Below are 110,177 nucleotides of genomic sequence, written 5' to 3' on the forward strand. Positions count from 1 at the left end.
GAGGTGCCGTCGATCGAGATCGAGCCCTTGTCGACCACGAGGGGCGCGAGATCCGCGGGCAGCGAGATCCGCAGCACGCTCCACTGGTCGCCGGGGCGCACCTCGGCGATCCGGCCGATCCCGTCCACGTGCCCCTGCACGATGTGACCGCCCAGGCGCGCGCCGACCGGCATCGCCTTCTCGATGTTGACCCGGGTTCCGACGGATGCCGCGGCCAGTGCCGACACGTCGAGGGTCTGCTTCATGACGTCGGCGTCGAAGGTGTCCGGGGTCGAGTCGACCACGGTCAGGCACACGCCGGAGACGGCGATGGACTCTCCGTGCACGGCGTCGGCGGCGGCACCCGGCGCGCGCACCGTGAGCCGCCAGCCGTCTCCGGAGGGCGCGATCACGGTGATCTCGCCGATCTCGGTGATGATTCCGGTGAACATCAGATTCCTTCTTCCTGGGCGATGTCCGTGTCGAGCGGGTGCGCGATGACGAGCAGGTCCGCGCCCAGCGGCACCCACTCGGACACCCGGAGCCTGCGGGCCTGCGTGATCGAGTCCACGCCGATGTCGGTCAGAGCGAGCCGGCCGCCGCCCAGCAGCACAGGGGCCACATAGGCGAGGATCTCGTCGGCGAGACCCGCGGCGACGAAGCCGCTCGCGAGCGTCGGCCCACCCTCGACGAAGACCCGCTGCAGTCCTCGGGCGTGCAGATCGGCGAGAACGGAGTGCAGGTCGCGGGTCTCGAAGCGCAGCAGGTCATGCGGGTGGCGGTGCACCGCGGCATCCGCGGGAACGGGCCGTGAACCGATCACGACGGGAACCGGCTGGTGGGGGAGCAGCGCGCCGTCCGCCCGGGCCGTGAGGGCGGGGTCGTCCGCCAGCAGCGTGCCGGTGCCCACCACGATCGCGTCGGCCTGTGCGCGCCGACGGTGCACGTCCGCCCGGGCGTCCGGGCCGGTGATCCACTGACTGGTGCCGTCATCGGCCGCCGCTCGCCCGTCCAGGCTCTGCGCCCATTTGACCGTGACGTGCGGGCGGCCGAGACGCTGGGCGATCAGCCAGTCGCCGATGAGCGCGCGCGCCGCGGCGGCCTGCTCGCCGGCTTCGACGCTGACGCCGGCGGCGCGCAGCCGCTCGGCGCCGCCGCCGGAGACCGCGCCGGGGTCCTCCAGCGCGTAGACGACACGGCTCACGCCGGCCTCGATGAGAGCGAGCGCGCACGGACCCGTGCGGCCGGTGTGGTTGCAGGGCTCGAGGGTGACGACCGCCGTCGCCCCGCGGGCGGAGCCGGCCGGAAGCTTCGAGAGCGCGTCGACCTCGGCGTGCGCAGTGCCCGCGCCCCGGTGCCAGCCCTCGGCGAGGACCTCGCCCTCGGATGAGAGCACGACGGCCCCGACCTGCGGGTTCTGCCCGCGCGGGCCACGGAGGGCGAGCTCGAGGGCGCGAGTCATCGCCCGGCTCTCGGCCTCGGTCACTGCCATCCGTCGTCCTTCGTGAAGGCTCCAGGGGTGGCGGAATGCGCGCGTGCGCGCATCGTGCTGCCTCCCATCCGGACTAGCGAGGTCTCCCTCGCATCACCGTCGGTTCCGGAGTTCCACCGGATCGGCGTCCTCTGAAGGACGTTCGCGGACTGTCACCGCCGGTTCGGATTCTCACCGACCCCGGAGCACGTTGATGCTCTGAGTGTACTCAACGCATCTGAAGGGATTTCATTCCGTGTCGGGCGGCCGTCACTTCAGCAACCGTGAGAGGCGGCGGTCGGCGAGCACCTTGCCGCCGGTCTGGCAGGTCGGGCAGTACTCCAGCGATCGATCGGCGAAGAAGACGCTGCGGACGGTGTCCCCGCACACGGGGCACGCCTCATCGCGCCGTGCGTGCACCCGGAATCCGGCGCGTTTGGCGTCCTTGAGATCGGCGGGAGGCTTGCCGGAGGCGTCGGCCACGGCATCCCGCAGCGTGTCCTGCATCGCCGCGAACAGCCGGTCGATCTCGGCGTCCTCGAGCGTGCCGGCGATCGCATAGGGAGACATCCGCGCGGCGTGCAGGATCTCGTCCGAGTACGCGTTGCCGATGCCCGCGATCACCCCCTGATCGCGCAGGAGCCCCTTGATCTGCGTCCGCCTGCCTGCGAGCAGGCCGGCGAGGACGTCTCGCGTGAAGGCCTCCTCGAGCGGATCCGGTCCGAGCCTCGCGATCCCGGGGACCTGCTGGGGATCGCGGACGACGTACACGGCGAGCGACTTCTTCGTCCCCGCCTCGGTGAGATCGAATCCGCTGCCGTCGTCGAGGGCGACGCGCAGGGCGATCGGCGACTTCCCGGGTTTGATGAGCGTCGTCGGCAGCTCGTCGTACCAGCGCAGCCAGCCCGCCTTCGCGAGGTGGAAGACGAGATGCAGATCGTCGCCGCAGGTGAGATCGACGAACTTCCCGTGCCTCGCCGTGCCGGTGATCGTCGCGCCGTGCAGGGCGGTGTTCGGCGGATCGAACGTCTTCAGCGCCGCGATCGCGCCGACGCTGGTGCGCACGATCGCATGGCCGACGGCGCGCTCGCCGAGGAAGTCGACGAGACCCTGGACCTCCGGCATCTCGGGCATGAGGCCATCCTGTCACCGGCATCCGACATCGTCACCCCTCCGGGGCGTCTTCGCGCTGCACGGGGCGGCGTGCAGGGCGGGATCGCCGCGCCGACACCGGCGGACGGATCAGTCCAGCACGGGCCAGGCCACCGGCGTCCGGTCGTCCGTCGCCAGCAATCCGGCGAACCAGCCGTCGTCGCGACCGCGGGGACTGGTCAGTGCGAGCCGCTGGAATCCCTCGTAGTGGAATCCGAGCGACCGTGCCGTCCGTGCCGACGGCACGTTGCCGGCCACAGCGCGCCAGCCCAGGCGCACCATCCCGCGATCGGCGAACGCCCAGTCGACGACCGCTCTGGCAGCTTCGGAGAGGTATCCGTGCCCGCGGGAACCGGCGACCATCCAGAACCCGATCTCGGCGTCCGTTCCCGCCGGGTGGGCGTTCACGTTGTGCAGGCCGATCATCCCGACCAGCACATCGTCGGCGCGGATGCTCCAGACGAACTCGCCCTCCTCGGCCCAGCCCTTCGCGACGATGCCGATGAAGTCCTCGGCGTGCTCGCGGGTGTAGGGGCTGGGAACGGTGGTCCATCGGGGGATCTCCGGATCCTGGCACGCCTGGGTGATCGCATCGATGTCGGATGCCGTCGGAGCACGCAGCTCGAGGCGGTCGGTGGTGAGGATCGCGGGTTCCATCCCGGCATCCTATGCGGACAGCGGATCGCGGATCCTGTACCGGACCCGGCCCCAGACCCCGTCGTGTCGTCACGAGACCCCGTCTTGTTGGCGCCAGACCCCGTCTTGTTTTCGAAACCCCGCTCTACTCACGTGATCAACGAGAGGTCTCGACAATGAGGAGAGGTCTCCGGGGACGGGTCTCCGGGGACCGGGGACCTGACGACAGTCCAGTGTCAGAGGGGCGGCGTAGGCTTGTCCGGTGACTGTTCCGGGGATTCTGCGCGCCTTGGAAGAGGCGTCTCTGTACCGCGATGCCCTCACCTGGGCGCAGACCGACGCCGATCTGGGTCTTGTCGACGGACTCGACGCCCCGGCGCTGGCCGGGCTGCTGGACCGGCGTGCGCGTGCCGGGCATCCGGCGGCGCTGCTCGTCATCTCACCGACCGGCCGCCGAGCGGAGTCGCTGGCACAGGCGCTGACCTCGTATCTCCCGGATGCCGAGATCCTCGACTTCCCCGCCTGGGAGACGCTGCCGCACGAGCGGCTGAGCCCGAGCCCGGACACCGTCGGCCGACGCCTGGACACATTGCGGCGCATCACCACCTGGAGCGGCGAGAGGCCGCTCGTCGTCGTGGCCTCGGTGCGCGCCGCACTGCAGCCGATCGCCGGCAACCTCGGCGACGCGGCGCCGCTCGAACTCGTCACGGGCGCGCGCGGCATCGAACTCGAGCAGGCCGTGGCGCAGCTCGTCGAGCGGGCGTACACGCGCGTGGACATGGTGTCGCGACGCGGGGAGTTCGCGGTCCGCGGCGGCATCCTGGACGTCTTCCCCGCCGTCAGCGAGCATCCGTACCGCGTGGAGTTCTTCGGGGACGAGGTCGACCAGATCCGCGCCTTCTCGGTCGCCGACCAGCGCTCGCTGCCCGGCGACGTCGAGCGCGTCGACCTGCCCGCCAGCCGCGAGCTGCTGCTGACCGCCGATGTGCGCGAGCGCGCCAGGGCGCTTGTCGGCGCGTTCCCCGCGATCGCCGGGATGCTGGAGAAGATGGCCGAGGGCATCCCGGTCGAGGGCATGGAGTCGCTGCTCCCCGCCGTCGCCGGCCCCCTCCAGTCGCTCGCCGAGTACCTCCCGAAGGGATCCGCGATCGCGCTGGTCGACCCCGAGCGCTCCACGGCGCGCGCGCAGAACCTCGGGGAGACCAACCGCGAGTTCCTCGACGCCGCATGGAGCGCGGCGACCTCCGGCGCGTCGGCCCCGATCGACCTCGGGGCGGGGGACTTCCTCACCGTCGCGCAGCTGCGCGAGATCGTCTCCGAGCGGGACGGCGTCTTCTGGCGGCTCAGCCCGTTCGCGACGGACGACACGGATGCCGAGAACATCGACGCGTCGATCATCCCGTCCTTCCACGGCAACGTCGACGGAGCGATCGCGTTCGTCGAGGCGCGCGTGACCGACGGCTGGCGCGTCGTCGTCATCGCCTCGGGACAGGGGCTGGTGGAGCGCGCCCTCGACGTGCTCGGCGACCGCGGCGTCGCCGCGCGCATCCTCGAGGATGTCGTCGACGAGCCCGCTCCGGGCGTCGTGACGCTCGTGACCGGGTCGGTGGAGAGCGGATTCCAGGTGCCGGAGGCGCGGCTCGCCGTCCTCACGGACAACGAGTTCTACGGCCGCACGATCGGCGGCGACCAGCGCGTGGTCAAGAAGCTCGCGTCGCGTCGCAAGAACGTCGTCGACCCGCTTCAGCTCAAGCAGGGCGACTACGTCGTGCACTCCACCCACGGCATCGCGCGCTTCGTCGAGATGACCCAGCGCGAGGTGTCCACGGGAGGGCGCAACGCGGCGAAGACGACCCGCGATTACCTCGTGCTCGAGTACGCGCCGTCCAAGCGCGGCTACCCGGGCGACAAGCTGTACGTCCCGACGGATCAGCTCGACCTGCTGTCGAAGTACGTCGGCGGAGAGGCGCCGGTGCTGTCGAAGATGGGCGGCAGCGACTGGTCGGCCGCGAAGGGCAGGGCGCGCAAGGCGGTGCGCGACATCGCCGTCGAGCTGGTGAAGCTGTACTCGGCGCGGATGTCGGCCAAGGGACACGCGTTCGGTCCGGACACGCCCTGGCAGCGCGAGCTCGAGGAGGCGTTCCCGTTCGCCGAGACGCAGGATCAGCTCCAGACGATCGACGAGATCAAGGCCGACATGGAGCGGCCGATCCCGATGGACCGGCTGCTGTCGGGCGACGTCGGCTTCGGCAAGACGGAGGTCGCGGTCCGCGCCGCGTTCAAGGCGATCCAGGACGGCAAGCAGGTCGCGATGCTCGTCCCCACGACCCTGCTCGTGAAGCAGCACCTCGAGACCTTCACAGAGCGCTTCGCCGGATTCCCGGTGAAGGTGCGCCCGCTCTCGCGCTTCCAGACCGACAAGGAGGCTCGACTCACGCTGCAGGGACTTCTGGACGGATCCGTCGACATGGTCATCGGGACGCATCGCATCCTGACCGACCAGGTGATGTTCAAGGACCTGGGCCTCATGATCATCGACGAGGAGCAGCGCTTCGGCGTCGAGCACAAGGACGCGCTGAAGAAGATGAAGACGAACGTCGACATCCTCGCCATGAGCGCCACCCCGATCCCGCGGACGCTCGAGATGGCGGTGACCGGTATCCGGGAGATGTCGACGCTCGCGACACCGCCGGAGGACCGGCATCCGATCCTCTCCTTCGTCGGCGCCCGCAGCGACAAGCAGATCGCCGCCGCGATCCGCCGTGAGATCCTCCGCGAGGGTCAGGTGTTCTTCGTCCACAACCGCGTGCAGTCGATCCAGCGCGTCGCGAGCGAGATCGCAGAGCTCGTGCCCGAGGCGCGCATCGCGGTCGCGCACGGCAAGATGGGCGAGCATCAGCTCGAACAGGTCGTCGACGACTTCTGGGAGCGCAAGTACGACGTGCTGGTGTCGACCACGATCATCGAGACGGGCCTGGACATCTCCAACGCCAACACGATCATCATCGATCGCGCCGACAAGTACGGGCTCAGCCAGCTGCATCAGCTGCGCGGTCGCGTCGGCCGCGGCCGCGAGCGCGCATACGCGTACTTCCTCTACGACGACGGCAAGGAGCTCAGCGAGACCGCCGCCGACCGGCTGCAGACCATCGCGATCAACAACGACCTCGGTTCGGGCATGCAGGTCGCCCTGAAGGACCTCGAGCTGCGCGGTGCGGGCAACCTGCTGGGGGCGGAGCAGGCCGGTCACATCGCCGGCGTCGGCTTCGACCTGTATCTGCGCATGATCGGCGAGGCAGTCGCGACGTTCCGCGGGGAGGAGACCGAGACCGGCGCCGAGCTGCGGATGGAGCTGCCGGTCGACGCCCGCATCCCCGAGACCTACATCGACAGCGAGCGGCTGCGGCTCGAGGCCTACCAGAAGCTGTCGGCGGCCTCGGCGGCGACCGCCAAGGACGACGCGATCGACCTGGTGCGCGAGGAGCTGGTGGACCGGTACGGCACGCCTCCCGAAGAGGTGGAGGGCCTCTTCGCGATCGCCCGCCTGCGTCGCCGCGCCGCCAAGGCCGGACTCACGGACGTCGTGGCGATGGGCTCGAACCTGCGGCTGGCGCCGGCGCGGCTGGAGGAGTCGATCAAGGTCCGGCTGCAGCGGCTGTATCCGAAGTCGAAGCTCGTCGGCGGGGGAGAGGCCCTGGTCGTGCCGATGCCGCTGGTCCCTGCGGCGGTCGGGGTCGGCATGGAACCGCCCGCGGACGACGCGCTGCTGGAGTGGGTCGCGCAGCTGTTCACCGCGATCTTCCCTGAACCGGTCGCCGCGGCATCCTGAAGGGCTGCGTCATCGCCGGATCCCCGCGCGCGGGCTCTCGGGCCGGAGTACGCTGACCGGCATGCTGTACGAGCACCTCGGATCCCGTCCCCGCATCGACGGCACGGCCGTCATCGCGCCCACCGCCGTCATCTCGGGGGACGTGACGATCGGTCCCGACTGCCAGGTGCTGCACGGCGCCGTGATCACCGCCGAGGGCGGGCCCATCACGCTCGGCGAGAACGTCATCGTGATGGAGAATGCGATCGTCCGTGCCAGCTCGGCCAACCCTGTCCACATCGGCGATCACGTGCTGATCGGTCCTGGCGCCTCGGTGTCCGGCGCCACGATCGGCGATGAGGTGTTCCTCGCCACTGGCACGCGCGTGTTCAACGGCGCCCACATCGGCGACCGCGCCGAGGTGCGCGTGAACGCGGTCGTGCATCTGCGCACGACCCTCCCGGAGGACGCCGTCGTTCCGATCGGCTGGGTCGCGGTCGGCGATCCGCTGCGCGTGCTGCCGCCGGACCGCCACGAGGAGATCGCCGAGGCGCAGCAGGAGCTCGACTTCCCCGGTTACGTCTTCGGCGTCGACCGCGACACGCCGGATGTCATGGTGCAGCTGACGGAGCGGTACGCGCGGTCGCTGGCGCGCCACGCGGACGACGCCCCCGCCTGATCCACGTGCGGAACCCGATCACACGCGTGGAACCGTCGACCACTCGATCAGCACGCACGCCAGGAGTCCCAGCAGCGCCACGGCGGCCATCACGAGCATCAGGACGGCCAGCACCCTCAGGCGTTGGACGCGGTCGGCGATGAGGAACCGCGCCGCGACGAGCGCGGCGTACAGCACGACCATCAGCACCGCCGTCGTCCACGCCACCACGGCCGAAGGGCCGGGGTCGACCAGGATCAGCACGAGCGGCACGGCGCACGCGAGCGCGAAGCCGCCGGCCACGACGATCCAGATCGTGCCGTCCGAGGACCGCAGTGCCGGCTGGCTGCGCACCAGCGTGGGATCCGTCGCCGAGCGTCGTCGCGCCCGGTGAGCCGGCTGGTGCGCCCTGTCGTCCATCCGCAGTTCCGAACCGCTAGACGCGGTCGACGAGCTGCGCCTCGCCCTGGAGACGTGCGCAGTGCGCGCAGCAGAAGATCTCGGCGTCCGCCTCGACCCCGTGCCCGATGATGCGGCACCCGCAGTGCGCACAGGTCGGCGCCATCGCCTGGATCGCGCATTCGAAGCTGTCGAACGTGCCGACCCGATCTCCGCGCGCGACCGTGAACACCTTGTCGTAGACGTTCCCGCAGGTGTCGCAGGTCGCCGTCAGGGTGCCCGTCTCCGACGTGCCGCTGATGGTCATGATCCGGCCTCGTCCTCCTCCTCGAGGCGCTCGAGCAGCATCTTCTTGCCCTGCTCGCCGGCTTTCAGGCTGTTGTGCTGGATCTTGCGGAACCAGTCCGCGAGCTCCGTGTCGCCGGCACGATCCGCGTCATCCGCGTAGGTCTGCATCGTCCAGGCGTTGCGCAGCGACGCCTCCAGCACCGCGACGAGGTTGTAGTTCTTGTCCTTCATCGCCGATTCGGGTGCGCTGGTCATGGTGCTCTCCTTCGTTCGGGGGCACCAGGATGCCGCGGCGCACGGCGGTCGTCGAAGGGGGTGGCGTCCTCCGGGACGGAGGCGTACCCTCACCTCATTGCGCGGCGAGTCCCGCGAGCAGTTCCAGCACGCACAGTGCTACCAAACGCACGGTCCGGCCGTCCTCGGCATCCGCCGTCGCGTCGACCTCGGCGATGTCCGCGCTCACGACCCTGGCATCCGACGCCACGGCCCTGGTCAGGGCGCGCAGCTCCCACGCGGCCAGGCCACCGGGGACGCTCGCCGGGCAGCCGGGAGCGACCGATCGATCGCACACGTCGACGTCGATGTCGAGGTGGATGCGCGCTGCGGCATCCGCTCCGGCGACGGAAAGCGCTTCGGCGACCACGTCGTCGATCGTCCGCCGGCGCAGCTCGTCCAGCGTGATCACCCGGATGCCCCAGTCCGCGGCGCGCCGTGCGTAGGCCGCCGAGTTCGCGAAGTCCGCGATGCCGATCTGCACGATGCGTCGCGGATCGATGCGCTCGCCGTCCGGAGCGTCCTGCACGAGCCGGCGCACGGGCGATCCGTTCGAGACCCCGTCGCGCAGATCGAAGTGCGCGTCGAAGGTGATCAGGCCGGTCGCACCGGCTCCGCGGGCGACGGGGTAGGTGACGGAGTTGTCGCCGCCGAGTGCGACGACGAACGCCGGCTCCAGCGCGCGCACGCGCGCCACGACACCCTCGACGTCGGTGTCCGCGTCCGCGACGTCGCCGGCGTCGGCGATCCTCAGGGCATCTGCCAGGTCGACGAGCGGAGGTCCCATGACCGTCGTGCTGAAGCGCCGCAGCGCCTCGCGGATCGCGGCAGGCGTGGCATGCGCGCCCGTGGGTGACAACGAGGTCCGCCAGGCCGGGATGCCGAGGAGCACGGCGTCCGAGGCGTCGTCGGGGGCAGGCCAGGAACCGGCTCGGGGCCAGAGCGGATCGTGCGAGAGCGCCATGTCAGACTCCGGGGATCAGGTTGTGGGCGATGGTGAAGATGAGAAGGCCGGCGAGGGCTCCGACGACCGTGCCGTTCAGGCGGATGTACTGCAGGTCGCGGCCGACCATGAGCTCGATCTTCTCGGTCGTCTCCGCCGGATCCCAGCGCTCGACCGTGTCGGTGATGATGGACGCGATGTCGTGGCGGTAGCGGTCCACGAGGAACACCGCGGCATCCGTGATCCAGGAGTCCACTCGGCGTTGCAGGGATTCCTCCGTGGTCAGCCGTTCGCCGATCTCCCGCACCGCCTGGGCCGCGCGCACGCGCAGCCCGCTCTGCGGGTCGGCGAGCGAGGTCAGCAGTCCCGCCTTGGCGGTGTGCCACGCCTCGGCCGCGAGCGCCGCGACGCGCGGGCTGTCGAACAGGGCCGTCTTGGCGTTCTCCAGCTTGGCTCTGGTGGCCTCGTCGTGCTGCAGCCCTTCGGCGAGACGCGCGAGGTAGCCGTCGATCGCGATCCGTGCGGGATGCCGGGGGTCGGCCTGTACGGCGCCCACGAACCGCACCGCCTCGTGGTACACCGTGTCGTCGACGAAGCGGTGCGCCAGCTTCGGCACCCAGGACGGCAGACGGCGCGAGACCAGTCCTGAGAACGACTCGGCGTTGGCGTCGAGCCACGTCGCGATGCTGTCCACAGCCAGATCGACCGCGCCATGGTGGGCGTCGGTCTCCACGATGCGCTGCAGCCAGACGCCGGCAGGCGTCCCCCAGTCCGGCTCGATGAGGTGCTCCCGGGCGAGGTCGCCGATGAGGTCGCGCACGTCGTCGTCGCTCAGGGCACCCAGCACGGCGGACGCGACGGTCGCGCCCTCCGCCGCGACGCGGTCGGCGTGCGCCGGCACCCGCAGCCATTCGCCCGCTCTGGCGGCGATGCGGGTGCGCGAGAGCTTCTCCCTCACGACGTCCGCGGCGAGGAAGTTCGTCTCCACGAACTCGCCGAGCGTGCGTCCGATCTCGTCCTTGCGGGTGGGGATGATCGCCGTGTGCGGGATCGGCAGGCCCAGTGGGCGGCGGAACAGGGCGGTGACGGCGAACCAGTCCGCGAGGGCTCCGACCATGCCGCCCTCGGCCGCCGCACGGACGTACGCGAGCCAGGTGTAGCGCTCCTGAAGCCAGAACGCGAGGACGAAGGCCACGGCCATGGCGATCAGGGCGCCGAGGGCGACCGCCTTCATCCGGCGCAGTGCGATCAGCCGGTCGCGATCGGCCGGGGAGAGCAGAGCGACGGGAGTGCGCGACATGTCGTCATCCTCCCACGCCGGTGCCCCGGTTCACGCGAGTACCCTCGAAGGGTGATCGAAGACATCAAGAAGCGCGCCCTGCATCGCACGAGCATCCTCGAGGGGCAGCTGCGCGGCGTCGCGCGGATGATCGAGAACGAGGAGTACTGCATGGACATCATCACCCAGTCCCGGGCGATCCAGAAGTCCCTCGAGTCGCTGAATCGTCTGCTGCTGGAGAACCACCTGCGCACGCACGTGACGCACATGTTCGAGCGCGGCGGTGACCAGCGCGACCAGGCGGTCACCGAGCTCCTGAAGGCGTTCGACTTCGACCGCCGGTAACGGTCAGTCCTCCAGAGGCCCCAGCCACGCGGTGGCGGCCGTGGCGTGCGCCGACTCCGGATCGGACGGGTGGAACGCCCCTGCGATCACATCCCGATAGAGCCGCGACAGTTCATGGGAGGAGAAGTACGCTCCGCCGCCGGCGGTGAGGATCGCGTCGTCGACGACGCGCTTGGCCATCGAGACGGCCCGGTGCTTGACGCCCGAGAGCAGCGTGAACCAGCGCCCGCCGTGGTCGGCGAGCGCGTCGACGTCGCGGGCGAGAGCGGTGATCTGCGGGGGCAGCGCGTCGTAGGCGAGGCCCATGTCGGCGATCCGCCAGCGGATGTCGGGGTCCTGGCTGTACGTCGTGCTGGTCTTCTTCGATCGGCGCCGCTGCACGGTCTCGACGGCGAGGTCGAGCGCGCGCCGGGCGATGCCGGTGTAGACGGCCGCGAGCAGGATCTCGAACACGCTGAAGATGCCGAACACGATCGGGTCGGGGTTCGGGCCGGGATCGATCCGGCGCACGACGTGCTCCGGGCGCGCGACGGCGCCGTTCAGCCGCGTGGTCCTGCTCTGCGTCGCACGCATGCCGAGCGTGTCCCAGTCGTCGCTCGTGACGACGGCATCCGTGCGGTCGACGAACGCGAACACGAGCTTCGGGGCGTCGGGGGACGTCGTGTCCAGCCCGTGCAGCCCGAGCTTCGTCCACACCGGAGCGAGCGAGGTGAAGATCTTCGTGCCGGTGAACGAGTAGCCGCCGTCCTGTCGGGGTGAGGCGTCCGTGTCGCTGCCGAACAGGACCAGATCGTTTCCGCCCTCGCTGATGCCGAAGGCGAACACCTCTCCGGCGACGGCGCCGTCCTGGACGAACTCGAGCCCGGTGACGCCGCGGTCGCTGAAGACCTTGGCGACACCGGTCCACACCAGGTGCATGTTGATTGCGAGCGCCGTGGCGGGCGCGGCCGACGCCAGTCGCTGCTGCAGGATCGCGGCCTGTTCGAGTCCGAGGCCCGCGCCTCCGCGTTCGGTCGGCACGAGGATGCGGAGATAGCCGGCTTCGCGCAGCTCGTCGAGATCCTGCTGCGGGAAGGTGTTCTCGCGGTCGTGGATCGGTGCGCGCTCCCGGATGCGCTCGAGCAGGTCGTCGGGGAGGTGGACGGCCGGATCGAAGTCCGATCGGCCGTCAGCGGGTCGCGCGGTGGTCATGAGAGCGCCTCCAGGATCTGCTTCATGGTCTCCTCCGGCCTGTCGCGGTGCGGTGAGTGACCGGCTCCCGAGACGACGGACATCGAGATGCGCGGATTGCCGGCCAGGACGGACTCGGCCGTGTCGCCGGTGAAGAGGCTGTAGACCTCCGGATCCGCGCCGATCACATGCGTCGGGACCTCCAGTCGGGCGGCGGCTTCGCGCACATCCCAGGTCCGGTTCTGGGCGCTGGTCTGGGCGACCGCCCAGGCGCTGGCCCTGGCCACGGCGTCGATCTTCAGCTCGAGGTCCTGCTCGTGCCAGTGCGGATGCTCTTCGCGGACGGCTTCGAGCCGGTTGTCGGCGAAGGCGCGTTCCTGGCTGCGTCGGACGATGCTCGCGTCCCTCCCGTCGACGAGGATGGCCGGGTCTATGAGCAGGAGCCTCTTCGTCCAGGAGGCGTCGGACGCGGCGGCCACGGTGCCGGCGGCGCCGCCCAGGGAGTGGCCGATGACGGCATCCCAGGATGCGCGATGTCGAGGCCGCGTGGCGGCGAGGTCCTCGGCGTACGCGGCCACGGTGTAGTCCAGCGTCCGGGGTGCGTCGCCGTGGCCCCGCAGATCGACCGCCACCGCTCGCCACCCGGCGTTCGCCAGCGCGTCGCCGATGCGCCACATGAGCGCCCCGGAGGAGCCGAGGCCGTGCACGAGCAGGGCGGTCTTCGCGGAATCCGGTGCGCCCCAGGTCAGCCGGGGCAGAATCACAGCAGCCACGGGATCAGCCTACTGATCCGTCCCGATGCCTCGGCCGTCGTTCGGCCGGGTCAGGACAGGGGCGGCATGTCCGCGGCGATGGTCAGCACGCGCGCAGCCGCCGCATGCCCGGCGGACAGGCGCTCGGCGAGGGGCAGGTCCTCGAGGGTCGCGGCGAGGAACCCGGACGCGAAGGCGTCACCGGCCCCGACCGGCTCGACGACCTCGACGACGGGAGCGGGCACGAACACCGGCTCGGCGTCGCCGGCGAACGCGGTCGCGCCGATGTCGCCGTCCTTGACGACCAGAAGGGGGCAGTTCGGAAGGAACGCCCGGATCGCCGTCGCCGTGGCGGTTCCCCAGATGCGTTCGGCCTCGTCGCGGCCGACGAACGCGATGTCCGCGGCATCCGCGAGGCGGGCGAGGGCGGACGCGGCATCCTCGAGAGACCACAGGGCGCGACGGTCGTTGACGTCGAAGGACACCAGGGCTCCCGCGGCGCGCGCGTCCGCGTACAGGCGGTCGACCATGTCGCGGCAGGACACGGACAGCGCGGGCGTGATCCCGGTCGTGTGCACGATGCGCACGCCGGACAGACGCTCGGTCGACAGCATCCCCGCCGCCATGCCGGACGCCGCCGAGCCGCGCCGGTAGTAGCGGACCGAGGATCCCTCGGCGGCCGGGTCCTTGAACATCACCCCGGTCGGGGCCTGCGGATCGCGCTCGACCCACAGACCGACGCCGCGCCGCTCGAGTTCGTCCACGATCCGGGTGCCGAGCGGGTCGTCACCGACCCGAGAGGCCCACACGGCGCGGTGCCCGGCCGCCGCGAGACCGGCGGCGACGTTGGATTCGGCCCCGGCGAGCCCGAGGGACGCTTCGGATGCCGCGGAGAGGGGGCCGTCGGTCGGGGTGACGAGGATCATCGTCTCGCCGATGCAGACGACCTCGGCTGGTGCAGTGCTCATGAAGGGGTGACCGCCACGGGTTCGGTGTCGGGAAAGGGACTCGGGTCGCGGTGCCGCAGGTCGGGGAAGGCCCGGACGAACACGACGGCGACGACCACACCGACGATAGCGAACAGCACGGCCGCGAGGTACGCGCCGCGGGCGCCGCCGGTGCTGTCGACGAGGAAGCCCGCGATCGCCGAACCGGCTGCCGCTCCGATCAGCTGACCGGTCCCTGCCCATCCGAAGGCCTCGGCGGTCTCGCTGAACTTGACGCTGGCCGTGGTGATCGCGAACAGCACGGCCAGTGCGGGTGCGATGCCGATGCCGGCGATCAGCAGAGTGCCGCCCAGCCAGAACACGTTGAGCGAGACCATCGTCAGGGCGAGGCCGATCGTGACGATGACGAGCCGGCGCGCCATGGCCCACGGGCCGATCGGGATGTGGCCCATGGACAGGCCGCCTGCGAGGCTGCCGACGGCGAAGACCGCCAGGACGACACCCGCCTCGATGCTGCCGTGCTCGAAGGTCGCCACGACGCCGACCTCGACGGCCGAGCAGGCGCCGATCAGGAGGAACCCGATCACGGTCGCCAGCAGTACCGGCGGCTTCAGCACGACCCGTCCGAAGGCGCGCCGGCTGCGCGGGATGCGGACCCGGCCGACCTCGGGGGAGAGGATGAACCAGCCGCAGCCGACGACGAGGAGGGCCGCCACGAGCAGCAGTCCCTCGGTCGTGCCGATCTGCGTGGACACGAGCGTGATGACCACCGGTGCGAGGATCCAGATGATCTCCTGCAGCGAGGCGTCCAGGGAGAACAGCGGCGTCAGCTGCGAGGAGTTGACGAGCTTGGGATAGATCGTGCGGACGGCCGACTGGATCGGCGGGGTGGCGAGACCGGCGACGAGGCCGAAGAACATGTATCCGGGAAGGATCAGCGGCAGCAGCGCGACGCAGAGGAACGCCGCCACGCAGACCGTCGTGGTGAGGGTGAGGACGCGGCGCATGCCCCAGGCGCCCATCCAGCGGCTCGTCACCGGCCCGGCGACGGCCTGCCCGACGGAGGTCGCGGCGAGGACGAGTCCTGCGGCGCCGTACGACCCGGTCTGCTGCTCGACGTGCAGCAGGATCGCCAGGGACGCCATGCCGTTGGGGAAGCGTGCGGTCAGCTGCGCCGCGATCATGCGCCCCACACCAGGGGTGCGAAGAAGGTCCCGATATCCCGCCACGAGACAACGGTACCCGCCCTGCCGCGGCGGTTCGGAGCGGTCGGATGCCGCGACACGCCGCGACACGCCGAAGCGGTCTCTCCACAGGAAATCCGATGTCCGGACCCCGGCGTAGCGTGCCGCCTGTGGATGGATCCGCTCCGGGGGTTCGCGAGCCGCGATTTGACGCGCTTCGCAGGCCTTCGAGAAAGTTCGCCGGCTGTGGATGAAACGGTGGAGAACCTGTGTTGTATCAGTGGAGAGCGGTGGAAAACTACACGGATGTAACTACTATCCCTTGTGGTCGGTCCGAATGTCCGTCCCTATATGTAGTATTGAACTCCCGGCGGGGGGTCTGCCGGCAAAACAGGATTCTGAGGGGAAGCGATATGTCGATCACGGTCTACACCAAGCCTTCGTGCGTGCAGTGCAACGCCACCTACCGGGCGCTGGACGCCAAGGGCATCGAGTACGAGATCCACGACCTCTCCGAGGACGCTGCGGCGCTCGAGCAGGTCAAGGCTCTCGGCTACATGCAGGCCCCGGTCGTCGTGACCGACGAGGGTCACTGGTCGGGCTTCCGTCCCGACAAGATCGACGAACTCGCCGCCCGTCTGGCGTGACCGAGAGGAGGTGACCGCATGAGCGCCGTCGCGACAGCAGCGCCGCTCCTGGTCTACTTCTCCAGCGTCTCCGGGAACACGGCGCGCTTCATCGAGAAGCTCGGTCTCCCGGCTCGCCGCATCCCCCTGCACCGCACCGACGAGGACCTCGTCGTGGACGAGCCGTTCGTGCTCGTCACCCCCACGTACGGGGGCGGTCAGGGGCGCGGGGAGGAGAAGGGCGCCGTACCCAAGCAGGTGATCCGGTTCCTCAACGACGAGCGCAACCGGCGACACATCCGCGGCGTGATCTCCGCGGGCAACACCAACTTCGGCGAGGCCTTCTGCCTCGCCGGCGACATCATCAGCCGCAAGTGCCACGTGCCTCACTTGTATCGGCTAGAGATCTTCGGCACACAGGACGATGTCGATCGCGTGACCGACGGATTGGAACGACGGTGGAAGCTTCAGTGACCGAGACGGTGGCCTTCAAGGAGAACCCCGCATTCGAGGGCCTCGACTACCACGCCCTCAACGCGATGCTCAACCTCTACGACGCGAACGGGAAGATCCAGTTCGACGCCGACAAGCGGGCGGCGCGGGAGTACTTCCTGCAGCACGTGAACCAGAACACGGTGTTCTTCCACTCGCTCAAGGAGCGTCTGGACTATCTCGTGGAGAAGGAGTACTACGAGGGCGCCGTCATCGAGAAGTACTCGTTCGACTTCATCCAGCGCCTCAACGATCTCGCCTACTCGAAGAAGTTCCGCTTCGAGACGTTCCTGGGCGCGTTCAAGTACTACACGAGCTACACACTGAAGACGTTCGACGGCAAGCGCTACCTCGAGCGCTTCGAGGACCGCGTCGTCATGACCGCGCTCGCCCTCGCCGACGGCGACGAGCAGGTCGCGATCGACCTCGTCGAGGAGATCATCTCCGGACGGTTCCAGCCGGCCACGCCGACCTTCCTCAATGCGGGCAAGGCCCAGCGCGGCGAGCTCGTCAGCTGCTTCCTGCTGCGCATCGAGGACAACATGGAGTCGATCGCCCGCGGCATCAACTCCGCCCTGCAGCTGTCCAAGCGCGGCGGCGGCGTCGCGCTGCTGCTGTCGAACATCCGTGAGTCGGGTGCGCCGATCAAGCAGATCGAGAACCAGTCCTCTGGCATCATCCCGGTGATGAAGCTCCTCGAAGACAGCTTCAGCTACGCCAACCAGCTCGGGGCCCGCCAGGGCGCCGGTGCCGTCTACCTCAACGCGCACCACCCCGACATCATGCGCTTCCTCGACACCAAGCGCGAGAACGCGGACGAGAAGATCCGCATCAAGACCCTGTCGCTCGGCGTGGTCGTGCCGGACATCACGTTCGAGCTCGCCAAGAACGACGAGGACATGTACCTCTTCTCGCCGTACGACGTCGAGAAGGTCTACGGGGTGCCGTTCGGCGACATCTCCGTGACCGAGAAGTACCGCGAGATGGTGGACGACCCGCGCATCAAGAAGACGAAGATCAACGCGCGCGAGTTCTTCCAGACGATCGCCGAGATCCAGTTCGAGTCGGGCTACCCGTACATCATGTTCGAGGACACGGTGAACAAGGCCAACCCGATCAAGGGCCGCATCAACATGTCCAACCTCTGCAGCGAGATCCTGCAGGTGAACACGCCGACCACGTACAACGAGGACCTCTCGTACGACCAGATCGGCAAAGACATCTCCTGCAACCTGGGTTCCATGAACATCGCGCTGGCGATGGACGGCGGCGACCTCGGCGCGACGGTCGAGACCGCCATCCGCGGTCTGACGGCGGTGAGCAACCAGAGCCACATCGCCTCGGTGCGCTCGATCGAGGACGGCAACGACCGTTCGCACGCGATCGGCCTGGGCCAGATGAACCTGCACGGGTACCTCGCCCGCGAGCACGTCTTCTACGGGTCCGAAGAGGGCATCGACTTCACGAACATCTACTTCTACACGGTGCTGTTCCACGCGCTGCGCGCCTCGAACAAGCTCGCGATCGAGCGCGGTGAGGCCTTCGACGGCTTCGAGGACTCCACCTACGCCTCGGGCGCCTTCTTCGACAAGTACATCGATCAGGCCTGGGAGCCGGCGACCGCCAAGGTCAAGGAGCTCTTCGCCGGTCACTTCGTCCCGACGCAGGCCGACTGGGTCGAGCTGAAGGAGTCCATCCAGAAGCACGGCATCTACAACCAGAACCTGCAGGCCGTGCCGCCGACCGGATCGATCTCGTACATCAACAACTCGACGTCCTCGATCCACCCGATCGCGTCGAAGATCGAGATCCGCAAGGAGGGCAAGCTCGGTCGCGTGTACTACCCGGCGGCGTTCATGACGAACGACAACCTGGAGTACTACCAGGACGCGTACGAGATCGGCTACGAGAAGGTCATCGACACCTATGCCGCGGCCACGCAGCACGTCGACCAGGGCCTGTCGCTGACGCTGTTCTTCAAGGACACCGCCACCACGCGCGACATCAACAAGGCGCAGATCTACGCATGGCGCAAGGGCATCAAGACGATCTACTACATCCGTCTGCGTCAGCTGGCGCTCGAGGGCACCGACATGACCGAGTGCGTCTCCTGCATGCTCTGAGCCCGATCCCGAACCCGAGAGACGACGAAGAATGACTCCGCACGAACCCCTCAAGCTGGTCGACCGCGTCCAGGCGATCAACTGGAACCGCATCCAGGACGACAAGGACCTCGAGGTCTGGAACCGCCTGGTGAACAACTTCTGGCTGCCCGAGAAGGTGCCGCTGTCGAACGACATCCAGTCGTGGAACACGCTCACCGCCGAGGAGCAGACGCTCACCATGCGCGTCTTCACGGGGCTGACGCTCCTGGACACCATCCAGGGCACCGTCGGCGCGGTCTCGCTCATCCCGGACGCGATCACGCCGCATGAGGAGGCCGTCTACACGAACATCGCGTTCATGGAGTCGGTGCACGCGAAGAGCTACTCGTCGATCTTCTCGACGCTGTGCTCGACCAAGGAGATCGACGAGGCGTTCCGCTGGTCCGTGGAGAACCCGAACCTTCAGAAGAAGGCTCAGATCGTCATGGACTACTACCGCGGGGACGAGCCGCTCAAGCGCAAGGTCGCCTCGACCCTGCTGGAGAGCTTCCTGTTCTACTCGGGCTTCTACCTGCCGATGCACTGGTCGTCGCGCGCGAAGCTGACCAACACGGCCGACCTCATCCGCCTCATCATCCGCGACGAGGCCGTGCACGGGTACTACATCGGCTACAAGTTCCAGCGGGGGCTCGAGACGCTGGACCAGGCGAAGAAGGACGAGCTGAAGGACTACACGTTCTCGCTGCTCTACGAGCTCTACGACAACGAGGTGCAGTACACGCAGGACCTCTACGACGGCGTCGGCCTGACCGAGGACGTCAAGAAGTTCCTGCACTACAACGCCAACAAGGCGCTCATGAACCTCGGCTACGAGGCGATGTTCCCCTCGACGGTCACGAACGTGAACCCGGCGATCCTGTCGGCGCTCTCGCCGAACGCGGACGAGAACCACGACTTCTTCAGCGGGTCGGGCTCGTCCTACGTGATCGGCAAGGCCGAGGCCACCGAGGACGACGACTGGGACTTCTGACCGTCTGTCAGCAGGACCTCTGGAAGGGGCCCGGGATGCAGGAGACTGCAGACCCGGGCCCCTTCCCGTGTCGCGTGTCGGAACCTGTGATCGGGAGCCGGCGGCATCGGCCAGACTGATCCGACAGTCCGGGAGGTGCGCGTGTCCGAGAGACGTCGGTGGTGGCAACGGCCGCGCTCCGCGCACGCGGCATGGCGGGCGGCGTGGATCAGCGCGATCCTGATCACGGCGCTCGGGGCGGCGCTGATCCCCCTCCCGCCCTGGGCGCTCGATTATCGGCTCGAGGGATGGACGGCCGTCGGCGTGCCGATCGGACTCGTCGCGAGTGCCGTCGCGGTCGGCATCGACCTGCTCACCTGCCGCGCGCGCGGCGCCGATCCGAGCCTCGCGCCCGCCCGGATCTTCGGCGCGTTCCCGCTCGGCCTCGGGATCGGACTCGTCGTCTCCAGCATCCCTCTGGCGACCGGCGCGTTCGATGAGGAACGGATTCCTGACCGCAACGGCGCGGCCTTCCTGATGGTCGGCGCCGTCCTGGTCGTCGTCGGAGCTCTGCTCTTCCCGTTCGCGGCGAGGGTTCAGCGCAACGCGGAGAGCGGCGACGGCGCATCACGGCCGCGCAGAAAGCGGCGGACGCTCTGGGGCGCGCTCGCCGTGCTCATCGCGCTCGCGGCGCCGCTCGCCGCGCTCCAACTCGCCTCCCCGCCGGCGCGCACACAGGCGGCTCCGGCCCTGGTCGTCGGCACGGTCGGCGACCGGACCGTCGCGCTGGTCACGTTCCGGCTCGACACGTTCCCTGCACCGGACCTCGCGCGCGTGCTCTCGGACGGTCGCAGCGTGCAGGCGGCGCTGTTCGATCTGGACAGCGGCGATCGCCTGTGGAGCACGCTCCTCGCCGGTGATCCCGATCAGCGCTACGACGCCGTGCCGACAGCGCTCGACGGGCGGCGGGCGACCGTCAGCACGACGGACGGCCTGGTCGCGCTGGATGCCGCCACCGGCGAGATCCTGTCGACCGACCGCTCCGCTCCGGCCCCGGACGTGAACATCCCCGGCAACTCCTTCGACCCGCAGGCCTGGTCCGTCACGAGCCGGACCGTGCGGCTTCCGGGCGGCGATGAGCTCGAGCCCGACTGGGCGACGGGCGCGGACGCCGTGGTGCTGCTGGAGGAGTCGACCGCCGAGCCCGCCGGTGCGGGTGAAGGGTTCGTCGTGACGCAGTCCGAGAGCGGCGACGACTTCCTGATCCAGGGCGCGGAACTCGAGACGCGGGAGCTGATCGGCACGGTGACCTCGACCCAGGAGGCCGCCGCGGTCGTGGACAGCGGAGCAGGCCACGTGGCTCTTCTCGGCACGAACGACGAGCATCAGGCGATTCTCGTCGTCGCGACCGAGGCCGGCATCCGCACGATCGTGATCGGGGCGCACCCACCTCCTCGTTGGTGAGGCCCTCGCCCGTCAGTTGCGCGTTCTCGCCTCGAACAGCAGGGCGAAGGACGCCGGGATCGATCGCACGAAGGCCGCGCGGCGCTCCGCGACGGCCCGCTTCCGCGCCGCGCGCGCCTGACGCTGTTCCCAGCGCATCTCGCGGATCCGGTCGCTGAACTCGCGCGCCTCGTCGGGGCTCATGATGTCGTGTCGCATGTCGCGTCCTCTCGAACCGGGGCGTCGCCTTCCGTCGCCCTCACCAGGACCACGAACGCGTAGTGCGGACTTCGACACGGCCATCGGAAAAGAACTTGCGACTTCTTCGCGCCGTGCTGTCGAATCGACAGGGGCGTGTTCGTGGTGATGATGAGGGTCGCCGCACGTGCGATCGAGAGGAGCGCGATGACAGCGCGACAGAAGTTCCTGGTCATCCACATGACGGACCGGGCCGGTGCGGACTGGGATCCCGACATCGACGGCGTCGCGCTGCAGCGTTGGCTGGAGTTCCGCGACGGCCCGGATGGGTGGGAAGCCAACGGCCAGACCGTGTCCGGCCCCGAACAGGCGCGGCGCATCACCGCCCACCGCGGCGAGGTCGTGGTGACTGACGGCCCGTTCCCGGAGTTCACCGAGTGGTTTCTCGGCGTGGAATGGATCGAGGCCGTCGACATCGAAGAGGCGACGCGGTTGCTCGAGTCGCACTCGACCGCGCGGATCGGTCGGATGTACCTCGTACCCGCGAGCGGGCAGTAGTGAGCGGGAAGAACACGTCGCCCGACGCCGACGTCGTCATCTCGCGCACGCACCGTGAGGAGTGGACCAGGATCGTGGCCGGTCTTGTTCGCCGCTACGGCGACCTGGACATCGCCGAGGAGACGGCCGCTGAAGCCTTCGTGACGGCGGTCGAACGATGGCCCGTCGACGGAGTGCCTCCGAATCCCGGCGCGTGGATCACCACCACGGCGCACCGCAAGGCGCTCGACCGGCTTCGTCGTGAGGCGAAGAGAGCGGACAAGCAGAAGGAGGCGCTCCTGATGCAGGACGACTCGCCGGCCGAACCCGTCGGCATCATCGACGATGATCGACTGCGACTGATCTTCACGTGCTGTCATCCCGTGCTGTCGATCGAAGCCCGGGTTGCGCTCACCCTGCGGATGGTCGGTGGTCTCACCGTCTCCGAGATCGCGAGGGCGTTCCTCGTCCAGGAGACGACCATGGGGCAGCGGATCAGCCGAGCCAAGGCCAGGATCAGGGCAGCGCGCGTGCCGTTCCGCTTACCCGAGCGCGAGGACGTCCCCTTGCGCATCGACGGCGTGCTCGCCGTGCTGTACCTCATCTTCAACGAGGGCTACTTCGCGTCCGGAACGGACGTCGAACCGATCCGCCGCGACCTCACCGACGAGGCCATCCGGCTCGCGCGACTCGTGCGAGCACTCCTTCCCCCCGGCTCCCGCGAGGATGCCGAGGCGTCGGGGCTGCTCGCACTGATGCTGCTCACCCAGGCGCGGGCGGGCGCTCGCCTCTCCGTCGACGGAACGCTCGTCCGCCTGGATGAGCAGGACCGCACGTCCTGGGATCGGAGCCTGATCGAGGAGGGCATCGCGCTGCTGGACGAGCGGGAAGGGCGCCGACCGGCCGACGACGGCCCCGGACGCTATCAGATCCTCGCAGCGATCAACGCCGTGCACGTGTCGGCTCGGCACGCACGAGACACCGACTGGGGGCGCATCGTGGCGTTGTACAACAAACTCGAGCACCTCGACCCGAACCCGATCGTCCGACTCAACAGGGCGATCGCGATCTCCGAGTACGACTCGCCGGAGGTCGCCCTGGCGCTCGTCGAGGATCTCGGCTCCGCCCTCGACGGTCACCACGCGTTCCACGCGACGCGCGCCGAGCTGCTGCGTCTGACGGGTCGGCTCGCCGCCGCCCGCGGAGCCTATGATCGTGCGATCGAGCTGGCGGTCAACTCTGCCGAGACCGCCCACCTCGTCCGCCGGCGCGGAGAGATCGCGTCGACCGGGTCCAAGAGCATCACCATCGACGACAACGGAGGAATCTCATGACCAGCAGGTATCTCGTCATCCACATGACTGACTCGACGGGGTCGGCCCTTCCCGAATCGGAGGATCGTCGGATGCTCGGCGATTGGGCGGAGAGGGGCAGGGACGCGGGGATGCTCGGACCCGGAGCGCCTGTCGCAGGGCCCGAGCAGGCGAAATCCGTCGCCGTCCGGGGCGGCGAGCTGCTCATCACGGACGGCCCGTTCCCGGAGTTCAAGGAATGGTTCGCCGGATACGACCTGATCGAGGCCGAATCGATCGACGATGCCGCCGCGTACATGAGCGCGCACCCGACCGCCGTGTCCGGGAGGATGTACATCCTCCCGGTCGTGACACTGCCCTGGGAGCAGGCCGCGGCTGCCGATTCTTGAAGGTCGTTCACGCCCTGATCGAGGGCCTGTCACAGGTCACAGTCCCCGGTTGGCGCTCCAGCGCCTCGCGGCCTCGGAAGCGGCGGCCTCGATGATCGCGTCGATTTCCGGGGAGCGGCGCGCGGGGAAGGACACATAGGCGCCGCGGCCTCCGGCGACGGGCCGTCCGTATGCCTTCACGGCGAGGGTGTCGTCGGGCAGCAGTCTGACCGTCAGCGTCTGGAGCTCGAAGGTTTCGCCGCGTCGTTCGTCCTGCCACCGCAGATGCGCCGGGATGTCGACGTTCAGTGCGAGCGCGTTGACCTGGATGTCGTCGTCCATGCCTCGAGCGTATCCGGCACGCCGGCGCGCGGCCTGTTCACGCCGGGTATCCGCTTCCCCGCAGCATCCTGGCCAGGTGGGCGGCGTTCGCGGCCGCCGTCGCGATCGACTGCGCGACCTTCTCGGGAGTGGCGGGCAGATCCTTGTAGTCGGTGGTCTGCATCGCCTCACCGTTCCAGTACACCGAGCCCTGGGCCGGGATGCTGAATCCGACGTCGTCGAGAGCCTGGAACAGGACGGCCGCGATGTGGTGCGCACCGTCCTCGTTGCCGACGATCCCGGCGATCGCGACCTTGTCGAACAGAGTGGGGCGACCGCGGGCATCCGTCTCGCTCAACTCGGCATCGAGACGCTCGAGAACCCGCTGCGCGACGCTGGAGTGCTGGCCGAGCCAGGTGGGGGTGAGGAAGACGAGAACATCGGCGGCGAGCACCTGGGCGCGCAGCGCCGGCCATTCGTCGCCGTCACCCATGTCCTTGCCCACGCCCGGGGCGAAGGAGTGGTCCACGGCCCGGACCATGGTGCCGATGACTCCGTGCGCGGCGAGAGCCTCGAGGATCTGCCGGCCGAGGACCTCCGAGCTCGACTCCGCGGGAGAGGGCTTGAGCGTGCAGTTGATCGCGAGTGCGGTGAGTTGTGCATCCATACCGGAACGGTAGGTCTCCCGAGCGGAGCCCAGGAGGGGGTTTCGTCCCCCTTCGAGGTGCGCTAGGTCGAGTCGCGACCACTCGTCCCGGTATCCTGGTCGGAGCGAGATTTCCCGACGTCAGGAGCGCCCGATGATCCTCAGCTTCATCTTCTTCATGATCCTCTTCCTCGGGGGCTTCTGGCTGATGGGCATCTCGTTCGGGCTCCCGGAGTTCCAGGCGCTGGCCTTCCTCGGCGGACTCGCCCTCATCTGCATCGCGCTGGCGTTCATGATGCGCGAGGGACGCAGCGGCGCGACGCGTCGTTCGAACAACTGGGACGGCGGACCCTCGGCCAGCTGAGCCGCATGCGGCGCCGCAGACGCGGACTCAGGCGCGCTTCGCGAGCCGCATCTCCAGGTTCGCCTTGACGGCAGGCCACTCCGGCTCGATGATCGAGTACTCCACGCTGTCCCTCAGGGCTCCGTTGCGATAGCGCATCACCGCGCGCATCACGCCGTCCTGCTTGGCACCGAGTCGTTCGATCGCCGCGCGGGACTGGAAGTTCACCCACTGCGTCGTCAGACCCACGCGGTACACCCCGAGCTCTTGGAAGGCGTGCCGCATGAGCAGGTACTTGGATTCGGCGTTCGTCCCGGTCCCGTGCGCCGACGGCCGGTTCCAGGTGTAGCCGATGTGCAGCCGGGGGACGTCGGCGGCGAGGTCGTAGAACGCGGTCTGGCCGATGATGCGTCCGGTCGCATCGAACGCCGTGAACGGCACCATCTCACCGCGCTCGGCCTTCGCCAGTCGCTCCTCGATCGCCGCGGCCACTCCGTCCGGCGCCGGGACCGAGGTGTACCACGCGGTCGTGAACAGCTCGCCCTCCTGCACCGCCTCGACGAGGCCGTCGTGATGCGAGCGCTCCAGCGGTCGGAGCTCCACGAGGCGACCGGTAAGGGTGAGCGGTGCGGGGGCGATGCGGAAGGCCATGCGTCCATTCAATCAGCCGGCCGTGCGCGGTCCGCGCTAGCGTGATGCCCATGAAGACCGTTCCGTTCGCTCAGGCCACCGCCCCCGCCGTCGTCGCCGGGATGATGCGCATCCACGACAAGGACGATGCCGACATCCGTGCGCTCTATGACGCGGCGCGCGCCGGAGGCATCGACTTCTTCGATCACGCCGACATCTACGGCGGGAGGATGCACCGGTGCGAGGAGCGGTTCGCCGAGGCCCTGCAGCTGGGTCCGTCCGAACGCGACGAGATCACGCTGCAGACCAAGTGCGGCATCGCCCCCGCCGAAGGGGCCTACGACTTCTCGGCCGAGCACATCCTCCGTCAGGTCGACGGATCTCTCGCCGCGCTGCGCACGGATCGCATCGACGTCCTGCTGCTGCACCGGCCGGATGCTCTGGTCGAACCGGACGAGGTCGCGCGCGCCTTCGACGAGCTGGAGTCCTCCGGCAAGGTCCGCGCCTTCGGCGTGTCCAACCACACGCCGCGTCAGATCGACCTGCTGCGCACCGCGGTGGCGCAGCCGCTCGTCGCCAACCAGCTGCAGTTGTCGCTCACGCACGCGTCGATCATCGCCGGGCCCATCGCCGCCAACCGGGAGGCGACCGATCAGAGCATCACCCGCGACGGCGGCGGCATCCTCGAGTACTGCCGGATCAACGGCATCACGATCCAGGCATGGTCTCCGATGCAGGCCGCCATCGGTCAGGGCTCCTTCGTCGGCAGCGCGGATCACCCGGAGCTCAACGCTGTGCTCGACCGTCTCGCCGACACGCACGGATCGACGCCGACCGGCATCGCCGTCGCGTGGATCACCCGTCATCCCGCCGCGATGCAGGTCGTGATGGGGACGACCACTCCCGAGCGCCTGTCGGCGGCCGCGCAGGGCGCCGACGTCCGGCTCAGCCGCACCGAATGGTACGAGCAGTACCGCGCCGCCGGACACCTCCTGCCCTGACCCGCCGCGCGTCGTCGTCTACCCTGTAGCCATGCCGTTCCTCTTCTCGCTCCTGGTCATCGCGCTGATGATCGGCGCCCTGATCGACATCATCACGCGCGATGACACCCAGGTGCGCCATCTGCCGAAGCTCGTCTGGATCATCATCGTGATCCTGCTTCCGCTGATCGGGAGCGTCCTGTGGTTCGCCCTCGGGCGCGAGTACTCCTCCGACGGTGTCGCGATGCCCCGGATGCCGCGTCGAGAGCGCGCGCAGCGCACCCCGCGAGCGGCCGCTCCCACCGCTCCGCCGGTGCGGCCGGTGGACACCCGGACAACCGAGGAGCAGATCGCGGACCTGGATCGCGAGATCGAGGAGTGGCGGCTGCGCGCGGAGATCGAGAAGCGCAAGCAGGCGCGCGGCGAGGCCTGACGCCGCCTCAGCCCGTGACAGGGACGAGGTCGAAGGACTCCCGCAGCGCTGGCTCGAGCGTCGGGTAGCGGAAGCCGTAGCCGGCCGCGGACAGCTTCTCGGGCACGACCCAGCGGCTCTTGAGGATCAGCTCGGTCTCGGTCCGGATGCCGATGGCGCCGATCTCCAGCATCCAGCGCGGCAGCGGCGGACCGATCCGCACGCCGAGCACTCTGCGGATCGTCGCCATGAACGTCGCGTTGTCCACCGGGGTCGGCGCCGCTGCGTTGACCGGACCCTCGAGCTCGGGATGCTCCTCGAGGAAGTCGATGATGCCGGCGACGTCGTCGACGTGCACCCAGCTGAAGCGCTGCCGACCGCGCCGGGCCCCGGGCAGGTGCGCCGTCCCGGCATCCCGTCGCCGGGCGGACACCGGCCACCGGCCGTCGTGCTGGGCGCCGCCGAGGCCGAGCCGTGCCAGGGTGCGCAGCGGCCCGAGCACGCCGCCGTTTCCGAGCACGATGGCGCTGCGCAGGGCGACGCGACGCGTTCGCGGCAACGGATCCGCGAACAATGCGCGCTCCCAGGCTTTCGCGACCTCGACCGAGAAGCCTGTGCCCAGCTCGCCGTCGGCTTCCGTCATCGGGCGGTCCTCCGCGTGCCGGTAGATCGTCGCCGTGGACGAGTTGACCCACAGCGGCGGCGGCGCAGCGGCGCGACCGATCGCCCGGCTGAGCGCCGCGGTCGTCTCGAGCCGCGAGGAGAAGATCTCGGCGCGGTTCTCGGGCGTGTAGCGGCAGTTCACGCTCTTGCCGGCGAGTCCGATGACGAGCGCCGCACTGTCGACGGCGGCGTCGATGCCGGCCTGGTCGGCCCAGGAGAGGTCGGCGCCGGACCGGGAGATCGTGATGACCTCTCGGCCCTCGGATCGGTACTTGTCCGTCAGATGGCGCCCCATGAACCCCGAGGATCCGCCGATGACGACCCGGCCCGCGCTCATGACTCCTCCTCGATCCGGTAGGTGAACGTGCCCGCATACTCGTAGATCCGGCCGATCAGGGGTGCGTCGACCGTGAGTTCGACGCGCTGACGACCGGATGCCTCGTCGACCCCCTCGCGCAATCGGATGCGCGGGGCGAGCCGGCCGGAGAGGCGCGGACGCATCCGGCCGACGCGCAGGCCCACCGTGCGGCTCGTCAGCCGCAGGGACCCGCCGTCGGTGCCGACGTCGAAGCTCGCGGCCAGCAGCGGCGGCTCGCCCAGTTCGTCGACCAGCCGGCCGTGCGGCTTCAGCGCCACGGCGTCGCGCATCACCCAGTCGCCGCCGGGCAGCCGCAGCGTGCGCTCGGCGATGGCACGTCCGGCGACCGTCCGGTTCTCGATCCGGAACGGGACGTTCTCGTACCAGCCCGCCACGAGGATGCCGCGGCGCTGCAGGGGACGCAGCAGCGGGGCGAGCCAGCCGCGACGCGTGCCGACGCGCTCGAACACGCCCTCGCCGACGCCGACGCGGCCTTCGGGGATCGCCGAGAAGTAGCGCCGGGTGGACGCGTCCAACAGCGGCATCCGGGAGCCCAGGGCACGTGCGTACGGGGACGTGGAGGGATGCCTCATGCCCTCGAGCGTACTCGCGCGGTGCGAGCTCAACGCGCCGCAGAGGCGGCGGCGTAGGCGTCGACGCTCGCGGGGGAGAGCACCTCGCGCGCGACCATGATGGCGGCGCCCACGACCGCTGCGCGCTCCCCGGCCTGCGTCTGCACTATCGCGAGGTGCTGGGTCGCCAGGGGGATGGAGCGGCGGTACACGACCTCGCGGACGCCGGCGAGCAGATGCTCCCCGGCGCGGGCGATGCTGCCTCCGAGCACGATGATGGACGGGTTGAGCAGGTTCACGACCGTGGCGAGCACCTCCCCGACATCGCGCCCCGCCTGCCGGGTGGCGGCGATCGCTGCGGGGTGGCCGGCGCGGACGAGCGAGACGACGTCCGAGCTGTTCGCCGCTTCCAGTCCCTGCGCGCGCAGGGAGGCCGCGATCGCCGAGCCGCTCGCGAGCGCCTCCAGATCGCGCTCGTCGCCGGGGTCGCGCTCTCCGCCGGTGCCGTGCGGCACCTGCACGTGTCCCATGTCGCCCGCCGAGCCCTGCGCGCCTCGCTGGAGCTCCCCTCCGGCGATGATCCCGGCGCCGATGCCGGTGGCGACCTTCACGAAGACGAGGTCGTCGACCCCGGGCCACGACGTGACCTGCTCGCCGAGGGCGAGGATGTTGACGTCGTTGTCCACGAGGACCGGTACGGCGAACCTCCGCTGCACGTATCCCGGGATGTCGAACCGATCCCAGCCCGGCATGATCGGCGGATTGGTGGGGCGTCCGGTCGAGTGCTCGACGGGGCCCGGGACCCCGATGCCCACGCCGAACAACGGCCCGGTTCCCGCGGTCTCGAGCAGCGCCGCGCCGTCGGCGAGGATGGCATCGAGCAGAGCCTCGGGGCCGTCGGCGATGTCGATCGCGCGGGTGCGGGACTCGAGGATGCCTCCGGCGAGATCGGCGACGGCGACCGTCGCGTGCGTCGCGCCGAGATCGACGGCCAGCGTGCGCCCCGCCGCGGGATTGAACGCCACGCGCACGGGCGGACGCCCCCCGGTCGAGGCGGCCTCTCCGGCGGGGGCGAGGAGCCCCGCCGACAGCAGGGCGTCGACCCGCAGCGCGACCGTGGATCGGGCGAGGCCTGTGAGGGACGCGAGTTCCGCCTTGGTGCGGGCCCGCCCGTCCCGGAGCAGCTGGAAGATCTCTCCCGCCCCGGGGCTGGGGGCCGTGCCCGCGCGCAGTGCCTCGACCATTGCGCCAGTAAACCACACGCTTTCGCTTTCGTTACGGAGTTCTTCCTGATGTCGGACTCAAGACTTTTGACAAACATCTAGCAAAAGTCTCGCGGCTGTGTCAGACTCCCGACCATGACAACGGATGTCATCGACTCCGGCATCGGGACGATCCGCGCCGGCATCCTCGGCGGGGGCTTCATGGCCCGTGTGCACCGCGACGCGACCCGCGCGGCCGGGGGAACGCTGATCGCCGTGGCGACGACGGATCCGGACGGTTCGGTGCGAGCCTCCGCAGCGCTCGGGGCCGCCCGCGCGGCCTCGGACGCCTCGGAGCTGATCTCCTCTGCGGACATCGACATCGTGCACGTCTGCACGCCGAACGCGTCGCATGTCCCTCTCGCGACCGAAGCGCTGCGGGCCGGAAAGCACGTGGTGTGCGAGAAGCCGCTGGCGACATCCGCGGCGGATGCGCGGGAGCTGGTGGCGCTCGCGGACCAGGCGGGACGCGTCGCTGCCGTGCCGTTCGTCTACCGCTACCACCCGATGGTCCGCGAGGCGAGGGCGCGGGTCCGCTGCGGGGAACTGGGCGATCTGCTGAGCCTGGACTGCTCCTATCTGCAGGACTGGATGCTCCTTCCCGAGGACGACGACTGGCGCACGCGGGGCGCCCTCGGCGGTCCGTCGCGGGCGTTCGCCGACATCGGATCCCACCTGTGCGACCTCGTCGAGTTCGTCACGGGGGATCGGATCGCCGCGCTGACCGCACGGACGCGGACGGTGTTCGGCGAACGCGCCGGGCACCCTGTCGACACCGAGGACATCGCGGCGCTGCTGGTGGAGACCGCCTCCGGGGCGATCGGCACGCTCCTGGTCTCCCAGACCGCGGCGGGTCGCAAGAACGCCCTGACGATCGAGCTGCACGGATCCCGCGAGACGATGCGTTTCGCACAGGAGCGGCCGGAGGAGCTCTGGCTCGGTTCGCGACGCGAATCGCGGATGCTCCTGCGCGACCCGGGAGTCTCGTCCTCGGACTCCGCGCGGCTCCAGCGGCTTCCTGCCGGGCATCCGATGGGCTATCAGGACGCGTTCGACGCCTTCATGGTGGACGTGCACAGCGCCGTGGCCGGCGGCGAGCCGGAGGGGCTGCCGACGTTCGCGGACGGGCTGCGGGCCGCGGAGCTGACCGAGGCCGTCCTCGTGTCCGCCGCCGACGGCGGACGATGGACGGAGGTGGCGGCATGACCACGGAGCAGGCCGAGCCGGTCCTGACCGTGCGCGGCGTCGGGAAGTCGTTCTTCGGGGTCCGCGTCCTGTCCGACATCGACTTCGACGTCCGCCCCGGCGAGGTCCACGGCCTCGTCGGGGAGAACGGCGCCGGCAAGTCGACGCTGATGAAGATCATCGCGGGCGTGCAGTCGCCGGACGGCGGTGTCATCGAGTACCAGGGCGCCGAGGTGCACCACACGCACCCCCGCCAGGCGATGGATGCCGGGATCGTCACGGTGTTCCAGGAGTTCACGCTCCTGCCGGAGCGCACGGTCGCGCAGAACGTGTACCTCGGACGCGAGCCGCGACGGTTCGGGTTCGTCGACCAGAAGGCGATGATCGAGCGCACCGGCGCCCTGCTCGACGACCTCGGCGTCGCGTTCATCGATCCGCGGGCGCGCGTCGCCTCGCTCACGGTGGCGGAGCAGCAGATCGTCGAGATCGTGAAGGCGCTGTCCTTCGAGGCCAGGGTCATCTCGATGGACGAGCCGACCGCGGCCCTGAGCGACCGCGAGGTGGAGCTGCTCTACGCGATCATCCACCGCCTCACCGCTCGCGGGGTGGCGGTGATCTATGTGTCGCACCGACTGAAGGAGATCTTCGATCTGTGCGATCGGATCACCATCCTCAAGGACGGCGTGCGCGTGTCGACCGACGACGCCGCCGACCTCACCACGGACGAGCTCGTGCGCCGGATGGTCGGCCGGTCCATCCAGTCGTACTTCCCGGATCGCTCGGAGGGAACCGTCACCGGCGGACCGAGGCTCGTGCTCGACGGCTGCGGCAACGCATTCGTCGACGGGGTGTCGCTCGTGCTGCGAGCCGGAGAGATCGTCGGGGTCGCCGGTCTCCAGGGCTCCGGCCGCACCGAGCTCGTCGAGGGGATCTTCGGCGTCCAGGCCTTCGCCCGCGGCTCGCTGCGCGTCGACGGGTCGCCGGTTCAGATCCGCAGCGCCCGCGCCGCGGTCCGGGCCGGCCTCGCGCTCGTCTCGGAGGACCGCAAGGCGCAGGGGCTCGCCCTGGGGCAGTCCGTGCTCGACAACGCGCTGCTGGTGATCCGCAGCGTGTTCGCCGGCCGGACCGCCGCCGCGCGACGCCAGGTCCCGGGCATCCTCAGCGCGCTGGAGATCAGCTCCCGTGGTCTGGATCAGGAGACGCGCTTCCTGTCCGGCGGCAACCAGCAGAAGGTCGTACTGGCGAAGTGGCTCCTGACGGAACCGCAGATCGTGCTGTTCGACGAGCCGACGCGCGGCATCGACGTGGGGGCGAAGTACGCGGTGTATCAGCTCATGCGCGAACTCGCCGCGCAGGGGAAGTCGGTGCTCATGGTGTCCAGCGAGCTGCCGGAGGTCATCGGCATGAGCGATCGGATCCTCGTGATGCACGACGGCGAGCTCGTGGCCGAGCTCGCGGGCGGCGCGTCGGAGCACGAGGTGCTCGCCGCCGCCACGGGGGCGAATCGTCCCACGGGTTCCGACGCGGAGGGGGAGACGCGATGAAGCGCGTGCGCATCGATTCCACGATGATCGTGCTCGGCATCCTGGTCCTGACGCTGATCGTGGGAGCCGTGCTGGTGTCCACGGTCGGCCGCAACTTCCTTAGCGCCGGCAACATCCGTGACATCCTCACTGGGATGAGCGTGCTGGGACTCGTCGCGATCGGCCAGACGCTGGTGGTGCTGGGGGCGTCCCTGGACCTGTCCGTGACCTACGTGATCAGCCTGTCGAGCCTCCTCGCGGCCACGATCATGGCGGGGAATCCGGCGAACATCCCGGCCGCCGTCGCGGTGACGCTGCTCGTGTGCGCGGGCATCGGCCTGGTCATCGGGCTGATCGTCACCGTGCTGAGGGTCAACGGCTTCATCGCGACCCTCGGAGTCGGGCTCATCCTGCAGGGCGTGCTGAACACGAACTTCGAGGGCTCGGCGGGCGCCGTGCCGTGGGAGTTCCAGCTGATCGGGGCGACGGGTCTCGGTCCCGTGCCGGTGTCGACGATCATCATGATCGCGCTCGCCGTCCTCATCTGGTTCCTGCTCGATCGCACGCGTACCGGCGCGCACCTCTTCGCGGTCGGCGGCGATCCCGAGATCGCCCGCCTGTCCGGCGTCCGCACGCGACCGCCGCTCATCGCCGCGCATGTGCTGTGCTCGGTGTTCGCGGGACTCGCCGGGCTCCTGCTGGCCAGCAGGCTCGGAGTGGGAAGTCCCACCGTGGGGCAGCAGGGCGGGTACGCGCTGCTCTCGATCGCGGCGGTGGTCCTGGGCGGCACGCTGCTGCTGGGCGGGCGCGGTTCGATCTGGGGCACGATCGGAGGCGTCGCGATCCTGGCGGTCGTCGACAACGTCATGAGCGTCATGCAGGTGAACCCGTTCCTCAAGGACGTCGTCCGAGGTGTCGTCATCGTCGCGGCCGTCGCGGTCTACAGCCGCCGCGCGATCGTGCGGCGCCGGCCGCGCTTCGGGCCGGGCGGGACGAGGACCGGAGGGGACGACGCGGCGCGGGCTGCGGAGCCCGCGATGGCCGCGGCGGCGGCCGACCTCGAGAACGCCGAGCCGGCGGACGGAGGCCGGGCATGAAGGCGCTGCGCGCACTCGTCAGCCCCCAGGGGGCCGTGTTCCTTCTGCTCGTGATCCTGCTGGTCGCGGTCATGGTGCTCAACCCGAACTTCGCCGAGCCCGGCCAACTGATGCGGTTCATCCAGCGGGTCGCGCCGATCGCCATCGTCGCGATCGGGCAGTACTTCGTGATCATCGCCGGGGAGTTCGATCTGTCGCAGGGATCGCTCATCACGGCGCAGGTCATCATCGCCGGCAACCTCGTCGGCCAGGACGACGCCCGCACGCTGCCGGTGCTCGGGCTCATGCTCGTCTTCGGCGTCGTGGTCGGTCTGGTCAACGGCATCCTGACGACGCTGCTCAAGGTGCCCTCGTTCATCGTGACGCTGGGCATGATGCTGGCGCTGCTCGGCGGGGTCAAATGGTGGACCGGGGGAGCGGCGACCGGAAATCCCGCGGACAGCTTCCGCGAGATCGGGCGCGGAGGAATCCGCGACGTCCCGTTGCTGGACTTCATCCCGTGGTCGGTCCTGATCCTCGCGGCCTGGCTCGCCCTGGGCATCTGGGTCACGCGGCGTCCGCTGGGCAAGCTCCTCATCGCGATCGGCGACAACGCCCGGTCCGTGGACTACGCGGGAGCGCGGCGGTCGTGGGACACCATCCAGGCGTTCGTCATCTCGGCGCTGTCCGCGTCGCTGTCCGCCGTGCTGCTGGTGGGCTACGCGGGGGTGCATCCGTCGGTGGGCACGGGTTACGAGTTCATCGCGATCACCGCGGTCGTGCTCGGCGGTGTGGTCCTGGGCGGAGGCCGTGGCTGGATCGTCTCGGCGGTGGCCGGCGCGTTCGTGCTGGAGGCGCTGTTCCTGCTGCTGAACATCGCCGGGGTCCCGTCCACGCTCCGAGACGCCGTTCAGGGCGTCATCATCATCGCCGCCGTGGCGTACTCCGCCGTGTCGTTCCGCAGCCGCAGGCGCGCTGCGAGATCTTCCCCCGATCCGGGGAAGGAGCAGGAGCCGCCACAGGGCGGACCCGCTCAACCGCCCGCACCATCCGCCCTCGCATCCGAGGGTTCCACAGAAACCAGAGGAGTTCAGTAATGCGACGATCAAGGAAGATCGCCACCGCAGCGGTGGCCGTCTTCGGACTCATCGCGCTGGCCGGGTGCACGACCGACCCGTCCGTGGCGCCGCCCGAGTCCGAGGAGACGGAGCCGTCGAGCGAGACCACCGAGTGGTTCGACCAGGAGCTGTTCGACAAGCAGGACGCCGAGCGCGACGTCGTCCCGGAGGGCCCGGAGGACGAGCCGTACCTGCAGTACATCAACGCCGAGATGGTCGACACCTCCGAGTTCGCGAGCGAAGGGCCCAAGAAGGCCTGCTTCGCGAACGCGTCGATCTCGAACCCGTGGCGCCAGACCGGCTGGATCACGATGAACGAGCAGCTCAAGGTGCTCCAGGAGGCCGGCGCGATCAGCGAGATGGAGACCCGCGATGCGCAGGACTCCGATGACACCCAGATCGCCGACATCGACTACTTCATCGCCGAGGGGGACTGCGACGTCTTCCTCATCTCGCCCAACAGCACCGCGGCCATGACCCCGGCCGTCGAACGCGCCTGCGAGACGGGCAAGCCCGTGATCGTGTTCGACCGCGGCGTGAACACGGACTGCCCGGTCACCTTCATCCATCCGATCGGCGGATTCGCGTGGGGCATCGACACCGCCGAGTTCCTCATCGACAACCTCGAGGAGGGCGACAAGGTCGTGGGTCTGCGGATCCTCCCGGGTGTCGACGTCCTCGAACAGCGCTGGGCGGGAGCCAAGAAGCTCTTCGACGAGGCGGGCATCGAGGCCGTCGATCACTTCACCGGCGCGGACCCGGCGGAGATCAAGAACATCATCAGCGACGAGCTGGCCAAGGGCGATGTCGACGGCATCTGGATGGATGCCGGAGACGGAGCGGTCGCCGCGATCGAGGCCTTCGAGGACGCCGGAGTCGACTACCCGGTCATGACGGGTGAGGACGAGATGAGCTTCCTGCGCAAGTGGAAGGAGACCGGACTCACGGGGCTCGCCCCGGTGTACTCGAACTTCCAGTGGCGCACGCCGCTGCTCGCCGCGCAGAAGATCTTCGCCGGCGAGGAGGTGCCGAAGGAGTGGATCCTGCCGCAGAGCCCGATCACGGCTGCCGAGCTGGACGAGTATCTCGCGGCGAACGAGGGCATGCCCGACGGCCACTACGCGAAGTTCGGCGGGGAGAACCTGCCGGGCTACCCGCAGGTGTGGCAGGAGCGGGTCATCCCGTAGGGAACGATCAGCACGCGGGCGACCGGGGATCCTCCTCCGGTCGCCCGCGTGCGGAAGGACATCGGATGCTGCGCACGATCGCCGTCAACACCTGGGTGTGGACGTCTCCGCTCACCGACGCTTCGCTCGAACCGCTGGCCCGTAAGGCGGCGGCGCTCGGCTACACCGCGCTGGAGCTGCCCCTGGAGAATCCGGGCGACTGGGATCCCGCCCGCGCGAGGGACGTGCTCGACGGGCTCGGGCTCGGCGCCGTCGTCATCGGAGCCATGGGCCCCGGCCGCTCGCTGATCTCGCGGACGGGGGATGTCGCGGCGACCCAGGACTACCTGTCCGCGTGCGTCCGTGCCGCCGCCGTCCTCGGAGCGCCGGTGGTGGCGGGACCGTTCTATGCGCCGACCGGCGTCACCTGGCGGATGGACGGCGCCGAGCGCGCCCGCGTCGTCGCGGAGCTGCGCGAGAACCTCGCACCCCTCGCGGACGCGGCCGCGGCGTCGGGGAAGACGCTCGCGATCGAACCGCTGAACCGGTACGAGACGAGCATCCTGAACACGGTCGAGCAGGCCCTCGACGCCCTCGGGCCGCTGCTCGGGGAGGGGGTGGGCCTCGCGCTGGACACCTATCACCTGAACATCGAGGAGAAGAAGCCGGCCGACGCGATCCGAAGCGCGGGATCCGCCATCGCGCACGTGCAGGTCTGCGGCAGCGACCGCGGAGCCGTCGGCGACGATCACACCGACTGGCCCGGGATCCTTCGTGCGCTGGACGATGCCGGCTACGACGGCGTCCTGGGGCTCGAGAGCTTCACTGGCGAGAACGCGACCATCGCGGTGGCCGCGTCCGTGTGGCGCCCCCTCGCGCCGTCGCAGGATGCGCTCGCCGAGCGGAGCATCCAGGCCTTGAGGGAGCTCGGCGCGGCGTGACCTCCGGTGCGGCGCCGGCGCCCTGCGTCAGCGCTCGCGCAGGCGGACCAGCCGCTCGTGCCCGGTCTCCTCGAGCTCGGCGATGTCGTCCCGGGACTTCAGGAAGTCCGAGAACGAGCGGTATCCCAGCGCCTTCTCGCTGAACGACGGGTCCATGCGCCGCATGTGCGTCTTGACGGCCGAACTGTGCAGCCACTCGTCGGCATCCGCCTTGTCGTGCCCGAGACGCAGCGCGCGCTCCAGCAGCTGCGCCGCCTCCTCCTGCTCGGTGAGCGCGGGCGCCTCCGGCTCGGGGGCCTTCGCGGCCTTCTTGGCGCGCGAACGGGTGGGCGTCTTGGTCTTCGCCGGCGCCTCTGCCGCCGGATCCGGTTCCGCGATGACGGGCTCCGGCTGCGCGGCCGGCGTCTTCGCGGCGGGCCGAGCCACGCCCGGGAGGGAGTCGTACGACTCGAACTCGTCGCACGCGGCGGCCAGCGACTTGGCGGTCGAACCGGCGACGCCGACGCCGATGACGTAGCGGCCCAGCCGCTTGCACCGCTGAGCGAGCGGCACGTAGTCGCTGTCGCCGGCCACGATCACGACGTGCGTGAGGTCGGGCAGGCGGAACATGTCCTCCACGGCGTCCACGGCGAGGCGGATGTCGGCGCCGTTCTTGGCGTACGCGGCCGCCGGGAAGAGCTGCACGAGGTCGACCGCCCGCGCGACGAGCTGAGAGCGGTATTCGGCGTTGACGGGCGAAGACCAGTCCGCGTACGCGCGGGTGAGGACGAGCGTGCCGAACGAGGCGGCGTAGTCGATGATGGCGCCCACCTCGATCATGGCTCGCTTGAGGCGGTCGGCGACCTCCGGGTCGTCCGGGTTCTCGGTGATGCGCTGGCGGTCCTTGCCGTAGGCGTTCCTGCCGTGCACGCGGTCGTACCAGGAGATGACGATGTTGTCGAAGTCCAGGTAGACGGCGACGCGGGTGTCCTGCGTGTCGGCCATGCCCTCACCCCTCGCTCGGGTACCGCACGCCGATCTGGGCCCGGATCTCGTCGAGCGTGCCCATGATGGCCGCGCTCTCGGCGATCGGCAGGACGTCGCCCGCGAGCGTTCCGCTGCTCACGAGGCGCTCGGCCGCCAGCGCCTGATACTGCATTCCCCGTCCGTCGACCTCGGAGGAGTAGCTCTCGAGCACCGTGCCGTCGGGACCGACGAGACGGAAGGAGGTCGGCGTGTACCAGACCCGGTCGATGTCGATGCGCGCCTCCGTGCCGATGACGGATGCCGCGTTGGGCCCCGCGGCGCGGGACGACGACAGGCTCGTGGACACCGCACCTCCGGCGTGTGTCATGACCGTGGCCACCTCGGCATCCGCGCCGGTGTCTCCGAGACGGGCGACCGCCTTGACCGTCTCGGGGGCGCCGAGGATGTCCCAGATGAAGGAGATCGGGTAGATGCCGAGATCCAGCAGTGCGCCGCCGCCCAGTTCGAGGGCGTTCAATCGGTGCGCCGGATCCGCGGTGATCAGTTGGGTGTGATCGGCCGTGACCGCCCGGATCTCGCCGAGAGTTCCCTCCGCGATCAGCTCGCGGATGCGGATCATGTGCGGCAGGTACCGGGTCCACATCGCCTCCATGACGAGCAGGCCCTTCTCCTGGGCGAGGCGCTGCAGGTCCTCGGCCTCCGCGCGGTTCACCGTGAACGCCTTCTCGACCAGCGCGTGCTTGCCGTTCTCGAGCGCCAGGCGGGCGTCGGCGTGATGCATCGGGTGGGGCGTGGCGACGTAGATGATGTCCACGTCGGGGTCCGTGGCCAGCGCCTCGTAGGACCCGTGCGCGCGAGGGATGTCGAAGCGCGCCGCGAACGCGTCCGCGGAGGCCTGCGAACGCGATCCGACCGCGACGAGGTCGAGACCCGCGGTGCGCAGATCGGAGGCGAACGCGGCGGCGATGCCGCCGGTGGCGAGGATTCCCCAGCGAAGACCAGTCATGCTCTCAGCGTAGCGGGCGGCTCCGCCGCCGCTCCGAACCGGCTTGCCCGTTCCTGGATGTCAGAGGCGGGCGAGAGCCTGGTCGAGATCGGCGATCAGATCGGCCGGGTCCTCCAGGCCGGCGGAGAAGCGGATCGTGTTGAGCGAGATCCCGGCCGCCGCACGCTGGGCGGGGCTGAGGTGCGAGTGCGTCATGGACGCCGGATGCGCGACCATGCTGCGCGCGTCGCCGATGTTCGCCACGAGCCGGATGACGTTCAGGGAGTCGATGACCTGCGCCACGCGCTCCTGCGTCCCGGCATCCTCGGCGCCGGCGAGGTCGAACGAGAACACCGAGGGCACGCCCCGGGGCAGATACCGCCCGGCGAGTCCGTGCCACGGGTTGCCGGCGAGGCCGGGGTGGTGGACGGCCGCGACCCGGGGATGCTGCGCGAGGTGCTCGGCGACTGCCAGCGCGCTCGCGCTCTGGCGCGAGACGCGCAGATCGAGGGTCTCGATGCCCTGCAGGATCTGCCAGGCGTTGAACGGGGACAGCGACGGGCCCAGATCGTGCACGTACTTCGACTTCACCAGTGCCGCGAACGCGAACCCGATGCCGAAGCGCTCCCACAGCACGAGGTCGCCGAAGCGCGGGTAGGGGCCGGTGAACTGCGGCCAGCGTTCGGGTTCGGCGCCGAAGTCGAACGTCCCCTGGTCGACGGCCACGCCGCCGAGCGAGGTGCCGTGGCCGGAGAGGAACTTCGTCGCGGAGTGCACGACGAAGTCCGCACCGTGCTCACCCGGACGCACGAGGAACGGCGTGCCGACGGTGTTGTCGATCACCAGCGGCACTCCGGCGGAGTGCGCGATGTCGGCGACGAGACGGATGTCGAGCACCTGGGCGATCGGATTGGCGACCGACTCCGCGAACAGCGCTCGCGTCTCGGGTCGGATCGCGGTGCGCCACGCATCGGCGTCGTCCTGGTCGACGAAGGTGACCGGGATGCCGAAGTCGTCGAAGGTGTCCTGGAGGAGATCGACCGTGCCTCCGTACAGCTGGTTCGCTGCGACGATGTGGCCGCCTCGCCCGGCGAGAGCGAGCAGGGTCACGGCGACGGCGGCCTGTCCCGAGGCGACGGCGACCGCCGAGACGCCTCCCTCGAGAGCGGCGACGCGCTCCTCGAGCACCTGCTGCGTGGGACTGGCGTTGCGGCTGTACAGGTTGCCGGCCTGACGCAGCGCGAACAGGTCGGCGGCATCCGCGAGCGAGGCGAACTGGTACGCCGCCGTCTGATAGATCGGCGGAACGGCGCTGTTCTGCGGCGTGCCGGGAACGTACCCGGCCTGGATCTGGCGGGTGGCGAAGGCGGTCGAGCCGGGCTCGGCGGATGCGGTCATCCGTCCATTGTCCTGACCGCGATCACGGCGCGCGTGCCTGTGTCGAAGTGTTGCAGCCGTGGTCGCGAGGTCAGGGGACCAGGACGATCTTGCCGCGGGCGGCGTGCTGCTCGATCAGCTCGTGCGCGCGGGATGCCTCGGCGAGCGGGAGCTCGGGGCCGAGCTCGATCTGGAAGTCGCCGGCCGCGAGCTTCGCGATCGCCAGCGGCACGGCTTCGGCGCGCCAGGCGCGCTCCTGCTCCGTGAGCGGCTGAGGGGATCCGCCGCTGAAGGCGCGGATGCCGAGCTCCGCGGCGTCGGGGCCGCGGACGATGGTCGCGATGCGTTCGTGATCAGCGACGAGCTGCTTCGACACGTCGATCGCCTCGTCCGTCCCGATGCAGTCCAGCGCCACGGTCACGCCCTCGGGCGCCGCTTCGCGCACCCGATCCGCGAGGCCGTCCCCGTACGCGACCGGTACGGCGCCGAGCTCGCGCAGCTGGGCGTGACGAGCGGGGCTGGCGGTGGCGATGACGCGGGCGCCCCAGGACACCGCGAACTGGATCGCCGCCTGCCCGACCGCTCCGGACCCGGCGTGCACGAGCAGGGTGTCTTCGGGGCCGACTCCGAGCGAGCGCAGGCACTGGTAGGCCGTGCCGATCGGGATGCCGAGGCTCGCGCCCTCGTCTGCCGTCACCGCGTCGGGCAGCAGGGACAGGTGATCGACGGGCACCGCCAGGTGCGTGGCGTACGTGCCGACCGTGTCGCGGATCGCGACGCGGTCGCCCACCGCGAGCCCGGTCACTCCGTCGCCGAGCGATTCGATGACGCCGGCCCCGTCGAATCCGACGCGCCGGGGCTCGGTGATCGGCGGTCCGGGGCGCGCTCCGCGCCGCAGCTTGGCGTCGAGGGGATTCACGCCCGCCGCCTCGATCCGGACGACGACCTGTCCGGGTTCCGGGACGGGGACCGGGATCTCCACCAGCTGCAGGACGTCGGGGGTGCCGATTTCGGTGTAGACGATCGCGCGTGCCATGAACCCAGGCTAGCGGCCGGTCAGCACCTTCTGGATCCGCTGCGGTGAGACCGGCTGGGCGGTGCCGAGGCGCTGCGCGAACACGCTGATCCGGTACTCCTCGAGCAGCCAGCGGGTCTCGAGGAGTGCGGGCGGTGCGTCGGCCGGGAGCGGGACGGTGCCTCCGGCATCCTCGAACGCCTTCGCCATCCGCTCGTATTCGCTGAGTCGCGTGCGGTCCTTGCCCGGTTCGTTGGCGAGGGTGTTCAGGCGCTCGAGCATCCCGTCGAGATACCGCGGCAGGTGGACGAGGCGCTCCGCACCGGTGGCGGAGATGAAGCCGGGGTGGACGAGCCCGGCCAGCTGCGTGCGGATGTCGTTCAGGGGAGCGAGCAGCGCGAGCGAGTTCTGCGCCTTGATCCCGCGCTCGACCTCCCGCGCCTTGGCCAGGATCTTCGCGACGAGCGACACGCACGCGAACAGCCGATCGACGAGACCTGCGCTGACGGCGTCGCGCACGCGCGTGAAGCCGGGCTCGTCGCGGACGATCCCTCCGGGAGCCGCGTCATCGATCATCGCGCGGACGACGGCCGCTCTGGCATCCTCGATCAGCGCGGCGGCGTTCTGGTACGGGGAGGCCGCGAGAGCGAGCTTCTCCTGGCTGGTCAGGTGCTCCTGCACGTACGACGCCGGTGACGGCACGTTCAGCAGCACCAGGCGGAGGATGCCGTCGCGCGTCGCCTTCTCGGCGGCCTCGGCGGTCGCCTCGACGCGCACGGAGACCGTCTTGCCGGCATCCACGATCGCGGGGTATCCGCGGACGACGCCGCCGGCGACGCGCGTGTCCAGCACCTGCGGCAGCTCTCCGAACGTCCAGGCGGTCAGCCCGTCCTGCGCGCTGAAGGCGGTGGCCCCGGTCGCCCGATGACCTGACGCGGTGTCCTGGCCGTCCCTGGCCTGGCGCAGCGCCGCCGCGACCGCGGTCTCCGGGCGGGCTTCCCGTCCGGCAGGCGGGCGAGCGATGGAGCGGGCGACGCTCTCTCTGGCGCGATCGGACAGCTCGTCCTGCAGGCGCGTGAGGTCGCGTGCGGATCCCGCGACCCGCCCGCGTTCGTCGACCGCGCGGAAGTTCATCCGGAGGTGCCCGGGCACGCGCTCGTCGTCGAAGTCGGAGGCCGAGACCGGCTGATTCGCGAGCGGCTGGATGAGCTTCGCCAGCGACTCCTTGAGCGATCGCGGCGGCAGGCCCGCATGGTGCTCCGGACCGTCGGCGGTGAGTTCGGCGCCGAATCTCTCCGCCCAGTCCGCGGCGGGGACCACGTGTCGGCGGATCGCCTTCGGCAGAGCGCGCAGCAGCGCCGTCACGAGCTCGGCGCGCAGGCCTGGGACCTGCCAGTCGAAGCCGCGATCCTCGATCTGGGCCAGCAGCGCCAGCGGGACGACCACGCTGACGCCGTCGTCCGGCGCACCGGGTTCGAACCGGTAGGCGAGACCCAGGACCTGATCGCCCTGCGCCCAGCGAGTGGGGAACTCGCTCTGATTCGCACGACTGTCGTCGTCGATCAGATCGCTCTCGCGCATGATGAGCAGTTTCGGTGTCTTCTGAAGCGCTTCGCGCCACCACCGCTCGAAGGAGCGCACGTCGAAGACATCGGACGGGATGCGCTCGTCGTAGAAGCGGAAGACCGCCTCGTCTCCGGCGAGGATGTCCCGGCGGCGCTCGCGCTCCTCGAGCTTCTCGAGCCTCCGGCGCAGCTCGCCGTTGCTGCGCCAGAACGCGCTGACGCGCTTGTCGATCCGGTTCGGGTCCCATTCGCCCTCGACGAGGGCATGACGCACGAAAAGCTCCCGGGCCGCCGCGCGGTCGATGCGCGCGAACTGCACGCGACGGCGCGGGATGATCTCGACGCCGAACAGGATGACCTTCTCGAAGGCCACGGCGGCGCCGGCGTCCTTCGACCAGTGCGGTTCGGAGACCTGGCGCTTGGCGAGATCGCCGGCCAGGGATTCGGCCCAGGCGGGATCGATCGCCGCGACCGTTCTGGCGAACGTGCGGGAGGTCTCCACGATCTCGGCCGCCATCACGGCACGCGGACTCTTCTTGCGCAGGGCGGACCCGGGGAAGATCGAGAAGCGGATGCCGCGCGCGCCGCGGTACTCGGTGACGCGCCGTTTCGCGTCCTTCGCCGGGGTCTTGCTCTGGCCCTTCGCCGCGGCGGTGCGTTCGTCCAGGATGCCGATCTGCGAGAGCAGTCCGGCCAGCAGCGCCCGGTGCACGGCGTCCGGATCGGCGGCCCCCCGGTCGTCCCGCGTGGACTCGCTTCGCTCGGTGTCCGAGGACGGCGGAGCCGACCGGGGCGGGACGCGTCCCTCGTCGCGACCGCGTTTCGACTCGCTCCGCTCGCTCAACGAACGGGAGAAGGAGGGCTCGCTCAACGAACGGGGGGAGGAGCGCTCGCTCGACGGGCGAGAGGAAGCCGGAACGAGCGTGCGCAGCTGGCGGTGAACATCGAACCATTCCCGCACGCGCACATAGTTGAGGTGCTCGCTGCGGCACATCCGGCGGAACGCGCTCGATCCGAGCTCCCGCTGCTGCTCCCGCAGGTGGTTCCACAGGTTCAGGATCGCCAGGAAGTCGCTCGTCGGGTCGGCGAAGCGCGCGTGCATCCGGTCGGCCTCGTCGCGTATGCCCTGAGGGGCATCCTGCGAGGGACGCTCGCGGACGTCCTGGATCGACAGCCCCGCGACGATGGGGAGCACCTCCGCCACGACGCCGGTCCGGTGCGCCTCGATCAGCATCCGGGCGAAACGGGGATCGATCGGCATGCGGGAGATGTCACGTCCGATGCGGGTGAGCTTCGGCGTCTCGCCCGCGAGCGACACCGCGCCGAGCTCGGTGAGCAGGTCGAAGGCGGCCTTGATGCCCCGCGAGTCCGGCGGCGTGAGGAAGGGGAAGGCGGTGATGTCGCCGAACCCGAGCGAGAGCATCTGTAGCACGACCGAGGCGAGCGAGGTGCGCAGGATCTCCGGTTCCGTGAACTCCGGACGCCGGTCGAAGTCCTCCTGCCCGTACAGCCGGATCGCGATGCCCTCGCTCGTTCGTCCCGCGCGCCCGGAGCGCTGATTCGCGGAGGCCTGCGAGATGGGTTCGATGGGCAGGCGCTGCACCTTCGAACGGCTGCTGTAGCGCGAGATGCGCGCTGTTCCCGCGTCGATGACGTACTTGATGCCGGGCACCGTGAGGCTCGTCTCGGCGACGTTGGTCGCGAGGATCACGCGGCGGCGCAGACCAGGGACGCGGCTGCGCTCGAACACGCGGTGCTGTTCGGCCGCGGACAGCCGGCCGTACAGGGGGAGGACCTCGGTGGGGGAGCGGTCCGCGGCGGTCGCGGCGCGCACGGCGTCCGCGGCGTCCCGGATCTCGGCCTCGCCCGGGAGGAACACGAGGACGTCGCCCGGCGCCTCGCGGTCGAGCTCGGCCAGGGCGCCGACGATCGCGGACACCTCGTCGGCCGGCTCCCGGTCCGTCTCGGCATCCGCGTTCTCGTCGATCAGCGGCCGGTACCGGATCTCGACCGGGAACGTCCGTCCGGAGACCTCGATGATCGGCGCGGGGGTGCCGTCCGCTGCGGCGAAGTGCCGGGCGAAGCTCTCCGGATCGATGGTCGCCGAGGTGATGATGACCTTGAGGTCGGGCCGCTCGGGGAGGATCCGGGTGAGGTAGCCGAGCAGGAAGTCGACGTTGAGCGAGCGCTCGTGTGCCTCGTCGATGATGATCGTGTCGTAGCGGCGCAGCAGGCGATCGCGATGGATCTCGTTGAGCAGGATGCCGTCCGTCATCAGGGCGATCCGCGTGGCGTCCGAGACCTGATCCGTGAACCGCACCTTGTATCCGACGAGTCCGCCGAGCTCGACCTGCAGCTCCTCGGCGACTCGTTCGGCGATGGTCCGCGCGGCGAGGCGTCGCGGCTGCGTGTGCGCGATGTCGGTGCGCCCCAGCTCCAGGCAGATCTTGGGCAGCTGGGTCGTCTTCCCCGAACCCGTCGCGCCGGCGACGATGACGACCTGATGCTCGCGGATGGCGTCGGCGATCTCGTCCCTGGCCGCGCTGACGGGCAGCTCGGCGGGGTAGGAGATCACGGGGGAAGACATAGCCCTCCATCGTACGACGCCGCGAGGGACTCGTCCGCGCTTGTGTCTTGACTGACAAATAACTTTGCAGTACAAAGTTAACGGACGACGCCGTCCCTCCTCACTCAGAACGGAGCCTGACATGATCCACGGAACAGAACCGGATCCGGCTGACATGCTCGCGCTCGCGCGCGACCAGCAGCGCAGCGTGAACGGACGGATGGGGGTCTTCGTGCCGTACATCCTGCTGGCGTGGGCCGTCGCCTGGCTGGGCGGGTTCCTCGTGCTGTGGCTCGAGGCGGGCCCGGTGTCGATCCCGATGGCGGTCGCCGCACCGGTCTGCGTGGTCCTGTTCCTCGCCGCTGGCGCGGTGTCGGTGGTCCTGGGCATCCGCTCCAACCGGGGCGTGCGCACCGGGAAGGACGCCGCGTTCGTCGGGGCCGTGTACGGACAGGCCTGGTGGGTCGGCGGCATCGCGATCTTCGCGATCGCGCAGGGCATGGTCGCGAACGGTATGGAACCCGAGCTGCTCGGCATCCTCTATCCGTCGGCATACGTGTTCTTCGCGGGACTGATGTACTTCGTCGGTGGCGCGCTCTGGCGCGCCGTTCCGATGGTCGTCCTCGGCGCCTGGGCGATCCTCGTGAGCGCGGTCGCACCGTTCGCGGGCGCACCCGCGCACTTCCTCGTCTTCGCGATCGCGGGCGGCGGCGGGTTCCTCGCCGGAGCCGTCTGGACCTTCGTCTGGACCGAGCGCGCTCGGCGTCGCGTCGGCGGAGGTGATGCCTCATGACCGACCTCGACCCCGTCATCCACGCCACTGCGCGTCTGCGGATCACCGCGGCGCTGGCGACGCTCGCGGCCGACGAGAGCATCACGTTCCCTCGGTTGCAGGAGCTTCTCGACATGACGGCCGGCAACCTCTCGACGCACCTGCGCAAGCTCGAGGACGCCGGATACGTCGTCGTGGAGAAGGCGCATCGCGGACGCACCCCTGTCACCTACGTGTCACTGTCCGTGCACGGCCGGCGCGCGTTCGAGGACTACACGGCCGCGCTCCGCCAGGTGCTGGGCGGCTGATCGGGATCACAGATGATCCGTGCCGAACCGGTCGACCGGTTCTAGGCTTGGTTCATGACCATTCCCACGCTTTCCCTCAACGACGGCCACACGATCCCCCAGCTCGGCTACGGCGTCTTCAAGGTCGATCCGGCCGACACCGAGCGCGCGGTCTCCGAGGCGCTCGAGGTCGGCTATCGCCACATCGACACCGCCGCGATCTACGGCAACGAGGAAGGAGTCGGTGCGGCGATCGCGTCCAGCGGCATCCCGCGCGGCGAGCTCTTCGTGACGACGAAGCTGTGGAACGACCGCCACGACGGCGACGACCCGCATGCGGCGATCGCCGAGAGCCTCGAGAAGCTCGGTCTCGACCGGGTCGACCTGTATCTCGTGCACTGGCCGACTCCGGCGAAGGAGAACTACGTCCACGCGTGGGAGAAGCTGATCGAGATCCGCGAGAAGGGGCTCGCCACCAGCATCGGTGTCTCGAACTTCCTCGTGCCGCACCTGGAGCGCATCGTCGCGGCGACCCAGGTGGTCCCTGCCGTGGACCAGATCGAGCTGCACCCCGCTTATCAGCAGCGCGAGGTCACCGCATGGGCCGCCGACAAGGGGATCCGCATCGAGTCCTGGGGTCCGCTGGGGCAGGGCAAGTACGACCTGTTCGGGACGCCGGCTGTCGCGGAGGCCGCAGCCGCGCACGGCAAGTCCCCGGCGCAGGTGGTGCTCCGCTGGCACCTGCAGAAGGACTTCATCGTCTTCCCGAAGTCGGTGCACGCCGAGCGCCTGCGCGAGAACATCGACGTCTTCGACTTCACGCTCACCGACGCTGAGATCGCCGCGATCGACGCACTCGACCCGCAGGACGGGTCCGGGCGCGTGGGCACGCACCCCAACGAGTTCAACTGAGTCGTCGGCTCCTGGACGCCCCGTGTCGCTCCGTGCGACGCGGGGCGTCCTCGCGTTCGGCGCTCGCGGGCTGATCCCGCACCCGTCCGGCGCCCCGCGGGCGTAGCGTGGGGACCATGACGAACCGGCTCGCCGCGACCCTGAGCCCGTACCTGCGCGCGCATGCGGACAATCCGGTGGACTGGCGGCCCTGGGGTGCGGAGGCGTTCGCCGAGGCGCGGCGGCGCGGCGTGCCGGTCCTGATCTCGATCGGGTACTCCACGTGCCACTGGTGCCATGTGATGGCGCGGGAGTCGTTCTCGGATCCGCAGACCGCGGAGATCATGAACCGCGATTTCGTCGCCGTCAAGGTCGATCGCGAGGAGCATCCGGACGTCGACGGCGCCTACATGGCCGCAGCCTCCGCGTTCACGCAGAACCTGGGTTGGCCGCTGACCGTGTTCACGACCCCGGACGGACGCGCCTTCTTCGCGGGCACCTACTGGCCGCCCGAGGCACGCGACCCCCTGCCGGCATTCCGTGACGTGCTGGCCGCCGTGCGGGAGGCGTGGATGCTCCGTCACGCGCAGGTCTTCGAGACCGCGGATGCCGTCGCCCGCGCACTCGCCGAGGCATCCGAGTCCGCCCCCGTGGATCTGCCCTCGGTCGAGGACCTCGCCGCGGCGGCCAGGTCGATCGCGGCCCAGGAGGATCGTTCGTTCGGAGGGTTCGGCGGCGCGCCGAAGTTCCCCGTCGCGACGACGCTCGGCTTCCTGCAGTCCCGCCCGGTGCGCGCGCACGCACCGGATGCCGCGGCATCCGCTTCGCGTGCCCTGACCGCGATGTCGTCATCCGCGCTGCGGGATCTCGACGGCGGGTTCTTCCGCTACGCCACGCAGCGCGACTGGACCGTGCCCCACTACGAGCGGATGCTGACCGACAACGCCCAGCTGCTGGACGTCGCCGTGCGCGAGGGCGAGGTAGAGATCGCCCGGGGCATCGCGTCCTTCCTGCTCGACGTGCTGCGTCGTGAGGACGGCGGATTCGGGGCCGCGCAGGACTCGGAATCCTGGATCGACGGAGAACGCAGCGAGGGCGGGTTCTACCTCCGACCTCTCGTGGACCGCGCCGGCCTCGAGCCGCCGGCGGTCGACGGCAAGGTCATCACCGGATGGAACGGGCTGGCCGTCGGAGCCCTCGCCAGGGCCGGCGTCGGGTTCGGCGATCCCGCCTGGGTGGATGCCGCCGCGCACGCCGCCGGGTTCGTGCTGGAGACGAACCGCGATGCGTCCGGACGTCTGGTGCGCACGTCGCTGGACGGGACGGCGTCACCCGCGGTCGCGACCGCATCCGATGTCGGCCTGTTCGCCGACGGGCTCTTCGCACTCGCTCTCGCGACCGGGACGGCGTCGTGGGCGGTCACGGCGCGCTCGCTGCTCGACGGGATCCTCGACGACGGGGCGGAGCGCGACCCGGTGCTGAGCGCGCAGGGGATCGCTCCGGCGCCGGATCAGACGGATGGCGATCTTCCGTCAGGGATCGCCGCGGTCGCCCGCGCCGCGCTCTCGGCGTGGCTGCTCGGCGCAGGGGAACGGTACCGGGAAGCGGCCGTCGAGCGGGTCCGGCGGCACGGCGAGGCCGCGCTGCGGCATCCGTTCGGGCACGGGAGTCTGCTCCTCGTCGCCGCCGGGCTCGCCGACCCGCCGAGGCAGGTGGTCGTCGTGACGGCGGATGCCCAGTCCCCGCTCGCATCGGCGGCCCGCGCCACGGACGCCGACGTCGTCGCCGTGGTCACGCAGGCCGAGGCGCAGGCGTTCGCGGATGCCGGATTCGAGCTCTTCGAGGGGAAGGCGCAGGCGGAGAACGTCGCGTACGACTGCCGATCCTTCGTCTGCCGCCTGCCGACGGAGGATCCTGTCGCTCTCGTCCCGCGACGCTGAGGACGGGCATCCGACGAGGGGTGCGATCGGGTCGAGGACGGCGGCGGAATCGATGTTCGGATGTCGGAGGCCCGGTGTTGAATCAGAGGCATGGACAGCATCGTCGCTCGGCTCCGGAGTCTCGAAGAGACGCTGGACGCCGCGGCGCGCGACGCGTTCTCGACGGATGAGATCCAGGGACTGCCCGATGCCGAGGTCGCCGAACTGCTGACGATCACGGGGCGCATCCAGCGTCGGGTCGAGGGGCTGCAGGTCGAGGCGGCGGATGTCATCCGCACCCGGTCCGAGGGGTGCCGCGACGAGAAGATGACCGCGGCGTACGGATGCTCGCGTCCGGTCGATCTGGTGCGGCTGCTGACCGGATCCGACACGCGAGCGGCGTCGCGGCTGGTGAAGGCATCACGCCTGGTGAACCGGATCCGCGGCATCAGCGACGGCGAGTTCCTGCCCCCGTCGTACCCGGCGATGCGCACAGCGCTCACGACCGGAGCGGTCGGAGTGAGCGGACTGCTGGCGGCGACGGGCCCGCTGGAGCATGCCGTCCGAAGAATCGCCGACGACGACCGGCTGGCGGCGGACGAGCAGCTCGCCGCTCTGGCGTGCGGGCTCGATCCGGACGAGCGGGACACGGACACCGTCCCCCGCCCCGCGGCGCTGCCCGAGGACCTGGAGACGTACGCGCGGGTGATCGTCGCCTACCTGGATCCGGACGGCGCGGAGCCCTCGGCGCAGGAAGCTGCTCGCTCGCGGTTCCTCTCGATCGGGAGGCTGCGCGACGGCTGTCACGCCCTGCGGGGAAGCGTCCTGCCCGAGGTGGCCGCGCAGCTGATGCTGCTGCTGGACAGCGTCCTCGGTCCTCGGGCCGACGTCCCGGGTGCGGCCGTCGGGGCGGACGGCGTGCGCTTCGAGCCGAGCGACGACGAGGACCTCTCGTTCGACCACGCCCCCGAAGACATCCTGTTCGTCGACGATCGCACGCGGGCGCAGAAGCTGCACGACGCCTTCGCGACGATCCTCGATGTCGCCGCCGCGGCTGACGCTCTCCCTCATGTCGGGGGAGCCGCGCCGACTCTGGTCGTCACGGCGACCGCGGAGGATCTGGCCCGGGGGAGCGGGTGGGGAACGGTCCTGAACACCGGAGCCCCGGTGCCGCTGTCCAGCGCGTTCCGCACCGGATGTGCGGGCGGGATCCAGCGGGTGCTGTTCGACGAGAGCGGACGCATCGCGTCCATCGGAACCAGCGCGCGTATCTTCAACGCGCTGCAACGGCGGGCGATCACGGTCCGCGACGGCGGGTGCATCATCCCTGGATGCACGGTGCCGGCGACATGGTGCGAGGTGCACCATGTGCGCGAGCATGCCGACGGCGGTCCGACGCATACGGACAACGGCGTGCTGCTGTGCTGGTGGCATCATCGCAGCCTGCACCTGACCGAATGGACGATCCGGATGAATCGCGGTGTCCCCGAGGTCCGCGGCCCCGCCTGGTGGGATCCGCATCAGCACTGGCACCGCGCCCGGTCGCCGCATCACAGGCGCCATCCCGCCCGCGCACCCGCGTAGCATCGGGGGATGATCGAGGGCGCGAGCGAGACCGTGCTCGCCGGCGGCAACATGAACGCCGTCGTGCGCGCGGGTGCCGAGGTGCGGCGACCGGCCGGGGCATGGACGGCGAACGTGCACGCGCTTCTTCGCGCGCTCGAGCGGTCAGGGATCTCCGAGACGCCACGCGCCCTCGGCATAGCACCGGACGGCCGTGAGCGACTCTCGTACCTCCCGGGCGAAGCCGCGCACTATCCGCTGCCCGAGTGGTTGTGGGATGACGCGATCCTGATGGATTCGGCGCGCCTGCTGCGCCGCATCCACGACGCGAGCGCCGGACTTGCGCGCATCGGGACGGGATGGCGCAGCCCCGTCAGGGAACCCGTCGAGGTGGTCTGTCACAACGACTTCGCGCCCTACAACCTGATCTTCGACCGACACCGGCTCGTCGGCGTCATCGACTTCGACACCGCCTCCCCGGGGCCGCGGCTCTGGGATCTCGCGTATCTCGCCTACCGCCTGGTCCCGTACGTCGAGGATGCCGGTGCGCCCGTGCACGTCCTCGACGCAGAGGAGCGGCGCCGGGAACTGCTCCTGTCGGCGTACGGCTCGGACGCGAGCGCACAGGAGCTCTGGCTGATGATGGCGACGCGGTTGGATGCCCTGGCCGAGGACTCCCGCCGTCGCGCGCAGACGCGGCCCGAGTTGGACGGACACGCCGCGATGTACGAAAGGGACGCAGCGCGCCTGCGAGCGCGGGCGGAGCGGGGGTGAACCCGCTCACCCCTGGTTGCGCGGATGCCTCTTCGCCGTGCGCTCATTGCCGTGACGGTAGTTCCCGGTCGCCTTCGCCATGAGCAGTTGCAGGTCGGTCTCGTCCACCGCATCCAGGAAGGCAGTAGCCTTCGCGCCGCGCAGGACTCCGGCGCGTGCGCCGTGGTGCGTGATCACGACGTCCTGGCCGTGGACGACGTACGCGAAGCCGTTCGGAGCGGGAGTCATCCGACGAGGGTACCCGACCGTCTACACCCACCCCGGCAGCCAGTTGTGCACCAGCCAGAACGTGTAGGGCACGTTCATCCCCGTCCAGATCGGATAGAAGAACACCGAGATCAGAACCGCGAGCACGAGGAACACCATCACGGTCCGCTCGCCGGCCTGTCGGCGGTAGAGCGGGTCGCGTCGAGATCCGGCGAGATCCCGCAGCGCGAGGGCGAGCGCGAGCACCAGGAAGGGCATCATGGCGACCGTGTAGAACTGGAAGATGGGTCGTCCCGGCACCAGCAGCCAGGGCACGTACGTGACGGCGAGGCCGACCAGCGGCACGCCGTACTGCCAGGGCATCGGCTGACGTCGGACGAGCCCGCGGACGAAGCGGTACAGCAAGTACACGGCGGCCGCGACGCCGCCGTACCAGATCAGCGGGTTGGGAACGGCGCTGATGACGGCGATGCAGTGATCCGTGCCCCAGCAGGACTGGTCGGCGCTGTCCACCCACACCGCCGTCGGACGCAGCAGCAACGGCCACTGCCACGCCGGGCTCGCGTAGGCGTGCCCGCTCGTCAGACCGGTGTGGAACCCGTACATCGACTGGTGATAGTTCCACAGCGCCACGAGCGGATTCGCGTCGCTCTGCCGGTCGTACCCGGCGCTCGTGACCAGCCATCCCGTCCACGAGACGAGATATACGAGCAGAGCCGGCGGCACGAGCAGCAGGAACGTGATCGGACCCTGGCGCGCCGCGGCATCCATCGGCCAGTACAGGACTCCGGCGCGCCGCCGGGCGAGGGCGTCCGTCACCACCAGGTAGATCCCGAGGCCCGCCAGCGCGTACAGCCCCGACCACTTCACCGCCGTGGCCGCACCCAGCGCGAGGCCCGCCGCCACGATCCACGGCCGTCGCCACAGGACACGTCCCCAGAGCGGATCGGGGGCCGTGTCGTCCGGCCTCTCGAGAACGGGCATGGTGCGTCGCCGGTCGAGCAGGATGAACAGGAACCCGAGCACGATGAAGAAGGTCAGGATGCCGTCGAGCAGCGCGATCCTGCTCATCACGATGCTCAACCCGTCGATCGCGAGCAGCGACGAGGCGATCGCGGCGACCGGGAGAGAGCGGGTCAGGACGAGTGCCACCAGGTAGACGACGAGCACCGTCGCCGTGCCGAGGATCGCGGTCGTGAGCCGCCAGCCTCCGCTGGACCCTGGCCCGAACAGCCCCATGCCGATCGCGATGATCCACTTGCCGAGGGGTGGATGCACGATGAAGCTGCCGCGGGCGTCCAGAGCACCGGTGTCTCCCGTCCGAAGCTGCTCGTTGGCGCCGTCCCCCCAGGTGCCTTCGTAGCCGAGCGCCCACAGCGACCAGGCATCCTTGACGTAGTAGGTCTCGTCGAAGGCCAGTTCGTGCGGCCGGTCGAGATTCACCAGACGCAGCACCGCAGCGAGGGTGGTGATCAGCAGCGGCACGAACCATCGGAGGATGCCCGCCCACTCCGGGTCCGCCAGGAACCGCATCCGGAACCGCCCCCACAGGGTCGAGCGCTGGGCCGGAGGCGGCAGCAGGGGCACGGGCTCGGTCACGGCTCAAGCCTAGATCGTGCCGCCTAAGCTGAACGTGTGATCATCCTGGCCGCCACCCCGATCGGCAATCTCGGCGACGCGTCGCGGCGCCTGATCGAGGTGCTCGAGAACGCCGAGGTCGTCGCGGCCGAGGACACCAGGACCACACAGCGGCTGCTGCAGGCGCTGCACATCTCGAACCGCCCGCGGCTGATCGCCCTCCACGACCACAACGAGAAGCACAAGGCCTCCGAGCTCGTCGAACTCGCCGCCGCTCAGGACGTCGTCCTCGTCAGCGACGCCGGGATGCCCGCGGTCAGCGATCCCGGTTACGGCGTGGTCGCGGCGGCGGTCGAAGCCGGGGTGACGGTCACCGCCATCCCCGGGCCGAGCGCCGTGCTGATGGCGCTCGCGATCTCGGGCCTGCCGACCGACCGGTTCGCCTTCGAGGGCTTCCTGCCGCGCAAGCCGGGGGAGCGGCGTGCAGCCCTCGCCGCGCTCGCCGCAGAATCCCGCACTCTCGTCTTCTTCGAATCGCCGTCCCGGCTCGCCGCGACGCTGACCGACATGGGCGATGCCTTCGGCGACGTCCGCCGCATCGCGGTGTGCCGCGAGCTGACGAAGCTGTACGAGGAGGTGCGGCGAGGCACGGCATCCGAGCTCGCGGCCTGGGCGGAGCAGGGCGTCAAGGGCGAGATCGTGGTCGTCGTCGAGGGGGCGGCTCCCGTCGAGGTGTCCGCCGAGGACGCCTCCGCACAGGTCCAGTCGCTCGTGGCCTCCGGCATGCGGTTGAAGGATGCCTGCGCCGAAGTCGCCGCGGTCACAGGGCTCAGTTCGCGCGACCTGTATCAGCAGGCGCTCGCCGCGAAGAAGGCATGACGACGCGGATCTCGCAGGACGACGCGCATCTCGCAGACTCCTGCCGGATTCCTGCGAGATCGGTATTGATCTGCGGGGAACGGGCGCCGCGTGGCTGGACCGTAGGCTCCTCATCATGACCGACGCTTCGATCTCCGCCGCCTACGACTCCCGCGCGACGGACTATGTCGACGTCGCCGGTTCGATCGAGCAGATGGACGCCGCCGACCGTCGCCTCATCGCGGCCTGGCGGGACGCGACGCCCGGTGCGCTGCTCGACGCCGGATGCGGCCCGGGGCACTGGACGCGCTTCCTCCGGGACGGCGGCCGCGACGTCGTCGGGGTCGACCTGTCAGAGCGGTTCCTCGCGACGGCGCTGGCGCGGCATCCGGAACTGCGATTCGAGCGGGCGTCGCTCCGGGCGCTTCCCTTCCGGGATGCCTCGTTCGGCGGCATCCTCGCCTGGTACTCGCTCATCCACACTCCGCCTGCGGAGCTTCCCGCGATCGTGGCCGAGCTCGCCCGCGTGCTCGCACCCGGCGGCTCCCTCCTGATCGGGTACTTCGAGGGGACGCCGGGGGAGCCCTTTGCGCATGCCGTCACGACCGCGTACTTCTGGGACGCCGAATCGCTCGGCATCCTGCTGCGGGATGCCGGGTTCACCGTGACCGCGCATGAACGCCGCGAGCGCGTCGCCGGCGAACCGAGCACACGACCGCACGGCTCCGTCATCGCGGTTCGCCATGGCATCGGAGAGATCGCGTAGGTCGGAGCGGAAGCAGCGGCCCGTCCGACGGGGGACTCCTCCTGCGCAGGCAACGGCGCCGGCCTGGGTGTGACGGCCGGCCGCCCGGCGTAACGCGCGCGGATTCGCACCTAGAATTGTGCGCATGCCCGCAGGCGATTCCTTCTACATCACCACGCCCATCTACTACCCGTCCGACGTGCCGCACATCGGCCACGGGTACACGTCGGTCGCGGTCGACACGCTCGCGCGCTGGCACCGCCAGGCGGGCGATGACACCTGGATGCTGACCGGTACGGACGAGCACGGTCAGAAGATGCTGCGGGCCGCGGCGGCCAACAACGTCACGCCCCAGGAGTGGGTGGACAAGCTCGTCACCGAGAGCTGGTTCCCGCTGCTGAAGACGCTGGACGTCGCCAACGACGACTTCATCCGCACCACGCAGGAGCGGCACGAGACCAACGTCCAGGTGTTCTTCCAGCGGCTGTACGACGCGGGCTACATCTACGCGGGCGAGTACGAGGCGCTGTACTGCGTGGGCTGCGAGGAGTTCAAGCCGGAGTCCGAGATCGTCGACGGCACCGGCCCGTTCGAAGGCCTGAAGGTCTGCGCGATCCACTCCAAGCCGCTGGAGCTGCTGCAGGAGAAGAACTACTTCTTCAAGCTCAGCGAGTTCCAGGACCGCCTGCTCGAGCTCTACAAGACCGAGCCCGACTTCGTGCGCCCGCACTCGGCGCGCAACGAGGTCGTCTCGTTCGTGAGCCAGGGGCTGAAGGACCTCTCGATCTCGCGCTCCACGTTCGACTGGGGCATTCCGCTGCCCTGGGACGAGTCGCACGTCATCTACGTGTGGGTGGACGCGCTGCTGAACTACGCCACCGCCGTCGGATACGGCTCGGACGAGGAGCAGTTCGAGCGCCGTTGGCCCGCCTACCACGTCGTGGGCAAGGACATCCTGCGCTTCCACGCCGTCATCTGGCCCGCGCTCCTGATGGCTGCAGGCCTCGACGTCCCCAAGGGCGTCTTCGCGCACGGCTGGCTGCTGGTCGGCGGCGAGAAGATGTCGAAGTCCAAGCTCACCGGCATCGCGCCGACCGAGATCACCGACGTGTTCGGCTCCGACGCGTACCGGTTCTACTTCCTGTCCGCGATCGCGTTCGGCCAGGACGGCTCGTTCAGCTGGGAGGACCTGTCCGCCCGCTACCAGGCCGAGCTCGCCAACGGGTTCGGGAACCTCGCCTCGCGCACGGTCGCGATGATCGAGCGCTACTTCGAGGGCATCGTGCCGCCTGCCGGCGAGTACACCGAGGCGGATCTGGAGATCCAGAGGATCGTCGCGGACGCCGCGACGGCAGCGGATGCCGCGATCGAGCAGTTCCGCATCGACGAGGCGATCACGCGCATCTGGACCATCGTGGATGCCCTGAACGGCTACATCACCGAGAACGAGCCGTGGGCCCTCGCCCGTGACGAGGATCAGCGCGGACGCCTCGGAACGGTGCTCTATACGTGTGCCGAGGGTCTTCGGGCCCTCTCCGTGCTGCTGTCGCCGGTCATGCCGCAGGCCACCGAGAAACTGTGGATCGCGCTGGGCGCCGCCGAGAGCATCGGCCGCCTGCACGAGCAGCCGATCCGCGAGGCCGGCGCCTGGGGCATTCTGAAGCCGGGGACGAACGTGAACGGCCTCGCTCCGCTGTTCCCGCGGGTGGAGTCGCAGGCCTGACGTCGAGCGACGGGCACACCCTTCACCTTCATCCGCTCGTTGAGCGACGAGCGAAGCGAGGAGTCGAAACGCATGACCGATCCCGAGACCTACGTCCGCGAACGCTCGACGAGCGGGCGCAAGGACCTGCGGTACCCGGAGGCGCCGACCCCGCTGGAGGTGCCCGTGTACGACAACCACGCGCACCTCGAGATCCTGGACGGCGATGAGCCCCTGACCCTCGTCGAGCAGCTCGATCGTGCCGCGGCCGTCGGTATCGCCGGCGTCGTCCAGGCCTCGGGAGACATCGAGTCCTCCCGCTGGGCCGTGGCGGCGGCCGAGCAGGATCCGCGCGTGCTGGCCGCGGTCGCGATCCATCCCAACGACGCCCCGGTGTACGCCGGACAGGGGCGGCTCGACGAGGCGATCGCCGTCATCGACGAACTCGCCGCGCATCCCCGCACCCGCGCGATCGGCGAGACAGGGCTGGACTTCTTCCGCACCGAAGAGTCGGGCCGCCCCGCTCAGTTCGAGAGCTTCGAAGCGCACATCGCCCTGGCGAAGAAGCACGGCCTCGCGATGCAGATCCACGACAGGGATGCCCACGACGCGGTGCTCGAGACGCTGACCCGCGTCGGCGCTCCCGAGAGGACCGTGTTCCACTGCTTCTCCGGCGACGACGCCATGGCGCGCATCGCGGCGGAAGCCGGCTACCACCTGTCCTTCGCGGGCAACGTGACGTTCAAGAACGCGCAGAACCTGCGCGACGCGCTGAAAGTCACCCCTATCGAGCGGATCCTCGTCGAGACCGACGCGCCGTTCCTGACCCCCGTGCCGCTGCGCGGGCGGCCCAACGCCCCCTACCTCGTGCCGATCACGGTGCGGTTCATGGCCGCCGAGCTCGGCCTCGACGTCGACGAGCTGTCCGCGCAGCTCGCGGCCAACACCCTGGCCGTCTACGGCCCGTTCGAGGACTGATTCAGGCCACCGGGTCCGGCTCGGGGTCGCTCACCGGTTTCGCGCTGACGATGTGCGAGATCGGCTTCCAGACCAGCAGCAGCGTCAGGGCGGCCCCGACGAAGGCGAACCACCAGGGCGCTGTGAGTCCCCAGAACTGGGCGATCACGCCGCCGATGGCCTGCCCCAACACCATGCCTCCGAAGACGCCGACCATGTTGACCGAGGCGATCCGGCCCTGCAGGGCGGTCGGAACCAGCCGCTGGCGCACGGTCGTCGAGATCGTGCCCCACACGAACGCGTAGGCGCCGAACACGAACATGATGACCAGGGCGACCCAGCCCGAGGTCGTCAGGGCGAACGCGAGGTGCATGAGCACCTCCATCGAGAGCACGACGCGCATGAGCGTGGCGAACGAGACGTGCCGCTCCAGCCATCCGAAGCTCATCGTCGCGAGCAGCCCGCCCGCTGCCGACGCCGTCGTCAGGGCGCCGTACCCCACGGCGCCCATGTTCAGGTGCTCGGTGGCGTACAGCACGAGCACTCCCCACGGCGCCGCCCACGTGACGTTGAAGACGAGGATGATGAGCACGAGCGTGCGCACCGGGGGATTGCGCCACAGCCACCGCAGCCCCTGCGCGATGTCGGTGTGCACGGGCGCATGCTCTTCGCGCGGCGGCACGGGAGTCCGCGCCATCCGTGAGATCAGCACGACGGCGAGCGACACGCACAGCACCTCGATCAGGAACGGCCAGGCGCTCCCCGCCGCGAAGAGGAAGGCGCCGAGCGGCGGACCGGCGAACTGGTTCGCCACGAGGTAGCCGGCCTGTAGACGTGCGTTGCCGATGCCCAGGTCCGCGGGCTTCACGATCATGGGCAGGAGGGTGCTGCCCGCGGTGTCCACGAACACCTCGGCCGTGCCGTACAGGAACGCCACGGCGAGCACGATCCAGATGTTCGCGGTGCCGGTGACCAGGAACACGCACAGCGCCGCGAGCACCACGGCCCGGGCCGCATTCGCGAACATCACGAGACGTCTGCGGTCGAAGCGGTCGGCGATGGCGCCGGCATGCAGGCCGAACACGAGCCACGGGAGGAACTGCAGCACGGCTCCGGCGGCGACCAGGATCGGGGAGGAGGTCATGGAGGCGATCAGCAGCGGAGCGGCCGCCAGAGCGACCCCGTCGCCCACGTTGCTCGTCCAGGACGACGCCAGCAGCCAGCGGAAATCCCTGCCCATCCGGCGGGGAGCGATCAGGTCACCGAGCGAGGGCATCCGTTCAGAGTAGCGGGTAGGGAAGAATGGGGGAATGACCGTCACTCTGCTCGGCGCGGCCGAGATCCGCAGGCTCGCCGCAGACCTCGACGTCACCCCCACCAAGAAGCTCGGTCAGAACTTCGTCGTCGACGCCAACACGGTCCGCAAGATCGTCCAGGCCGGCGCTGTGCAGCCGGGGGAGAGCGTCGTCGAGGTCGGCCCGGGCCTCGGATCCCTGACGCTCGCGATCCTCGAGGCCGGCGCGCGCGTCACGGCGGTCGAGATCGACCACCGCCTGGCTGCTCGGCTGCCGCAGACCGCCGCGGACCACGGCGTTCCGGAGGGCCTCCTCACCGTGGTGGACTCCGACGCCCTGCGCGTGACGGAGCTTCCGGGCGACCCGACGGTGCTCGTCGCCAACCTGCCGTACAACGTGTCGGTGCCGGTGCTGCTGCATTTCATGGAGACCTTCCCGAACCTGCGCCGCGGCGTCGTCATGGTGCAGGCGGAGGTCGGCGAGCGACTCGCAGCCCCGCCGGGGAGCAAGGCGTACGGCGCTCCGAGCGCGAAGGCGGCCTGGTACGGGCCGTGGCGACTCGCGGGGACCATCTCGCGGCAGGTGTTCTGGCCCGTGCCGAACGTCGACAGCGTGCTGGTCGCGTTCGAGCGCTCCGCCGAGGTCCGCGGAGGGGAGGACCTGCGCCGTGCGACGTTCGACGTCGTCGACGCCGCGTTCCAGCAACGTCGCAAGATGCTGCGGCAGGCGCTCGCCGGAGTGCTCGGGGGATCATCGGCCTCGGCATCCGCGGTGCTCGAACGCGCGGGCGTCGCCCCGACGGCGCGCGGGGAGCAGCTGACCATCGACGACTTCGTGCGGATCGCCGAGGCCCGGGCGGCTAGCCTGGAGTCGTGACCGAGAACCCCCGCTTCCGTCCCGACGTCCCCGAGCTGCACCGTCCGTACGCGGCGGATGCCGGTCGCTACGGCCGTTTCGCCTACCGTCAGGTCGGCACGTCCGGCCTGTACCTCCCGCCGATCTCGCTCGGCCTGTGGTGGAACTTCGGCGACAACATCCCTCTCGACAACCAGCGCGCCCTGCTGCGTCACGCGTTCGATCTGGGGATCACGCACTTCGACCTGGCGAACAACTACGGTCCGCCCTACGGCTCCGCGGAGAAGAACTTCGGCCGGATCCTCGCCGAAGATCTGCGTCCGTACCGCGACGAACTCATCATCTCGTCGAAGGCGGGCTGGGACATGTGGCCCGGTCCCTACGGCGACCTCGCCAGCCGCAAGTACATCCTGGCGAGCGCGGACCAGTCGCTGACCCGGATGGGCCTGGACTACGTCGACATCTTCTACTCGCACCGCGTCGATCCGGTGACTCCGATCGAGGAGACGATCGGCGCCCTCGACACCCTGGTCCGTCAGGGCAAGGCGCTGTACGTCGGCATCTCGTCCTACAGCGCGGAACGCACGGAGAAGGCCGTCGCGGTCGCGCGCGAGCTCGGCACGCCGCTGGTCATCCATCAGCCGGCGTACTCGATCCTGAACCGCTGGGTCGAGGACGGTCTCACCGACACCCTGAGGGCCGAAGGTCTCGGGGCGATCGCCTTCACCCCGCTCGCGCAGGGCCTGCTCACCGACAAGTACCTCGCCGGCGGCACCGCAGACCGCGCGCAGAAGCGCCGTTCGCTGCCGGACAAGCCGCTCAGCGAGGAGGGGCTCGCGATCCTGCGGTCGCTCGATGCGATCGCGACCGAGCGCGGACAGAGTCTTGCGCAGATGGCGCTGCAGTGGACGCTGCGCGATCCGGTGGTCGCGTCGGCGCTGATCGGAGCATCGCGCCCCGAGCAGCTCGACGAGAACGTCGCCGCGCTCGAGGGGGAGGACTTCACGGCGGATCAGCTCGCGCGCATCGATGCGCTGTCGCACGGCATCGACGTCGACCTGTGGGCGAAGTCCTCCGCACTCTGACACCCCCGCCGCGCCGAGAGAGGACCGAGACATGAGCCTGCTGCCCTTTCCGGATGCGGTGCACGTGCGCGCGCCGGGCAAGATCAACGTCTACCTCGGCGTCGGCGCCCGTCACGACGACGGCTACCACGCCCTCGCGACCGTCTTCCAGGCGGTCTCGCTCTACGAGGACGTCATCGCCCGACCGGCCGACGACTTCTCGATCGTCGTCAAGGGCGTGGCGGATCCGGTATCCGTCCCGCTCGACGACCGCAACCTCGCGATGCGGGCGGCCAAGCTGCTGGCCTCGGTGACGGGGTACGAGGGGGGAGCTGCGCTCGAACTGCGCAAGAGCGTTCCCGTCGCCGGCGGGATGGGCGGCGGGTCGGCGGATGCCGCAGCCGCCCTCCTCGCCTGCGACACGCTGTGGGGGACGGGGCTCGCGCCGTCCCGGCTGAGCGCTCTCGCCGCCCGGCTCGGCGCGGACGTCCCGTTCGCGCTGCACGGCGGCACGGCCGTCGGCACCGGGCGCGGGGATCAGCTCAACCCCGCCCTCGCCCGCGGCCGGTTCGACTGGGTGCTGGTGATGAGCGATGAGGGGATGTCCACGCCCCTCATCTACCAGCGTCTCGACGAACACCGGGCGCGGGGCGAGGCGCTCGCCGATGACCCCCCGATGTCGCTGGAGGTGCCCATCCCGGTCCTGCAGGCGCTGCGCGCCGGAGACCCGCACTCGCTGGCCGCGAGCATGCACAACGACCTCGAGGTCGCGTCCCTGGAGGAGAGGCCGTCGCTCGAGGAGGTCATCCGCGAAGGTCTGCACGCCGGAGCGCTCAGCGGAATCGTCTCCGGATCCGGGCCCACCATCGCCTTCCTGTGCGACACCCCGGAATCGGCGCGTTATGTGCAGGAGGAGCTCGAGGCGCAGGGGCGCGACGCCCTGCACGTGCACGGCCCGGTGTCGGGAGCGCGCATCCTGTCCGCCTGACGTTCACCGGGTCTTCTCGAACCTGTGATCGGGAGCCCGTCGCCGCTTCGTAACGTCGTCCTGACAGAACATCACGAGACGTCAGGAGTGATCATGGGACTGTTCAGCCGCAGGACGCAGCAGGAGCGTCAGCAGGACGCCATGCAGATGGCCGACGACATCGCCCAGGGGCGCGGCCTCATGGGGAAGATGACCCAGGCCTTCATGGGGCGCGACTTCACCGAAGCCATACAGGGCGCCACGACCTCGTTGCACCAGGCCGAGTACGTCGCGCAACTGCGCGCCACCGGCGTGCCCACCCGGGAGGCCACCGTCCTCGGGATGCAGGACACCGGGCAGACCATCAACGACAACCCGAACATCGTCCTGACCCTCGACGTGGAGGGGCAGCAGGTCGCGGTCGCGACGCTGGTGTCCCGCCTGGAGATCCCGAGGGTGGGTGAGAAGGTGCTCGTGCTGCGGGAGCCGCAGAACGGACACCTGCTGTATGCCGGGCTCGCGCCGCGCACCTGACGTCGCGGAGCGAACCCAGGGGCCGGAGTGCGGGGGAGCACTCCGGCCCCGTTTCTGTGCGCCATCGACCGCTCCGGACGCCGGCGGGATGCGTCTGCTGTGCCATCCCGACATAATGGAAAGATCGATGTGACCGTGCACACGCGAAGGAGGCGATGCCATGGCGTCCTCCGGCGAGCGTGCACGGGTCCCCAGCATCCGCGATGTCGCGCGGCTGGCCGGCGTCTCGCATCAGACCGTCTCGCGCGTCCTCAACGATCACCCGAGCATCCGCCCGGAGACGAAGAAGAGGGTCCAGGACGCGATCGCGGTGCTGGACTACCGGCCGAATCTCGCGGCCAGGGCGCTCGTCACGAGCACGACGCGCACGCTGGGCATCCTGTCGGCCACGATCGGCGAGTTCGGTCCGACCTCCTCGATCGCCGGGATCGAGGATGCTGCGCGGGCCGAGGGGTACTCCGTCAACACGGTGAACCTGCCGGCGACCTCGCCTGAGGCGATCGGCGACGCGATCCGCCAGCTCGGGCGGGAGCAGGTCAGCGGCATCGTCGCGCTGGCCCCGCAGGTGCGCGTGTTCAACGTGCTGCGCGGCATGGCCGTGGGTGTGCCGCTGGTGAGCCTGCAGACCGCATCGGGGTCCGACGGGTTCACCCATTCGGCCGACCAGGTGGCCGGCGCGCGTTCGATCACCGAGCATCTCATCGGGCTCGGCCACTCCGACATCCTGCACTTGGCGGGGCCCCAGGACTGGATCGAGGCCGAGTCCCGTATGCGCGGCTACCTGGACGCCCTGCGCGAGGCGGACCTCCCGACCTTCCCGCCCATCCGCGGCGACTGGACGGCGGACTTCGGATACTTCGCCGGCACCGAGCTCGCCCGTCGGCGGGACTTCACCGCCGTGTTCGCGGCGAACGACCTCATGGCGATCGGACTCATGCACGGCTTCCGGGATGCCGGGCTGGACGTGCCGCGGGACGTCAGCGTCGTGGGCTTCGACGACATCCCGGTCGCCGCGCACGTGTGGCCGCCGCTGACCACGGTTCATCAGGACTTCCCCGAGCTGGGGCGCAGGGCCGTGGCCATCCTCCTCGCGGAGATCCGCGGAGAGCGGGCGCCGGAGTTCGGTCCCGCGGATCCGCTCCTGCGCGTGCGCTCGTCGAGCGCGCCGCGGTAGGCGTTCCGCCGGTCTCGCCGAAATCACCGGCCCACTTGACAGCGGGTCGACGGAAGCGCAATATTGACTCTCATGTGAACGGTCACATCGGGAGTGGCCGTCAAGTTTCGAGGAAGATCCGTGAGCAGCACAGCAACGTTGCCTGTCGTGTCGGGGCCGATCCTGGAGATGCGCGGCATCACCAAGGAGTTCCCCGGCGTCAAGGCGCTGTCCGATGTCTCGATCACCGTCCGAGCCGGCGAGATCCACGCGATCTGCGGCGAGAACGGGGCGGGCAAGTCCACCCTGATGAAGGTCCTCTCCGGCGTGTACCCCTACGGGTCGTACGACGGCGACATCCTCCTCTACGGCCAGGAGCAGCGCTTCAAGGACATCGCCGCCAGCGAGCAGGCCGGCATCGCGATCATCCATCAGGAGCTGGCTCTCATCCCGGAACTGTCGATCACTGAGAACATCTTCCTCGGCAACGAGATCGCCCGCGGCGGTCGCATCGACTGGCAGGCGGCGAAGACCCGAGCCACCGAACTGCTCGCGCGGGTGGGGCTCGAAGAGGACCCCGATCTCGCCATCAAGCACCTCGGCGTCGGCAAGCAGCAGCTCGTCGAGATCGCCAAGGCGCTCAACAAGGACGTCAAGCTCCTCATCCTGGACGAGCCCACCGCGGCCCTCAACGAGAACGACTCGCAGCACCTGCTCGGGCTCATCCTCGGCCTCAAGGCCAAGGGCATCGCGTCGATCATGATCAGCCACAAGCTCAACGAGATCGAGCAGATCGCCGACGAGATCACGATCATCCGCGACGGGCGCACCGTCGAGACGCTCGACATCACGCAGGGCGAGATCAACGAGGACCGCATCATCCGCGGCATGGTGGGCCGGTCGCTCGAGAGCCGGTACCCGGATCGCACGCCGGAGATCGGCGAGGTGATGTTCGAGGTGAAGGACTGGTGGGTCCAGCATCCGACCGTCTCCGAGCGCATGGTCGTGAAGGGCTCCAGCCTGAACGTCCGTCGCGGAGAGGTGGTCGGGATCGCCGGGCTCATGGGGGCGGGGCGCACCGAGTTCGCCATGAGCATCTTCGGGCGCTCCTACGGCACGTACCTAGGCGGCCGCCTGTTCAAGGACGGGGCGGAGATCGAACTCCCCGACGTCGCCGCGGCGATCCGCCACGGCCTGGCGTACGTCAGCGAGGACCGCAAGGTGCTCGGACTCAACCTCCTCGACACGATCAAGCGCTCGATCGTCTCGGCGAAGCTGTCGAAGATCGCCAAGCGCGGTGTCGTCGACGACCGCCAGGAGTACGCGGTCGCCGAGCAGTACCGCAAGGCGCTGCGGATCAAGACGCCGAACGTCGAAGAGGGCGTCGCGAAGCTCTCCGGCGGCAACCAGCAGAAGGTCGTCCTGGCGAAGTGGATGTTCACCGATCCCGACCTGCTCATCCTCGACGAGCCCACCCGCGGCATCGACGTCGGAGCCAAGTACGAGATCTACTCGATCATCAACGAGCTCGCGGCGGCGGGCAAGGGCGTCATCGTCATCTCCAGCGAACTGCCCGAGCTGATGGGCATCTCCGACCGCATCTACACCATCTTCGAGGGACGCGTCACGGACTGCATCCCCAGCGAACAGGCGACCCCGGAGGCGCTCATGCGCAGCATGACCTCCACGAACCAGAAGGCGAACGCATGACGACGACCACCCCGGCACCGAAGCAGGGCTTCCACTTCGGCGACATCAGGAAGATGTTCGGCGGCAACACGTCATCTCTCCGCCAGTTCGGCATCCTCGGCAGCCTGATCGTGATCGTCCTGCTCTTCGAGGTGCTGACGCTGCTGCACAACGGCCCCGGCGGGGCGACGCTGACGCCGGGCAACCTGATCAACGTCGTCAACCAGTACTCCTTCATCCTGATCCTCGCCATCGGCATGGTGATGGTGATCATCATGGGTCACATCGACCTGTCCGTCGGGTCGGTCGCGGCCTTCGTCGGCATCATCGTGGCGAAGTCGATGGCGGAGTGGAATCTGCCCTGGCCTCTGGCGATCCTCCTCGGACTGGGTGTGGGTGCGCTCGTGGGCGCGTGGCAGGGATTCTGGGTCGCATACGTCGGCGTCCCGGCGTTCATCGTGACGCTGGCCGGCATGCTGTTCTTCCGCGGCGCTCAGCAGTTCATCGGCGACGCGCAGACCATTCCCGTCCCGAAGGGATTCCAGGTCATCGGGACCGGGTATCTGCCCGAGCTCGCGATCCCGCTGAACTTCAACGTGCTCACGATGCTCCTGGCCCTCGTCGCGGTCGCCTGGCTCATCTTCTGGGAGATCCGCACCCGACGCGTCCAGCGCCGGATGGGATCGGAGATGGCGCCGGCGTGGGTGAGCGTCACCAAGGTCGTGCTGCTGTCGATCGTCGTCCTCGCTGCGGGATGGATGTTCGCCACGGGGCGTCCGGGGACCAGCTTCCCCGTCCCCGGCCTCATCCTGCTGGCGCTCGTGATCATCTACTCGTTCCTCACGCGCAACACGATCTTCGGCCGCCACATCTACGCCGTCGGCGGCAACCGGCAGGCCGCGCGCCTCTCGGGAGTGAAGGACCGCTGGGTCGACTTCTTCGTCATGATGAACATGTCGATGCTCGCGGCCCTGGCCGGCATGATCTTCGTCGCCCGCTCCCAGGCCTCGGGTCCGAACGACGGCACCGGCTGGGAGCTGGACGCGATCGCCAGCGTCTTCATCGGCGGCGCGGCCGTCGCCGGCGGCATCGGCACAGTCATCGGCTCGATCATCGGTGGCCTCGTGATGGCGTTCCTCAACAACGGCCTGGCGCTGCTCGGTCAGGGCGCCGACGTCGTGGCGATGATCAAGGGCCTCGTGCTGCTGTTCGCTGTCGGCATCGACGTGTGGAACAAGCAGCAGGGGCGGCCGTCGCTCATCGGACTGCTGACCCGCCGGCGCCACCAGAAGGACGCCCCGAACCTCACCGACTATCCGACCTCCGCCGCGGGCACCGCGAGCGGGAAGAAGGAGACTCCGTCGTCCTGACGGCAGTGTCCGCACCATCAGAGAAAGAGATCGCATGAAGAGAATGGCAGTGACGGCGACAGCGTTGGTCGCCGCAGCAGCGCTCGCCCTCACCGGCTGCTCCTCCCAGCGAGGCGGCGGGTCCGAGGAGGGCTCGGGCTCCGGCGAGAACGCCGGATTCGAGGCCGGCTCCACGATCGGCGTCGCCCTGCCGGACAAGACCAGTGAGAACTGGGTCCTGGCAGGACAGCTGTTCGAGGACGGACTCGCCGAGGCCGGCTTCAAGGCGGACGTTCAGTACGCCCCGGCCAGCAACACCGTCGCCGAGCAGCAGAACCAGATCCAGGCGATGGTGACGAACGGCGCCAAGGTCATCATCATCGGCGCCAAGGACGGCAAGCAGCTGGCCACGCAGGTGCAGGCGGCCAAGGACGCCGGCGCCTACGTGATCGCCTACGACCGTCTCATCGAGAACACCGAGGCCGTCGACTACTACGTCGCCTTCGACAACTTCAAGGTCGGAGAGCTGCAGGGCAACGCGCTGCTGCAGGGTCTCGAGGAGCGCGCCGGTCACGAGGCGCCGTACAACATCGAGCTGTTCTCCGGATCTCCGGACGACGCCAACTCGAAGGTCTTCTTCGACGGCGCGATGAGCGTGCTGCAGCCGAAGATCGACGACGGCACGCTGAACGTCGTGTCGGGTCAGACCGAGATCGCCCAGACGGCGACGGAGGGCTGGCTGGCCGAGAACGCGCAGAACCGGATGGACACGATCCTCACCGGCTCGTACAGCGGCGACACGGTGCTCGACGGCGTGCTGTCCCCGAACGACACGCTCGCGCGCGCCATCATAACCTCGGTCCAGCAGGCCGGGAAGCCCGTGCCGGTCGTGACCGGTCAGGACTCCGAGGTGGAGTCGGTGAAGTCGATCATGGAGGGCATCCAGTACTCCACGATCAACAAGGACACCACGCTGCTCGTGGAGCAGGCCATCAAGATGGTCGGCCAGCTCCAGGCGGGCGAGGAGGTCGACGTCAACGACACCGAGTCGTACGACAACGGCGTCAAGGTCGTCCCGTCCTACCTGCTGGAGCCGCTGATCGTCACGAAGGAGAACGCGGCCGAGGCGTACGCCAACGTCCCGAGCCTCCTCGAGATCGTCGAGTCCTACCAGTAAGTCACGACGTGCAGTGCAGAGCCGCCCGGGTCCCGACCCGGGCGGCTCTCGCGTTCTCCCGCGACTACCCTGGAGGGGACATGGCACATCTTCTCGGGGCCGAGGGCCTCCACCTGGAATACCCGACCAAGGTCGTCTTCGACTCCGTCACCCTCGGCATCGAGGAGGGGGATCGCATCGGCATCGTCGGCCGCAACGGCGACGGCAAGTCGTCGCTTCTGGCCATGCTCGCCGGCCGGAAGGAGCCGGATGCCGGGCGGGTCACGATGCGCGCCGGAACCCGGGTCGGAGTCCTCGATCAGGCGGACACGCTCGACGACGGTCACACGATCGGGTATGCGGTCGTCGGCGACACCCCCGAGCACGAGTGGGCGGGTGATCCGCGGGTCCGCGACGTGATCCACGGGCTGCTCAGCGACCTCGACTGGGACGCGCCCGTCGACGCCCTCAGCGGAGGCCAGCGCCGCCGCGTCGCGCTCGCCGCGCTGCTGACCCGGGACTGGGACATCATCGCCCTGGACGAGCCGACCAACCACCTCGACGTCGAGGCGATCACCTGGCTCGCCGCGCACCTGAAGAAGCGCTGGGCGGCCAACGCCGGCGCCTTTCTCGTCGTCACTCACGACCGCTGGTTCCTCGACGAGGTCTGCACCGAGACCTGGGAGGTGCACGACCGGATCGTGGAGCCGTTCGAGGGCGGCTACGCCGCCTACATCCTCCAGCGCGTCGAGCGCGACCGGATGGCGGCGGCCACCGAGGCCAAGCGTCAGAACCTGGCCCGCAAGGAGCTCGCCTGGCTGCGTCGCGGCGCACCCGCGCGTACGAGCAAGCCGAAGTTCCGCATCGACGCGGCCAACCAGCTGATCGAGGACGTCCCCGAGATCCGCGACTCCGTGTCGCTGGCGTCCCTCGCCGTCTCCCGTCTCGGCAAGGACGTCGTCGACCTCCTGGATGCCGGAGTCACCTACCCCGCGACCGACGCGTCTCCGGCGCGCGAGGTGCTGCGAGATGTCGAATGGCGCATCGCGCCGGGGGAGCGCACCGGCATCCTGGGCGTGAACGGGGCCGGCAAGTCGACGCTCCTCGGTCTCATCGCAGGCACCGTCGAGCCGACCGCCGGGCGGGTCAAGCGCGGCAAGACCGTCCAGGTCCGCACCCTCACGCAGCGCATCGACGAGCTCGCGCCGCACTGGAACGATCCGGTGCGCGTCGTGATCTCGGGACTGCGGACCTCCTACACGTTCGGCAGCGGTTCCAAGGCGACCGAGCTGACTCCCGGGCAGCTGCTGGAGCGGCTCGGATTCTCGTCCGCCCAGCTGTCGACGCCGGTGAAGGACCTGTCGGGCGGCCAGCAGCGCCGGCTCCAGCTGCTGCTGGTCCTGCTCGACCAGCCGAACGTGCTGATCCTCGACGAGCCCACGAACGACATGGACACCGACATGCTCGCCGCGATCGAGGATCTGCTGGACTCGTGGCCGGGGACGCTTCTCGTGGTGAGCCACGACCGGTACTTCCTGGAGCGGGTCACGGATCAGCAGTACGCGATCCTGGACGGGCGCCTGCGCCACCTCCCCGGCGGAGTCGACGAGTACCTTCGGCTGCGCGCGGCGCAGGAGAAGACGGATGCCGCGGCCCCGGCGACCGCGGCGCCTCACCCGGCCAGCCCGTCGCTGGACGGCGCCGCGCGCCGCGCCGCCGAGAAGGAGCTCGCGGCTCTGGAGCGCCGGATGCAGAAGCTCAACGAACAGATCGACCGCGCGAAGCATGCGCTGGTCGAGCACGATCAGTCCGACTACGCCGGGCTCGGCGAGAAGATGAAGGCGATCCAGGCGCAGCAGGACGAGGTCGAGGCGCTCGAGCTGCGCTGGTTCGAGCTGACCGAGCAGATCGGATGACGCGACGAGGGCGGCCCGGCGGGAGGAACCGGGCCGCCCTCGCACGTCGGGTTCAGGATGCGCCGGCCGTGGCGTCCTCCAGCTTCCCCATGACCTGATTGATGGTGAAGGACGCCGACTTCTGGCGCGCCGGGAACTCGGCGAGACTGCTGAGCATCTTCGCGACGTACGCCTGCGCCGGGACGAAGAGGAAGATGTGCTCGAGCACCCAGTCCCAATAGGTGTTCGACGTGATGTCGGCGCGTTCGTACGGGTCCGTGCGCAGGTTGAACAGCTTCGGAAAGCGCAGCTCCGTGTACGGCTCCTGCCACACCTGAAGCGTTCCGGTCGCGCGCTGCTCGAGGAACACGAGCTTCCAGTTCTCGAATCGCAGCGCTGTGAGATCGCCGTCGTCGGAGACGTAGAAGAAATGCCTGCGCGGGCTGTGCTCGGTCTCTCCGGTGATGTAGTCCAGCTGGTTGTGACCGTCCAGGTGGACCCGGTAGCTCGTGCCGTGCAGCTCGGTCCCGGCCTTCAGACGCTCGGCGATGTCGGCGTCGCCGACGGCGGCGAGCAGCGTCACGAACCAGTCGTTGTGGCTCACGATGCCGTTCAGGGTCGTCCCGGCCGGGATGCGTCCGGGCCAGCGGACCATCGCCGGCACCCGGTATGCGCCCTCCCAGTTGGAGTTCTTCTCGTTGCGGAACGGCGTCATCCCGGCATCCGGCCAACTGTTCATGTGCGGGCCGTTGTCGGTGGAGTACATGACGATCGTGTTCTCGGCGAGACCGAGCTCGTCCAGCAGATCCAGAAGGCTGCCGACGACGTCGTCGTGGTCGAGCATCGTGTCGTGGTAGTTCGACTGCCAGCGACCGGCGCGACCCTTGCTCTCCTCCTTCGTGTGCGTGCGGAAGTGCATGTGCGTGGAGTTGAACCACACGAAGAACGGAGTGTCGGAATCCGCCTGGGTGCGGATGAAGTCGGCGGCGGCGTCGCGGAACTCCTCGTCCACGGTCTCCATGCGCTTCTTGGTCAGCGGGCCGGTGTCCTCGATGCGCTGGGTGCCGTCCTCGTTCGCCCAGGAATGGATGACCCCGCGCGGACGGAACCTCTCGCTGAAGCCGGGGAACTCGTCATCCGTCAGGTAGTCGGGGTGCTCCGGCTCCTCTTCGGCGTTGAGGTGGTAGAGGTTCCCGAAGAACTCGTCGAAGCCGTGCGCGGTGGGCAGGTGCTCGTCGCGGTCGCCGAGATGGTTCTTCCCGAACTGGCCGGTGGCGTAGCCGTGGTGCTTGAGCGCATCGGCGATGGTGGGGTCCTCCGGCTGGAGACCGAGCTTCGCGCCGGGCATCCCGACCTTGGTCAGGCCGGTGCGATAGGGGTTCTGGCCCGTGATGAAGGCGGCGCGACCGGCCGTGCAGCTCTGCTCGCCGTAGTAGTCGGTGAACCTCACGCCCTCGTCGGCGATGCGGTCGATGTTCGGCGTGCGGTAGCCCATCAGGCCGTCCGAGTACGTGCTGAGATTCGAGATTCCGATGTCATCGCCCCAGATGATGAGGATGTTCGGCTTGTCGGCCATGAGGAGTCCCTTCCGATGCGCGCACACGGGCGCGGGGTCGCTGTTCGGCGCCAGTGCACCACGAAGCCGTCCCGGTCGTGTCGTGTCTCATCTGCGCGGGGTGAGTGCAGGCCGGAAGCGATCGTGATGCGCTCGTGACACGGTGACGTTCTGTGACACCCGATTCCGCGATCCGTTGGCCGGGTGCCTAACGTGGTCGAGTCCCACCAGGAGGAATCATGTCCCGACGCACCACGTCTGTCATCGCCGCCCTCGCGGCTGTCCCGCTCTTCGTCGCGCTCGCCGGTTGCGCCACCGCCGACACCTCGGCCGGAGACGGCGGCAGCGGCTCCGAGACCGTCCGGATCGGCGTCGTGAACGACGGCGACGCGCAGTGGGCGCCGTTCGTCGAGGCCGCCGCCGACGAGGGCATCACCGTCGAGCTGGTCAACTTCGGCTCCTACGAGCAGCCCAACCCGGCTCTGACCGAGGGGGAGCTGGATCTCAACCAGTTCCAGCACATCATCTACCTCGCCCAGTACAACGAGGCGTCCGGTGAGGACCTCACCCCGCTCGGGTCGACCGCGATCTACCCGCTGGGGCTGTACTCCACGAAGTACGACGACGTCGAGAGCATCCCCGAGGGCGAAACGGTCGCCGTCCCGGACGACGCGTCCAACCAGGCGCGCGCGCTGCTCGTGCTGCAGTCGGCCGGGCTCGTCGAGCTCAAGAGCGGCGGGACCACGCTGTCCGACCTGGCCGACGTCGACGAGGCGAAGTCCAAGGTGAAGGTCACCGCGCTCGAGGCGGCGCTCATCCCGACCTCCCTTCCCGATGTCGCGGCCGCCATCATCAACAACGACTTCGTCGAGGACGCCGGACTCAGCTTCGAGGACGCCATCGCGCAGGACGACCCGGAGGACCCGAACGCCCTGCCGTACGTGAACATCTTCGCGTCGCGCGCCGAGGACGCCGACAACGAGACCTACCTGAAGCTCGTCGAGATCTTCCAGACCGACGAGGCCGTCCAGGCCGGGCTCCAGGAGTCCTCGGGCGACACCGCCGTGCCGCTCCAGATCCCGGCGGCGGATCTGGTCGACTCGCTCACCACGGTCCAGGAGGACATCGCCGCATCCGAGTAGGCGTCTGATGCGAGAGAATCGGGCGGTGCCTTCTGCGCACCGCCCGATTCGTCGTTCCTCCCGGCCGCCGTCCCACAGAACCGGAGTTCCCATGCCGATCGTGTCCCTCACGAACGTCACCAAGGCGTACCCCTCGCCGTCCGGCGGTGACGCGCAGGTCCTCGCCGTCGACGACGTCACGCTCGAGATCGAGAAGGGCGACGTCTTCGGCATCATCGGCTACTCCGGCGCAGGCAAGTCGACGCTGGTCCGCCTGATCAACGCCCTGGAGCCCGCCACGAGCGGATCGATCGTGGTGGACGGCGAGGACATCACCGCGCTGCCGGAGCGCGAGCTGCGTCGCGTCCGCGGCGGCATCGGCATGATCTTCCAGCAGTTCAACCTGTTCGCCGCCAAGAGCGTGCGCGCGAACATCGCCTTCCCGCTCAAGCTCGCCGGCTGGTCCAAGGCCGACATCGATGCGCGGGTCGCGGAGCTGCTCAGCTTCGTCGGCCTCAGCGACAAGGCGCGGTCGTTCCCCGAACAGCTCTCCGGAGGGCAGAAGCAGCGCGTCGGCATCGCCCGCGCGCTCGCCACGCGTCCCGCGATCCTGCTCGCCGACGAGGCGACCAGTGCACTGGACCCCGAGACGACGCACGAGGTGCTGGCGCTGCTCAAGCGGGTCAACGAGGAGCAGGGCGTCACGATCGTGGTGATCACGCACGAGATGGACGTGATCCAGACGATCGCGACCAAGGTCGCCGTGATGGACTCCGGTCGGGTCATCGAGCGCGGCGACGTGTTCGACGTCTTCTCGGCACCGCAGCATCCGGCATCCCAGCGCTTCGTCGGAACCGTCATCAAGGGCGTCCCGTCGCCCAGCGAGCTGTCCGTGCTGCGCGAGCGCCACATCGGCGAGCTGGTGACGTTCTCGTTCCGCGACGGCGATTCGTCACAGGCAGGGGTCTTCGTCGACCTCGCCGAGGCGGGGCTGGAGTTCGAGCTCGTCTACGGCGGCATCAACGACATCCGCGGGCGCGCGTTCGGACATCTGACCCTGGCGATCCGGGGCGCGGACGCTGCGATCGACCAGGCGCTGTCGAAGATCGGGCAACAGGTCGAAGTGACCCGCATCGACCGGGGGGAGGTGCGCTGATGGACCGCCTCATCGAGCTGCAGGACGAGTTCTGGAAGTCCGCCGTCGAGACGCTCTACATGGTGACCTATGCGCTGGTCCTCGGCGGCGTCCTCGGACTCGTCCTCGGCGTCGCCCTGTACGCGACGCGACGGGGCGGTGTGCTGCCCAACCGGGCGGTCTACGCGGTCGTGAACCTGCTCATCAACTTCTTCCGCCCCATCCCGTTCGTCATCTTCCTCGCGGTGATGCAGCCCCTCACGAGGTTCGTCGTCGGCACGGGCATCGGGATCACCGCCGGCGCCTTCGCGATCGGCATCGCCGCCTCGTTCGCGATCGGGCGCATCGTCGAGCAGCATCTGGTGACGGTGTCTCCCGGGACCATCGAGGCCGCGCGCTCGATGGGAGCGGGCCCCTGGCGGATCCTGCTCACCGTGGCGATCCCCGAGGCGCTGGGCCCGCTGATCCTCGGCTTCACGTTCATCGTCGTCGCGCTCATCGACATGAGCGCGATGGCCGGGATGATCGGCGGAGGCGGCCTCGGCGCGTTCGCCCAGACCTATGGCTTCCGCCAGTTCGAGCCCGTGGTGATGTGGGCGGCGATCGTCCTCATCGTCGTGTTCGTGCATCTGGTGCAGGTGCTCGGCACGTGGCTCGCCCGCAAGGTGATGCGCCGGTAGGGAACCGGCCCGCCGCGTCAGGGCGCGAAGGCGAGCCGTCTCCGCGTGGTGAACTCCCGCGGCTCGCCGCTCAGCGGATCCACGAATCGCAGCCGCCTCGCGAGCAGCTGCAGCGGCCGCTCGAAATCGTCCGGTCGCTCCGGCAGGAGAACGGGGTAGAACCCGTCGTTCAGGATGCCGAGTCCGAGCGCCGCCAGGTGCACGCGCAATTGGTGCATCTTGCCGCTGTGCGGCCGCAGCAGCGTGTGCACGACGTCCTCGTCGGCGGCGATCAGCTCGATCCGCGTCTCGGAGTTGGGGATGCGCTCGGCGTCCACCCGGACGCAGACGTGCCCGCGGTCCTTGACGATGTGGTTGCGATAGACCAGCGGGAAGGCCGGCAGTACGCCGTCCCTCGGCCGCGCCGAGACCGCCTCATAGACCTTCTCGACCTCGCGGTTCTCGAACATCAGCTGGTAGGCGCCGCGGGTCTGCGCCCGCGCCGAGAACATCACGAGCCCCGCCGTGGCGCGATCGAGGCGATGGATCGGCGTGAGCTCGTCGTTGCCGAGCAGCCGCCTCAGCCGGACGAGCGCCGAGTTCTGCAGGTACTTCCCGCCCGGAGTCGTGGGCAGGAAGTGCGGCTTGTCGATCACGACGAGGTCCGGATCCTGGTGCAGCACCTCGATCTCGAACGGGATCTCCGTCTCCACGGGGGGCTCGCGGTAGTACCAGACGAACTCCTCGGCCCCCAGGGGTGTCTCCCGGGTCAGCGGGCTGCCGTCCCGCGCGACGATCTCGCCGCGGTCGAAGCGCACGAGCAGCCGCTCGGGATCGAGGTGGAAGAAGCGCTCCACCATGTACGCCGAGATCGTCGGCCAGGCGCCGCTCAGGGGCACGTGCAGGCGCGTGGCGCCGACGCCGTCGCGCACCGGCAGGGGAGAGGGCATGCCCATCGGGATGCTCCCGTCAGGACTCGAAGGTCAGGCTCAGCTTGCGCAGCAGGGCCGCCAGCCGGTCGCGGTCGCCACGGGAGAGTCCCTGCAGCAGATCGGCCTCGACGTCGACAAGGCGGGTGATCGCGGCATCCACGCGGATGCGACCGTCATCCGTCAGGGTGACGAGGATGCTGCGCCCGTCGCCTGGGTCGGCTTCGCGCCGCACGAGCCGCCGCGCGACCAGGCGATCGATGCGGTTGGTCATGGTCCCGCTGGAGACCAGGGTCTGCTGCAGCAGCTGCTTCGGGCTGAGCTGGAACGGTGCGCCTGCGCGGCGCAGCGCCGAGAGCACATCCCACTCCCACGGCTCCAGCTCGCTGCGGCGGAACACCTCGCGCCGCGCGCGGTCCAGCAGGCGCGTCAGGCGGTCCATGCGCGAGAGCACCTCGAGGGGCGCGAAGTCGAGATCGGGGCGCTGCGCGTTCCACGCCTCGACGATCCGATCGACCTCGTCCGCCTGGCTCATCCGTCCATTATCGCGCGTCGGGGCGCGCGGACCGGACGAGCGACAGCGTCATGAAGGTGCTGAGCGGGTCGGGCAGATAGCTCCCGAACGGTTCGCACTCGGTGAAGCCGAATCGGGTGTACATCATCCGAGCGGGCGCGAAGAAGTCGTCGGCTCCCGTCTCCAGCGACAGTCTGCGGATGCCGCGGCATCGGGCGTCGTCGATGAGGAACGCGAGCATGGCCCGGCCGTGGCCCTGTCCGCGCAGACGCGGGTCGGTGCGCATCGACTTGAGCTCCTCGTGTCCGTCCGCGACGACCGCGAGCGCACCGGTCGCGACCGGCCGACCGTCCTCGGACGCCGCGAACAGCCGCACGCCGGGCTTGAGCAGGCCTTCCAGCGGCAGGGCGTGCTGGCTCTCCGGGGGAGCGGTACCCGCCATCTCCGCGTGATGGGCGGCGATGAACCGGGCGAGCGCGGGGGTCGCCGCCGTGATCCGGTCGATGACGATGTCCATCGCCTCAGCATCGCAGCTCCGTGTTTCCTCCGGATGACGAGACGTCCATCCCCTGCGCACCGGCCGTGCAGGGCAGACGTGGCAGACTTGACGGGCGGCCCGACGACGGCCGCGGTCCGCCGTGGTGTAATGGCAGCACGACAGCCTTTGGAGCTGTGAGGTCCAGGTTCGAGTCCTGGCGGCGGAGCATGACGGAGAACAACCTCGCCATCGTCGTCCTCGCCGCAGGTCAGGGGACGCGGATGAAGTCCCGCCTGCCGAAGGTGCTGCACCCGGTGGCCGGACGGCCGCTCGTGGGCCATGTGCTCACGACGGCTGCACGTCTGGGCGCGGATCGCATCGAGGTCGTCGTGCGGCACGAGCGCGACCAGGTGGTCGCTGCGCTGACCGACGTGTACCCCGGCACGATCTTCGTGGACCAGGACGAGATCCCGGGCACCGGGCGCGCGGTCGAGGTCGCGCTGGACGCGATCCCGGACTTCGACGGCGACGTGCTCATCCTGTCCGGAGACTGCCCGCTCGCCGACGCCGACACGCTCTCCGCCTTCGTCTCGGAGCATCGTGCCGCGGGGGCGGCCGCCACCCTCATGACGGCGGTCGTCGAGGACCCGACGGGATACGGCCGGGTGATCCGCGACGCCGCCGGGGATGTCGACCGCATCGTGGAGCAGAAGGACGCCACCGCCGAGGAGGCGGCGGTCCACGAGATCAACGCCGGGATGTACGTGTTCCGCGCCGCGGCGCTGCGCGCGCACCTGCCGGCCATCGGCACCGACAACGCGCAGGGCGAGAAGTACCTCACCGACGTCCCTGGGCTGCTGCGCCTGGCCGGCGACCGCGTCGCGGCATCCGTCGTCTCCGACGTCACGGTGACCTACGGCGTGAACGACCGCGCGCAGCTGGCCGAGGTGGGCCGGCTGCTCAACCAGCGCATCGTGCGCCGCTGGCAGCTCGAGGGCGTCACGGTCATCGATCCGGCGACGACCTGGATCGACGACGACGCGAAGCTGTCCCCGGACGTCACCGTGCTCCCGCACACGCAGATCCTCGGCGCCACCGTCGTCGCGCCCGGTGCGACCGTCGGCCCCGACACGACACTGGTGGACTGCGAGATCGGCGAGGACGCCGTCGTCAAGCGCACCGACGCCACCCTGGCCGTCATCGGCGCCGGAGCCACGGTGGGCCCGTTCTCGTTCCTGCGACCGGGGACCGTGCTGGGGGCGAAGGGCAAGATCGGCGCGTACGTCGAGACGAAGAACGCCGAGATCGGAGAGGGCAGCAAGGTGCCCCACCTGTCGTACGTCGGAGACGCCACGATCGGCCGCGGCGTCAACCTCGGCGCCAGCACCATCACGGCCAACTACGACGACGTCAACAAGCACCGCACCGAGATCGGCGACGAGGTGCACACCGGCTCGCACACGGTGCTCGTGGCTCCCGTTAGGCTGGGTGCTGGAGCGAAGACCGGAGCCGGTGCCGTCGTCCGCAAGGACGTCCCGGCGGGTGCCCTGGCCATGAGCGTCGCCCCTCAGCGCAACATCGAGGGGTGGGTCGAGAAGAACAGGGCGGGCACGGGCGCGGCTGAGGCGGCATCCCGTGCTCACGAAGCGGCAGAGAAGGCAGGCGATGGCGCGCAAGAAGAAGACCGTTGAACTGGATCGGGACAACGGCGTAGCGCCGGGACTCGTCGCCAAGACGAAGAAGCGCCTGGTCGTCGCGGGCGGCCGGTCCCACCCCGAGCTCACGCGCGCGGTCGCCGAGGCGCTGGGCACGGAGCTCGCACCCACCGAGCACCGCACGTTCGCGTCGGGGGAGATCTACTCGCGGTTCGAGGTGTCGATCCGCGGGTGCGACCTGTTCCTCGTGCAGACCTTCGGGGAGCCGGTGAACGAGTGGCTCATGGAGACGCTCATCATGATCGACGCGGCCAAGCGCGCCTCGGCCAAGCGGATCACGGTCGTCGCGCCGTACTATCCGTATTCGCGGCAGGACAAGAAGGGCCGCGGACGCGAGCCGATCAGCGCCCGCCTCGTCGCCGATCTGCTGAAGACCGCCGGCGCGGACCGCGTCATGAGCGTCGACCTGCACGCCGCGCAGATCCAGGGCTTCTTCGACGGCCCCGTGGACCACCTGTTCGCCAAGCCTGTGCTGCTGGACCACTTCGAGCGCACGCTGAGCCCCGAGGACCGCGAGATCCTCACGGTCGTCTCTCCCGACATGGGCCGCGTCCGCGTCGCCGACACGTGGTCGGACAGCCTGGGCGCACCGCTGGCGATCATCCACAAGCGCCGCGACCCGAAGGTCGCCAATCAGGTGTCCGTCCACGAGATCGTCGGAACCGTCGAGGGCCGCACCTGCCTGCTCGTGGACGACATGATCGACACCGGCGGCACGATCGTCAAGGCCGCCCAGGCACTGAAGGCCAACGGCGCGCACCGCGTCATCGTCGCGGCGACGCACGCGATCTTCAGCGACCCGGCCTCCGAGCGCCTGCAGGACTCCTCGATCGACGAGGTCGTGGTGACCGACACGATCCCGCTGACCGAGTCCCGTCAGTGGGAGAACCTCACGATCCTGCCGATCGCCCCGCTGCTGGCGCGCGCGATCCGCGAGGTCTTCGAGGACGGATCGGTCACGAGCATGTTCGGCGGCGACGCCTGAGGCGTCTTAGCCGCTCTGCTCGACGACGGTGACGCCCGCCGGGATCGGCGACGCGAGCACGGCGGCGAGCAGCATCGCGTCGTCCCGGTCGAATCCGCCCGAGATCACGAGTTCGCTCTCCAGCGACTCGCCGCACCCCACGGCGACGCTCGGCGCCGTGAGGATCTCACCGTCGAGCACCATTGCGATGCGGTTCTCCTGCCCCTGAGCGCAGGCGGCGGCGGCGCTCAGTTCCTGCATCGTCCCGGCGCCGGACTCGGTGAAGTCCACCTCGATGACCCAGTTCGTGTCCTGCAGGTCCGCGGTCGCGTCCGCGATTCCGAGGGGTGAGGACGGGCCGAGCCCGAGCGGCGCGGAGGAACCGGGATCCGTTCCCGAGCAGGGCTCCTCGTCCGCGGCCTCCGTGCACGGCGTCGTCGCAGCGGCGTCGTCGGCGAGGACGGGACGGAGGGACGTCGCGCCGCCGGCTGTGAAGAGCTCGTCTCCGCCGGGCACGGCGCCCGCCTCGTAGTCGATGGTGATCGCCGTGCCGTCGACCTCGACCGCGTGCGCGGCATCGAGCGCTTCGAGACGCTCTTCGAGCGCGGCCGCGAGATCGCGTGCGTCCTCGGTGCCGGGCGGCGCCTCGAGGACGATCTGCGCCATCGGCACCTCTGGCGCGATCAGAGCGCATCCGCCGGTTCCGACTGTGACGGTGATCGCCATGATCGCGAGTCCGATCGTCCTGTTGGCTCGCACGCGGGAACCCTACCAGGCGCACCGCGCGCGGAAGCCACAGCCCAGCCATAGTGTGCGGCCCTAGGCTCGCAGCAACCGACCATTCCAGGAAGGACCAGCCATGAACCGCACGACCGTTCCCCTTCCCCTCCGCACCGGAGCCGCCGTCGTCGGCGTCGCCGGGATGCTGGCTCTCGCCGGCTGCTCCGGCGCGGCGGATGCCGAGGGCCAGTCCGACGCCGGCACGACGTCTGATGCCGGCACGAACGGCGGGTCCACGGGCGACTACGCCGACGGCACCTACACGGCGGAAGGGTCGTACCAGACGCCGGAGACCGTCGAGACGATCTCGGTGACGCTCACTCTCGCTGACGGCGTCGTCACGGAGGTCGAGGTGACCGGTGATCCGCGGGCGCGCGAGACCGAGCAGTACCAGGGCCAGTTCATCGACGGCATCGAGGAGGAGGTCGTGGGCGTCGCGATCGACGAGCTGGCCGTGGACCGTGTCGCCGGCTCCTCGCTCACGAGCGGCGGCTTCAACGCCGCCGTCGAGGACATCAAGGAACAGGCCGCGGCTTAGGGGACGGAGATGGCGCTCTGGCGGTTCGATGCCATCGGAACCCGGTGGGACATCGAGACCGCACGGGAACTCGGCGAGGACGAGCGGGCCGCGGTCGACGCCGTGATCGAGCGGTTCGATCGGGAATGGTCGCGTTTCCGCGAGGACTCGGTGGTGTCGTCGCTCGGGGGCGGCGGGTCGGCGGAACTGCCTGCGGACGCCGCGGACATGCTGGAGCTGTACCGCGAGCTGTCCGAGGCGACCGACGGCGCCGTGAACCCGCTGGTCGGTGCGGGCCTGAGCGCGCTGGGATACGACGCGTCGATCTCGCTGGTCGCCGGTGCCGCACGCCCGGCGCCGCAAGACTGGCAGGACATCCTCGGCTGGACGGAGCGGCTGACGCTGACCGAGCCCGCAGCTATCGACGTGGGCGCTCTCGGGAAGGGACGCCTGGTCGACCTGGTCCGCGCGGAGCTCGCCCACATCCCCGGGAACCTCGTCGTCGACGCCTCCGGTGATCTCGCCGTCCGCGGGGCCGCTGTGCGCATCGCCCTGGAGCATCCCTTCGACGCGCGCCGGGCGATCGGCGTCGCCACGATCGCCGATCAGGCGCTCTGCGCCTCGGCGATCAATCGGCGCGCGTGGGGCGACGGTCTTCATCACGTCCTGGACGCCCGGACCGGCATGCCGGTGCGCACGTGGGCCGCGACCTGGGCGATCGCAGACGACGCGATGCATGCGGATGCCGCCGCCACCGCCCTGTTCTTCGACGGCGGCGCGGAGCTGGCGGCGCGCTGGGGTGTCGAGTGGGTGAGGATGAGCACCGACGGGCGAGCGCAGCGCTCGCCGGGGTGTCCCGTCGAGCTGTTCACCGCGGCATCCTGACGGCGCGCGAGGCCGGGGATGTCGCAGAGCCGACGATGAGGAAGAGTGGAACCGTGACGACCTCTTTCACCGCCCTCCGCCAGCGGGTGCTGGCGCTGCTGGGCTCGCTGTCGATGTACCGGCTCGTGCTGTTCTCGCTCATGGCGCTGGGCCTGATCGCCCTCGTGCTGTCGGCCCTCGGTGTCATCGTGTCGCCCTCGCCGCTGGAGATCCTGGTCTCCTTCGCGGTCCTCGCCGTCGTGATCTCGGCGGTGGATGCCGCGGCGCAGCGCATCCTGCGCCTGCCCTGGCGCATCGAGTCCTCGCTCGTCACCGCGCTCATCCTGCTGTTCGTGCTGCGACCGGGCTACGAGCCCGCCGCGATCCTGGGCATCGCCATCGCCGGCGTCGTGGCCAGCCTGTCGAAGTACCTGATCGCCTGGCGGGGTCGGCACGTCCTGAACCCGGCCGCCTTCGGCGCGGCGTTCGTGTCGATCCTCGGTTCCTTCGGCGCATTCGCCTGGTTGGGGACCTCGGCGTCCTGGTGGGTCGGCACGCCGTCGCTGGCGGTCCCCGTCGCCCTGCTCGGGTTGATCGTGTTGTGGCGCACCGAGAAGGTCCGCGTGGTGCTGTTGTTCGTGCTCATCGCGATCGGCACGGCGGTGCTGCGCCAGTTCGTGCAGGGGCAGCAGGCCGGCCTGGACGTCGATCTCGCCGCGGCGCTGTCCTTCGCGGTGCTGCAGACGCCGTTCCTCTTCCTCGGCGCGTTCATGCTGTCGGAGCCCCTGACCCTGCCGCCCCGGCGCTGGCAGCAGTTCTGGGTCGCGGGCGTCGTCGGCGTGCTCGCCGGCTGGCCGATCTCGGTCGCGGGACTGTTCACCCTGGGGCAGGAGCGGGCGCTGCTGATCGGCAACCTCCTCGCCTTCGTGTTCGCGCTGCGCGGATCCGTGCGCCTCACCCTCGCGACGCGCGAATCCATCACCCCGACCGTGCAGGAGCTGACGTTCCAGACCCGGGGGAGGCTGCGTTTTCTGCCGGGGCAGTACCTCGAGCTCGACGTGCCTCACCGGCATCCCGACGCCCGAGGGACCCGGCGCGAGTTCAGCATCGTCTCCGCGCCCGCGGATCTGCCCACGCTGCGCATCGCGTACAAGAACGGCGACCAGAAGCATCCGTCCAGCTACAAGCGCGCGCTCGCCGCGGCGGAGCCAGGCGCGACGCTCGCCGTCACCGGCACGTGGGGGGACTTCCTGCTGCCGCGCGGCGAGGCACCCGTGCTCATGGTCGCGGCCGGCATCGGCGTCACGCCGTTCGTCTCGCAGCTGCGTCAGCTGCAGCTCACCGGGCAGGAGCGCGACGTCGTGCTCGTGTACGTGGCCGCCGAGGCGTCGGAGCTCGCCTTCCGCGACGAACTGGCGGCTACCGGCGTCCCGGTCGTCGTGTTCACCCGGGACGAGCCGGCCGACCTCCCGCCGCACTGGAGCTGGGCGCAGGGAGTCCGACTGGACGCGGCGGGGCTGGAACGCGTGGTCAGCGATCTGCCGCTGCGGCACGCGTACATCTCCGGGCCGCCGCGTCTGATCGCCGATCTCGCTCCCGCGCTGCACAAGGCGCGGTCGCTGACCACGGATGCCTTCGCCGGGTACTGACGCGATCAGGCGGTCGCAGCCTCGTCCGGCTGCGCGTCGACGGACGCCGGATTCGCGGGGATCCGGACCGTGAAGGTCGTCGACCCCGGCCGGCTGTCCACCGCGATGTCTCCGTGATGGCCCTCCACGATCGCCTTCACGATCGCCAGGCCGAGTCCCGTGCCTCCGGTCTGGCGGGCCCGCGAGCTGTCCCCTCGGGCGAACCGGGCGAACAACTCGTCGCGCACGCCTGGATCGATGCCCGGGCCGTCGTCGTGCACGCGGAGGATGCCGTGCTCGCCCTCGCGCGCGACCGTCAGCGTGATCTCGGTGCCGGCCGGCGTGTGGGTGCGCGCGTTCGCCAGGAGATTGGTGACCACCTGGTGCAGGCGGCCGGTGTCGCCGAGGACGACGACCGGCTCCTCGGGCACGTCGAGATTCCAGACGTGGTCCGGTGCGGTCGGCCGTGCATCGGCGACTCCCTCCACGGCCAGCTGCGTGAGATCGACCGTGCCGTAGACGAGCTCGCGTCCCTCGTCCAGACGTGCGAGCAGCAGCAGGTCCTCGACGAGCCGCGTCATCCGCAGCGATTGGGCCTGGATGCGCTCGAGCGCGGACTCCGTGCTCTGCATGGCCGCGGGAGACTGCGCGGTGCCGTCCTTCTCCGCCTTGTCGAGTGCCTTGAGCGACAGCTCGGAGTACCCGCGGATCGAGGCGAGCGGTGTGCGCAGCTCATGGCTCGCGTCGGCGACGAAGCGCCGCATGCGCTCCTCGTTCTGCTGGCGCGCGGACAGCGAGCTGTCGACGTGGTCGAGCAGCGTGTTCAGCGCGGCGCCCACGAGCCCGGTCTCGGTGCGCGGGTCCGCTTCGGCGGCGGGGACGCGTTCGGTGATCGAGACCTCGCCGCGGTCGAGCGGCTGGTTCGCGACGCGGGTCGCGGTGGCGGCGACCGCCCGGAGCGGGCGCAGGCCCACCCGGATCGTGATCGCCGTGGTGAGCGCGAGCAGGATCAGCCCGCCGAGCGTCGCCATCGCGATGACCGTGAACAGGCGCGTCAGCGTGTTCTGGATCTCATCACGGGGGAGCCCCGTGACGACGGTGATGCCGTGCTCCGTCTGGCTTGCGGCCAGGCGGTACGACCCGAGTCCGTCGATGGTGACCGTGGTCAGGTTGTGCTGGATGCCTTTGGCGACCTGGCTCAGCTGATCCGAGGTGAGTTCGTTCGTCTCGCCCTGTTCGACGATCACTCCGCTCGGCGCGATGGCGTCGGGCCCGCCGGCGATCGCGAACAGCACGCCGTCGCCGGAGGGGACGCCCTCGATCACGGTCTGGGCCGTGGGCTCGATTCCGTACAGCTCGGCCCGCTGGATCCGCGGATCCGTCAGGGAACTGAGCTGGCCGAGGTTGGAGAGCACCTTCTGGTCGAGCTGGTCCTCGAGCGTCCGCCCCAGCGTCGCGCTCGTGATCAGCGCCACGATGATGAGAATGAGGGAGACGAACCCGATGACCGCCGCCATCAGCCGGGTCTGCAGGCTCACCGGCCGGCGGGTCGGGTTCGCCGTCGTCACTGCGGTGCCTTGATCATGTACCCGACGCCGCGGACGGTGTGCAGCAGCGGCGTGCGTCCCGCGTCGATCTTCTTGCGCAGGTATGAGATGTACAGCTCGACGACGGAGGACTTGCCGCCGAAGTCGTAGCTCCAGACGCGATCGAGGATCTGGGACTTGGACAGGACCCGTCGCTCGTTGCGCATGAGGTAGCGCAGCAGCTCGAACTCGGTCGCGGTGAGCTCGATCTCGTCGCCCGCGCGCACGACCTCGTGGCTGTCCTCGTTGAGCGTCAGGTCGGCCACTCGCAGGATGGACTGGGCATCGTCGGCCGTGGCGTGACCGGTGCGGCGGATGATGGCGCGCAGCCGCGCGATGATCTCCTCCAGGCTGAAGGGCTTGGTGACGTAGTCGTCGCCCCCCGCCGTGAGCCCGGCGATGCGGTCGCTGACGGCATCCTTCGCGGTCAGGAACAGCACGGGCACGAAGTTCCCCGACTCGCGCAGCCGCTTGAGCACGGACATGCCGTCCAGGTCCGGCATCATGATGTCGAGGACGAGCGCGTCGGGCTCGAAATCCCTGGCCACCTGCAGTGCCTCGAGGCCGGACGAGGCCGTGCGCACCTCCCAGCCCTCCATGCGCAGCGCCATCGCGAGCAGGTCGGTGAGCATCTGCTCGTCGTCCACGGCGAGGATGCGCAGCGGCGAGCCGTCCGGGCGGCGGAGATCAGGCAGATCGTTGGTCATGACCCCATTCTGCGGAGTCTCCTATGTGATTTCTATGGAGTGCGTTATGTCCTGGCTGTGAATCCGTCGCCGGTGTCGCGGCCCCAGATCGAGCTCATCTCCGCGAGGGAGCGCTCGGTGATCGCGGACATCGCGGCCGCGGCCCTGTCGGCTTCACCGGCCTGGATGGCCGTCGCGATGTCGATGTGCCACTGCAGGGCCTCGGGGGCCGGATGCTGCGGCATGAGGCCGTATCGCGTGCGTCCGCGCATGACCTCCTCGACGAGCGGGTGCAGCTGGGCGAACATCTCGTTTCCGCTCATCTCGAGCACGAGGCGGTGGAACCGCGCATCCAGGTGGAGGAAGGCGTCGGCGTCGCCCTCGCGCCCCGCGGCCCACAGCCGCCCGGCGACCCCCACGAGATCTCCGGCGCCCTCCAGCGGTGCGCGCACGGCGGCGAGTCGAGCGGCGGCGGGTTCGATGGCGCCGCGCAGTTCGGTGAGCGACCGCAGCTGCGCGATCCGGCCCCGACCGGCCAGGCGCCATCGGATCACCTGGAGGTCGAAGCCGTTCCAGTGGCTCTCCGGCAGCACGCGCACGCCGACGCGGCGCTTCGCGGAGATCAGCCCCAGGGCCTCCAGAGCGTGCAGCGCCTCGCGGACGACCGAGCGCGAGACCTCGAAGCGGGTCTGGATCGACTCGGTCGTGAAGGTGGCTCCCGTCGCGATGAGGCCGTCGCAGATCTCGTGCCCGAGCGTGTCGAGCACGATGCCGCGCAGATCGCCGTTCCCGGACGGCGGGGTCTCCTCGGGCTCGGTCACAGGATAAGCATACCTTTCCCTCTCCGAGGAGTTGAGTCATCATACTTATTCTCGATAGCCTGGGGGCAGAAGTGAGGAGTGTCGACGGTGACGAAGCAGCACGCGGTCTCGATCGTGGTCATGGGAACGCAGGGAGTGGGCAAGTCGACCGTCGGGCGCAGGCTCGCCGAGGCGCTCGGCGTCGCGTTCGTCGACGGCGATGACCTGCACCCGGAGCGCAACATCGCCCTCATGGCGGCCGGGACGCCACTGACGGATGCCGATCGCGAGCCGTGGCTGCACCTGGTGGGCGGCGTGCTCGCCGAGCGCGAGTCGTGCGGGGGAGCCGTCATCGCCTGTTCCGCACTGCGCCGCCGCTACCGCGACCTCATCCGCGCGCACGTACCGCACGCCTACTTCGTCGAGCCCTGGGGGCCGATCGAACTGGTCGCCGAGCGCGTCGGCGCGCGGGATCACGAGTACATGCCCGCGACGCTCCTGCGGTCGCAGTACGACACCCTCGAGCCGCTGGCCGCGGACGAGGACGGAATCCGTGTGAGCGTCGTGTCCACGCCCGAGGAGATCGTGGACATCGTGCTGGCGGATTACTCCGGATTCCGGGCGGAGGGCGGCGCATGAGCGACGTGATCGAACGCGTCGAGACGTTCCCGGTCGCTCCGCGCTGGCTGTTCGTCCGGATCGAGACGGCGGACGGCCTCGTCGGGTGGGGCGAGGCCTCGCTCGAAGGCTATGCGGACGTGGTGCGCGCCGCCGTCGACCAGTTCGCGGTGTACCTCGTCGGCAAGGACCCCGGTCTGATCGAGGAGCACGGGCAGGTGCTCGCCAAGGGGCAGTTCTATCGGGGCGGTGCCGTGCTCGCCAGCGCCGTGGCCGGGGTCGACCAGGCGCTGTGGGACCTCAAGGGCAAGCGGCTCGGCGTTCCCGTGCACGATCTGCTCGGAGGGGCGGTGCGCGAACGCATCCGCGCCTACGGCTGGGTCGGCGGTGACGAGCCCTCCGAGGTGGCCGATCACATCGCCGCGCAGCTCGACGTGGGACTCACCGCGGTGAAGATGAACGCGTCCGGTCGCATGAGCCGCAACGGCTCGGTGGCCGAGCTCGACGGCGTCGTCTCCCGGGTCGCCGCAGCGCGCGAGGTGCTGGGTCCGGACCGCGACGTGGCCGTCGACCTGCACGGGCGCTTCACTCTCGCCACGGCACGCCGTCTGGCGCCGCTGCTCGAGCCGCTGCATCCGTTCTTCATCGAGGAGCCGGTCGTCCCGGAGAACTCGCACATGATCGGCCGCGTCGTCGACGCGACGACGATCCCGATCGCGACAGGGGAGCGGCTGTACAGCCGGCAGGAGTTCCTGCCCGTGCTGCAGGCCGGGACGGCGATCCTCCAGCCGGACGTGTCGCACGCCGGCGGCATCTCCGAGGTGCGCCGCATCGCCTCGCTCGCGGAGACCTTCGATGCCGTCATCGCCCCGCATTGCCCCCTCGGACCGCTGGCCCTGGCGTCCTGTCTCCAGGTCGGCTTCGCGTCTCCGAACCACCTCATCCAGGAGCAGTCGATCGGCATCCACTACAACGCCGGCGCCGAGGTGCTGGACTACGTCGCCGATACAGCGCCGCTGAAGTTCGTGGACGGTCATTTCGCGCGGCCCACCGGAGCGGGGCTCGGGATCGAGATCGACGAGCGAGCGGTCAGGGATGCCGCGGGGCGCTGGGAGCGCTGGCAGAACCCCGTGTGGCGGCATCCGGACGGCTCTGTGGCGGAGTGGTGAGCGGCCGGGAGCGAGGATCGGCTGTCGTGCTCTGACTGTCTCTGGTCGATGTCTGACCGGGAGGCTAGCGTGGCGGCATGACCGAACCCACTGTCGTCATCCGCCCCTCCACCACTGAAGACGTCGCCGCCGCGGTGCGGCGTGCGAAGCAGGAGTCCCTCCCCGTGACCGTCGTCTCCGGCGGGCATGGACCCTGGTCCCATGGGTCGAGCCCGGGGCTGCGTATCGAGCTCTCGGAGCTGAACAGTGTCGACGTGGACGGCACGACCGTGCGGGTCGGCGGCGGGGCGGTGTGGGGCGATGTCGCGGCGACCCTGGCCGGTCACGGACTCGCGATCAGCTCCGGTGACACCGCGACGGTGGGCGTGGGCGGGCTGACCCTCGGCGGAGGCGTCGGATGGATGGTCCGCTCCTGGGGGCTGGCGGCTGATCAGCTGATCGGCGTCGAGGTCGTGACCGCGGACGGCGACGTCATCGAGGCGTCTGCCGACGAGAACCCTGATCTGTTCTGGGCGCTGCGCGGGGGAGGCGGAAACTTCGGTGTCGTGACGCGATTCGATTTCGCCGCGCACCGCCTGGACGGCATCGCCTTCGCCGAGACCCGGTTCGCGGATCCGGCGTCCGTGCTGCGGGCGGTACGCGACCTGCTGACCGATGCACCGCGCGAGCTCACCGTGACCTATATGGACGTGCCGCCGATGGATCCGAGTGCGCCCGCGGGGGCGAGCCTCAGCGCCGTGTGGGCGGGAGCCGACGCGGAGCGTCTGCGCGCTGTTCTCGAGCCCATCACGCGGCTCGACGGCGTCGAGGCCGACATCACCACGCCGGCCTATCGCGACATCCTGATGGAGCCGCCGGTGCCGGCGGAGGGTGAGGAGCAGGTGCCGCCCGGTTTCGTCGGCGGCAACGGCCTCTACGTGCGTCTGGACGACGATCTCATCGACCGCCTGCTCGCGTTCCGCGCCGCATACCCGGCATCCGTGTTGTTCCTGCGCTCGCTCGGCGGTGCGTTCGGAGACGTCACGCAGGAGGCCACGGCCTTCCCCGCGCGGGAGGCGACCTGGTTCGTCATGGCCGGCGCCTTCGACATCCCGGGGCTCGTCGACGACGACACGAGGGCCGAGATCCTCGCGGACTGGGCGGTGATCGAGCGGAACCGGATCGCCGAGTACAGCAATTTCTCCCCCACGGAGCGCCCCGAGGCGGTGGCCGGCATGTTCGCGCCGGCTGCTCGCGAGCGCCTGAGGGAGATCAAGCGGACCTGGGATCCGGAGAACCTGTTCCGGCGCAATCACAACATCGTGCCGTGAAAGCGAAGGTCCGGGGAGCCCGCGGGCTCCCCGGACCTTCAGCGTCCGCGAGACGTCAGTGCGTGTCCTCGGCCTCGATCTCGGTGCGGTCGCCCGACCACAGAGTGTGGAACGTGCCGTCCTTGTCGATGCGCTTGTAGGTGTGCGCGCCGAAGAAGTCGCGCTGCCCCTGCACGAGTGCCGCCGGCAGGCGGTCGGCGCGGATGCCGTCGTAGTACGACAGCGACGACGAGAACGCCGGAGCCGGGATCCCCGCCTGAGCGGCGGTCACCACGACGCGGCGCCACGCGGCCTGGCCGCGGGTGAGCGCCTCGGCGAAGTACGGCGCCGTCATGAGGACGGGCAGATCCGGGGTCTCGGCGTAGGCGTCCGCGATGCGGTTGAGGAACTGCGCGCGGATGATGCAGCCGCCGCGCCAGATCTTGCTGATGGCGCCGAGGTCGATGTTCCAGCCGTACTCGGCCGCACCTGCGCGGATCTCGTCGAAGCCCTGCGAGTAGGCGACGATCTTCGAGGCGTACAGCGCCAGGCGGACGTCCTCGATGAACGCCGCCTCGTCAGAGACCGAGAACGCCTCGTCCGGGCCGGGCAGGGAGGCGGCGGCCTCGCGCTGCTCGGGGTGGCTGGACAGCGAACGGGCGAAGGTCGCCTCGGCGATGCCCGAGACCGGGACGCCGAGCGACAGCGCGGTCTGAACGGTCCAGGCCCCGGTGCCCTTGGCTCCGGCCTGGTCGAGGATGACGTCGACGAGCGGCTTGCCGGTGGCCGCGTCGATCTGACGCAGCACCTCGGCGGTGATCTCGATCAGGTAGGACTCGAGCTCGCCCTTGTTCCACTCGGCGAAGATGTCGGCGATCTCGGCGGGGGTCTTGCCCGTGCCGCGGCGGATCAGGTCGTACGCCTCGGCGATGAGCTGCATGTCGGCGTACTCGATGCCGTTGTGCACCATCTTCACGAAGTGCCCCGCGCCGTCGTGACCGACGTGCGTGACACAGGGCTCGCCCTCGGCGACCGCTGCGATGGACTTGAGGATCGGGCCGAGCGTGACCCACGACTCGTCCGAGCCGCCGGGCATGATGCTGGGGCCGGTGAGCGCGCCCTCCTCGCCGCCGGAGATCCCGGCACCGACGAAGTTCACGCCCGTCTCGCGGACCGCCTTCTCGCGGCGGATGGTGTCGGGGAAGTACGCGTTGCCGCCGTCGACGATGATGTCCCCGGGCTCGAAGACCTCGAGCAGGGAGTCGATCACGGCATCCGTCGGTCCACCGGCCTTGACCATGATGATCGCGGTGCGCGGCTTCTGCAGGGAGTCGGCGAACTCCTGATACGTGGATGCCGGGATGAAGCCGGCCTCGGGGTGCTCGTCCAGCAGCGTCTGCGTCTTCTCGAAGCTGCGGTTGAAGATCGCCACCGTGTTGCCCTCGCGGCTGGCGAGGTTGCGGGCGAGGTTCGAGCCCATGACGGCGAGTCCGACGACTCCGATGTTTGCCTGGCCGGCAGAGGACATTGATGCACCTTCCGTGAGGGGGATCGCCCGGGCGCGGAACCGCGCGGCTGCGGACCCTTCCAGATTACCCGGACGCGCCGCTCACGACGCGCGGGTTACGTTGTGCGGCTCAGTCCTTGCGGTAGCCCGAGCGGCCCATCGCGAACAGGGCTCCGGCGACGCCGACCGTGGCGCACACCGCCATGGCGCCGATGAGCCAGGCGATCGCGTGGGAGAAGAAGGCGCCGTCGAGCATTGCAGAACTCCTGGTTCGTGGGAAGGAAGTCGGGTGTCTTCAGCCTACCCGGGCATCGGGTACGATTGAGAAGTTCCTCGGCGAGGGATGCTTCGCGTGCGCGGCATCCGTGATCGACGCGGCGAAGCAGTCCTCGTGGCTGGATTCTCGCGTCTGCGTTCGAGAAGCCGAACTCAAGACCACCACGCGGCCGTCCGTCGCGTGCCAGAAGGAGAACCCATGTCTGACGACACCAAGGTCATCGCCGAGCTGCGCGACAGCTTCGGCAAGGGCTTCGCCCGTCGCCTGCGCGCTGCAGGCAAGATCCCCGCCGTGCTTTACGGCCACGGCACCGACCCGGTGCACGTCGCACTCCCGGGCCACCAGGTCGCGCTGATCATCCGCCGCGCCAACGCGCTGCTCGAGCTCGACATCGAGGGCAAGAGCCAGCTCGCCCTGGTGAAGGACGTCCAGAAGGACCCCGTGCACCAGATCATCGAGCACATCGACCTGCTGGTCGTGAAGAAGGGCGAGAAGATCCAGGTCGACGTCCCTGTCGTCCTCACCGGTGAGTCGTTCTCGGGCACCATCGCGAACCTCGACGCCACGACGCTCGCCGTCGAGGTCGAGGCCACGCACATCCCGGAGCACGTCGAGGTCTCGATCGAGGGTCTCGAGGAGGGCGCGCACATCACCGCGGCCGACGTGAAGCTGCCCAAGGGTGCGACGCTGCTCGCCGACCCCGAGCTGCTGGTCGTCGCGATCTCCGTTCCCGCCGCCACCGAGGCTGCGGAGGAGCCGGAGGGCGAGGCCGAGGCCGGCGAAGAGGCTTCCGAAGAGGCAGCTGCGGAGTAATCTCCGCCGCACTTCCGGCAGAGGGGACGCGAGTGATCGTGTCCCCTCTGCCATATCCTGGCGATGTTCGAGAGGAGCGTGCCGTGGCGCACACGTGGCTGGTCGTCGGGCTCGGGAACCCGGGTCCGCGTTACGAGACGACACGGCACAACATCGGTCAGATGGTGGTCGACGAGCTCGCCGCGCGTCGGGGCGAGACCTTCCGCGTGCACAAGGCGGGGGCCAGGGTCGTGGAGACCTGGCTGCGCCCGGGAGCGGACAAGCTCGTGCTGGCCAAGCCGAACACGTTCATGAACGTCTCCGGGACCCCCGTCGCGGCGCTCGCGCGGTTCTACACCGTGCCGTCCGAGCGCGTGATCGTCGTGCACGACGAGCTGGACATCCCGTTCGACACGATCAAGCTCAAGACCGGCGGCGGTCACGGCGGGCACAACGGCGTCCGCGACGTCGCGAGCGCACTGACGACGGCGGAGTTCCCGCGCGTGCGCGTCGGGATCGGACGTCCGACGGGACGCCAGGATCCGTCGGACTGGGTGCTCGCGCCGTTCGGCGGCGAGGAGCGCAAGAACCTGCCGATCCTGGTCTCGGATGCCGCGGACGCCGTCGAGACGCTGGTCGCGGACGGGTTGCTCGCCGCGCAGCAGACGCACCACGCGCCGCGCTGAGCGGCGTCAGACCGCGCCGAGGAGCGCCGCGGAGCCGACGGCGGCGCCGATGCTGAGCGCGAAGAACGCCACGATGAAGAAGATCACCGGCCCGATCACGGCGACGATGAGCGCGGCGATGCCCATACCCCGGCCGCGGCGCTTGACGATCGCGATGACGCCGAGGATGAACGCGGCGATGCCGAGCACCGTACCCGCCCAGAACGACAGTTCGGCCCACAGGACCTGGTCGCGTGCCGGTGACAGGAACGCGAGCGACTCGAGATCGGCGGTCGTGACGTTCTCCAGGGCGCTGGGGATGCGTCGCCCGACCTCCCAGGACGCGAAGCCGCCGATGACCGGCATCAGGATCGCGGCCGCGAGGGACAGGACCAGTGCGATCACGCCGGTGGTCCGGGACGGGGTCTCCGGCGCGGGGGCGACGGTATACGCTCCGGCCGGAGCCTGATAGCCGCCCACGGGGACCTGGTAGGCGCCGCCCGGGGCCTGGTACGGGGGCGTCGGCGCCGGGAACGCGGGCGCGGAGAACGCATCGCCGCCCGGCTGCGCCCCGGGTGCGGGCGCGCCGAAGGGTGCGACGTCGCGTGCGGGACCCTCGGGTGACGGCGTGCCGCCGTCCGGCCGCCCGCTCGGGGCAGTCTGCTGTCCGGCTTCGGCACCTGCCGGCGGAACCGGAGGCGCGGGCGGGGGAGCGGGGCGGAAGCCGTCTGGCAGCTGCGGATCGGTCACGCCCCCATCCTACGGGGGAGGGGTGCTCGATCCGCGTGTCGAAACCTGCAGATCCGGATGCCGGGACCGGTGCCGGGCCGGAATCCGATGATTCTGCAGGAGTTCGGAACACGCGTGCTCAGACGCGTCGAAGCAGCCCGACCTTGTCGTACACCGAGGCGAGGGTCGCGTCGGCGACGGCATCCGCCTTCTCCGCGTTCGCGGCGAGGATTCGGTCCAGCTCGGCCGGATCGTCCAGCAGCTCCAGCGCGCGCGCACGCACCGGCTCGAACTCGTTCACGACGACGTCTGCGAGGCCCTTCTTGAAGTCGCCGTACCCGCGGCCGGCGTACTCGTCCTCGATCGCCGCGACCTGGCGCCCCGTGAGCGCCGCATAGATCGTGAGCAGGTTCGAGACGCCCGGCTTGCTCTCGCGATCGAAGCGCACGCTGCCCTCGTTGTCCGTGACCGCACGCATGATCTTCTTCGCCGTCGCCGCGGGGTCGTCGAGCAGCCACAGCACACCCGCGTCGCTCTCGGACGACTTCGACATCTTCGCCGTCGGGCTCTGCAGGTCGTAGATGCGAGCGGTGTCCTTCTGGATCACCGGCACCGGCACCACGAACGCCTCCCCGAAACGCGCGTTGAACCGCTCGGCCAGGTCGCGGGTGAGCTCGACGTGCTGCTTCTGGTCGTCGCCGACCGGCACGACATCGGTCTGGTACAGCAGGATGTCGGCGGCCATCAGCACCGGATAGGTGAACAGCCCCACAGACGTCGCCTCGGCGCCGTAGCGGGCAGACTTGTCCTTGAACTGGGTCATGCGGCCGGCCTCGCCGAACCCTGTGATCGTCGAGAGGATCCAGGCGAGTTCGGCGTGCGCCCGCACGTGCGACTGCACGTAGAGGGTCGACTGCGACGGCTCGATGCCGGCGGCGATGTACTGCGCGGCCGTGCGCCGTGTCTTCTCCCGCAGCTCCTTCGGGTCCTGCGCCACGGTCAGCGCGTGCAGGTCGACGACCGAGAAGAACGCGTCATAGGAGGTCTGCAGCTCCCGCCACTGCAGCAGCGCTCCGATGTAGTTGCCGATCTGCAGGGAATCGGCGGAGGGCTGCATTCCGGAGTACAGGCGAGGTTTCGTCACGGTATCAATCCTATGGGGAGACGGGATGCCGTCCGCCGCGGGATGCCAGACTCACGGTATGACCGCTCCGGGACCTCGCTCCACCGGCGCCGGGCTGCGCATCCTCGGCATCGTGCTGACGGCGCTGTTCGGCGTGCCGTTCCTCGTGTTCACGGTCCTGGTGCTCAGCAGCCGCTTCGGCGGTGCCTTCGACCCTCACGGCTACACGCTCATCTTCGGCACGCTGTTCGCGCTGGTGCTCGCGATCCCGACCGCGGTGTCGATCCCGCTCGTGTTCCCGGCCGGCCGCAGACTCGTCGCGGCGATCATCAGTCTCGCCGCGTTCCTCGTCGTCGGCATCGGGCTGTTCGCCGCGCTGCTGACGGCCTGACGGCCTGACGGCGTGACCGCGCGTCCGCGCGGAGCGCGAGCGCCGTCGAAACCGACATGCTCACGCGTTCGGTGCGTCTCCGCGCGGCCTCCCTGTCACGAGAGCGATTCCGGAGCCCGGCGAGAAGACGGCTCCGTCGGCGACTCAGTACCGATAGTCGACGACGACGGGCGCGTGATCGCTCCAGCGCTGATCGTAGGAGGCCGCACGCGCCACGTGGTAGGACTCCACGCGGTCGGCCAGCGCCGGGCTCGCCAGATGGTAGTCGATGCGCCATCCCGAGTCGTTGTCGAACGCCTTGCCCCGCATCGACCACCACGTGTACGGCCCGTCGATCTCGCCGTGGAAGCGGCGCCCGACGTCGACCCAGCCCAGACCGCGTCCGGTCGTGCCGTCCACGGCATCCACGTCGGCTCCGGCTGCGCCGAGGAAGCGATCGAAGTACGCGCGTTCTCGCGGGAGGAATCCGGCCTTCTTGCGATTGCCGCGCCAGTTCTTGATGTCCAGCTCGCGGTGCCCGACGTTCAGGTCGCCCGTGACGAGAGCGAGCGCACCGTCGGCGCCCAGCTCGGTGAGACGGTCGCCGAACGCATCCAGGAACTTCCACTTCTCGTCCTGTTTGGGGGTGTCCGCCTCGCCGGTGTGCACGTAGGCGCTCGCCACCGTCAGCGGCTGATCCCCGATCAGGTAGTCGCCTTCGATCCAGCGCCCCTTCGAGTCGAAATCGGCCGGTCCGAAGTCCGTCCTGACCGCGAGGGCCGGGGTGCGACTGGCGATCGCGACGCCCGCACGCCCCTTGGCCGTGGCCTCGTCGTGGATGATCGACCAGCCGGGGAGTGCGGCCTCCAGGTGCTCATCCTGTCCGCGCACCTCCTGCAGGGTGAGGATGTCGACGTCCGCAGCGTCCAGCCAGGTGCTCATGCCGTTGCGGGCGGCCGCCCGGATTCCGTTGACGTTGACCGAGGCGATACGCAGATGTGGCATGCCTCCAGCCTAGGCGGAGGGACGGACATCGCCCTCCGGAACGGCCGCCCCCAAGCCGGGACGGGGCCTGCGCCCCCGCTGCGGCGGGGGAGGGGTGGCGGCCTCGACCTGCTCCAGCTCGTCGTGCGCCTCGCGGACCGCGCGATCGGCCGCCCAGATCCGGTACCAGGGCGCCCCCGCCCTGGCCTCCTGCGCCGTGCGCAGCCGCACCTGGGCCGCCAGCAGCAGCGCCCTGTGCTCGGCGGCGAGGCGCTCGGCCTCCGACTGCGGCAGGAGAGCCACGTGATTGTCCTGTGCGGCCACGGCGATCCAGGAGGCCGCGACGAGCAGCACGATCCCGATGAGGCGGAACCAGAGGAGCATGACGATGAACACGGTGAACGTCGCCAGCAGCGGGTTGGACGGGGTGTAGCCGAGGAACAGGCCGAACCCGAGCTGGAGCACCGTGGTCGCCGCCGCGCCGAGGAACGCGCCGGGCATGATGCGCCGCCAGGTCAGCTGCGTGCCCGTGAGGAAGCGGAACAGGCCGGCCAGAAGCACGGTGTTGACGATGTAGAGGATCGCCACCGTGACCAGCCGGACGGTCAGCGAGAACACCGGCGACGCCTCGCTCAGGCCGATCAGCTCGAAGGCCAGGCCCAGGGCCCAGGTCCCGAGCGTGCCGAGCATGGTCCCGAGCACGAGCCCCGCCCCGAAGACGATCGCGGCCAGCAGGTCCAGGCCCTTCAGGTGGAAGTAGTTCCGGCGGTCGGGAGGGATGCCGAAGACGCCTCGGACGGCTCGGCGCGCGAACGAGATCGCGCCGATGGCCGTCCAGATGAGGGCTCCCAGGGCGATCGCGCCGGTGATGCTGAGGGTTCCGGTGTTCCCGCTGGCGATGTCCTGGACCTGCTCGGGCGTGATGACGCCGTCGGTGACGATGAGGCCCGGGATGAAGTTGTTGATCACGCTGATCAGGCCGTCCACGGCATCCGCGTTCCCGCCCAGCCAGAGACCGGTGATCGCGAACGCGACGTAGACGGCGGCGAAGCCGGCGAAGAGCGTCTGATAGCTCACCCCGGCCGCGAGCAGGAAGCCCTCGTGCTGCAGGAAGTTGCGCCACACCCGGACCGGGAACCAGGCGAGCGTGCGATGCGTGAGCTCGGTGGCACGCGAGAGCGGTTCCTCGAAGCGTTCGCGGAGGTTCTCCTGCGTCTGCTCCCAGCGGGCGCGCAGATGCTGCTCCTCGCGTGCCGCCACGTCCGCGGCCCCGCGCTGCTCGCGAGGGCTGCGCGGCGTCGAGGTGCTGTCAGAGCGGCTCACCCTGTCAGGGTAGCGAAGGGTCAGGGGCGGCCGCGCAGCACCGCCTGCTTGACCTCGGCGATCGCCTTGGTGACCTCGATGCCGCGCGGGCACGCCTCGGAGCAGTTGAAGGTCGTGCGGCAGCGCCACACGCCCTCCTTGTCGTTGAGGATGTCCAGGCGGACGCCGGCGTTGTCGTCGCGCGAGTCGAAGATGAAGCGGTGCGCGTTGACGATCGCGGCGGGGCCGAAGTACTGCCCGTCGGTCCAGAACACCGGGCACGAAGAGGTGCACGCGGCGCACAGGATGCACTTGGTGGTGTCGTCGAAGATGGCGCGGTCGGCGATGGACTGCGTGCGCTCCTTGCCCTTCTCGGGCGTCGTGCTCGCGACGAGGAACGGCTGCACCTCGCGGTAGGACGCGAAGAACGGCTCCATGTCGACCACGAGGTCCTTCTCCAGCGGCAGGCCCTTGATCGCCTCGACGTAGATCGGCTTGGAGATGTCCAGATCCTTGATCAGCGTCTTGCAGGCGAGGCGGTTGCGGCCGTTGATGCGCATGGCGTCGGAGCCGCAGATGCCGTGGGCGCAGGAGCGTCGGAACGTGAGAGAGCCGTCGACCTCCCACTTGATCTTGTGCAGCGCGTCGAGCACGCGGTCGGTCGAGTACAGCTCCACGTCGTAGTCGACCCAGTGCGGCTCGGCGTCGACCTCGGGGTCGAACCGGCGGATGATGAAGGTCACCAGGAAGGACTGGACGCCCGTGTCCGCGGCGGAATCAGCGGCAGGCGCTTCTGCGACAGCGGTGGACATGTCAGTACTTCCTCTCCATCGGCGGGTAGTTCAACTCGCCCTGCTCGTTCTTCGTGAAGACGACCGGCTTCCAGTCGAGCCGGATGTGGTCGCTCGGCGTCGACGAGTGCGGGTCGCCCGTCAGGTACGCCATCGTGTGCTTCATGTACTTCTCGTCGTCGCGCTGGGGGAAGTCGTCGCGCATGTGGCCGCCGCGGCTCTCCTCGCGGTTCTGGGCCGCATAGACGACGACCTCGGCGATGTCGAGCAGGAAGCCCAGCTCGACGGCCTCGAGCAGATCGGTGTTGAACCGGTGGCCCTTGTCGTCCACGTGCACGTTCTTGTAGCGCTCGCGCAGCTCCGCGATCACGCCGAGGACGTGTTCCAGGGAGTCGTGCGTGCGGAACACCTGCGCGCCCTTGTCCATCTCGTCCTGCAGCGTCTTGCGCAGCACGGCGATGCGCTCGGTGCCCTGGTTGTTGCGCAGCCCCTCGAGCATGTCCGAGACGAACGCCGCCGGGTTCTCCGGCAGCGGGACGAATTCGGCGGTCTTGACGTACTCGACCGCGTTGCGGCCCGAGCGCTTGCCGAACACGTTGATGTCCAGCAGCGAGTTGGTTCCGAGCCGGTTGGCGCCGTGCACCGAGACGCAGGCGCACTCGCCGGCGGCGTACAGACCGGGCACGACCGTGTCGTTGTCGGCCAGCACCTCTCCGTCGTTGTTCGTCGGGATGCCGCCCATCGCGTAGTGCGCGGTCGGCATGACCGGCACCGGCTCGACGACCGGGTCGACGCCCAGATACGTGCGGGCGAACTCGGTGATGTCGGGGAGCTTGGTCTCGAGGACCTCGGCGCCGAGGTGCGTGCAGTCCAGCAGCACGTAGTCCTTGTGCGGACCCGCGCCGCGTCCCTCAGCGACCTCCTGCACCATGCAGCGGGCGACGATGTCGCGCGGGGCGAGGTCCTTGATGGTCGGCGCGTAGCGCTCCATGAAGCGCTCGCCCGAGGCGTTGCGCAGGATGGCTCCCTCGCCGCGGGCTCCTTCGGTGAGCAGGATGCCGAGACCGGCGAGACCGGTCGGGTGGAACTGGAAGAACTCGAGGTCCTCGAGCGGCAGTCCCTTGCGCCACACGATGCCGACGCCGTCGCCGGTGAGGGTGTGCGCGTTGGAGGTGGTCTTGAAGATCTTGCCGAAACCGCCGGTCGCGAAGATCACGGCCTTGGAGTGGAACACGTGCAGCTCGCCCGTGGCGAGGTCGTAGGCGACGACGCCGGCGATCTGGGTCCTGCCCTCGGCATCCTTCACCGTGATCAGGTCGAGCACGTAGAACTCGTTGAAGAAGTCGATGCCGAGCTTGACGCAGTTCTGGAAGAGAGTCTGCAGGATCATGTGGCCGGTGCGGTCGGCCGCGTAGCACGCGCGGCGCACGGGGGTCTTGCCGTGCTCGGCGGTGTGCCCGCCGAAGCGGCGCTGGTCGATCTTGCCCTCGGGGGTGCGGTTGAACGGCAGGCCCATGTTCTCGAGGTCGATGACCGCGTCGATCGCCTCCTTGGCGAGGATCTCGGCGGCGTCCTGGTCGACGAGGTAGTCGCCGCCCTTGACCGTGTCGAAGGTGTGCCACTCCCAGCTGTCCTCCTCGACGTTCGCGAGGGCAGCCGCCATGCCGCCCTGTGCGGCGCCGGTGTGCGAGCGAGTGGGATACAGCTTCGAGATGACGGCGGTCTTCGCGCCGGGGCCGGCCTCGATGGCCGCCCGCATGCCGGCGCCGCCGGCGCCGACGATGACGATGTCGAACTGGTGGTAGTGCACGCCGTCGCGGACGACGGAATCGTGAGTCTGGGTGGTCACTCTCTGGCTCTCTCTCAGTTCCCGACGCTGCCGTTGGCCACGCACATGTCCCACAGGCTGCTCGACTCGGTCACGCCGAGGCACGGGTCGAACGTGAAGACGACCAGCGTGCCCAGGACGATGAGGAGTCCGGCGGCCAGGCCCAGCGCCCAGACCAGCGCCTTGCGAGCACCGGGGTGGGTGACGTAGTCGTTGACGATGGTGCGCATGCCGTTCGCGCCGTGGATCAGCGCCAGCCACAGCATGAGCACGTCCCACCACTGCCACCACGGGTCGGCGAACTTGCCGGCGATGAACGCGAAGTCGAGGGCGTGGATGCCGTCGCCGAGCATGAGGTTCACGAAAAGGTGGCCGAAGATCAGGATCACCAGGAGCACCCCGGACACCCGCATGAACATCCAACCCCACTTCTCGAGGTTGAAGCGGCGGGCGCGACGCCCGGATGCCGGCACTGCGGTCTGAGTGGTCATCAGTGTCCCCCTCCGAAGCCGGCGAACGCGAGGGCGAGATGGCGCGGGACGAATCCGGCCATCAGCACCGCCCACAGGCCGATGACGATCCAGAACATCTGGCGCTGGTACCGCGCCCCCTTCGACCACAGGTCGACGAGGATGATGCGTAGGCCGTTGAGAGCGTGGAACGCGATGCCGGCGACGAGGACGACCTCGCCGAAGGCCATGACCGGGTTCTTGTAGGTGCCGATCACCGCGTCGTACGCCTCGGGCGACACGCGGATCAGCGCCGTGTCGAGCACGTGCACCAGGAGGAAGAAGAAGATGGCGACACCGGTGATGCGGTGAAGCACCCAGGACCACATGCCTTCGCGGCCTCGGTAGAGGGTGCCGCGCGGGGTCTTGGATGTCGTCTCCGAAATCGACGGTGTCAAGCGAGTGCTTGCGGACACGGTCGTCCTCCCTGATCGATCTGTCTCGGCAGCGTGCGCAGGCACGCCCGAACGCTCACCATCCTATTCCCGTCCACGCGCCGGGATCGAGGAAGGGGACCCTAACTGTCTCGATGTCGAGATTGTTGTCCCGGGTAGGGTGGGGGCATGACGGAGCCGATCGAGGACTTCTACGCCGTGATCCCCGCCGGCGGCATCGGGAGCCGGCTGTGGCCGCTCTCGCGTGCGGACGCGCCCAAGTTCCTGCACGACCTGACCGGTTCGGGCAACTCGCTGCTGCGCGACACCTGGGACCGGCTCGAGCCGCTCGCGGGCGCCGACCGCATCGCGGTCGTCACCGGCCGCGCGCATCGCGCAGCCGTCGAGGCGGAGCTCCCCGGCATCCCCGATCCGAACGTCTTCCTCGAGTCCGAGCCGCGCGACTCGTCGGCGGCGATCGGGCTGGCTGCCGCGATCCTGCACCGCCGCGACCCGGACGTGATCATCGGCTCGTTCGCCGCGGACCACGTCATCCGCGGAACGCGCACCTTCGAGTTCGCCGTGCAGCAGGCCGTGGAGGTCGCCCGCGCCGGTTATATCTGCACGATCGGCATCCAGCCGTCCGAGCCGTCCGTGGGCTTCGGCTACATCCGCAAGGGCGACGAGCTGATCGTGGACGGCGCCCCCGAGGCGGCGACGGTCGAGAGCTTCGTGGAGAAGCCGGATCTCGAGACGGCGAAGCGCTACTACGCCGACCGCTCGTACCTGTGGAACGCCGGAATGTTCATCGCGAAGGCGAGCGTGCTGCTGGACGAGCTCGCGGAGAACGAACCCGAGCTGCATGCGGGGCTGCGGGAGCTTGCCGAGGCGTGGGACGATCGCGAGCTCCGCGGACCTGCGGTGGATCGCATATGGCCGGGACTGAAGAAGATCGCGATCGACTACGCCGTCGCGGAGCCCGCGGCCGACAAGGGGCGCCTGGCGGTGATCCCCGGCCACTTCGACTGGGACGACGTGGGGGATTTCGCCTCCCTCACCAAGCTCATCACCGGCGGACGCAAGAACGACCTCGCGGTGCTCGGGCCGAAGGCGCGGGTGCTGTCGGACGCCGCGACCGGGATCCTGGTGAGCCAGACCTCGCGCGTGATCAGCCTCGTCGGCGTGCAGGACATCGTCGTCGTGGACACTCCGGACGCGCTTCTGGTGACCACGACGGAGCACGCGCAGCGCGTGAAGGGCGTCGTCGAATCGCTCAAGGTGACCGGTCGCGGAGATGTGCTCTGACCGGGCGGATGTCGGATCTATTTCGGGTTTGTAACCATTAACCGCGGCGACGGGCGGGCGTCGCGTAACACTGGGTAACTTATGCCTGGGGCCTTGCGATCGGCGCAGGCCAGTAGTCCGTGGAGGCTTACGTGACCATTTCCACCCGGAAGCGCGCACTCGCCGCGCTCGTGGCGACCGGTGTCGCCCTCTCGCTCGCTGGCTGTGGAGCCGCCCCGGAGGAGTCCGAGGGACCGGGCGGGGAAGCGCTCGACTTCCTGCCCTGCATCGTCTCCGACTTCGGCGGGTTCCAGGACAAGTCGTTCAACCAGCTGTCCCTCGAGGGCGCCCAGAAGGCGGCCGACGAGCTGGGCGTGCAGCTGAACGACGTCGAGTCGAACACCGAGACCGACTACGGACCCAACGTCGAGAACCTCGTCGCCGAGGGCTGCAACGCGATCGTCGCGGTCGGCTTCGCCCTCTCGGCTGCCACGGTCGAGAGCGCGCAGGCGAACCCCGACGTCGACTACATCCTCGTCGACGACGCCGCCGACGCCGACTTCGACGGCCAGGCCGACGCCGAGAACGTCAAGCCGCTGCTCTACAACACGGCCGAAGCGGCGTTCCTCGCCGGCTACCTCGCCGCGGGCTACTCCGAGGCCGGCAAGGTCGGTACGTTCGGCGGCATGGAGTTCCCGACCGTCACGATCTTCATGGACGGCTTCAAGCAGGGCGTCGACTACTACAACTCCGAGAAGGGCACCTCCGTCCAGGTGGTGGGCTGGGACGGCTCGACCGGTTCGTTCACCGGTGGTTTCGAGGCCAACCAGGAGGCGAAGACCGTCGCGCAGAACATCATCGACCAGGGCGTCGACGTGCTGCTGCCCGTCGGCGGTCCGATCTACCAGTCGGCTCTCCAGGCGATCACCGAGTCCGGTCGCGACATCGCCCTGATCGGCACGGACGCCGACCTGTTCGTCACCGACCCGACGACCGAGGACTACGTGCTCACGTCGATCCTGAAGGCCATGGACCTGTCGACCTACGAGGCCGTGATGTCGAGCGCCAACGGCGAGTTCGACGCGACCCCGTACATCGGCACCCTGGAGAACGAGGGCGTCGGCATCGCCGACCTGCACAACTTCGCCGACAAGGTGGACGCCGAGCTCGTCTCCGAGGTGGAGGCGCTGCAGCAGGCGATCATCGACGGCGAGGTCACGGTCACGTCGTACCTCGACTGATCGAGGACCGAAAACGCTGAGAGGGAGGCCGGCCACCGCCGGCCTCCCTCTCCCCAGTCCACGGCGCCGACCCGCGCCATCTGCTTGAGGGCGCACCCTGCCCGCTGACTAGGATCAACACATGAAGCTCGAATTGCGCGGCATCACCAAGAGGTTCGGCGCGCTGACGGCCAACGACCACATCGATCTCACCATCGAACCGGGGCAGATCCATTGCCTCCTCGGTGAGAACGGCGCCGGCAAGTCCACGCTGATGAATGTGCTCTACGGTCTGTATCAGGCCGACGAGGGCGAGATCCTGCTGGACGACGTCGTGCAGCACTTCGCCGGCCCCGGCGACGCGATGGCGGCCGGCATCGGCATGGTGCACCAGCACTTCATGCTGATCCCCGTGTTCACGGTCGCCGAGAACGTCATGCTGGGGCACGAGCAGACCCGGTTCGGCGGGCGACTCGATCTGGCCGCGGCGCGGCGCATGGTCATCGAGATCTCCGATCGTTTCGGATTCGACGTGGATCCGGATGCCGTCGTCGAAGAGCTCCCCGTCGGCGTGCAGCAGCGCGTCGAGATCATCAAGGCGCTCTCGCGCGACGCGAAGGTGCTCGTCTTCGACGAGCCGACCGCCGTGCTGACTCCGCAGGAGACCGACGAGCTGATGGCCACCATGCGCCAGCTGCGCGACGGCGGCGCATCCATCGTCTTCATCACCCACAAGCTCCGCGAAGTGCGCGAGGTCGCCGATCGTATCACCGTGATCCGGCTCGGCAAGGTGGTCGGGGAGGCGTCGCCGACAGCGACGAACGAGGAGCTGGCCTCCCTCATGGTCGGGCGCGCCGTCGAGCTCACCGTCGCGAAGGGCGCCCCGAACCTGGGCGAGGAGGCGCTCACCGTCACCGGGCTCACCGTCACGGACGATGTCGGGACAGTGCTGGTGGACGACGTCACCTTCTCGGTTCGAGGGGGCGAGGTGCTCGCGATCGCCGGAGTGCAGGGCAACGGGCAGACCGAGCTCACCGAGGCCCTCGTCGGTCTTCAGCCCCGCGTGCAGGGAAGCATCCGCCTGAACGGCCGCGAACTCGTCGGCCGATCGGTCAAGGACATCCTCGATGACGGCGTCGGCTTCGTCCCGGAGGACCGCAGCGTCGACGGGCTGGTCAAGGAGTTCTCCATCGCCGAGAACCTGATGCTCGACCGCTCGGACGGCGCGCCCTTCGTCAAGGCGGGAACAGTGCAGCGGGGCGTTCTGCAGAGCTTCGCCTCCGACAAGATCGCGGAGTTCGACATCCGCACGCAGGGCCCCGACCAGCCGGTGGGCCGGCTCTCCGGGGGGAACCAGCAGAAGGTCGTCCTGGCCAGGGAGCTCAGCCGCGACCTGTCCCTGTTCGTCGCAGCCCAGCCCACCCGCGGTGTGGACGTCGGTTCGATCGAGTTCATCCACAAGCGCATCATCGCGACCCGCGACGCCGGCGTCCCGGTCGTCGTGATCTCGACCGAGCTCGACGAGGCCACCGCGCTCGCCGATCGCATCATGGTGATGTATCGCGGCCGGATCGTCGGCATCGTCCCCGGCGACACACCGCGAGACCGCCTCGGCCTGATGATGGCCGGCATGACCGAAGAAGGAGCCACCGCATGAGCGACTCCGAAGCAGCACCCGGTTCGGCCGGCCAGAGCGGACCGGACCGCACCGGCGGCACGGTCACCGGAGCCGCCGGATCCGCGTCCGGACTCGCCGCACCCGGCGTACCGCTGCCGGACCCCCCGAAGTCCGGGCAGCCCGTCCCCGAGGAATCGCGCTGGCACGCGGCCTGGCGCCGGGTGGTGACCGGAAACGCGATCATCTCGGTGCTCGCGGTGCTGCTCGCCGTCATCGTGGGGTCGATCATGATCGCCTTCACGAACCCCGAGGTGCAGGAGGCGTCGACCTACTTCTTCGCGCGGCCCACTGACACGCTCGTTGCGATCTGGGATGCCGTGGCCGGCGCGTACGCCGCGCTGTTCCGCGGCTCGATCTACAACTTCACGGCGGACAGCTTCATCGTCGGCATCCGTCCGCTCACCGAGACGCTCAAGTTCGCGACCCCGCTGATCGCCGCCGGACTCGGCGTCGCGCTGGCCTTCCGTGCCGGCCTGTTCAACATCGGCGGTCAGGGACAGATGCTCATGGCCGCGGCTGCTGCCGGCTGGGTGGCGACGGCGGTCGACATGCCGTGGCCGCTGCACATGCTCGCAGCCGTGCTCGCCGGCATCGTGGCGGGCGCGATCTGGGCCGGAATCGCCGGACTCCTCAAGGCACGCACCGGCGCGCACGAGGTGATCGTCACGATCATGCTCAACCACATCGCGGTCTACCTGCTCGCCTGGATGCTGGCCACGCAGGGCGTACTGCAGGCGCCGGGCTCGAGCAACCCGAAGACCGCGCCGATGGCGGAGACGGCGGTGCTCCCCGGCATCCTCGGACCGCAGTTCAAGCTCCACGCGGGCTTCATCATCGCGCTTCTCGCCGTCGCCTTCACCTGGTGGCTTCTTGAGCGGTCGAGCCTGGGCTTCCGCTTCCGCGCCGTGGGGGAGAACCCCGCAGCCGCGAAGGTCGCGGGCATCAGTGTCGGGCGGATGTACTTCCTCGTGATGGTGCTCGCCGGCGGGCTGGTCGGCATCGCCGGATCCAGCCAGGTGCTCGGCACGGTGACGAGCGGGTTCAGCGAGGGCATCGACGCCGGCATCGGCTTCGACGCGATCACCGTCGCCCTGCTCGGCCGGTCGACGCCGCTTGGCGTGCTCGGCGCGGGCATCCTGTTCGGCGCCTTCAAGGCCGGAGGCTTCACGATGCAGAGCTCTCAGGGGGTCCCGGTGGAGATCGTCCTGGTCGTGCAGTCCCTGATCGTGCTGTTCATCGCCGCACCTCCGCTGGTGCGGGCGATCTTCGGGCTTCCGCAGCCGGACGGCAGGCCACGACGCAAGCGCGCGGCGAAGACGTCGAAGGAGGTGGCGGCATGAGCGCTCTGACGACACAGGCTCCCATCGAGGAGCAGCGCCACGTCGCGGTCGTGTCGTGGAAGACGCCCATCATCTTCGCGGTGATGACCGTGCTGGTGGCGCTCCTGCCGCTGCTCGCACCGCGCGAGGGCGTCAGCACGTTCCGCCTGGTCGCCGGGCGCGAGGCGATCGCGCTGCCGGACCTCGTCCTGCCGTCGACGGCCACCGCATGGGTGTGCGTGGGGATCCTCGTGGCACTGACCGTCGTCGCGTTCGTGCTCGTGGCGGGACGGCGCTCCGTGCCGCTGTGGCTGATCTCGGTGTACGTCGTGTTCCTGCTGCTCGGCTTCCTGGTGTGGGCGTCCGCCGGCGCCACGCTGCCGCTGATCGGCCTGCTCTCGGGCGCGCTCGCTCTGGCGACGCCGCTGATCTTCGGAGCACTGGGCGGCGTGATCGGCGAGCGGGTCGGCGTCGTGAACATCGCCATCGAGGCTCAGCTGCTCGCGGGCGCCTTCTGCGCGGCGCTCGTGGGTTCGCTCACCGGCAGCCCATGGGCGGGTCTCATCGCCGCCATGGTGGCCGGCGTCCTCGTCTCGCTCGTCCTCGCCGTGTTCGCGATCACGTACTTCGTGAACCAGGTCATCGTCGGCGTCGTGCTCAACGTTCTCGTGATCGGCGTGACGACGTTCCTGTTCCGGCAGGTGCTCGACCCGAACCAGGCCACGTTGAACTCGCCGCAGCCCTTCACGGCCATCGCGATCCCGGTGCTCAGCGACATCCCGGTCATCGGACCGATCCTGTTCCGTCAGACGGTCGTCGTCTACCTGATGTACATCGTGGTGTTCCTGGTGTGGTTCGGCATGTACCGCACCCGCTGGGGTCTGCGCCTGCGCGCCGTGGGCGAGCACCCGCAGGCGGCCGACACCGTCGGCATCGACGTCGCCACCACCCGGTACCGCAACATGATGCTCGCCGGTGCCGTCGCCGGCATGGGAGGCGCGTTCTTCACGCTGGTGTCCGTCCCGCGCTTCAACTCCGAGATGACGGCGGGGGCCGGCTTCATCGCGCTCGCCGCCGTGATCTTCGGCAAGTGGGATCCGATCAAGGCGACCCTCGCCGCACTGCTGTTCGGCTTCGCGTCGAACCTGCAGGGCGTGCTGAGCGTGATCGGCTCGCCTGTGCCGAGCCAGTTCATGCTGATGCTGCCGTACATCGTCACCATCTTCGCCGTCGCCGGTCTCGTGGGGCGCTCCCGTCCTCCGGCCGCATCCGGCGTTCCCTACATCAAGAGCTGATCGGACAGAACCGAGGACATGACTGACATCGACTGGGACGAACTGCGCGCCGTCGCGACGGAGGCGATGCGGAAGGCCTACGCCCCGTACTCGCGCTACAGGGTGGGCGCTGCGGCGCTCGCCGACGACGGCCGGATCGTGGCGGGATGCAACGTCGAGAACGCGTCGTACGGCGTCGGGCTGTGCGCCGAGTGCGCGCTGGTCGGTGATCTGCACATGTCCGGAGGCGGGCGTCTCGTCGCGTTCGTGTGCGTGAACGGCGAGGGCCAGACCATCATGCCGTGCGGCCGCTGCCGTCAGCTGCTGTTCGAGCACGCCACACCGGGGATGCTGCTGGAGACCGTGTCCGGCATCCGCACGATCGACGAGGTGCTGCCCGATGCCTTCGGCCCGCGCGACCTCGAGGAGGTGCGCTGATGGTCGAGGCCTTCGACGCCGTCGACGTCATCCGTGCCAAGCGCGACGGCGGCAGCGTTCCCGAGCCGGCGCTGCGCTGGATGGTCGACGCGTACACGCGCGGCTACGTGTCCGACGCCCAGATGGCCTCGTTCGCGATGGCCGTGTTCCAGCGCGGCATGCAGCGCGACGAGATCCGGGTCCTCACCGACGCCATGATCGCCTCCGGGGAGCGGATGAGCTTCGCTTCTCTCGGCAAGCGGACCGTCGACAAGCACTCGACCGGCGGGGTGGGGGACAAGATCACTCTGCCGCTGGCACCCCTGGTCGCCTCCTTCGGGGTCGCCGTCCCGCAGCTGTCCGGCCGCGGTCTCGGGCACACCGGCGGGACGCTCGACAAGCTCGAGTCGATCCCCGGTTGGCGGGCGGCGCTGTCGAACGACGAGATGTTCGCGCAGATGCAGTCCGACGTCGGTGCCGTGATCTGCGCCGCCGGCTCCGGCCTCGCGCCGGCCGACAAGAAGCTCTACGCGCTGCGCGACGTGACGGGCACCGTCGAGGCGATCCCGCTGATCGCGTCGAGCATCATGTCCAAGAAGATCGCCGAGGGCACGGATGCGCTCGTGCTGGACGTGAAGTTCGGCTCGGGGGCGTTCATGCAGGACATCGACCGGGCTCGCGAGCTCGCGCGCACCATGGTCGAGCTCGGGACCGACTCCGGCGTGGCGACGACGGCGCTGCTCACGGACATGAACGTGCCGCTCGGCCGCGCGATCGGGAACGCGAACGAGGTGCGCGAATCCGTCGAGGTGCTCGCCGGAGGCGGACCGGCCGACGTCCGTGAGCTGACGGTGGCGCTGGCTCGGGAGATGCTCGCGCTCGCGGGCCATTCCGATGCCGATGTGGAGGCCGCTCTCGACGACGGCCGCGCGATGGACAGCTGGAAGGCGATGATCCGCGCCCAGGACGGGGATCCGGACGCAGCCCTCCCCACGGCACGGGAGACGCACGTCGTCACGGCGCCGTCGGACGGCGTCGTCACCCGGATGGAGGCTCTGCCGTTCGGCATCGCCGCCTGGCGTCTCGGGGCGGGGCGCGCGCGGGCCGAGGACGCCGTGGTCCCCGCGGCCGGCATCGATCTGCACGCCAAGCCGGGGGACCGGGTGGTCGCCGGGCAGCCGCTGTTCACGCTGTCCGCCGACGAAGAGGCCCGGTTCGCGCGAGCTCTCGAGGCTGTCGACGGCGCCTGGGCGATCGGGACGGATGCGCCGGAGTCCGGACCGCTCGTCCGCGAGCGGATCACCGCGTAGGCTGTGACCCGCCCCTCCATCCGCTCTCCTGAGAGGTCCTCCATGTCGATCGAACCGACCGGCGACGCCACCGTCCAGGGCGTCTCGCTGCGGAGCCTGCCGAAGGTCTCGCTGCACGACCACCTCGACGGCGCGGTGCGCCCGTCGACCGTGATCGAACTCGCCGACGAGGCGGGACTCGACCTCCCTGAGAAGGACGCCCGGCGGCTGGCCGCCTGGTTCGCGAAGCAGGGCGACTCCGGGTCGCTCGTGGAGTACCTGAAGACCTTCGATCTCACGACCGGCGTCATGCAGACCGCCGAGCAGCTCACGCGCGTCGCCCGCGAGTTCGTCGAGGACCTCGCCGAGGACGGGGTCATCTACGGCGAGGTGCGCTGGGCGCCGGAGCAGCATCTGGCGCGCGGACTCACGCTGGAGCAGGCCGTCGACGCCGTGCAGCAGGGCATCGAGGAGGGGGAGGACGCGGCCGATCGCGACGGGCGCAGCATCCGCGTCGGTCAGCTGATCACGGCCATGCGCCATACCGCCCGCTCCCGGGAGATCGCCGAGCTCGCGGTCGCGTACCGCACACGCGGGGTCGTCGGCTTCGACATCGCCGGTCCCGAGGAGGGCTTCCCGCCGTCCGACCACCGCGCCGCGTTCGACTACCTCGCCGAGCAGTTCTTCCCCGTGACCGTGCACGCGGGCGAGGCCGCGGGGCTGGCGTCGATCCGTTCGGCGCTGCTGGACGGACGCGCGCTGCGACTCGGCCACGGTGTGCGCATCGCCTCGGACCTGCGGGTCGTCAGCCGCGAGGACGACGAGGTCCAGGTGCAGTTCGGCGATCTCGCACGCTGGGTCCGTGATCGCGAGATCCCGCTCGAGCTGTCGCCGTCGTCGAATCTGCAGACCGGAGCGATCGCCGCGTGGGGAACCGAGCTCGGCGACCATCCCTTCGACCTGCTGTACCAGCTGGGCTTCGCGGTCACCGTGAACGTCGACAACCGCACCATGAGCGGCACGTCGCTCACCCGCGAGCTGTCGCTGCTCGTGGATGCGTTCGGGTACGACCTGGACGACCTGGAGACGTTCCAGTTCAATGCGGCCGCCGCGGCCTTCCTCCCCGTCGAGGAGCGCGAGGAGCTCGTCGAGATGATCGCCGAAGGCTTCGAGGACTGACCCGGGTGGCGGTCTTCATCGCCGGACCGGCATCCTGGAACCGCCTGGTGCTGCTCGATCGGCTGCCCGAGCCCGTGCCGCACATGCAGTTCGCCGAGGATTCCTGGGAGACGCTGGGCGGCACGAGTGCGGGGAAGGCGCTGAGCCTCACCGCTCTCGGACGCGATGTGCTCCTGTACGGCCTCAGCGCCGAGGACGAGGACGGTCTTCGGATACGGTCCGCACTGTCGGATGCCGGGGTGCCGGCGCTCTGGGATCGCAGCGCGCACACCGAACGCCACGTGAACCTCATGACGCGAGCGGGCGAGCGGGTCTCGCTGTACCTGTCGGCCCCGCAGGCCGCGTCCGGTGCGCAGGACGCCCTGCTGCGGGATGCGATGGCGGATGCCGACGCGCTGGTGCTGGACCTCGCGGCGGAGCCCGCGCGGCTGCTGCCCGTGGCGGCGCGGACCGGAGTGCCGATCTGGGTCGACGTGCACGACTATGACGGCGAGGCGGAGTTCCATCGGCCGTTCCTCGCGGTCGCGGACGCGGTCTTCTGCAACGCGGATCGGCTCGCCGACCCGGTGGGCTTCCTGCGCAGCCGGATCGACGCGGGGGCGTCGCTCGCTGTCTGCACGCTGGGAGCGGACGGGGCGGTCGCCGTGGACGCCGAGGGCGTCGAGCACCGCGTCGCCGCAGTCGCGGCCGACGTCCTCGACACCAACGGGGCGGGAGACGCCTTCCTCGCCGGTGTCCTGGATGCCCGCCTTTCGGGTCTCGACGTCCCGCGGGCGCTCGAAGCCGGCGCGCGCTCGGCATCGACGGTCCTCGGCACGCGCCATCTCCACCCGCTGCTGGATCCGATCCTGCTCTGAAGGCGTCACCGCTTCGCGTGCGGGGCCGCGTTTCCCGGTCTCACGGGGCGAGCGAGTCCGCGAAGCGGCCGAGGAGATCGGTGACCTCGGCGTGCATCTGCTCGTCCTGGATCGTCGGGTTCCCGTCCCCCGGCTGCGGTCCGTAAT

General features: G+C 69.6%; 109 protein-coding genes, 1 tRNA gene and 1 riboswitch (2 of these 111 only partly in view). Of the genes, 63 read left to right on the forward strand and 47 right to left on the reverse strand.

The features are described 5' to 3' along the window. The 4 genes from AC3RXZ_RS08155 to AC3RXZ_RS08170 all read right to left on the reverse strand — a co-directional run. Positions 1-431, reverse strand: partial view of a riboflavin synthase gene (locus tag AC3RXZ_RS08155; RefSeq protein WP_491493693.1) — the 5' portion only. It extends 199 nt beyond the left edge of the window; only the first 431 of its 630 coding nucleotides appear in the window; its start codon is at positions 429-431; the stop codon falls past the left edge of the window. Then, the gene (ribD, locus tag AC3RXZ_RS08160; RefSeq protein WP_491493694.1) at positions 431-1,471 is read right to left on the reverse strand and encodes a bifunctional diaminohydroxyphosphoribosylaminopyrimidine deaminase/5-amino-6-(5-phosphoribosylamino)uracil reductase RibD; all 1,041 of its coding nucleotides are present in this window, start codon (positions 1,469-1,471) and stop codon (positions 431-433) included. Before ribD ends, AC3RXZ_RS08155 begins: the two co-directional genes overlap by 1 nt. A 51-nt stretch (positions 1,472-1,522) precedes the next feature. After that, positions 1,523-1,663, reverse strand: a riboswitch (FMN riboswitch). A gap of 57 nt (positions 1,664-1,720) precedes the next feature. Next, positions 1,721-2,584: an Fpg/Nei family DNA glycosylase gene (locus tag AC3RXZ_RS08165; RefSeq protein ID WP_491493695.1), complete on the reverse strand. Its 864-nt coding sequence runs from the start codon at positions 2,582-2,584 to the stop codon at positions 1,721-1,723. Positions 2,585-2,692: 108 nt separating this feature from the next. Then, complete coding sequence (locus tag AC3RXZ_RS08170; protein WP_491493696.1) at positions 2,693-3,259, reverse strand: GNAT family N-acetyltransferase; 567 nt, start codon at positions 3,257-3,259, stop codon at positions 2,693-2,695. Between the two features lie 241 nt (positions 3,260-3,500). On the opposite strand from AC3RXZ_RS08170, the gene mfd reads away from it, so the two are divergent. Together mfd and AC3RXZ_RS08180 are read left to right on the forward strand one after the other, a co-directional pair. Then, entirely contained in the window at positions 3,501-7,067 is a 3,567-nt protein-coding gene (gene mfd, locus AC3RXZ_RS08175) for a transcription-repair coupling factor (RefSeq protein WP_491493697.1), read from the forward strand. A gap of 61 nt (positions 7,068-7,128) precedes the next feature. Then, on the forward strand, positions 7,129-7,725 hold the full coding sequence (locus tag AC3RXZ_RS08180) for a gamma carbonic anhydrase family protein (protein ID WP_491493698.1): 597 nt from the start codon (positions 7,129-7,131) through the stop codon (positions 7,723-7,725). Positions 7,726-7,743: 18 nt separating this feature from the next. Here the strand turns inward: AC3RXZ_RS08180 and AC3RXZ_RS08185 are convergent, their stop codons facing one another. From AC3RXZ_RS08185 to AC3RXZ_RS08205, 5 genes are all read right to left on the reverse strand, one after another. Continuing rightward, positions 7,744-8,124, reverse strand: a complete 381-nt coding sequence (locus AC3RXZ_RS08185; RefSeq protein ID WP_491493699.1) for a hypothetical protein — start codon at positions 8,122-8,124, stop codon at positions 7,744-7,746. Positions 8,125-8,140: 16 nt separating this feature from the next. Continuing rightward, entirely contained in the window at positions 8,141-8,410 is a 270-nt protein-coding gene (locus tag AC3RXZ_RS08190) for a metallothionein (RefSeq protein WP_243230854.1), read from the reverse strand. Next, a complete protein-coding gene (locus AC3RXZ_RS08195; RefSeq protein WP_491493700.1) occupies positions 8,407-8,646 on the reverse strand; it encodes a hypothetical protein in 240 nt (79 codons plus the stop codon). Before AC3RXZ_RS08195 ends, AC3RXZ_RS08190 begins: the two co-directional genes overlap by 4 nt. 94 nt (positions 8,647-8,740) lie before the next feature. Continuing rightward, complete coding sequence (locus tag AC3RXZ_RS08200; RefSeq protein WP_491493701.1) at positions 8,741-9,628, reverse strand: arginase family protein; 888 nt, start codon at positions 9,626-9,628, stop codon at positions 8,741-8,743. 1 nt (position 9,629) lies between these two features. Next, entirely contained in the window at positions 9,630-10,907 is a 1,278-nt protein-coding gene (locus AC3RXZ_RS08205) for a DUF445 domain-containing protein (protein ID WP_491493702.1), read from the reverse strand. A 51-nt stretch (positions 10,908-10,958) separates the two neighbouring features. Here AC3RXZ_RS08205 and AC3RXZ_RS08210 point away from each other — a divergent pair, with 51 nt between their 5' ends. Then, the gene (locus AC3RXZ_RS08210; protein WP_491493703.1) at positions 10,959-11,231 is read left to right on the forward strand and encodes a metal-sensitive transcriptional regulator; all 273 of its coding nucleotides are present in this window, start codon (positions 10,959-10,961) and stop codon (positions 11,229-11,231) included. Positions 11,232-11,234: 3 nt separating this feature from the next. Here the strand turns inward: AC3RXZ_RS08210 and AC3RXZ_RS08215 are convergent, their stop codons facing one another. From AC3RXZ_RS08215 to AC3RXZ_RS08230, 4 genes are read right to left on the reverse strand one after another with little or no spacing between them, the layout of a single operon-like run. Continuing rightward, a complete protein-coding gene (locus tag AC3RXZ_RS08215) occupies positions 11,235-12,422 on the reverse strand; it encodes an acyl-CoA dehydrogenase family protein (RefSeq protein ID WP_491493704.1) in 1,188 nt (395 codons plus the stop codon). Further along, entirely contained in the window at positions 12,419-13,174 is a 756-nt protein-coding gene (locus AC3RXZ_RS08220; protein ID WP_491493705.1) for an alpha/beta fold hydrolase, read from the reverse strand. The genes AC3RXZ_RS08215 and AC3RXZ_RS08220 overlap by 4 nt, the downstream gene beginning before the upstream one ends. Positions 13,175-13,224: 50 nt before the next feature. Beyond that, on the reverse strand, positions 13,225-14,121 hold the full coding sequence (locus AC3RXZ_RS08225) for a sugar kinase (RefSeq protein WP_243230866.1): 897 nt from the start codon (positions 14,119-14,121) through the stop codon (positions 13,225-13,227). After that, entirely contained in the window at positions 14,118-15,329 is a 1,212-nt protein-coding gene (locus AC3RXZ_RS08230) for an MFS transporter (protein WP_243230868.1), read from the reverse strand. Before AC3RXZ_RS08230 ends, AC3RXZ_RS08225 begins: the two co-directional genes overlap by 4 nt. A 368-nt stretch (positions 15,330-15,697) precedes the next feature. Here AC3RXZ_RS08230 and nrdH point away from each other — a divergent pair, with 368 nt between their 5' ends. From nrdH to AC3RXZ_RS08255, 5 genes are all read left to right on the forward strand, one after another. Next, positions 15,698-15,931: a glutaredoxin-like protein NrdH gene (nrdH, locus tag AC3RXZ_RS08235; protein WP_120228032.1), complete on the forward strand. Its 234-nt coding sequence runs from the start codon at positions 15,698-15,700 to the stop codon at positions 15,929-15,931. 18 nt (positions 15,932-15,949) lie between these two features. Continuing rightward, on the forward strand, positions 15,950-16,384 hold the full coding sequence (gene nrdI / locus AC3RXZ_RS08240; RefSeq protein WP_243230877.1) for a class Ib ribonucleoside-diphosphate reductase assembly flavoprotein NrdI: 435 nt from the start codon (positions 15,950-15,952) through the stop codon (positions 16,382-16,384). Continuing rightward, positions 16,381-18,525, forward strand: coding sequence for a class 1b ribonucleoside-diphosphate reductase subunit alpha (nrdE, locus tag AC3RXZ_RS08245; protein WP_491493706.1), 2,145 nt, complete (start codon positions 16,381-16,383; stop codon positions 18,523-18,525). The genes nrdI and nrdE overlap by 4 nt, the downstream gene beginning before the upstream one ends. A gap of 31 nt (positions 18,526-18,556) precedes the next feature. Continuing rightward, positions 18,557-19,537: a class 1b ribonucleoside-diphosphate reductase subunit beta gene (gene nrdF / locus AC3RXZ_RS08250; RefSeq protein ID WP_243233241.1), complete on the forward strand. Its 981-nt coding sequence runs from the start codon at positions 18,557-18,559 to the stop codon at positions 19,535-19,537. Between the two features lie 141 nt (positions 19,538-19,678). Continuing rightward, positions 19,679-20,980, forward strand: a complete 1,302-nt coding sequence (locus AC3RXZ_RS08255; RefSeq protein ID WP_491493707.1) for a hypothetical protein — start codon at positions 19,679-19,681, stop codon at positions 20,978-20,980. A 12-nt stretch (positions 20,981-20,992) separates the two neighbouring features. Here AC3RXZ_RS08255 and AC3RXZ_RS08260 read toward each other — a convergent pair whose 3' ends face one another. Continuing rightward, positions 20,993-21,178 carry a hypothetical protein gene (locus tag AC3RXZ_RS08260; protein WP_243233245.1) on the reverse strand — a complete coding sequence of 62 codons (186 nt, stop codon included), beginning with the start codon at positions 21,176-21,178 and terminating at the stop codon, positions 20,993-20,995. Positions 21,179-21,364: 186 nt separating this feature from the next. Between AC3RXZ_RS08260 and AC3RXZ_RS08265 the strand changes: the two genes are divergently transcribed. The 3 genes from AC3RXZ_RS08265 to AC3RXZ_RS08275 are packed head-to-tail and all read left to right on the forward strand — an operon-like array spanning position 21,365 to position 23,396. After that, positions 21,365-21,715: a YciI family protein gene (locus tag AC3RXZ_RS08265; RefSeq protein WP_243233247.1), complete on the forward strand. Its 351-nt coding sequence runs from the start codon at positions 21,365-21,367 to the stop codon at positions 21,713-21,715. After that, entirely contained in the window at positions 21,715-23,028 is a 1,314-nt protein-coding gene (locus AC3RXZ_RS08270; protein WP_243233249.1) for an RNA polymerase sigma factor, read from the forward strand. Before AC3RXZ_RS08265 ends, AC3RXZ_RS08270 begins: the two co-directional genes overlap by 1 nt. A gap of 23 nt (positions 23,029-23,051) precedes the next feature. Then, positions 23,052-23,396, forward strand: a complete 345-nt coding sequence (locus tag AC3RXZ_RS08275) for a YciI family protein (RefSeq protein WP_498265583.1) — start codon at positions 23,052-23,054, stop codon at positions 23,394-23,396. Between the two features lie 36 nt (positions 23,397-23,432). Here AC3RXZ_RS08275 and AC3RXZ_RS08280 read toward each other — a convergent pair whose 3' ends face one another. After that, on the reverse strand, positions 23,433-23,717 hold the full coding sequence (locus AC3RXZ_RS08280) for a hypothetical protein (protein WP_491493708.1): 285 nt from the start codon (positions 23,715-23,717) through the stop codon (positions 23,433-23,435). 37 nt (positions 23,718-23,754) lie between these two features. Beyond that, entirely contained in the window at positions 23,755-24,363 is a 609-nt protein-coding gene (locus tag AC3RXZ_RS08285; RefSeq protein ID WP_491493709.1) for a flavodoxin family protein, read from the reverse strand. 133 nt (positions 24,364-24,496) lie between these two features. Between AC3RXZ_RS08285 and AC3RXZ_RS08290 the strand changes: the two genes are divergently transcribed. Further along, positions 24,497-24,706 (forward strand): hypothetical protein, encoded by a 210-nt coding sequence (locus AC3RXZ_RS08290; protein WP_243233266.1) that lies wholly within the window; start codon positions 24,497-24,499, stop codon positions 24,704-24,706. Positions 24,707-24,733: 27 nt separating this feature from the next. Here AC3RXZ_RS08290 and AC3RXZ_RS08295 read toward each other — a convergent pair whose 3' ends face one another. Continuing rightward, the gene (locus AC3RXZ_RS08295) at positions 24,734-25,336 is read right to left on the reverse strand and encodes a GNAT family N-acetyltransferase (protein ID WP_491493710.1); all 603 of its coding nucleotides are present in this window, start codon (positions 25,334-25,336) and stop codon (positions 24,734-24,736) included. A 50-nt stretch (positions 25,337-25,386) separates the two neighbouring features. Here AC3RXZ_RS08295 and AC3RXZ_RS08300 point away from each other — a divergent pair, with 50 nt between their 5' ends. Both AC3RXZ_RS08300 and AC3RXZ_RS08305 read left to right on the forward strand, forming a co-directional pair. Then, complete coding sequence (locus tag AC3RXZ_RS08300) at positions 25,387-26,316, forward strand: aldo/keto reductase (RefSeq protein WP_491493711.1); 930 nt, start codon at positions 25,387-25,389, stop codon at positions 26,314-26,316. A 31-nt stretch (positions 26,317-26,347) separates the two neighbouring features. Then, on the forward strand, positions 26,348-26,728 hold the full coding sequence (locus tag AC3RXZ_RS08305) for a PLDc N-terminal domain-containing protein (protein WP_491493712.1): 381 nt from the start codon (positions 26,348-26,350) through the stop codon (positions 26,726-26,728). A gap of 7 nt (positions 26,729-26,735) precedes the next feature. Here the strand turns inward: AC3RXZ_RS08305 and AC3RXZ_RS08310 are convergent, their stop codons facing one another. The 3 genes from AC3RXZ_RS08310 to AC3RXZ_RS08320 are packed head-to-tail and all read right to left on the reverse strand — an operon-like array spanning position 26,736 to position 29,544. Continuing rightward, complete coding sequence (locus AC3RXZ_RS08310; RefSeq protein WP_491493713.1) at positions 26,736-27,707, reverse strand: epimerase; 972 nt, start codon at positions 27,705-27,707, stop codon at positions 26,736-26,738. Further along, positions 27,704-28,321 (reverse strand): DUF4166 domain-containing protein, encoded by a 618-nt coding sequence (locus tag AC3RXZ_RS08315; RefSeq protein WP_491493714.1) that lies wholly within the window; start codon positions 28,319-28,321, stop codon positions 27,704-27,706. Before AC3RXZ_RS08315 ends, AC3RXZ_RS08310 begins: the two co-directional genes overlap by 4 nt. Before the next feature lie 29 nt (positions 28,322-28,350). Next, the gene (locus AC3RXZ_RS08320; protein WP_491493715.1) at positions 28,351-29,544 is read right to left on the reverse strand and encodes an ROK family transcriptional regulator; all 1,194 of its coding nucleotides are present in this window, start codon (positions 29,542-29,544) and stop codon (positions 28,351-28,353) included. Between the two features lie 114 nt (positions 29,545-29,658). Between AC3RXZ_RS08320 and AC3RXZ_RS08325 the strand changes: the two genes are divergently transcribed. From AC3RXZ_RS08325 to AC3RXZ_RS08350, 6 genes are all read left to right on the forward strand, one after another. Further along, positions 29,659-30,768, forward strand: a complete 1,110-nt coding sequence (locus tag AC3RXZ_RS08325) for a Gfo/Idh/MocA family protein (protein WP_491493716.1) — start codon at positions 29,659-29,661, stop codon at positions 30,766-30,768. Further along, a complete protein-coding gene (locus tag AC3RXZ_RS08330; RefSeq protein WP_491493717.1) occupies positions 30,765-32,291 on the forward strand; it encodes a sugar ABC transporter ATP-binding protein in 1,527 nt (508 codons plus the stop codon). The genes AC3RXZ_RS08325 and AC3RXZ_RS08330 overlap by 4 nt, the downstream gene beginning before the upstream one ends. Then, complete coding sequence (locus AC3RXZ_RS08335; protein ID WP_491493718.1) at positions 32,288-33,367, forward strand: ABC transporter permease; 1,080 nt, start codon at positions 32,288-32,290, stop codon at positions 33,365-33,367. Before AC3RXZ_RS08330 ends, AC3RXZ_RS08335 begins: the two co-directional genes overlap by 4 nt. Further along, entirely contained in the window at positions 33,364-34,443 is a 1,080-nt protein-coding gene (locus AC3RXZ_RS08340; protein WP_243233298.1) for an ABC transporter permease, read from the forward strand. The genes AC3RXZ_RS08335 and AC3RXZ_RS08340 overlap by 4 nt, the downstream gene beginning before the upstream one ends. After that, positions 34,443-35,651, forward strand: coding sequence for a substrate-binding domain-containing protein (locus tag AC3RXZ_RS08345; RefSeq protein WP_243233299.1), 1,209 nt, complete (start codon positions 34,443-34,445; stop codon positions 35,649-35,651). Before AC3RXZ_RS08340 ends, AC3RXZ_RS08345 begins: the two co-directional genes overlap by 1 nt. A gap of 65 nt (positions 35,652-35,716) precedes the next feature. Then, on the forward strand, positions 35,717-36,571 hold the full coding sequence (locus tag AC3RXZ_RS08350; RefSeq protein ID WP_491493719.1) for a sugar phosphate isomerase/epimerase family protein: 855 nt from the start codon (positions 35,717-35,719) through the stop codon (positions 36,569-36,571). Between the two features lie 27 nt (positions 36,572-36,598). Here the strand turns inward: AC3RXZ_RS08350 and AC3RXZ_RS08355 are convergent, their stop codons facing one another. The 5 genes from AC3RXZ_RS08355 to hrpA form a co-directional block, all read right to left on the reverse strand. Continuing rightward, the gene (locus AC3RXZ_RS08355; protein WP_491493720.1) at positions 36,599-37,555 is read right to left on the reverse strand and encodes an NYN domain-containing protein; all 957 of its coding nucleotides are present in this window, start codon (positions 37,553-37,555) and stop codon (positions 36,599-36,601) included. Between the two features lie 4 nt (positions 37,556-37,559). After that, positions 37,560-38,543 carry a Gfo/Idh/MocA family protein gene (locus tag AC3RXZ_RS08360; protein ID WP_491493721.1) on the reverse strand — a complete coding sequence of 328 codons (984 nt, stop codon included), beginning with the start codon at positions 38,541-38,543 and terminating at the stop codon, positions 37,560-37,562. 60 nt (positions 38,544-38,603) lie between these two features. Beyond that, on the reverse strand, positions 38,604-39,920 hold the full coding sequence (locus tag AC3RXZ_RS08365; protein WP_491493722.1) for an O-acetylhomoserine aminocarboxypropyltransferase/cysteine synthase family protein: 1,317 nt from the start codon (positions 39,918-39,920) through the stop codon (positions 38,604-38,606). 70 nt (positions 39,921-39,990) lie between these two features. Further along, on the reverse strand, positions 39,991-40,935 hold the full coding sequence (locus tag AC3RXZ_RS08370; protein WP_243233304.1) for a quinone oxidoreductase family protein: 945 nt from the start codon (positions 40,933-40,935) through the stop codon (positions 39,991-39,993). Between the two features lie 9 nt (positions 40,936-40,944). Further along, complete coding sequence (gene hrpA, locus AC3RXZ_RS08375) at positions 40,945-45,066, reverse strand: ATP-dependent RNA helicase HrpA (protein ID WP_491493723.1); 4,122 nt, start codon at positions 45,064-45,066, stop codon at positions 40,945-40,947. 121 nt (positions 45,067-45,187) lie between these two features. Here hrpA and AC3RXZ_RS08380 point away from each other — a divergent pair, with 121 nt between their 5' ends. From AC3RXZ_RS08380 to AC3RXZ_RS08405, 6 genes are all read left to right on the forward strand, one after another. After that, the gene (locus AC3RXZ_RS08380) at positions 45,188-45,838 is read left to right on the forward strand and encodes a hypothetical protein (protein WP_243233307.1); all 651 of its coding nucleotides are present in this window, start codon (positions 45,188-45,190) and stop codon (positions 45,836-45,838) included. Then, on the forward strand, positions 45,835-46,125 hold the full coding sequence (locus tag AC3RXZ_RS08385; RefSeq protein WP_243233308.1) for a transcriptional regulator: 291 nt from the start codon (positions 45,835-45,837) through the stop codon (positions 46,123-46,125). The genes AC3RXZ_RS08380 and AC3RXZ_RS08385 overlap by 4 nt, the downstream gene beginning before the upstream one ends. Before the next feature lie 54 nt (positions 46,126-46,179). Next, positions 46,180-47,016: an aldo/keto reductase gene (locus tag AC3RXZ_RS08390; protein ID WP_243233310.1), complete on the forward strand. Its 837-nt coding sequence runs from the start codon at positions 46,180-46,182 to the stop codon at positions 47,014-47,016. Between the two features lie 116 nt (positions 47,017-47,132). Continuing rightward, complete coding sequence (locus AC3RXZ_RS08395) at positions 47,133-48,935, forward strand: thioredoxin domain-containing protein (protein ID WP_491493724.1); 1,803 nt, start codon at positions 47,133-47,135, stop codon at positions 48,933-48,935. A gap of 90 nt (positions 48,936-49,025) precedes the next feature. Next, a complete protein-coding gene (locus AC3RXZ_RS08400; RefSeq protein ID WP_491493725.1) occupies positions 49,026-50,498 on the forward strand; it encodes an HNH endonuclease signature motif containing protein in 1,473 nt (490 codons plus the stop codon). 9 nt (positions 50,499-50,507) lie between these two features. Beyond that, positions 50,508-51,251, forward strand: coding sequence for a phosphotransferase (locus AC3RXZ_RS08405; RefSeq protein ID WP_243233316.1), 744 nt, complete (start codon positions 50,508-50,510; stop codon positions 51,249-51,251). A gap of 6 nt (positions 51,252-51,257) precedes the next feature. On the opposite strand, the gene AC3RXZ_RS08410 is transcribed toward AC3RXZ_RS08405, so the two are convergent. Beyond that, entirely contained in the window at positions 51,258-51,479 is a 222-nt protein-coding gene (locus AC3RXZ_RS08410; protein ID WP_243233317.1) for a hypothetical protein, read from the reverse strand. Positions 51,480-51,500: 21 nt separating this feature from the next. Continuing rightward, positions 51,501-53,057, reverse strand: coding sequence for a dolichyl-phosphate-mannose--protein mannosyltransferase (locus AC3RXZ_RS08415; RefSeq protein WP_243233320.1), 1,557 nt, complete (start codon positions 53,055-53,057; stop codon positions 51,501-51,503). A gap of 36 nt (positions 53,058-53,093) precedes the next feature. Between AC3RXZ_RS08415 and rsmI the strand changes: the two genes are divergently transcribed. The 4 genes from rsmI (at position 53,094) to AC3RXZ_RS08435 (ending at position 57,319) form a co-directional block, all read left to right on the forward strand. Further along, positions 53,094-53,915, forward strand: a complete 822-nt coding sequence (gene rsmI, locus AC3RXZ_RS08420) for a 16S rRNA (cytidine(1402)-2'-O)-methyltransferase (protein WP_491493726.1) — start codon at positions 53,094-53,096, stop codon at positions 53,913-53,915. A 115-nt stretch (positions 53,916-54,030) separates the two neighbouring features. Further along, entirely contained in the window at positions 54,031-54,660 is a 630-nt protein-coding gene (locus AC3RXZ_RS08425) for a class I SAM-dependent methyltransferase (RefSeq protein ID WP_491493727.1), read from the forward strand. 124 nt (positions 54,661-54,784) lie between these two features. After that, positions 54,785-56,362: a methionine--tRNA ligase gene (gene metG / locus AC3RXZ_RS08430; protein ID WP_491493728.1), complete on the forward strand. Its 1,578-nt coding sequence runs from the start codon at positions 54,785-54,787 to the stop codon at positions 56,360-56,362. Between the two features lie 72 nt (positions 56,363-56,434). Next, on the forward strand, positions 56,435-57,319 hold the full coding sequence (locus tag AC3RXZ_RS08435; RefSeq protein WP_491493729.1) for a TatD family hydrolase: 885 nt from the start codon (positions 56,435-56,437) through the stop codon (positions 57,317-57,319). A 1-nt stretch (position 57,320) separates the two neighbouring features. On the opposite strand, the gene AC3RXZ_RS08440 is transcribed toward AC3RXZ_RS08435, so the two are convergent. After that, a complete protein-coding gene (locus AC3RXZ_RS08440) occupies positions 57,321-58,574 on the reverse strand; it encodes an MFS transporter (RefSeq protein WP_243233330.1) in 1,254 nt (417 codons plus the stop codon). A gap of 34 nt (positions 58,575-58,608) precedes the next feature. Here AC3RXZ_RS08440 and rsmA point away from each other — a divergent pair, with 34 nt between their 5' ends. The 9 genes from rsmA (at position 58,609) to AC3RXZ_RS08485 (ending at position 69,276) form a co-directional block, all read left to right on the forward strand. Beyond that, positions 58,609-59,469, forward strand: coding sequence for a 16S rRNA (adenine(1518)-N(6)/adenine(1519)-N(6))-dimethyltransferase RsmA (rsmA, locus tag AC3RXZ_RS08445; protein ID WP_491493730.1), 861 nt, complete (start codon positions 58,609-58,611; stop codon positions 59,467-59,469). Further along, positions 59,466-60,533, forward strand: coding sequence for an L-glyceraldehyde 3-phosphate reductase (gene mgrA / locus AC3RXZ_RS08450; RefSeq protein WP_491493731.1), 1,068 nt, complete (start codon positions 59,466-59,468; stop codon positions 60,531-60,533). The genes rsmA and mgrA overlap by 4 nt, the downstream gene beginning before the upstream one ends. A 31-nt stretch (positions 60,534-60,564) precedes the next feature. Continuing rightward, a complete protein-coding gene (locus AC3RXZ_RS08455; RefSeq protein ID WP_491493732.1) occupies positions 60,565-61,500 on the forward strand; it encodes a 4-(cytidine 5'-diphospho)-2-C-methyl-D-erythritol kinase in 936 nt (311 codons plus the stop codon). 93 nt (positions 61,501-61,593) lie between these two features. Continuing rightward, on the forward strand, positions 61,594-62,013 hold the full coding sequence (locus AC3RXZ_RS08460) for a hypothetical protein (protein ID WP_491493733.1): 420 nt from the start codon (positions 61,594-61,596) through the stop codon (positions 62,011-62,013). Between the two features lie 160 nt (positions 62,014-62,173). Then, positions 62,174-63,187 carry a LacI family DNA-binding transcriptional regulator gene (locus AC3RXZ_RS08465; RefSeq protein WP_491493734.1) on the forward strand — a complete coding sequence of 338 codons (1,014 nt, stop codon included), beginning with the start codon at positions 62,174-62,176 and terminating at the stop codon, positions 63,185-63,187. Positions 63,188-63,355: 168 nt separating this feature from the next. Next, positions 63,356-64,876, forward strand: a complete 1,521-nt coding sequence (gene mmsA / locus AC3RXZ_RS08470) for a multiple monosaccharide ABC transporter ATP-binding protein (RefSeq protein WP_491493817.1) — start codon at positions 63,356-63,358, stop codon at positions 64,874-64,876. Next, entirely contained in the window at positions 64,873-66,225 is a 1,353-nt protein-coding gene (mmsB, locus tag AC3RXZ_RS08475; protein WP_491493735.1) for a multiple monosaccharide ABC transporter permease, read from the forward strand. Before mmsA ends, mmsB begins: the two co-directional genes overlap by 4 nt. A gap of 34 nt (positions 66,226-66,259) precedes the next feature. Continuing rightward, positions 66,260-67,381, forward strand: coding sequence for a substrate-binding domain-containing protein (locus AC3RXZ_RS08480; protein ID WP_243233342.1), 1,122 nt, complete (start codon positions 66,260-66,262; stop codon positions 67,379-67,381). 80 nt (positions 67,382-67,461) lie between these two features. Continuing rightward, the gene (locus tag AC3RXZ_RS08485; RefSeq protein WP_491493736.1) at positions 67,462-69,276 is read left to right on the forward strand and encodes an ABC-F family ATP-binding cassette domain-containing protein; all 1,815 of its coding nucleotides are present in this window, start codon (positions 67,462-67,464) and stop codon (positions 69,274-69,276) included. A 52-nt stretch (positions 69,277-69,328) separates the two neighbouring features. Here the strand turns inward: AC3RXZ_RS08485 and AC3RXZ_RS08490 are convergent, their stop codons facing one another. Further along, the gene (locus tag AC3RXZ_RS08490; protein ID WP_491493737.1) at positions 69,329-70,831 is read right to left on the reverse strand and encodes an arylsulfatase; all 1,503 of its coding nucleotides are present in this window, start codon (positions 70,829-70,831) and stop codon (positions 69,329-69,331) included. 218 nt (positions 70,832-71,049) lie between these two features. Here AC3RXZ_RS08490 and AC3RXZ_RS08495 point away from each other — a divergent pair, with 218 nt between their 5' ends. From AC3RXZ_RS08495 to AC3RXZ_RS08505, 3 genes are all read left to right on the forward strand, one after another. Beyond that, entirely contained in the window at positions 71,050-71,952 is a 903-nt protein-coding gene (locus AC3RXZ_RS08495) for a MetQ/NlpA family ABC transporter substrate-binding protein (RefSeq protein WP_491493738.1), read from the forward strand. A 91-nt stretch (positions 71,953-72,043) separates the two neighbouring features. Next, positions 72,044-73,087 (forward strand): methionine ABC transporter ATP-binding protein, encoded by a 1,044-nt coding sequence (locus AC3RXZ_RS08500; protein WP_243232329.1) that lies wholly within the window; start codon positions 72,044-72,046, stop codon positions 73,085-73,087. Continuing rightward, positions 73,087-73,746: a methionine ABC transporter permease gene (locus AC3RXZ_RS08505; protein ID WP_243232338.1), complete on the forward strand. Its 660-nt coding sequence runs from the start codon at positions 73,087-73,089 to the stop codon at positions 73,744-73,746. Before AC3RXZ_RS08500 ends, AC3RXZ_RS08505 begins: the two co-directional genes overlap by 1 nt. Before the next feature lie 17 nt (positions 73,747-73,763). Here the strand turns inward: AC3RXZ_RS08505 and AC3RXZ_RS08510 are convergent, their stop codons facing one another. From AC3RXZ_RS08510 to AC3RXZ_RS08520, 3 genes are read right to left on the reverse strand one after another with little or no spacing between them, the layout of a single operon-like run. Further along, a complete protein-coding gene (locus AC3RXZ_RS08510) occupies positions 73,764-74,675 on the reverse strand; it encodes a pseudouridine synthase (protein ID WP_491493739.1) in 912 nt (303 codons plus the stop codon). A gap of 19 nt (positions 74,676-74,694) precedes the next feature. Then, on the reverse strand, positions 74,695-75,189 hold the full coding sequence (locus tag AC3RXZ_RS08515; RefSeq protein ID WP_243232342.1) for a MarR family winged helix-turn-helix transcriptional regulator: 495 nt from the start codon (positions 75,187-75,189) through the stop codon (positions 74,695-74,697). 7 nt (positions 75,190-75,196) lie between these two features. Next, complete coding sequence (locus AC3RXZ_RS08520) at positions 75,197-75,685, reverse strand: GNAT family N-acetyltransferase (protein ID WP_491493740.1); 489 nt, start codon at positions 75,683-75,685, stop codon at positions 75,197-75,199. Positions 75,686-75,800: 115 nt separating this feature from the next. On the opposite strand from AC3RXZ_RS08520, the gene AC3RXZ_RS08525 reads away from it, so the two are divergent. The 3 genes from AC3RXZ_RS08525 (at position 75,801) to AC3RXZ_RS08535 (ending at position 78,346) form a co-directional block, all read left to right on the forward strand. Further along, positions 75,801-75,872 (forward strand) — tRNA-Gln (locus AC3RXZ_RS08525). Between the two features lies 1 nt (position 75,873). Further along, on the forward strand, positions 75,874-77,337 hold the full coding sequence (gene glmU, locus AC3RXZ_RS08530; protein ID WP_491493741.1) for a bifunctional UDP-N-acetylglucosamine diphosphorylase/glucosamine-1-phosphate N-acetyltransferase GlmU: 1,464 nt from the start codon (positions 75,874-75,876) through the stop codon (positions 77,335-77,337). Further along, the gene (locus AC3RXZ_RS08535; RefSeq protein WP_243232350.1) at positions 77,312-78,346 is read left to right on the forward strand and encodes a ribose-phosphate diphosphokinase; all 1,035 of its coding nucleotides are present in this window, start codon (positions 77,312-77,314) and stop codon (positions 78,344-78,346) included. Before glmU ends, AC3RXZ_RS08535 begins: the two co-directional genes overlap by 26 nt. Before the next feature lie 6 nt (positions 78,347-78,352). Here AC3RXZ_RS08535 and AC3RXZ_RS08540 read toward each other — a convergent pair whose 3' ends face one another. Continuing rightward, complete coding sequence (locus AC3RXZ_RS08540) at positions 78,353-79,084, reverse strand: SecDF P1 head subdomain-containing protein (RefSeq protein ID WP_491493742.1); 732 nt, start codon at positions 79,082-79,084, stop codon at positions 78,353-78,355. A gap of 100 nt (positions 79,085-79,184) precedes the next feature. Here AC3RXZ_RS08540 and AC3RXZ_RS08545 point away from each other — a divergent pair, with 100 nt between their 5' ends. From AC3RXZ_RS08545 to AC3RXZ_RS08555, 3 genes are read left to right on the forward strand one after another with little or no spacing between them, the layout of a single operon-like run. After that, positions 79,185-79,643: an FMN-binding protein gene (locus AC3RXZ_RS08545; RefSeq protein WP_491493743.1), complete on the forward strand. Its 459-nt coding sequence runs from the start codon at positions 79,185-79,187 to the stop codon at positions 79,641-79,643. Positions 79,644-79,652: 9 nt separating this feature from the next. Further along, positions 79,653-80,507 carry an FAD:protein FMN transferase gene (locus AC3RXZ_RS08550; RefSeq protein WP_491493744.1) on the forward strand — a complete coding sequence of 285 codons (855 nt, stop codon included), beginning with the start codon at positions 79,653-79,655 and terminating at the stop codon, positions 80,505-80,507. A 53-nt stretch (positions 80,508-80,560) separates the two neighbouring features. Continuing rightward, on the forward strand, positions 80,561-82,135 hold the full coding sequence (locus AC3RXZ_RS08555; RefSeq protein WP_491493745.1) for an FAD-dependent oxidoreductase: 1,575 nt from the start codon (positions 80,561-80,563) through the stop codon (positions 82,133-82,135). A 5-nt stretch (positions 82,136-82,140) separates the two neighbouring features. Here AC3RXZ_RS08555 and AC3RXZ_RS08560 read toward each other — a convergent pair whose 3' ends face one another. From AC3RXZ_RS08560 to AC3RXZ_RS08570, 3 genes are read right to left on the reverse strand one after another with little or no spacing between them, the layout of a single operon-like run. Further along, entirely contained in the window at positions 82,141-83,652 is a 1,512-nt protein-coding gene (locus AC3RXZ_RS08560; protein WP_491493818.1) for a sensor histidine kinase, read from the reverse strand. Between the two features lie 26 nt (positions 83,653-83,678). Beyond that, positions 83,679-84,407, reverse strand: a complete 729-nt coding sequence (locus AC3RXZ_RS08565) for a response regulator transcription factor (RefSeq protein WP_491493746.1) — start codon at positions 84,405-84,407, stop codon at positions 83,679-83,681. 44 nt (positions 84,408-84,451) lie between these two features. Continuing rightward, positions 84,452-85,207 (reverse strand): FadR/GntR family transcriptional regulator, encoded by a 756-nt coding sequence (locus AC3RXZ_RS08570; protein WP_308220974.1) that lies wholly within the window; start codon positions 85,205-85,207, stop codon positions 84,452-84,454. Positions 85,208-85,294: 87 nt separating this feature from the next. On the opposite strand from AC3RXZ_RS08570, the gene AC3RXZ_RS08575 reads away from it, so the two are divergent. From AC3RXZ_RS08575 to AC3RXZ_RS08585, 3 genes are all read left to right on the forward strand, one after another. Continuing rightward, positions 85,295-85,825: a gluconokinase gene (locus tag AC3RXZ_RS08575; RefSeq protein WP_491493747.1), complete on the forward strand. Its 531-nt coding sequence runs from the start codon at positions 85,295-85,297 to the stop codon at positions 85,823-85,825. Further along, entirely contained in the window at positions 85,822-86,973 is a 1,152-nt protein-coding gene (dgoD, locus tag AC3RXZ_RS08580; protein ID WP_243232364.1) for a galactonate dehydratase, read from the forward strand. The genes AC3RXZ_RS08575 and dgoD overlap by 4 nt, the downstream gene beginning before the upstream one ends. A 77-nt stretch (positions 86,974-87,050) precedes the next feature. Next, entirely contained in the window at positions 87,051-88,283 is a 1,233-nt protein-coding gene (locus AC3RXZ_RS08585) for an FAD-binding oxidoreductase (RefSeq protein ID WP_491493748.1), read from the forward strand. A 55-nt stretch (positions 88,284-88,338) separates the two neighbouring features. Here AC3RXZ_RS08585 and gnd read toward each other — a convergent pair whose 3' ends face one another. Both gnd and AC3RXZ_RS08595 read right to left on the reverse strand, forming a co-directional pair. Beyond that, positions 88,339-89,790, reverse strand: coding sequence for an NADP-dependent phosphogluconate dehydrogenase (gene gnd / locus AC3RXZ_RS08590; protein WP_243232367.1), 1,452 nt, complete (start codon positions 89,788-89,790; stop codon positions 88,339-88,341). A 109-nt stretch (positions 89,791-89,899) separates the two neighbouring features. Further along, on the reverse strand, positions 89,900-90,025 hold the full coding sequence (locus AC3RXZ_RS08595; RefSeq protein ID WP_283818247.1) for a hypothetical protein: 126 nt from the start codon (positions 90,023-90,025) through the stop codon (positions 89,900-89,902). A 219-nt stretch (positions 90,026-90,244) separates the two neighbouring features. Here AC3RXZ_RS08595 and AC3RXZ_RS08600 point away from each other — a divergent pair, with 219 nt between their 5' ends. Both AC3RXZ_RS08600 and pth read left to right on the forward strand, forming a co-directional pair. Continuing rightward, positions 90,245-90,859, forward strand: coding sequence for a 50S ribosomal protein L25/general stress protein Ctc (locus AC3RXZ_RS08600; RefSeq protein ID WP_243232369.1), 615 nt, complete (start codon positions 90,245-90,247; stop codon positions 90,857-90,859). Between the two features lie 83 nt (positions 90,860-90,942). Beyond that, positions 90,943-91,524 (forward strand): aminoacyl-tRNA hydrolase, encoded by a 582-nt coding sequence (gene pth / locus AC3RXZ_RS08605; protein WP_243232380.1) that lies wholly within the window; start codon positions 90,943-90,945, stop codon positions 91,522-91,524. Between the two features lie 6 nt (positions 91,525-91,530). Here pth and AC3RXZ_RS08610 read toward each other — a convergent pair whose 3' ends face one another. Both AC3RXZ_RS08610 and trpS read right to left on the reverse strand, forming a co-directional pair. Further along, entirely contained in the window at positions 91,531-92,253 is a 723-nt protein-coding gene (locus AC3RXZ_RS08610) for a hypothetical protein (RefSeq protein WP_491493749.1), read from the reverse strand. Positions 92,254-92,371: 118 nt separating this feature from the next. Next, a complete protein-coding gene (gene trpS / locus AC3RXZ_RS08615; protein WP_308220975.1) occupies positions 92,372-93,376 on the reverse strand; it encodes a tryptophan--tRNA ligase in 1,005 nt (334 codons plus the stop codon). A gap of 58 nt (positions 93,377-93,434) precedes the next feature. Between trpS and AC3RXZ_RS08620 the strand changes: the two genes are divergently transcribed. After that, on the forward strand, positions 93,435-93,746 hold the full coding sequence (locus AC3RXZ_RS08620; RefSeq protein WP_243232385.1) for a hypothetical protein: 312 nt from the start codon (positions 93,435-93,437) through the stop codon (positions 93,744-93,746). A gap of 144 nt (positions 93,747-93,890) precedes the next feature. Here AC3RXZ_RS08620 and AC3RXZ_RS08625 read toward each other — a convergent pair whose 3' ends face one another. From AC3RXZ_RS08625 to sdhC, 6 genes are read right to left on the reverse strand one after another with little or no spacing between them, the layout of a single operon-like run. Beyond that, positions 93,891-94,730, reverse strand: a complete 840-nt coding sequence (locus tag AC3RXZ_RS08625; RefSeq protein ID WP_243232387.1) for an exodeoxyribonuclease III — start codon at positions 94,728-94,730, stop codon at positions 93,891-93,893. A gap of 9 nt (positions 94,731-94,739) precedes the next feature. Next, positions 94,740-96,032, reverse strand: coding sequence for a YihY/virulence factor BrkB family protein (locus tag AC3RXZ_RS08630; protein ID WP_491493750.1), 1,293 nt, complete (start codon positions 96,030-96,032; stop codon positions 94,740-94,742). A 20-nt stretch (positions 96,033-96,052) separates the two neighbouring features. Further along, positions 96,053-96,823, reverse strand: coding sequence for a succinate dehydrogenase iron-sulfur subunit (locus AC3RXZ_RS08635; protein WP_243232390.1), 771 nt, complete (start codon positions 96,821-96,823; stop codon positions 96,053-96,055). A 1-nt stretch (position 96,824) separates the two neighbouring features. Next, positions 96,825-98,651: a succinate dehydrogenase flavoprotein subunit gene (gene sdhA / locus AC3RXZ_RS08640; protein ID WP_243232392.1), complete on the reverse strand. Its 1,827-nt coding sequence runs from the start codon at positions 98,649-98,651 to the stop codon at positions 96,825-96,827. A 14-nt stretch (positions 98,652-98,665) separates the two neighbouring features. Beyond that, positions 98,666-99,121, reverse strand: coding sequence for a succinate dehydrogenase hydrophobic membrane anchor subunit (locus AC3RXZ_RS08645; RefSeq protein ID WP_491493751.1), 456 nt, complete (start codon positions 99,119-99,121; stop codon positions 98,666-98,668). Beyond that, positions 99,121-99,555 carry a succinate dehydrogenase, cytochrome b556 subunit gene (gene sdhC, locus AC3RXZ_RS08650; protein WP_243232395.1) on the reverse strand — a complete coding sequence of 145 codons (435 nt, stop codon included), beginning with the start codon at positions 99,553-99,555 and terminating at the stop codon, positions 99,121-99,123. Before sdhC ends, AC3RXZ_RS08645 begins: the two co-directional genes overlap by 1 nt. Positions 99,556-99,702: 147 nt before the next feature. Between sdhC and AC3RXZ_RS08655 the strand changes: the two genes are divergently transcribed. The 9 genes from AC3RXZ_RS08655 to AC3RXZ_RS08695 all read left to right on the forward strand — a co-directional run bounded on the left by AC3RXZ_RS08655 (position 99,703) and on the right by AC3RXZ_RS08695 (position 110,030). Beyond that, positions 99,703-100,818: a mannose-1-phosphate guanylyltransferase gene (locus AC3RXZ_RS08655; RefSeq protein ID WP_243232402.1), complete on the forward strand. Its 1,116-nt coding sequence runs from the start codon at positions 99,703-99,705 to the stop codon at positions 100,816-100,818. 131 nt (positions 100,819-100,949) lie between these two features. After that, positions 100,950-102,038: a BMP family lipoprotein gene (locus AC3RXZ_RS08660; protein ID WP_243232405.1), complete on the forward strand. Its 1,089-nt coding sequence runs from the start codon at positions 100,950-100,952 to the stop codon at positions 102,036-102,038. Positions 102,039-102,159: 121 nt separating this feature from the next. Then, positions 102,160-103,674, forward strand: a complete 1,515-nt coding sequence (locus AC3RXZ_RS08665; RefSeq protein WP_243232407.1) for an ABC transporter ATP-binding protein — start codon at positions 102,160-102,162, stop codon at positions 103,672-103,674. Then, positions 103,671-105,035 (forward strand): ABC transporter permease, encoded by a 1,365-nt coding sequence (locus AC3RXZ_RS08670; protein WP_243232410.1) that lies wholly within the window; start codon positions 103,671-103,673, stop codon positions 105,033-105,035. The genes AC3RXZ_RS08665 and AC3RXZ_RS08670 overlap by 4 nt, the downstream gene beginning before the upstream one ends. After that, a complete protein-coding gene (locus AC3RXZ_RS08675) occupies positions 105,032-106,309 on the forward strand; it encodes an ABC transporter permease (RefSeq protein ID WP_491493752.1) in 1,278 nt (425 codons plus the stop codon). The genes AC3RXZ_RS08670 and AC3RXZ_RS08675 overlap by 4 nt, the downstream gene beginning before the upstream one ends. Positions 106,310-106,327: 18 nt before the next feature. Further along, positions 106,328-106,726: a cytidine deaminase gene (locus AC3RXZ_RS08680; RefSeq protein WP_243232416.1), complete on the forward strand. Its 399-nt coding sequence runs from the start codon at positions 106,328-106,330 to the stop codon at positions 106,724-106,726. After that, positions 106,726-108,015: a thymidine phosphorylase gene (locus AC3RXZ_RS08685; protein ID WP_491493753.1), complete on the forward strand. Its 1,290-nt coding sequence runs from the start codon at positions 106,726-106,728 to the stop codon at positions 108,013-108,015. Before AC3RXZ_RS08680 ends, AC3RXZ_RS08685 begins: the two co-directional genes overlap by 1 nt. 42 nt (positions 108,016-108,057) lie before the next feature. Then, complete coding sequence (locus tag AC3RXZ_RS08690) at positions 108,058-109,173, forward strand: adenosine deaminase (protein ID WP_243232422.1); 1,116 nt, start codon at positions 108,058-108,060, stop codon at positions 109,171-109,173. 5 nt (positions 109,174-109,178) lie between these two features. Next, entirely contained in the window at positions 109,179-110,030 is an 852-nt protein-coding gene (locus tag AC3RXZ_RS08695; protein WP_491493754.1) for a carbohydrate kinase family protein, read from the forward strand. 40 nt (positions 110,031-110,070) lie between these two features. On the opposite strand, the gene AC3RXZ_RS08700 is transcribed toward AC3RXZ_RS08695, so the two are convergent. Continuing rightward, positions 110,071-110,177: the 3' end of an alpha/beta hydrolase gene (locus AC3RXZ_RS08700; protein WP_491493755.1), read on the reverse strand. The gene runs 643 nt beyond the window's last position; 107 of the gene's 750 nt are visible here — the last part of the coding sequence; its start codon lies off the right edge, out of view — the gene reads right to left on this strand; it ends in the stop codon at positions 110,071-110,073.

Source organism: Microbacterium cucumeris (assembly GCF_058349845.2).

Excerpts from the sequence above, each read along its gene's own strand:
- ribD (WP_491493694.1), bottom strand. The coding sequence starts at position 1,471 with ATGGCAGTGACCGAGGCCGAGAGCCGGGCGATGACTCGCGCCCTCGAG.
- AC3RXZ_RS08165 (WP_491493695.1), bottom strand. The coding sequence starts at position 2,584 with ATGCCCGAGATGCCGGAGGTCCAGGGTCTCGTCGACTTCCTCGGCGAG.
- AC3RXZ_RS08170 (WP_491493696.1), bottom strand. The coding sequence starts at position 3,259 with ATGGAACCCGCGATCCTCACCACCGACCGCCTCGAGCTGCGTGCTCCG.
- AC3RXZ_RS08180 (WP_491493698.1), top strand. The coding sequence starts at position 7,129 with ATGCTGTACGAGCACCTCGGATCCCGTCCCCGCATCGACGGCACGGCC.
- AC3RXZ_RS08185 (WP_491493699.1), bottom strand. The coding sequence starts at position 8,124 with ATGGACGACAGGGCGCACCAGCCGGCTCACCGGGCGCGACGACGCTCG.
- AC3RXZ_RS08190 (WP_243230854.1), bottom strand. The coding sequence starts at position 8,410 with ATGACCATCAGCGGCACGTCGGAGACGGGCACCCTGACGGCGACCTGC.
- AC3RXZ_RS08195 (WP_491493700.1), bottom strand. The coding sequence starts at position 8,646 with ATGACCAGCGCACCCGAATCGGCGATGAAGGACAAGAACTACAACCTC.
- AC3RXZ_RS08200 (WP_491493701.1), bottom strand. The coding sequence starts at position 9,628 with ATGGCGCTCTCGCACGATCCGCTCTGGCCCCGAGCCGGTTCCTGGCCT.
- AC3RXZ_RS08205 (WP_491493702.1), bottom strand. The coding sequence starts at position 10,907 with ATGTCGCGCACTCCCGTCGCTCTGCTCTCCCCGGCCGATCGCGACCGG.
- AC3RXZ_RS08215 (WP_491493704.1), bottom strand. The coding sequence starts at position 12,422 with ATGACCACCGCGCGACCCGCTGACGGCCGATCGGACTTCGATCCGGCC.
- AC3RXZ_RS08225 (WP_243230866.1), bottom strand. The coding sequence starts at position 14,121 with ATGAGCACTGCACCAGCCGAGGTCGTCTGCATCGGCGAGACGATGATC.
- nrdH (WP_120228032.1), top strand. The coding sequence starts at position 15,698 with ATGTCGATCACGGTCTACACCAAGCCTTCGTGCGTGCAGTGCAACGCC.
- nrdI (WP_243230877.1), top strand. The coding sequence starts at position 15,950 with ATGAGCGCCGTCGCGACAGCAGCGCCGCTCCTGGTCTACTTCTCCAGC.
- nrdF (WP_243233241.1), top strand. The coding sequence starts at position 18,557 with ATGACTCCGCACGAACCCCTCAAGCTGGTCGACCGCGTCCAGGCGATC.
- AC3RXZ_RS08260 (WP_243233245.1), bottom strand. The coding sequence starts at position 21,178 with ATGCGACACGACATCATGAGCCCCGACGAGGCGCGCGAGTTCAGCGAC.
- AC3RXZ_RS08265 (WP_243233247.1), top strand. The coding sequence starts at position 21,365 with ATGACAGCGCGACAGAAGTTCCTGGTCATCCACATGACGGACCGGGCC.
- AC3RXZ_RS08275 (WP_498265583.1), top strand. The coding sequence starts at position 23,052 with ATGACTGACTCGACGGGGTCGGCCCTTCCCGAATCGGAGGATCGTCGG.
- AC3RXZ_RS08280 (WP_491493708.1), bottom strand. The coding sequence starts at position 23,717 with ATGGACGACGACATCCAGGTCAACGCGCTCGCACTGAACGTCGACATC.
- AC3RXZ_RS08285 (WP_491493709.1), bottom strand. The coding sequence starts at position 24,363 with ATGGATGCACAACTCACCGCACTCGCGATCAACTGCACGCTCAAGCCC.
- AC3RXZ_RS08290 (WP_243233266.1), top strand. The coding sequence starts at position 24,497 with ATGATCCTCAGCTTCATCTTCTTCATGATCCTCTTCCTCGGGGGCTTC.
- AC3RXZ_RS08295 (WP_491493710.1), bottom strand. The coding sequence starts at position 25,336 with ATGGCCTTCCGCATCGCCCCCGCACCGCTCACCCTTACCGGTCGCCTC.
- AC3RXZ_RS08300 (WP_491493711.1), top strand. The coding sequence starts at position 25,387 with ATGAAGACCGTTCCGTTCGCTCAGGCCACCGCCCCCGCCGTCGTCGCC.
- AC3RXZ_RS08305 (WP_491493712.1), top strand. The coding sequence starts at position 26,348 with ATGCCGTTCCTCTTCTCGCTCCTGGTCATCGCGCTGATGATCGGCGCC.
- AC3RXZ_RS08310 (WP_491493713.1), bottom strand. The coding sequence starts at position 27,707 with ATGAGCGCGGGCCGGGTCGTCATCGGCGGATCCTCGGGGTTCATGGGG.
- AC3RXZ_RS08315 (WP_491493714.1), bottom strand. The coding sequence starts at position 28,321 with ATGAGGCATCCCTCCACGTCCCCGTACGCACGTGCCCTGGGCTCCCGG.
- AC3RXZ_RS08320 (WP_491493715.1), bottom strand. The coding sequence starts at position 29,544 with ATGGTCGAGGCACTGCGCGCGGGCACGGCCCCCAGCCCCGGGGCGGGA.
- AC3RXZ_RS08325 (WP_491493716.1), top strand. The coding sequence starts at position 29,659 with ATGACAACGGATGTCATCGACTCCGGCATCGGGACGATCCGCGCCGGC.
- AC3RXZ_RS08330 (WP_491493717.1), top strand. The coding sequence starts at position 30,765 with ATGACCACGGAGCAGGCCGAGCCGGTCCTGACCGTGCGCGGCGTCGGG.
- AC3RXZ_RS08335 (WP_491493718.1), top strand. The coding sequence starts at position 32,288 with ATGAAGCGCGTGCGCATCGATTCCACGATGATCGTGCTCGGCATCCTG.
- AC3RXZ_RS08340 (WP_243233298.1), top strand. The coding sequence starts at position 33,364 with ATGAAGGCGCTGCGCGCACTCGTCAGCCCCCAGGGGGCCGTGTTCCTT.
- AC3RXZ_RS08345 (WP_243233299.1), top strand. The coding sequence starts at position 34,443 with ATGCGACGATCAAGGAAGATCGCCACCGCAGCGGTGGCCGTCTTCGGA.
- AC3RXZ_RS08350 (WP_491493719.1), top strand. The coding sequence starts at position 35,717 with ATGCTGCGCACGATCGCCGTCAACACCTGGGTGTGGACGTCTCCGCTC.
- AC3RXZ_RS08355 (WP_491493720.1), bottom strand. The coding sequence starts at position 37,555 with ATGGCCGACACGCAGGACACCCGCGTCGCCGTCTACCTGGACTTCGAC.
- AC3RXZ_RS08360 (WP_491493721.1), bottom strand. The coding sequence starts at position 38,543 with ATGACTGGTCTTCGCTGGGGAATCCTCGCCACCGGCGGCATCGCCGCC.
- AC3RXZ_RS08365 (WP_491493722.1), bottom strand. The coding sequence starts at position 39,920 with ATGACCGCATCCGCCGAGCCCGGCTCGACCGCCTTCGCCACCCGCCAG.
- AC3RXZ_RS08370 (WP_243233304.1), bottom strand. The coding sequence starts at position 40,935 with ATGGCACGCGCGATCGTCTACACCGAAATCGGCACCCCCGACGTCCTG.
- hrpA (WP_491493723.1), bottom strand. The coding sequence starts at position 45,066 with ATGTCTTCCCCCGTGATCTCCTACCCCGCCGAGCTGCCCGTCAGCGCG.
- AC3RXZ_RS08380 (WP_243233307.1), top strand. The coding sequence starts at position 45,188 with ATGATCCACGGAACAGAACCGGATCCGGCTGACATGCTCGCGCTCGCG.
- AC3RXZ_RS08385 (WP_243233308.1), top strand. The coding sequence starts at position 45,835 with ATGACCGACCTCGACCCCGTCATCCACGCCACTGCGCGTCTGCGGATC.
- AC3RXZ_RS08390 (WP_243233310.1), top strand. The coding sequence starts at position 46,180 with ATGACCATTCCCACGCTTTCCCTCAACGACGGCCACACGATCCCCCAG.
- AC3RXZ_RS08395 (WP_491493724.1), top strand. The coding sequence starts at position 47,133 with ATGACGAACCGGCTCGCCGCGACCCTGAGCCCGTACCTGCGCGCGCAT.
- AC3RXZ_RS08400 (WP_491493725.1), top strand. The coding sequence starts at position 49,026 with ATGGACAGCATCGTCGCTCGGCTCCGGAGTCTCGAAGAGACGCTGGAC.
- AC3RXZ_RS08405 (WP_243233316.1), top strand. The coding sequence starts at position 50,508 with ATGATCGAGGGCGCGAGCGAGACCGTGCTCGCCGGCGGCAACATGAAC.
- AC3RXZ_RS08410 (WP_243233317.1), bottom strand. The coding sequence starts at position 51,479 with ATGACTCCCGCTCCGAACGGCTTCGCGTACGTCGTCCACGGCCAGGAC.
- AC3RXZ_RS08425 (WP_491493727.1), top strand. The coding sequence starts at position 54,031 with ATGACCGACGCTTCGATCTCCGCCGCCTACGACTCCCGCGCGACGGAC.
- metG (WP_491493728.1), top strand. The coding sequence starts at position 54,785 with ATGCCCGCAGGCGATTCCTTCTACATCACCACGCCCATCTACTACCCG.
- AC3RXZ_RS08435 (WP_491493729.1), top strand. The coding sequence starts at position 56,435 with ATGACCGATCCCGAGACCTACGTCCGCGAACGCTCGACGAGCGGGCGC.
- AC3RXZ_RS08440 (WP_243233330.1), bottom strand. The coding sequence starts at position 58,574 with ATGCCCTCGCTCGGTGACCTGATCGCTCCCCGCCGGATGGGCAGGGAT.
- rsmA (WP_491493730.1), top strand. The coding sequence starts at position 58,609 with ATGACCGTCACTCTGCTCGGCGCGGCCGAGATCCGCAGGCTCGCCGCA.
- AC3RXZ_RS08455 (WP_491493732.1), top strand. The coding sequence starts at position 60,565 with ATGAGCCTGCTGCCCTTTCCGGATGCGGTGCACGTGCGCGCGCCGGGC.
- AC3RXZ_RS08460 (WP_491493733.1), top strand. The coding sequence starts at position 61,594 with ATGGGACTGTTCAGCCGCAGGACGCAGCAGGAGCGTCAGCAGGACGCC.
- AC3RXZ_RS08465 (WP_491493734.1), top strand. The coding sequence starts at position 62,174 with ATGGCGTCCTCCGGCGAGCGTGCACGGGTCCCCAGCATCCGCGATGTC.
- mmsA (WP_491493817.1), top strand. The coding sequence starts at position 63,356 with ATGCGCGGCATCACCAAGGAGTTCCCCGGCGTCAAGGCGCTGTCCGAT.
- mmsB (WP_491493735.1), top strand. The coding sequence starts at position 64,873 with ATGACGACGACCACCCCGGCACCGAAGCAGGGCTTCCACTTCGGCGAC.
- AC3RXZ_RS08480 (WP_243233342.1), top strand. The coding sequence starts at position 66,260 with ATGAAGAGAATGGCAGTGACGGCGACAGCGTTGGTCGCCGCAGCAGCG.
- AC3RXZ_RS08485 (WP_491493736.1), top strand. The coding sequence starts at position 67,462 with ATGGCACATCTTCTCGGGGCCGAGGGCCTCCACCTGGAATACCCGACC.
- AC3RXZ_RS08490 (WP_491493737.1), bottom strand. The coding sequence starts at position 70,831 with ATGGCCGACAAGCCGAACATCCTCATCATCTGGGGCGATGACATCGGA.
- AC3RXZ_RS08495 (WP_491493738.1), top strand. The coding sequence starts at position 71,050 with ATGTCCCGACGCACCACGTCTGTCATCGCCGCCCTCGCGGCTGTCCCG.
- AC3RXZ_RS08500 (WP_243232329.1), top strand. The coding sequence starts at position 72,044 with ATGCCGATCGTGTCCCTCACGAACGTCACCAAGGCGTACCCCTCGCCG.
- AC3RXZ_RS08505 (WP_243232338.1), top strand. The coding sequence starts at position 73,087 with ATGGACCGCCTCATCGAGCTGCAGGACGAGTTCTGGAAGTCCGCCGTC.
- AC3RXZ_RS08510 (WP_491493739.1), bottom strand. The coding sequence starts at position 74,675 with ATGCCCTCTCCCCTGCCGGTGCGCGACGGCGTCGGCGCCACGCGCCTG.
- AC3RXZ_RS08515 (WP_243232342.1), bottom strand. The coding sequence starts at position 75,189 with ATGAGCCAGGCGGACGAGGTCGATCGGATCGTCGAGGCGTGGAACGCG.
- AC3RXZ_RS08520 (WP_491493740.1), bottom strand. The coding sequence starts at position 75,685 with ATGGACATCGTCATCGACCGGATCACGGCGGCGACCCCCGCGCTCGCC.
- glmU (WP_491493741.1), top strand. The coding sequence starts at position 75,874 with ATGACGGAGAACAACCTCGCCATCGTCGTCCTCGCCGCAGGTCAGGGG.
- AC3RXZ_RS08535 (WP_243232350.1), top strand. The coding sequence starts at position 77,312 with ATGGCGCGCAAGAAGAAGACCGTTGAACTGGATCGGGACAACGGCGTA.
- AC3RXZ_RS08545 (WP_491493743.1), top strand. The coding sequence starts at position 79,185 with ATGAACCGCACGACCGTTCCCCTTCCCCTCCGCACCGGAGCCGCCGTC.
- AC3RXZ_RS08550 (WP_491493744.1), top strand. The coding sequence starts at position 79,653 with ATGGCGCTCTGGCGGTTCGATGCCATCGGAACCCGGTGGGACATCGAG.
- AC3RXZ_RS08565 (WP_491493746.1), bottom strand. The coding sequence starts at position 84,407 with ATGACCAACGATCTGCCTGATCTCCGCCGCCCGGACGGCTCGCCGCTG.
- dgoD (WP_243232364.1), top strand. The coding sequence starts at position 85,822 with ATGAGCGACGTGATCGAACGCGTCGAGACGTTCCCGGTCGCTCCGCGC.
- AC3RXZ_RS08585 (WP_491493748.1), top strand. The coding sequence starts at position 87,051 with ATGACCGAACCCACTGTCGTCATCCGCCCCTCCACCACTGAAGACGTC.
- gnd (WP_243232367.1), bottom strand. The coding sequence starts at position 89,790 with ATGTCCTCTGCCGGCCAGGCAAACATCGGAGTCGTCGGACTCGCCGTC.
- AC3RXZ_RS08595 (WP_283818247.1), bottom strand. The coding sequence starts at position 90,025 with ATGCTCGACGGCGCCTTCTTCTCCCACGCGATCGCCTGGCTCATCGGC.
- AC3RXZ_RS08600 (WP_243232369.1), top strand. The coding sequence starts at position 90,245 with ATGTCTGACGACACCAAGGTCATCGCCGAGCTGCGCGACAGCTTCGGC.
- AC3RXZ_RS08620 (WP_243232385.1), top strand. The coding sequence starts at position 93,435 with ATGACCGCTCCGGGACCTCGCTCCACCGGCGCCGGGCTGCGCATCCTC.
- AC3RXZ_RS08625 (WP_243232387.1), bottom strand. The coding sequence starts at position 94,730 with ATGCCACATCTGCGTATCGCCTCGGTCAACGTCAACGGAATCCGGGCG.
- AC3RXZ_RS08635 (WP_243232390.1), bottom strand. The coding sequence starts at position 96,823 with ATGTCCACCGCTGTCGCAGAAGCGCCTGCCGCTGATTCCGCCGCGGAC.
- AC3RXZ_RS08645 (WP_491493751.1), bottom strand. The coding sequence starts at position 99,121 with ATGACCACTCAGACCGCAGTGCCGGCATCCGGGCGTCGCGCCCGCCGC.
- AC3RXZ_RS08655 (WP_243232402.1), top strand. The coding sequence starts at position 99,703 with ATGACGGAGCCGATCGAGGACTTCTACGCCGTGATCCCCGCCGGCGGC.
- AC3RXZ_RS08665 (WP_243232407.1), top strand. The coding sequence starts at position 102,160 with ATGAAGCTCGAATTGCGCGGCATCACCAAGAGGTTCGGCGCGCTGACG.
- AC3RXZ_RS08670 (WP_243232410.1), top strand. The coding sequence starts at position 103,671 with ATGAGCGACTCCGAAGCAGCACCCGGTTCGGCCGGCCAGAGCGGACCG.
- AC3RXZ_RS08675 (WP_491493752.1), top strand. The coding sequence starts at position 105,032 with ATGAGCGCTCTGACGACACAGGCTCCCATCGAGGAGCAGCGCCACGTC.
- AC3RXZ_RS08680 (WP_243232416.1), top strand. The coding sequence starts at position 106,328 with ATGACTGACATCGACTGGGACGAACTGCGCGCCGTCGCGACGGAGGCG.
- AC3RXZ_RS08685 (WP_491493753.1), top strand. The coding sequence starts at position 106,726 with ATGGTCGAGGCCTTCGACGCCGTCGACGTCATCCGTGCCAAGCGCGAC.
- AC3RXZ_RS08690 (WP_243232422.1), top strand. The coding sequence starts at position 108,058 with ATGTCGATCGAACCGACCGGCGACGCCACCGTCCAGGGCGTCTCGCTG.